This is a genomic window from Streptomyces spinosisporus (genome assembly GCF_022698145.1).
Classification (GTDB): Bacteria; Actinomycetota; Actinomycetes; order Streptomycetales; family Streptomycetaceae; genus Streptomyces; species Streptomyces spinosisporus.
In genome coordinates this window covers 172,384-287,726 of sequence record NZ_JALDAX010000002.1, presented here as the reverse complement: position 1 = coordinate 287,726, position 115,343 = coordinate 172,384, and the positions used below count along the sequence as shown (strand labels likewise).

Annotated in this window: 93 protein-coding genes, 1 tRNA gene and 1 pseudogene (2 of these 95 only partly in view); 51 read left to right on the top strand and 44 right to left on the bottom strand. The window is 71.6% G+C overall.

Translation table 11 applies throughout. The features are described from left to right. The 4 genes in view from MQN93_RS06470 to MQN93_RS06455 are tightly spaced (at most 11 nt apart) and all read right to left on the bottom strand, a layout consistent with a single transcriptional unit that may run on beyond the window. On the bottom strand, positions 1 to 24 hold the 5' portion of the coding sequence (locus MQN93_RS06470) for an acyl-CoA dehydrogenase family protein (protein WP_242708693.1). Its footprint begins 1,137 nt before the window's first position; only the first 24 of its 1,161 coding nucleotides appear in the window; the start codon lies at positions 22 to 24; its stop codon lies beyond the left edge, outside the window. A 5-nt stretch (positions 25 to 29) separates the two neighbouring features. Then, positions 30 to 1,007, bottom strand: coding sequence for a hydroxymethylglutaryl-CoA lyase (locus tag MQN93_RS06465; protein ID WP_242708692.1), 978 nt, complete (start codon positions 1,005 to 1,007; stop codon positions 30 to 32). Continuing rightward, positions 1,004 to 2,941 (bottom strand): acetyl/propionyl/methylcrotonyl-CoA carboxylase subunit alpha, encoded by a 1,938-nt coding sequence (locus MQN93_RS06460; protein ID WP_242708691.1) that lies wholly within the window; start codon positions 2,939 to 2,941, stop codon positions 1,004 to 1,006. The genes MQN93_RS06465 and MQN93_RS06460 overlap by 4 nt, the downstream gene beginning before the upstream one ends. Before the next feature lie 11 nt (positions 2,942 to 2,952). Further along, the gene (locus MQN93_RS06455) at positions 2,953 to 4,569 is read right to left on the bottom strand and encodes a carboxyl transferase domain-containing protein (protein ID WP_242708690.1); all 1,617 of its coding nucleotides are present in this window, start codon (positions 4,567 to 4,569) and stop codon (positions 2,953 to 2,955) included. 95 nt (positions 4,570 to 4,664) lie between these two features. On the opposite strand from MQN93_RS06455, the gene MQN93_RS06450 reads away from it, so the two are divergent. The 4 genes from MQN93_RS06450 (at position 4,665) to MQN93_RS06435 (ending at position 8,180) form a co-directional block, all read left to right on the top strand. After that, the gene (locus MQN93_RS06450) at positions 4,665 to 5,258 is read left to right on the top strand and encodes an SACE_7040 family transcriptional regulator (RefSeq protein ID WP_242708689.1); all 594 of its coding nucleotides are present in this window, start codon (positions 4,665 to 4,667) and stop codon (positions 5,256 to 5,258) included. A gap of 105 nt (positions 5,259 to 5,363) precedes the next feature. Then, positions 5,364 to 6,521: an acyl-CoA dehydrogenase family protein gene (locus MQN93_RS06445; protein ID WP_016435007.1), complete on the top strand. Its 1,158-nt coding sequence runs from the start codon at positions 5,364 to 5,366 to the stop codon at positions 6,519 to 6,521. 46 nt (positions 6,522 to 6,567) lie between these two features. Beyond that, complete coding sequence (locus MQN93_RS06440; protein ID WP_016435008.1) at positions 6,568 to 7,449, top strand: acyl-CoA thioesterase; 882 nt, start codon at positions 6,568 to 6,570, stop codon at positions 7,447 to 7,449. Positions 7,450 to 7,511: 62 nt separating this feature from the next. Beyond that, the gene (locus tag MQN93_RS06435; RefSeq protein WP_242708688.1) at positions 7,512 to 8,180 is read left to right on the top strand and encodes a maleylpyruvate isomerase N-terminal domain-containing protein; all 669 of its coding nucleotides are present in this window, start codon (positions 7,512 to 7,514) and stop codon (positions 8,178 to 8,180) included. Between the two features lie 19 nt (positions 8,181 to 8,199). On the opposite strand, the gene MQN93_RS06430 is transcribed toward MQN93_RS06435, so the two are convergent. Both MQN93_RS06430 and MQN93_RS06425 read right to left on the bottom strand, forming a co-directional pair. Then, complete coding sequence (locus MQN93_RS06430; RefSeq protein WP_037782350.1) at positions 8,200 to 8,994, bottom strand: phosphatase; 795 nt, start codon at positions 8,992 to 8,994, stop codon at positions 8,200 to 8,202. Positions 8,995 to 9,086: 92 nt separating this feature from the next. Next, positions 9,087 to 10,607 (bottom strand): PucR family transcriptional regulator, encoded by a 1,521-nt coding sequence (locus MQN93_RS06425; RefSeq protein ID WP_242708687.1) that lies wholly within the window; start codon positions 10,605 to 10,607, stop codon positions 9,087 to 9,089. A gap of 121 nt (positions 10,608 to 10,728) precedes the next feature. On the opposite strand from MQN93_RS06425, the gene MQN93_RS06420 reads away from it, so the two are divergent. From MQN93_RS06420 to MQN93_RS06410, 3 genes are read left to right on the top strand one after another with little or no spacing between them, the layout of a single operon-like run. Continuing rightward, positions 10,729 to 12,180: a sodium:solute symporter family protein gene (locus tag MQN93_RS06420; RefSeq protein WP_016435012.1), complete on the top strand. Its 1,452-nt coding sequence runs from the start codon at positions 10,729 to 10,731 to the stop codon at positions 12,178 to 12,180. Between the two features lie 36 nt (positions 12,181 to 12,216). Next, positions 12,217 to 13,185, top strand: coding sequence for an agmatinase (speB, locus tag MQN93_RS06415; protein WP_242708686.1), 969 nt, complete (start codon positions 12,217 to 12,219; stop codon positions 13,183 to 13,185). Next, positions 13,182 to 14,867, top strand: a complete 1,686-nt coding sequence (locus tag MQN93_RS06410) for a thiamine pyrophosphate-binding protein (RefSeq protein ID WP_242708685.1) — start codon at positions 13,182 to 13,184, stop codon at positions 14,865 to 14,867. The genes speB and MQN93_RS06410 overlap by 4 nt, the downstream gene beginning before the upstream one ends. 22 nt (positions 14,868 to 14,889) lie before the next feature. On the opposite strand, the gene MQN93_RS06405 is transcribed toward MQN93_RS06410, so the two are convergent. Together MQN93_RS06405 and MQN93_RS06400 are read right to left on the bottom strand one after the other, a co-directional pair. Next, entirely contained in the window at positions 14,890 to 15,693 is an 804-nt protein-coding gene (locus MQN93_RS06405; RefSeq protein ID WP_242708684.1) for an endonuclease I family protein, read from the bottom strand. Between the two features lie 138 nt (positions 15,694 to 15,831). After that, positions 15,832 to 18,099 (bottom strand): mannosyltransferase YkcB-related protein, encoded by a 2,268-nt coding sequence (locus MQN93_RS06400; protein WP_242708683.1) that lies wholly within the window; start codon positions 18,097 to 18,099, stop codon positions 15,832 to 15,834. Between the two features lie 154 nt (positions 18,100 to 18,253). Between MQN93_RS06400 and MQN93_RS06395 the strand changes: the two genes are divergently transcribed. The 4 genes from MQN93_RS06395 (at position 18,254) to MQN93_RS06380 (ending at position 25,196) form a co-directional block, all read left to right on the top strand. Next, positions 18,254 to 19,303: an esterase-like activity of phytase family protein gene (locus MQN93_RS06395; protein WP_242708682.1), complete on the top strand. Its 1,050-nt coding sequence runs from the start codon at positions 18,254 to 18,256 to the stop codon at positions 19,301 to 19,303. A 130-nt stretch (positions 19,304 to 19,433) separates the two neighbouring features. After that, the gene (locus MQN93_RS06390) at positions 19,434 to 23,165 is read left to right on the top strand and encodes an ABC transporter ATP-binding protein (protein WP_242708681.1); all 3,732 of its coding nucleotides are present in this window, start codon (positions 19,434 to 19,436) and stop codon (positions 23,163 to 23,165) included. Between the two features lie 119 nt (positions 23,166 to 23,284). After that, on the top strand, positions 23,285 to 23,680 hold the full coding sequence (locus MQN93_RS06385; protein WP_242708680.1) for a hypothetical protein: 396 nt from the start codon (positions 23,285 to 23,287) through the stop codon (positions 23,678 to 23,680). A gap of 76 nt (positions 23,681 to 23,756) precedes the next feature. Beyond that, on the top strand, positions 23,757 to 25,196 hold the full coding sequence (locus MQN93_RS06380; RefSeq protein WP_242708679.1) for a S28 family serine protease: 1,440 nt from the start codon (positions 23,757 to 23,759) through the stop codon (positions 25,194 to 25,196). Between the two features lie 42 nt (positions 25,197 to 25,238). Here MQN93_RS06380 and MQN93_RS06375 read toward each other — a convergent pair whose 3' ends face one another. Together MQN93_RS06375 and MQN93_RS06370 are read right to left on the bottom strand one after the other, a co-directional pair. After that, on the bottom strand, positions 25,239 to 25,895 hold the full coding sequence (locus MQN93_RS06375) for a hypothetical protein (protein ID WP_016435028.1): 657 nt from the start codon (positions 25,893 to 25,895) through the stop codon (positions 25,239 to 25,241). A gap of 128 nt (positions 25,896 to 26,023) precedes the next feature. After that, positions 26,024 to 27,817, bottom strand: a complete 1,794-nt coding sequence (locus MQN93_RS06370) for a glycoside hydrolase family 3 protein (RefSeq protein ID WP_242708678.1) — start codon at positions 27,815 to 27,817, stop codon at positions 26,024 to 26,026. A gap of 473 nt (positions 27,818 to 28,290) precedes the next feature. Between MQN93_RS06370 and aroA the strand changes: the two genes are divergently transcribed. Beyond that, entirely contained in the window at positions 28,291 to 29,544 is a 1,254-nt protein-coding gene (gene aroA / locus MQN93_RS06365; RefSeq protein WP_242708677.1) for a 3-phosphoshikimate 1-carboxyvinyltransferase, read from the top strand. After that, entirely contained in the window at positions 29,528 to 30,181 is a 654-nt protein-coding gene (locus MQN93_RS06360) for a GNAT family N-acetyltransferase (protein ID WP_242708676.1), read from the top strand. The genes aroA and MQN93_RS06360 overlap by 17 nt, the downstream gene beginning before the upstream one ends. 585 nt (positions 30,182 to 30,766) lie before the next feature. Here MQN93_RS06360 and MQN93_RS06355 read toward each other — a convergent pair. From MQN93_RS06355 to MQN93_RS06340, 4 genes are all read right to left on the bottom strand, one after another. Then, positions 30,767 to 31,567, bottom strand: coding sequence for a sugar phosphate isomerase/epimerase family protein (locus MQN93_RS06355; protein ID WP_242708675.1), 801 nt, complete (start codon positions 31,565 to 31,567; stop codon positions 30,767 to 30,769). Positions 31,568 to 31,578: 11 nt separating this feature from the next. Further along, positions 31,579 to 32,511, bottom strand: coding sequence for a bifunctional helix-turn-helix transcriptional regulator/GNAT family N-acetyltransferase (locus MQN93_RS06350; protein WP_242708674.1), 933 nt, complete (start codon positions 32,509 to 32,511; stop codon positions 31,579 to 31,581). Positions 32,512 to 32,587: 76 nt separating this feature from the next. Next, positions 32,588 to 33,187 (bottom strand): dihydrofolate reductase family protein, encoded by a 600-nt coding sequence (locus tag MQN93_RS06345; RefSeq protein ID WP_016435034.1) that lies wholly within the window; start codon positions 33,185 to 33,187, stop codon positions 32,588 to 32,590. Between the two features lie 139 nt (positions 33,188 to 33,326). After that, entirely contained in the window at positions 33,327 to 34,385 is a 1,059-nt protein-coding gene (locus MQN93_RS06340; protein ID WP_016435035.1) for a LacI family DNA-binding transcriptional regulator, read from the bottom strand. A gap of 286 nt (positions 34,386 to 34,671) precedes the next feature. Between MQN93_RS06340 and MQN93_RS06335 the strand changes: the two genes are divergently transcribed. The 3 genes from MQN93_RS06335 to MQN93_RS06325 are packed head-to-tail and all read left to right on the top strand — an operon-like array spanning position 34,672 to position 37,813. Beyond that, positions 34,672 to 35,832 carry a Gfo/Idh/MocA family protein gene (locus MQN93_RS06335; protein ID WP_242708673.1) on the top strand — a complete coding sequence of 387 codons (1,161 nt, stop codon included), beginning with the start codon at positions 34,672 to 34,674 and terminating at the stop codon, positions 35,830 to 35,832. Continuing rightward, positions 35,829 to 36,983 carry a dihydrodipicolinate synthase family protein gene (locus MQN93_RS06330; RefSeq protein WP_242708672.1) on the top strand — a complete coding sequence of 385 codons (1,155 nt, stop codon included), beginning with the start codon at positions 35,829 to 35,831 and terminating at the stop codon, positions 36,981 to 36,983. Before MQN93_RS06335 ends, MQN93_RS06330 begins: the two co-directional genes overlap by 4 nt. Then, entirely contained in the window at positions 36,980 to 37,813 is an 834-nt protein-coding gene (locus MQN93_RS06325; RefSeq protein WP_242708671.1) for a sugar phosphate isomerase/epimerase family protein, read from the top strand. Before MQN93_RS06330 ends, MQN93_RS06325 begins: the two co-directional genes overlap by 4 nt. 83 nt (positions 37,814 to 37,896) lie before the next feature. Here MQN93_RS06325 and MQN93_RS06320 read toward each other — a convergent pair whose 3' ends face one another. The 6 genes from MQN93_RS06320 to MQN93_RS06295 all read right to left on the bottom strand — a co-directional run bounded on the left by MQN93_RS06320 (position 37,897) and on the right by MQN93_RS06295 (position 44,480). Beyond that, positions 37,897 to 38,307 carry a YndA family protein gene (locus tag MQN93_RS06320; protein ID WP_242708670.1) on the bottom strand — a complete coding sequence of 137 codons (411 nt, stop codon included), beginning with the start codon at positions 38,305 to 38,307 and terminating at the stop codon, positions 37,897 to 37,899. Between the two features lie 300 nt (positions 38,308 to 38,607). Continuing rightward, positions 38,608 to 38,997: a D-ribose pyranase gene (rbsD, locus tag MQN93_RS06315; protein WP_016435040.1), complete on the bottom strand. Its 390-nt coding sequence runs from the start codon at positions 38,995 to 38,997 to the stop codon at positions 38,608 to 38,610. Then, positions 38,994 to 39,896, bottom strand: coding sequence for a ribokinase (locus MQN93_RS06310; RefSeq protein WP_016435041.1), 903 nt, complete (start codon positions 39,894 to 39,896; stop codon positions 38,994 to 38,996). Before MQN93_RS06310 ends, rbsD begins: the two co-directional genes overlap by 4 nt. A gap of 66 nt (positions 39,897 to 39,962) precedes the next feature. Then, entirely contained in the window at positions 39,963 to 41,912 is a 1,950-nt protein-coding gene (locus tag MQN93_RS06305) for an ABC transporter permease/substrate-binding protein (RefSeq protein WP_242708669.1), read from the bottom strand. Continuing rightward, on the bottom strand, positions 41,902 to 43,455 hold the full coding sequence (locus tag MQN93_RS06300; protein ID WP_242708668.1) for a sugar ABC transporter ATP-binding protein: 1,554 nt from the start codon (positions 43,453 to 43,455) through the stop codon (positions 41,902 to 41,904). The genes MQN93_RS06305 and MQN93_RS06300 overlap by 11 nt, the downstream gene beginning before the upstream one ends. Further along, entirely contained in the window at positions 43,452 to 44,480 is a 1,029-nt protein-coding gene (locus MQN93_RS06295) for a LacI family DNA-binding transcriptional regulator (RefSeq protein WP_016435044.1), read from the bottom strand. Before MQN93_RS06295 ends, MQN93_RS06300 begins: the two co-directional genes overlap by 4 nt. Positions 44,481 to 44,608: 128 nt before the next feature. On the opposite strand from MQN93_RS06295, the gene recD2 reads away from it, so the two are divergent. Both recD2 and MQN93_RS06285 read left to right on the top strand, forming a co-directional pair. After that, on the top strand, positions 44,609 to 46,867 hold the full coding sequence (recD2, locus tag MQN93_RS06290; RefSeq protein ID WP_242708667.1) for an SF1B family DNA helicase RecD2: 2,259 nt from the start codon (positions 44,609 to 44,611) through the stop codon (positions 46,865 to 46,867). Positions 46,868 to 47,118: 251 nt separating this feature from the next. Then, the gene (locus MQN93_RS06285; RefSeq protein WP_016435046.1) at positions 47,119 to 48,408 is read left to right on the top strand and encodes a citrate synthase; all 1,290 of its coding nucleotides are present in this window, start codon (positions 47,119 to 47,121) and stop codon (positions 48,406 to 48,408) included. Between the two features lie 620 nt (positions 48,409 to 49,028). Here the strand turns inward: MQN93_RS06285 and MQN93_RS06280 are convergent. The 3 genes from MQN93_RS06280 to MQN93_RS06270 all read right to left on the bottom strand — a co-directional run bounded on the left by MQN93_RS06280 (position 49,029) and on the right by MQN93_RS06270 (position 52,325). Continuing rightward, positions 49,029 to 51,302 carry a heavy metal translocating P-type ATPase gene (locus MQN93_RS06280; RefSeq protein ID WP_242708666.1) on the bottom strand — a complete coding sequence of 758 codons (2,274 nt, stop codon included), beginning with the start codon at positions 51,300 to 51,302 and terminating at the stop codon, positions 49,029 to 49,031. A 21-nt stretch (positions 51,303 to 51,323) separates the two neighbouring features. Then, positions 51,324 to 51,563: a heavy-metal-associated domain-containing protein gene (locus tag MQN93_RS06275; RefSeq protein WP_242708665.1), complete on the bottom strand. Its 240-nt coding sequence runs from the start codon at positions 51,561 to 51,563 to the stop codon at positions 51,324 to 51,326. A gap of 69 nt (positions 51,564 to 51,632) precedes the next feature. Next, positions 51,633 to 52,325, bottom strand: coding sequence for a TetR/AcrR family transcriptional regulator (locus tag MQN93_RS06270; RefSeq protein ID WP_242708664.1), 693 nt, complete (start codon positions 52,323 to 52,325; stop codon positions 51,633 to 51,635). 124 nt (positions 52,326 to 52,449) lie between these two features. Between MQN93_RS06270 and MQN93_RS06265 the strand changes: the two genes are divergently transcribed. Then, positions 52,450 to 54,726, top strand: coding sequence for an MMPL family transporter (locus MQN93_RS06265; RefSeq protein ID WP_242708663.1), 2,277 nt, complete (start codon positions 52,450 to 52,452; stop codon positions 54,724 to 54,726). Further along, the gene (locus tag MQN93_RS06260) at positions 54,695 to 55,738 is read left to right on the top strand and encodes a zinc-dependent alcohol dehydrogenase family protein (protein ID WP_242708662.1); all 1,044 of its coding nucleotides are present in this window, start codon (positions 54,695 to 54,697) and stop codon (positions 55,736 to 55,738) included. The genes MQN93_RS06265 and MQN93_RS06260 overlap by 32 nt, the downstream gene beginning before the upstream one ends. Here the strand turns inward: MQN93_RS06260 and MQN93_RS06255 are convergent. From MQN93_RS06255 to MQN93_RS06245, 3 genes are all read right to left on the bottom strand, one after another. Beyond that, positions 55,719 to 56,300: a GNAT family N-acetyltransferase gene (locus tag MQN93_RS06255; RefSeq protein ID WP_242708661.1), complete on the bottom strand. Its 582-nt coding sequence runs from the start codon at positions 56,298 to 56,300 to the stop codon at positions 55,719 to 55,721. The two genes, MQN93_RS06260 and MQN93_RS06255, sit on opposite strands and share 20 nt — an antisense overlap. Positions 56,301 to 56,325: 25 nt before the next feature. Beyond that, a complete protein-coding gene (locus MQN93_RS06250) occupies positions 56,326 to 56,526 on the bottom strand; it encodes a helix-turn-helix transcriptional regulator (RefSeq protein ID WP_242708660.1) in 201 nt (66 codons plus the stop codon). Between the two features lie 241 nt (positions 56,527 to 56,767). Beyond that, on the bottom strand, positions 56,768 to 57,694 hold the full coding sequence (locus tag MQN93_RS06245; protein WP_242708659.1) for a sugar phosphate isomerase/epimerase family protein: 927 nt from the start codon (positions 57,692 to 57,694) through the stop codon (positions 56,768 to 56,770). Between the two features lie 124 nt (positions 57,695 to 57,818). Between MQN93_RS06245 and iolC the strand changes: the two genes are divergently transcribed. The 5 genes and pseudogenes from iolC (at position 57,819) to mmsA (ending at position 63,492) form a co-directional block, all read left to right on the top strand. Further along, entirely contained in the window at positions 57,819 to 58,769 is a 951-nt protein-coding gene (gene iolC / locus MQN93_RS06240; protein ID WP_016435055.1) for a 5-dehydro-2-deoxygluconokinase, read from the top strand. 83 nt (positions 58,770 to 58,852) lie between these two features. Beyond that, on the top strand, positions 58,853 to 59,728 hold the full coding sequence (locus tag MQN93_RS06235) for a Cgl0159 family (beta/alpha)8-fold protein (protein WP_037782783.1): 876 nt from the start codon (positions 58,853 to 58,855) through the stop codon (positions 59,726 to 59,728). Between the two features lie 28 nt (positions 59,729 to 59,756). Beyond that, positions 59,757 to 59,999, top strand: a pseudogene (locus tag MQN93_RS06230) (5-deoxy-glucuronate isomerase); the annotation flags it as partial. 83 nt (positions 60,000 to 60,082) lie between these two features. Beyond that, positions 60,083 to 61,975: a 3D-(3,5/4)-trihydroxycyclohexane-1,2-dione acylhydrolase (decyclizing) gene (gene iolD / locus MQN93_RS06225; protein WP_242708658.1), complete on the top strand. Its 1,893-nt coding sequence runs from the start codon at positions 60,083 to 60,085 to the stop codon at positions 61,973 to 61,975. Positions 61,976 to 61,989: 14 nt separating this feature from the next. Further along, complete coding sequence (mmsA, locus tag MQN93_RS06220; protein WP_016435059.1) at positions 61,990 to 63,492, top strand: CoA-acylating methylmalonate-semialdehyde dehydrogenase; 1,503 nt, start codon at positions 61,990 to 61,992, stop codon at positions 63,490 to 63,492. A gap of 76 nt (positions 63,493 to 63,568) precedes the next feature. On the opposite strand, the gene MQN93_RS06215 is transcribed toward mmsA, so the two are convergent. Next, positions 63,569 to 64,423, bottom strand: coding sequence for an SCO4651 family lipoprotein (locus tag MQN93_RS06215; protein ID WP_242708657.1), 855 nt, complete (start codon positions 64,421 to 64,423; stop codon positions 63,569 to 63,571). A gap of 174 nt (positions 64,424 to 64,597) precedes the next feature. Here MQN93_RS06215 and MQN93_RS06210 point away from each other — a divergent pair, with 174 nt between their 5' ends. From MQN93_RS06210 to MQN93_RS06190, 5 genes are all read left to right on the top strand, one after another. After that, entirely contained in the window at positions 64,598 to 67,324 is a 2,727-nt protein-coding gene (locus tag MQN93_RS06210; protein ID WP_242708656.1) for an alpha/beta fold hydrolase, read from the top strand. Then, positions 67,321 to 68,184, top strand: coding sequence for an ABC transporter permease (locus MQN93_RS06205; protein ID WP_242708655.1), 864 nt, complete (start codon positions 67,321 to 67,323; stop codon positions 68,182 to 68,184). The genes MQN93_RS06210 and MQN93_RS06205 overlap by 4 nt, the downstream gene beginning before the upstream one ends. Positions 68,185 to 68,331: 147 nt before the next feature. Continuing rightward, positions 68,332 to 69,939 carry a vWA domain-containing protein gene (locus tag MQN93_RS06200; RefSeq protein ID WP_242708654.1) on the top strand — a complete coding sequence of 536 codons (1,608 nt, stop codon included), beginning with the start codon at positions 68,332 to 68,334 and terminating at the stop codon, positions 69,937 to 69,939. A gap of 87 nt (positions 69,940 to 70,026) precedes the next feature. Then, positions 70,027 to 71,979 carry an AMP-dependent synthetase/ligase gene (locus MQN93_RS06195; RefSeq protein WP_242708653.1) on the top strand — a complete coding sequence of 651 codons (1,953 nt, stop codon included), beginning with the start codon at positions 70,027 to 70,029 and terminating at the stop codon, positions 71,977 to 71,979. A 99-nt stretch (positions 71,980 to 72,078) separates the two neighbouring features. Continuing rightward, positions 72,079 to 73,260, top strand: a complete 1,182-nt coding sequence (locus MQN93_RS06190; RefSeq protein ID WP_242708652.1) for a glycoside hydrolase family 26 protein — start codon at positions 72,079 to 72,081, stop codon at positions 73,258 to 73,260. Positions 73,261 to 73,268: 8 nt separating this feature from the next. Here MQN93_RS06190 and MQN93_RS06185 read toward each other — a convergent pair whose 3' ends face one another. From MQN93_RS06185 to MQN93_RS06150, 8 genes are read right to left on the bottom strand one after another with little or no spacing between them, the layout of a single operon-like run. Then, a complete protein-coding gene (locus MQN93_RS06185) occupies positions 73,269 to 74,432 on the bottom strand; it encodes a GNAT family N-acetyltransferase (RefSeq protein WP_242708651.1) in 1,164 nt (387 codons plus the stop codon). After that, a complete protein-coding gene (locus tag MQN93_RS06180) occupies positions 74,429 to 75,097 on the bottom strand; it encodes a YveK family protein (protein WP_016435067.1) in 669 nt (222 codons plus the stop codon). The genes MQN93_RS06185 and MQN93_RS06180 overlap by 4 nt, the downstream gene beginning before the upstream one ends. Continuing rightward, entirely contained in the window at positions 75,094 to 76,236 is a 1,143-nt protein-coding gene (locus MQN93_RS06175) for a glycosyltransferase (protein WP_242708650.1), read from the bottom strand. Before MQN93_RS06175 ends, MQN93_RS06180 begins: the two co-directional genes overlap by 4 nt. After that, positions 76,233 to 77,024, bottom strand: a complete 792-nt coding sequence (locus tag MQN93_RS06170) for a polysaccharide deacetylase family protein (RefSeq protein ID WP_242708649.1) — start codon at positions 77,022 to 77,024, stop codon at positions 76,233 to 76,235. Before MQN93_RS06170 ends, MQN93_RS06175 begins: the two co-directional genes overlap by 4 nt. Then, positions 77,014 to 78,711 (bottom strand): lipid II flippase MurJ, encoded by a 1,698-nt coding sequence (locus MQN93_RS06165; RefSeq protein WP_242708648.1) that lies wholly within the window; start codon positions 78,709 to 78,711, stop codon positions 77,014 to 77,016. Before MQN93_RS06165 ends, MQN93_RS06170 begins: the two co-directional genes overlap by 11 nt. Next, a complete protein-coding gene (locus MQN93_RS06160) occupies positions 78,708 to 80,036 on the bottom strand; it encodes an O-antigen ligase family protein (RefSeq protein WP_242708647.1) in 1,329 nt (442 codons plus the stop codon). Before MQN93_RS06160 ends, MQN93_RS06165 begins: the two co-directional genes overlap by 4 nt. 2 nt (positions 80,037 to 80,038) lie before the next feature. Further along, positions 80,039 to 81,505, bottom strand: coding sequence for an exopolysaccharide biosynthesis polyprenyl glycosylphosphotransferase (locus tag MQN93_RS06155; protein ID WP_242708646.1), 1,467 nt, complete (start codon positions 81,503 to 81,505; stop codon positions 80,039 to 80,041). Between the two features lie 20 nt (positions 81,506 to 81,525). Continuing rightward, positions 81,526 to 82,650 (bottom strand): glycosyltransferase, encoded by a 1,125-nt coding sequence (locus tag MQN93_RS06150; RefSeq protein WP_242708645.1) that lies wholly within the window; start codon positions 82,648 to 82,650, stop codon positions 81,526 to 81,528. A gap of 354 nt (positions 82,651 to 83,004) precedes the next feature. Between MQN93_RS06150 and MQN93_RS06145 the strand changes: the two genes are divergently transcribed. Next, on the top strand, positions 83,005 to 83,334 hold the full coding sequence (locus tag MQN93_RS06145) for a hypothetical protein (RefSeq protein ID WP_016435074.1): 330 nt from the start codon (positions 83,005 to 83,007) through the stop codon (positions 83,332 to 83,334). A 426-nt stretch (positions 83,335 to 83,760) separates the two neighbouring features. Here the strand turns inward: MQN93_RS06145 and MQN93_RS06140 are convergent, their stop codons facing one another. From MQN93_RS06140 to MQN93_RS06125, 4 genes are all read right to left on the bottom strand, one after another. Then, a complete protein-coding gene (locus MQN93_RS06140; protein WP_016435075.1) occupies positions 83,761 to 84,081 on the bottom strand; it encodes a hypothetical protein in 321 nt (106 codons plus the stop codon). A 60-nt stretch (positions 84,082 to 84,141) separates the two neighbouring features. Beyond that, a complete protein-coding gene (locus MQN93_RS06135; protein WP_242708644.1) occupies positions 84,142 to 84,459 on the bottom strand; it encodes a hypothetical protein in 318 nt (105 codons plus the stop codon). Positions 84,460 to 84,525: 66 nt separating this feature from the next. Further along, a complete protein-coding gene (locus tag MQN93_RS06130) occupies positions 84,526 to 84,846 on the bottom strand; it encodes a hypothetical protein (RefSeq protein ID WP_016435077.1) in 321 nt (106 codons plus the stop codon). 444 nt (positions 84,847 to 85,290) lie between these two features. Continuing rightward, entirely contained in the window at positions 85,291 to 85,674 is a 384-nt protein-coding gene (locus MQN93_RS06125) for a hypothetical protein (protein ID WP_016435078.1), read from the bottom strand. A gap of 276 nt (positions 85,675 to 85,950) precedes the next feature. Between MQN93_RS06125 and MQN93_RS06120 the strand changes: the two genes are divergently transcribed. The 5 genes from MQN93_RS06120 (at position 85,951) to MQN93_RS06100 (ending at position 89,778) form a co-directional block, all read left to right on the top strand. Then, positions 85,951 to 86,706 (top strand): glycoside hydrolase family 16 protein, encoded by a 756-nt coding sequence (locus tag MQN93_RS06120; RefSeq protein ID WP_016435079.1) that lies wholly within the window; start codon positions 85,951 to 85,953, stop codon positions 86,704 to 86,706. Between the two features lie 106 nt (positions 86,707 to 86,812). Then, positions 86,813 to 87,466 carry a hypothetical protein gene (locus tag MQN93_RS06115; protein WP_242708643.1) on the top strand — a complete coding sequence of 218 codons (654 nt, stop codon included), beginning with the start codon at positions 86,813 to 86,815 and terminating at the stop codon, positions 87,464 to 87,466. Between the two features lie 279 nt (positions 87,467 to 87,745). Further along, positions 87,746 to 88,246, top strand: coding sequence for a DUF5949 family protein (locus tag MQN93_RS06110; protein ID WP_016435081.1), 501 nt, complete (start codon positions 87,746 to 87,748; stop codon positions 88,244 to 88,246). A 274-nt stretch (positions 88,247 to 88,520) separates the two neighbouring features. Further along, positions 88,521 to 88,928, top strand: coding sequence for a tyrosinase family oxidase copper chaperone (locus MQN93_RS06105; RefSeq protein ID WP_372504290.1), 408 nt, complete (start codon positions 88,521 to 88,523; stop codon positions 88,926 to 88,928). After that, positions 88,912 to 89,778, top strand: a complete 867-nt coding sequence (locus MQN93_RS06100) for a tyrosinase family protein (RefSeq protein WP_242708641.1) — start codon at positions 88,912 to 88,914, stop codon at positions 89,776 to 89,778. The genes MQN93_RS06105 and MQN93_RS06100 overlap by 17 nt, the downstream gene beginning before the upstream one ends. Before the next feature lie 50 nt (positions 89,779 to 89,828). Here the strand turns inward: MQN93_RS06100 and MQN93_RS06095 are convergent, their stop codons facing one another. After that, the gene (locus tag MQN93_RS06095) at positions 89,829 to 90,782 is read right to left on the bottom strand and encodes a D-2-hydroxyacid dehydrogenase family protein (RefSeq protein ID WP_242708931.1); all 954 of its coding nucleotides are present in this window, start codon (positions 90,780 to 90,782) and stop codon (positions 89,829 to 89,831) included. Between the two features lie 166 nt (positions 90,783 to 90,948). On the opposite strand from MQN93_RS06095, the gene MQN93_RS06090 reads away from it, so the two are divergent. The 7 genes from MQN93_RS06090 to MQN93_RS06060 all read left to right on the top strand — a co-directional run bounded on the left by MQN93_RS06090 (position 90,949) and on the right by MQN93_RS06060 (position 101,486). Next, entirely contained in the window at positions 90,949 to 91,311 is a 363-nt protein-coding gene (locus MQN93_RS06090; RefSeq protein WP_242708640.1) for an ArsR/SmtB family transcription factor, read from the top strand. Further along, a complete protein-coding gene (gene mgtA / locus MQN93_RS06085) occupies positions 91,304 to 94,024 on the top strand; it encodes a magnesium-translocating P-type ATPase (protein WP_242708639.1) in 2,721 nt (906 codons plus the stop codon). Before MQN93_RS06090 ends, mgtA begins: the two co-directional genes overlap by 8 nt. 178 nt (positions 94,025 to 94,202) lie before the next feature. Beyond that, positions 94,203 to 96,011 carry an LCP family protein gene (locus tag MQN93_RS06080; protein WP_372504289.1) on the top strand — a complete coding sequence of 603 codons (1,809 nt, stop codon included), beginning with the start codon at positions 94,203 to 94,205 and terminating at the stop codon, positions 96,009 to 96,011. Positions 96,012 to 96,133: 122 nt separating this feature from the next. Continuing rightward, positions 96,134 to 96,637 (top strand): DUF4365 domain-containing protein, encoded by a 504-nt coding sequence (locus tag MQN93_RS06075; protein WP_016435088.1) that lies wholly within the window; start codon positions 96,134 to 96,136, stop codon positions 96,635 to 96,637. A gap of 8 nt (positions 96,638 to 96,645) precedes the next feature. Then, entirely contained in the window at positions 96,646 to 97,731 is a 1,086-nt protein-coding gene (locus MQN93_RS06070) for a hypothetical protein (protein WP_242708638.1), read from the top strand. 96 nt (positions 97,732 to 97,827) lie between these two features. Then, entirely contained in the window at positions 97,828 to 98,373 is a 546-nt protein-coding gene (locus MQN93_RS06065) for a hypothetical protein (protein ID WP_234024422.1), read from the top strand. Then, positions 98,370 to 101,486 carry a helicase HerA domain-containing protein gene (locus MQN93_RS06060; RefSeq protein ID WP_242708637.1) on the top strand — a complete coding sequence of 1,039 codons (3,117 nt, stop codon included), beginning with the start codon at positions 98,370 to 98,372 and terminating at the stop codon, positions 101,484 to 101,486. The genes MQN93_RS06065 and MQN93_RS06060 overlap by 4 nt, the downstream gene beginning before the upstream one ends. A 259-nt stretch (positions 101,487 to 101,745) precedes the next feature. Here MQN93_RS06060 and MQN93_RS06055 read toward each other — a convergent pair. Continuing rightward, a tRNA-Arg gene (locus MQN93_RS06055) sits at positions 101,746 to 101,818 on the bottom strand. A gap of 320 nt (positions 101,819 to 102,138) precedes the next feature. Here MQN93_RS06055 and MQN93_RS06050 point away from each other — a divergent pair. The 5 genes from MQN93_RS06050 (at position 102,139) to MQN93_RS06030 (ending at position 108,856) form a co-directional block, all read left to right on the top strand. Then, positions 102,139 to 103,746 carry a dynamin family protein gene (locus MQN93_RS06050; protein ID WP_242708636.1) on the top strand — a complete coding sequence of 536 codons (1,608 nt, stop codon included), beginning with the start codon at positions 102,139 to 102,141 and terminating at the stop codon, positions 103,744 to 103,746. A 3-nt stretch (positions 103,747 to 103,749) separates the two neighbouring features. Continuing rightward, on the top strand, positions 103,750 to 105,777 hold the full coding sequence (locus tag MQN93_RS06045) for a YfjP family GTPase (protein ID WP_242708635.1): 2,028 nt from the start codon (positions 103,750 to 103,752) through the stop codon (positions 105,775 to 105,777). 377 nt (positions 105,778 to 106,154) lie between these two features. Further along, complete coding sequence (locus MQN93_RS06040; protein WP_242708634.1) at positions 106,155 to 106,631, top strand: single-stranded DNA-binding protein; 477 nt, start codon at positions 106,155 to 106,157, stop codon at positions 106,629 to 106,631. Positions 106,632 to 106,901: 270 nt separating this feature from the next. After that, positions 106,902 to 108,320 carry a Cys-Gln thioester bond-forming surface protein gene (locus MQN93_RS06035; RefSeq protein WP_242708929.1) on the top strand — a complete coding sequence of 473 codons (1,419 nt, stop codon included), beginning with the start codon at positions 106,902 to 106,904 and terminating at the stop codon, positions 108,318 to 108,320. A 146-nt stretch (positions 108,321 to 108,466) separates the two neighbouring features. After that, positions 108,467 to 108,856, top strand: a complete 390-nt coding sequence (locus tag MQN93_RS06030; protein WP_242708633.1) for a hypothetical protein — start codon at positions 108,467 to 108,469, stop codon at positions 108,854 to 108,856. A gap of 332 nt (positions 108,857 to 109,188) precedes the next feature. Here MQN93_RS06030 and MQN93_RS06025 read toward each other — a convergent pair whose 3' ends face one another. Beyond that, the gene (locus MQN93_RS06025; RefSeq protein ID WP_242708632.1) at positions 109,189 to 110,178 is read right to left on the bottom strand and encodes a quinone oxidoreductase family protein; all 990 of its coding nucleotides are present in this window, start codon (positions 110,176 to 110,178) and stop codon (positions 109,189 to 109,191) included. Between the two features lie 201 nt (positions 110,179 to 110,379). Between MQN93_RS06025 and ettA the strand changes: the two genes are divergently transcribed. The 3 genes from ettA to MQN93_RS06010 are packed head-to-tail and all read left to right on the top strand — an operon-like array spanning position 110,380 to position 113,129. Further along, on the top strand, positions 110,380 to 112,044 hold the full coding sequence (gene ettA / locus MQN93_RS06020; RefSeq protein ID WP_242708631.1) for an energy-dependent translational throttle protein EttA: 1,665 nt from the start codon (positions 110,380 to 110,382) through the stop codon (positions 112,042 to 112,044). Between the two features lie 6 nt (positions 112,045 to 112,050). Further along, positions 112,051 to 112,464 (top strand): acyl-CoA thioesterase, encoded by a 414-nt coding sequence (locus MQN93_RS06015; RefSeq protein WP_242708630.1) that lies wholly within the window; start codon positions 112,051 to 112,053, stop codon positions 112,462 to 112,464. Next, positions 112,461 to 113,129, top strand: a complete 669-nt coding sequence (locus MQN93_RS06010; protein ID WP_242708629.1) for a DUF8185 domain-containing protein — start codon at positions 112,461 to 112,463, stop codon at positions 113,127 to 113,129. The genes MQN93_RS06015 and MQN93_RS06010 overlap by 4 nt, the downstream gene beginning before the upstream one ends. 28 nt (positions 113,130 to 113,157) lie before the next feature. Here the strand turns inward: MQN93_RS06010 and MQN93_RS06005 are convergent, their stop codons facing one another. Both MQN93_RS06005 and MQN93_RS06000 read right to left on the bottom strand, forming a co-directional pair. Continuing rightward, on the bottom strand, positions 113,158 to 114,114 hold the full coding sequence (locus tag MQN93_RS06005; RefSeq protein WP_242708628.1) for an ABC transporter ATP-binding protein: 957 nt from the start codon (positions 114,112 to 114,114) through the stop codon (positions 113,158 to 113,160). A 109-nt stretch (positions 114,115 to 114,223) separates the two neighbouring features. Next, positions 114,224 to 115,343 carry the end of an FtsX-like permease family protein gene (locus MQN93_RS06000; protein WP_242708627.1) on the bottom strand. The gene runs 1,589 nt beyond the window's last position, so only the last 1,120 of its 2,709 coding nucleotides appear in the window; its start codon lies beyond the right edge, outside the window; its stop codon occupies positions 114,224 to 114,226.

Below are 115,343 nucleotides of genomic sequence, written 5' to 3'. Positions count from 1 at the left end.
CTCGGGGGAGAGACGGAAGTCCATGACGGTCACTGCTCCTCAGTGGCCTCGGCGGCCTGGTCGGCCTCGCTGTCCTTGTGGGACAGGGCTTTGACGGTGCGGGACGGGCTGGGTCGGCCCAGTTGGTCGGCCATCCAGGCGCTGGTGGCGACGAGACGGCCGAGGTCGACTCCGGTGTCGATGCCGAGACCCTGCAGCATCCACACGAGGTCCTCGGTGGCGAGATTGCCGGTGGCCGACTTGGCGAACGGGCAGCCGCCGAGGCCGCCCGCGGAGGCGTCGACCGTGGTGACGCCGTGCTCCAGGGCGGCGTAGGTGTTGGCCAGTGCCTGGCCGTAGGTGTCGTGGAAGTGGACGCCGATGGCATCGGTCGCCACGCCCTCCTCGTTGAGGAGCGAGAGCAGTGCGCGCACATGGCCCGGGGTGGCGACGCCGATGGTGTCGCCGAGGCTCAGCTCGTCGCAGCCCATGTCCATCAGCGCCGTGCAGACGCGGGCGACCTGACGCAACGGGACCGGGCCCTCCCAGGGGTCGCCGAAGCACATGGACACATAGCCGCGGACGTGGGCGCCCTCGTCCTTGGCGTGCCGGACCACCGGGTCGAACACGGCCAGCGACTCCTCGACCGTGCGGTTGAGGTTGGCCTTGGCGAAGGACTCGGTGGCGCTGGCGAAGACGGCGACCCGGCGGGCGCCGAGGGCGAGGGCGCGGTCCAGGCCCCGCCGGTTGGGCACCAGGACGGGCAGCTCGACCGGCAGGCCGGCCACGAGCGGGAACAGCTGCTCGGCATCGGCGAGTTGGGGCACCCACTTGGGGTGCACGAAGCTCGTCGCCTCGATCCTCGTCAGGCCCGCGTCGGCCAGGCGGTGGATGAACTCCGCCTTCACCTGCGTCGGGACCGTGCCCTTCTCGTTCTGCAGGCCGTCGCGGGCGCCGACCTCGTGGATGCGCACCCGGGCGGGCAGGCCCTGGGCCCCGACGGTCATGGGGAGGTGCTGCACGGTCATTTCTCCGCCTCCTCGTGCGGTGCGATCACGGCCAGCACCTGGTCCATGGCGACCGTCGTGCCCGGCGCCACGTCCAGTTCGGCGACCGTGCCGGCGTGCGGGGCGGAGATGACGTGCTCCATCTTCATCGCCTCGACGACCAGCAGACTCTGACCGGCGCTCACCTCGTCCCCGACGGCGACCTTCACCACGGTGACCGTGCCCGGCATGGGCGCGGTCAGCGAGTCGGCGCCGGCGTGCCCCGCGCGCGTGAGGGACGCGGCGACCGGGTCGTGGTCGCGCACGTGCCAGGCGTCGCCGTCGCGGCCGATCCAGTCGGCGGCGCGGTGGAAGGTGTGGCGCACCCCGTCGAGGGTGACCGCCACCTCGTCGTCGGTGACGGTGTGGGCGCCGCGCGCGACGTGCTCGACCGGCTCGAACCCCGGCACGCGCAGGTCGAAGGCGAGGGGCTTGGGCGACCCGCCCATGCGCCACCCGCTCGGCACGGAGAAGGGGTCCTGCCAGCCCTCCGCGCTCGGCTGCAGCGCCTGCCCGCGCACGGCCGCCGCCGCCTCGTACACCTCGTCCGGTACGTCGGTGGGGACCAGGCCGTCCATCTCGCGCTCCACCAGGCCGGTGTCCAACTCGCCCGCCACGACCGCCGGATGGGCCAGCAGACGGCGCAGGAACCCGGCGTTGGTCGGCACGCCCAGCGTCACCGTCTCCGCGAGGGCCGCCCGCAGCTTCCGAAGCGCCGTCTCCCGGTCCGGACCGTGGGCGATCACCTTGGACAGCATCGGGTCGTAGAGACTGCCGACCTCGGTGCCCTCGCTGAGCCCGGAGTCGGTGCGGACGCCGTCGCCCCCGGGCTCGCGCAGCCTCAGGACTGTGCCGCCCGACGGCAGGAACCCGCGCGCGCCCTCCTTCACGGACACGGTCTCGGCGCAGATACGGGCCTCCACCGCGTGCCCGGTGAGCCGGACGTCGTCCTGCGTGAACGCCAGCGGCTCGCCCGCCGCCACCCGCAGCTGCCACTCCACCAGATCCAGGCCGGTGACCAGCTCGGTGACCGGGTGCTCGACCTGGAGGCGGGTGTTCATCTCCATGAAGTAGTACGAGGACGGATCGCCGCCCGGCACGATGAACTCCACCGTGCCCGCGCCGCGGTAGCCGCAGGAGCGGGCCGCCTGCACGGCCGCCTCGCCCATCGCCTTGCGGGTGGCCTCGTCGAGCAGGACGCTCGGCGCCTCCTCGACGAGCTTCTGGTGGCGGCGCTGCAGGGAGCACTCGCGCTCGCCCAGATGCACCACGTTCCCATGGGCGTCGGCCAGGACCTGGATCTCGATGTGCCGGGGGCGGTCCACCCATCGCTCGACGAGGAGCGTGTCGTCGCCGAAGGAGGCGCGGGCCTCGCGGCGGGCCGCGGCGATCTCCTCGTCCAGGGCGGCGAGGTCCCGCACCAGGCGCATGCCCTTGCCGCCACCGCCGGCCGAGGGCTTGAGCAGCACCGGCGCACCCAACTCACGGGCCGCCGCGGCCAGTTCGGGATCGCGGCCGCCGGGGACGACCGGGACGCCGGCCGCCTTCACCGTCTCCTTGGCGCGGATCTTGTCGCCCATCAGGGAGATGGCGTCGGCGGGCGGCCCGATGAAGACCAGCCCGGCGTCGGCGCACGCGCGCGCGAAGCCGGCGTTCTCCGCGAGGAAGCCGTAGCCGGGGTGGACGGCCCGGGCGCCGGTGCGGGCGGCGGCGTCCAGCAGCCGCTCCACCGACAGATAGCTCTCGGCCGCCGGGGCCGGGCCGATGCGCACCGCCGTGTCGGCCTCGCGCACATGGCGTGCGTCGGCGTCCGCGTCGGAGAAGACGGCCACCGAGCGCACGCCCAGCGCGCGGAGCGTACGGATCACGCGGACGGCGATCTCGCCCCGGTTGGCCACGAGCACTGTGTCGAACATGGGTCCCCTCCTCACATCCTGAAGACGCCGAACTGGGGGTCACCCAGGGGCGCGTTGGCACAGGCCGTCAGTGCGAGACCCAGCACCTGGCGGGTCTCCAGCGGATCGATGACGCCGTCGTCCCAGAGCCGGGCCGTGGCGTAGTAGGCGTTGCCCTGGCGCTCGTACTGCTGCCGGATCGGCGCCTTGAAGGACTCCTCGTCCTCGGCCGGCCAGTCCTCGCCCCGGGCCTCCAGCTGGTCCCGCTTGACCGTCGCGAGGACGGAGGCGGCCTGCTCGCCGCCCATGACGGAGATCTTGGCGTTCGGCCACATCCACAAAAAGCGGGGGGAGTAGGCCCGGCCGCACATCGAGTAGTTGCCCGCGCCGTACGAACCGCCGACCACGACCGTCAGCTTCGGCACGCGCGTGCAGGCCACCGCCGTGACCATCTTGGCGCCGTGCTTGGCGATGCCGCCCGCCTCGTAGTCCCTGCCGACCATGAAGCCCGAGATGTTCTGCAGGAACACCAGGGGGATGCCGCGCTGGTCGCACAGCTCGATGAAGTGGGCGCCCTTCTGGGCCGATTCGGAGAACAGGATGCCGTTGTTGGCGACGATCCCCACCGGGTGGCCGTGGATGCGGGCGAAGCCCGTGACCAGGGTCTGCCCGAACTCCGCCTTGAACTCCGCGAATCGGGAGCCGTCGACCACGCGCGCGATGACCTCGCGGATGTCGTACGGCGTGCGGGAGTCCACCGGCACCGCGCCGTACAGACCGTGGGGATCGACCTTGGGCTCGACCGCCTGACGCACCTCCCAGGGCAGCGCCCCGCGCGCGGGCAGGGTCGCCGCGATGTTGCGGACGATCCTCAGCGCGTGCGCGTCGTCCTCGGCGAGATGGTCCGTCACGCCGGAGATCCGGGAGTGCACCTCGCCGCCGCCGAGCTCCTCGGCCGTCACCACCTCACCGGTGGCCGCCTTCACCAGGGGCGGGCCGCCCAGGAAGATCGTGCCCTGCCCCCGGACGATGACCGCCTCGTCGCTCATCGCCGGGACATACGCCCCGCCGGCCGTGCACGAGCCGAGGACCGCGGCGATCTGCGGGATGCCGGCCCCCGACATCCGCGCCTGGTTGTAGAAGATCCGCCCGAAGTGCTCCCGGTCCGGGAAGACCTCGTCCTGCATGGGCAGGAAGGCACCGCCGGAGTCGACCAGGTAGATGCACGGCAGGCGGTTCTCCAGGGCCACCTCCTGGGCGCGCAGGTGCTTCTTCACCGTCATGGGGTAGTACGTCCCGCCCTTGACGGTGGCGTCGTTGGCGACGATCACGCACTCGCGTCCGCTCACCCGGCCGATCCCGGCGATGACGCCGGCGGCCGGTGCCGCCCCGTCGTACATCCCGTCGGCCGCGAGGGGCGCCAGCTCCAGGAAGGGCGAGCCCTGGTCGAGCAGCGTGTCCACCCGGTCCCTCGGCAGCAGCTTGCCGCGCGCGGTGTGCCTGGCCCGCGCCCGCTCGCCGCCGCCGAGCCGCGCCGCGGCCAGCTTGCCGCGCAGCTCCTCGACGAGCGCCAGGTGCGCCGCCTCATTGGCCCGCCAGGCCTCCGACGCGGGGTCTGCCGCGCTCGTCAGCTCCGGTGCCTCGTGCATCCTGCGGTCTCCTCGCCCAGTGATCGACTGTTAATGAGCGTTAACCATTTCCTATAGGTTAACGACCGCTAACCTCCCTGTCTACAATCGACCTCATGGCCACCAGAACCGACGCCCCCACCCGCCGCGAGCAGATCCTCAAGGAGGCCGCGCGGCTGTTCGCCGAGCGCGGGTTCCACGGGGTCGGAGTCGACGAGATAGGTGCCGCGGTCGGCATCAGCGGCCCCGGTCTCTACCGCCACTTCGCGGGCAAGGACGCGATGCTCGCCGAACTGCTGGTCGGGATCAGCGGCCGGCTGCTGACGGGCGCGAAGCGGCGGCTGCAGGAGGCGGACGGCACTGCCGCCGAGGGGGTCCTGGACTCGCTCATCGAGGGGCACATCGACTTCGCGCTCGACGACCGCCCTCTGATCACCCTGCACGACCGCGAGCTGGACCGGCTGCGCGACAGCGACCGCAAGCTGGTGCGGCAGCTGCAGCGGCAGTACGTCGAGCTGTGGGTGCAGGTGCTCAGGGAGGTCTACCCGGGCATCGCCGAGCCCGCGGCCCGGTCCGCCGTGCACTCGGTCTTCGGCCTCCTCAACTCCACCCCGCACCTCGGCCGCCCGGGCTCGCTGCCGGGCCGGGGGGCGACCGCTCAGCTGCTGCACCGGATGGCCAGGGGGGCCTTCGCCGCCGCGGCAGCGTGACGAGCGTTACGAGGGCGGCTCTGGACGCCTCTGACTACCCGCCGGTACCTTTGTCTCTGAGCAAGCGCTTAGACACGCGATCCAGAGCCAGGTGGAGGTAGGGCTGTGCGCCGTACGGTGTTCAACGAGGACCACGAGGCGTTCCGGGAGACCCTCCGGGCCTTCATCGAGGCCGAGGTCGTCCCCGTCTACGACGAGTGGTTCGCCGCCGGCCAGGCGCCGCGCGACTTCTACTACAAGCTCGCCGAGCTCGGCATCTTCGGCATCCGCGTCGACGAGGAGTTCGGCGGCGCCGGCATCGACTCGTACAAGTTCGAGGCCGTGATGTACGAGGAGACCGCGCGCGCCGGTGTCCAGTTCGGCGGCTCCGGTGTGCACGTGCTGCTCGGCCTGCCGTACATCAAGATGCTCGCCACCGACGAGCAGAAGAAGCGCTTCCTGCCGAAGTTCGTCACCGGCGAGGAGATGTGGGCCCTCGCGATGACCGAGCCGGGCACCGGCTCCGACCTCGCGGGCATGAAGACCACCGCCAAGCTCTCCGAGGACGGCACGCACTACGTCCTCAACGGCGCCAAGACCTTCATCACCGGCGGCGTCCACGCCGACCGCGTCATCGTCTGCGCCCGCACCTCCGCGCCGACCGCCGAGGACCGTCGCTTCGGCATCTCGCTGTTCGCCGTCGACACCAAGTCCGAGGGCTACTCCGTCGGCCGCAAGCTGGACAAGCTCGGCCTGAAGACCTCCGACACCGCCGAGCTGGCCTTCGTCGACGTCAAGGTGCCCGTCGAGGACCTGCTCGGCGAGGAGAACAAGGGCTTTTACTACCTCGGCCACAACCTCGCCTCCGAGCGCTGGGGCATCGCGTTCGGCGCCTACGCGCAGGCCAAGGCCGCCGTGCGGTTCGCCAAGGAGTACGTCCAGGACCGCACCGTCTTCGGCAAGCCCGTCGCCTCCTTCCAGAACACCAAGTTCGAGCTGGCCGCCTGCCAGGCCGAGGTGGACGCCGCCGAGGCGGTCGCCGACCGCGCCCTGGAGGCCCTGGACGCGGGCGAGCTGACCCCCGCCGAGGCCGCCAGCGCCAAGCTGTTCTGCACCGAGGTCGCGCACCGCGTCATCGACCGCTGCCTGCAGCTGCACGGCGGCTACGGCTTCATGAACGAGTACCCGATCGCCCGCCTGTACGCGGACAACCGCGTCAACCGGATCTACGGCGGCACGAACGAGATCATGAAGACGATCATCGCGAAGGACATGGGCCTGTAAGGTCCGCGAAACCCCGAGAAACGACTGGCGGGTACAACTGTCTGCCATGAGCCAGGCACTACAGGATCTCCTCGATCTGCTCGACCTGGAGCAGATCGAGGAGAACATCTTCCGCGGACAGTCCCGGTCCGCCGTCGTCCCGCGCGTCTTCGGCGGCCAGGTGGCGGCCCAGGCCCTGGTCGCCGCCGGGCGCACGGTCCCCGCGGACCGGCACGCCCACTCCCTGCACGCGTACTTCCTGCGCCCCGGCGACCCGGGTGCGCCGATCGTCTACGACGTCGACCGCATCCGCGACGGGCGCTCCTTCACCACCCGCCGGGTGGTCGCCATCCAGCACGGCAAGCCGATCTTCCACCTGTCGGCCTCCTTCCAGGGCGACGAGGACGGCCTCGACCACCAGGAGCCGATGCCGGCCGCGCCCGACCCGGCCACGCTGCCCACCTCCCAGGAGCGGCTGCGCGGCTACGACCACCTCGACCCCGTGGTGGTCGAGAAGTTCCTGGAGGCGCGTGAGGCGGTCGATCTGCGCTACGCCGAGGAGCCGCCGTACGGGAGGTTCGGCGAGCCGCGTGAGCCGCACTCCCAGGTGTGGTTCCGCACCAACGGCAAGCTCGAGGGCGCCATCGACGAGCCGCTGCTGCACGTCGTCCTCGCCACCTACGTCTCCGACATGACCCTCCTCGACTCGGTGCTGCTCGCGCACGGGCGCGGGGGCTGGGCCGTCGGCGACGTGGTCGGGGCCTCGCTCGACCACGCCATGTGGTTCCACCGGCCCTTCCGCGCCGACGAATGGCTCCTGTACGACCAGGAGTCGCCGTCGGCCCACGGCGGGCGGGGGCTCGGGCAGGCCCGTATCTACACGCAGGACGGGCGGCTGGCGATCTCGGTGATCCAGGAGGGCCTGGTCCGCGTGCCGCGGGGACACTGAGGGGCCGTCGCGGCCGGGAAAGTCGGTTGAGCCCGGCGGCTCGGCCGCGGTGGGATGACGGCATGGCGGAGACATGGAACTGGCGGGGCGGGCGCATCCGGGACGCGTTCCTCGAGGCGGCGCGGACCGCGGCCGATCTGTTGGCCGAGCCGGCCGTCGCCGACGCGTGGGACGGCCCGAGCGTGCTGGAGAAGTTCACCGTGCGCGGTCTGGCCGGGCACATGTTCTGGCAGGAACTGGCCCTGCCCGGGCTGCTCGCGGACCCGCTCCCGGCCGAGCCGGTCGTGCCCCTGCGCACGTACTACCTGGAGAAGGTCATCTGGCTGGACGCCGGCCCCGACGCGCCCGTCAGCGAACGGATCCGGAACGGCGGTGAGGCGACCGCGGCGGACGGCCACACCGCACTGCACGCGCGCGTGCGCGAGGCCCTGGACCGGCTGCGGACGGACGTCCGGGACGCGCCCGCCGCACGTCCCGTGCACATCGCCTCCTGGGGCGACTGGTCCCTGGAACTCGACGACCTCCTGCTCACCCGCCTCCTGGAACTGGTCGTCCACTCCGACGACCTGGCCTGCAGCACGGGCCTGCCGACCCCCGCCTTCCCGGAACACATCACCGCCCCCGCGATCGACCTCCTGACCCGCCTCTCCACCCACCGCCACGGCCCGCTCCCCCTGCTGCGAGCCCTGGCCCGCAGGGAGCGGGCACCGGAGTCGATCGCAGGGATCTAGTGCTCGGGGCCGACTGGCGCTACCCCTCGGCGAGTCCCGCTTCCCCCAGCAGATACGCCGTCATCGGGTCGTAGTGGCGGGGGCTCATGACGTGGTCGTCCAGGGGGACCACTGCCTGGAGGGTGCCTTCTGATTCGGCGAGGAAGAGGGCCGGGTCGTTGCAGTCGGCGTAGCCGACGGAGTCGACGCCGTGCTGGCCGGCGTAGCCTGCCCAGCCGTGGTCGGCGACGACCAGGTCGGGGAGGGGGCGGCCCTCGCGTTCCAGGGCCGTGAGGATGGCCTTCATCGGCTCGCCGGAGTGGGTGTGCCACAGGGAGGCGCCGTGCTCCAGGACGGCGACGTCGGCGAGCTGCCAGACGTACCCCTCGTCCGTCTGCAGACCCTCGGGGATGACGACGATCTCGCAGCCGGCGGCGCGCAGCGCGGCGGCCGTGGCGCGGTGCACGTCGAGCAGGCCGCCCGGGTGGCCGGTGGCGAACAGCACCCTCTGCTGCCCCTCGGCGGCCTTGCGCAGCCGGGCCGCCATCCGCTCCAGCGCGTCGACCGTCAGCTCGGGGTCGATGGTGTCCTGGCCGTAGCGGAACTCGGGGTCGTCGTTCACGCCCACCCGCTCCGCCATCACCGCGAGCACGTCCTGCTCGTCGCTCCAGCGGTCGCCGAGCTCCAGGCCGAGCCAGTAATGGCGGTCGCCGTTGGCCAGCTTGCGGTAGTGGCTGAGGTTGTTCTCGCGGGGCGTCGCGACGTCGCCCGCGATGCGGGTCCGTACGAGGTGGTCGACGAGCTCGGCGCGGCTGGGTGTCCCGGGTATCGGCATGGCTCCCATTGTGAGGCAGGCGCCTTGGCGAGTCCCTGGCGTCCCGCACGCTGGGACGTGGGTCACGTACTCAACGTCATGAGCCCGCGTACCTATGGACGGCGCAGCGCGAACCACAGCTCCATCCGTACGTCCGGGTCGTCCAGGTCGGCGTCCAGGAGCGCGGCGCAGCGGGCGATGCGCTGGCGGACGGTGTTGCGGTGGACGGACAGCGCGACGGCCGTACGGTCCCAACTGCCGTGCAGGGACAGCCAGGTGCGCAGGGTCTCGGTCAGCGCGGGGGAGTCCGCCACCGGGGCGAGCAGCATCCGGGCGTGGTCCGCGGCGTCCCGCGGCGTCACCAGGTCCGCGAGGCCCGCGCGCTCCCCGTGGCGGACCAGCGCCGTGCGGGTGGCACGGGCCCGGGCCAGCGCGCGGCCCGCCTGGGTGTCCGCGGACGCCCACTCGGCCGGGGCCACCGCGGCGCTGACACCCAGCGTCCAGCCGGGCTGCGCGGCCGGTTCGCGGTCGGCCGGCACGAGGACGCGTACGACGTCCTGCGCCAGGTCGACCAGGAGCGAGCCGAGGGCCGCGCCCAGCGCGGAGGCGGTCACCGGGTCGGGGGCGCGGGCGTCCGGCCGCGCGTGCACCACGTGCCACGGGCCGGACCCGAGCAGCCCGGCCACGTCGGCGGGCGGCGCCCCCAGCAGCAGCCGCACCAGCGCGGAGGAGCGCGCCGCACCCGTGCCGCTCTGGTGCTCACCGGTGAGCAGCGAGAGCAGGACCGCGGCGACGGAGGCGATGGTGTGGTCGCCGGGGTCCCGCCGCGGGGCGGCGACCCCGAGCACGAAGCCCTGCCCGGCACCGAGGGCGTAGGCGGCGAGGTGGGTGCCGGCCTGGTTGTCGGTGGCGGAGGTGGGCGTTCCCGGGCCCGAAGGGCGTACGACGTCCGCGAGTCGGGCGAGCGCCTCTTCGGTGCCGGTGGCCGCGCCGGTTTCCGTGCCGGTCGCGGTGCCGGCTTCGGTGCCGGTCCTCGCGAGGCGCCCGGCGGACGCGATCGTCGCGCCCTCCGGCCCGTACAGCACCGCCCGCCCGCCCACGCGCCGGGCCAGCTGCCGCAGCACCGACGGCACCGGGTCCGGGCGGGAGGCGGCCGCCGCGAGGCTCTGCTGCGCCTCCGTGACCCGGCGCAGCTCCGCCAGCCGGGCCTGCGCCATCAGCTGCCAGACCGCGCGCGCCACCCCGGAGAACGTGGTCCGCGGCGGCACCTCCACCAGTGGCAGGCCCTGCGCGTCGCAGGCCGTCACCAGGGCGGGCGGCACCGTGTCGAACACGGGGGCCACGCCGAAACCGAGCGCGGCCCCGCCCGCCGCCACGATCCGCGCCACGTAGTCGTCGAAGTAGCCTGCGCGCGCCCCCGAGCCCGCACCCTCCGGGACATGGACGCCCGCCGTCAGCAGCAGCTCGCCGCCCAGCAGATACGGGTACGGATCGGCCATCTCCGAGGTGTGCGCCCAGTGGATCACGGTCCCCGCGTCGGCCGGTCCCGCGATCTGCCGCAGGTCCAGGTCCTCACGGGCCAGGAGTGACTCCAGGGGCACGGGTGGCGTAGGAGGAACGGCGGGATCCGGCATGGTGTGCGTTCCCTCCATACAGCACGGCTCGAATGGATGAAACGTACACTTCGCAGTCGCTTTCCGGCCACCTAGTGTCAGTGCTCATCACCCGCCGGCGAGACCGAGCGAAGGAGGCCCCGTGGCCGTCGACTACACCGTCATCGTCATCTATCTGGCCGGCATGCTGGCCATGGGCTGGTGGGGCATGCGCCGCGCCAGGTCGAAGAGCGAGTTCCTGGTCGCCGGACGCCGTCTCGGGCCCGGCATGTACTCCGGCACCATGGCCGCGATCGTCCTCGGCGGCGCGTCCACCATCGGAGGCGTCGGCCTCGGCTACCAGTACGGCCTCTCCGGCGCCTGGATGGTCTTCACCATCGGCCTCGGCCTGCTGGCGCTGTCCGTCTTCTTCTCGGCCCGCATCGCGCGCCTGAAGGTCTACACCGTCTCCGAGATGCTGGACCTGCGCTACGGCGGCCGCGCGGGCGTCATCTCCGGTGTCGTCATGTGGGCGTACACGCTGATGCTCGCGGTCACCTCGACCATCGCCTACGCCACGATCTTCGACGTCCTCTTCGACATGAACCGGACCGTCGCGATCATCCTCGGCGGCTCGATCGTCGTCGCCTACTCCACGCTCGGCGGCATGTGGTCGATCACCCTCACCGACATGGTGCAGTTCGTGGTGAAGACCATCGGCGTCCTGCTCCTGCTGCTGCCCATCGCGGTCGTCAAGGCGGGCGGCTTCGGCGAGATGAGGGCCAAGCTGCCGACCTCGTACTTCGACCCGCTGGGCATCGGCGGCGAGACGATCTTCACCTACGTCCTGATCTATACGTTCGGCATGCTCATCGGGCAGGACATCTGGCAGCGCGTCTTCACCGCCGGGAGCGACCGGACCGCCAAGTGGGGCGGCACGGTCGCGGGCACCTACTGCCTCGTCTACGCCCTCGCCGGCGCCGTCATCGGCACGGCCGCCAAGGTGCTCTACCCCAAGCTCGGCAACGCGGACGACGCCTTCGCCACCATCGTCAAGGACGAACTCCCCGTCGGCGTGCGGGGGTTGGTGCTCGCCGCCGCCCTGGCCGCCGTGATGTCGACCTCCTCCGGCGCCTTGATCGCCTGCGCGACCGTCGCCAACAACGACATCTGGTCGCGGCTGCGCGGACGCACCGGCACGGGTGGCGGCGACCACGACGAGGTGCGCGGCAACCGCGCCTTCATCCTCATCATGGGTGTCGGCGTGATCTGCACGGCGATCGCCCTCAACAACGTCGTCGAGGCCCTCACCGTCGCCTACAACCTCCTCGTCGGCGGACTCCTCGTCCCCATCCTCGGCGGACTGCTGTGGAAGCGCGGCACCGCGCAGGGCGCCCTGGCCTCGGTGGCCGTCGGCGGCCTCGCGGTCGTCGGCCTGATGGCGGGTTACGGCATCCTCGCCAATGAGCCCGTCTACTACGGACTCCTGTCCTCCCTGGTCGCCTACGTCGCCGTATCCCTGGCGACCCCGGCGACCGACACCGCCGTACTCGACGCCTGGCGGGAACGGCTCGCCGGGCGCGAGGTTCCCCAGCCGGTTCCGGCATCCCGGTAGACCGAACGGCACAGAAAGAAAGAAGGCATGACGACCATGAGCAGCAACGAGACGCCCCGCGGTCCCGTCGACTCCTCCCGCGTCCCGCGGTACGCAGGACCCGCGACCTTCGCCCGGCTGCCCCGGCTCGACGAAGTCGGCACCGCCGACGTCGCCGTCGTGGGCGTGCCGTTCGACTCGGGCGTCTCCTACCGGCCGGGCGCCCGCTTCGGCGGCAACGCGATCCGCGAGGCGTCCCGGCTGCTGCGGCCCTACAACCCGGCGCAGGACGCCTCCCCCTTCGCGCTCGCGCAGGTCGCGGACGGCGGCGACATCGCGGTGAACCCGTTCAACATCAACGAGGCCGTCGACACGATCGAGGCCGCGGCGGACCAACTCCTCGGCACCGGCGCCCGGTTGATGACCCTCGGCGGCGACCACACCATCGCGCTGCCCCTGCTGAGGTCCGTCGCGAAGAAGCACGGCCCGGTCGCCCTGCTCCACTTCGACGCCCACCTCGACACCTGGGACACCTACTTCGGCGCCGAGTACACGCACGGCACGCCGTTCCGCCGCGCGGTCGAGGAGGGCATCCTCGACACCTCCGCGCTCTCGCACGTCGGCACCCGCGGCCCGCTCTACGGCAAGCAGGACCTCACCGACGACGAGAAGATGGGCTTCGGCATCGTGACGTCGGCGGACGTGATGCGCCGGGGCGTGGACGAGATCGCCGACCAGCTGCGGCAGCGCGTCGGCGACCGCCCGCTGTACATCTCCATCGACATCGACTGCCTGGACCCGGCGCACGCGCCCGGCACCGGCACCCCCGAGGCCGGCGGCATGACCTCCCGCGAACTGCTTGAGATCCTGCGCGGCCTGGCATCCTGCAACCTGGTGTCGGCGGACGTCGTCGAGGTGGCACCGGCGTACGACCACGCCGAGATCACCTCGGTGGCCGCCTCGCACACCGCGTACGAACTGACCACGATCATGTCCCGCCAGATTGCAGAGGCCCGCGCGAAGTGACGCACGACCACGACCTGGAACTCCGCCCGACCGCCGCGCAGACCGAGGCCGCGCTGAACCCGCCCGCCGGCCGCAACGGCGGAGACCTGGTCGTGGAGACGCTGGCCGGGCTCGGCGCGACCACCGTGTTCGGGCTGCCCGGCCAGCACGCGCTCGGCATGTTCGACGCGCTCGGCCGCTCGGACCTGCGGTACATCGGCCTGCGGGTGGAGAACAACGCGGGCTTCGCGGCCGACGCGTACGGCCGCATCACCGGCGAGGCGGCCCCGCTCCTGCTGTCGACGGGCCCGGGCGCGCTCACCTCGCTCGCGGCCCTGCAGGAGGCGCGCGCCGCCTCCGCGCCCGTCCTCGCGATCAGCAGCCAGATCCCGACGGCGGGACTGGGCGGCGGACGCCACGGCTATCTGCACGAACTCCCCGACCAGGCAGCCTCGTTCAGGGGCGTGGTGAAGTCCGTCCACACGGTCCGCACCCAGTCCCAGATCCCCTCCGCGATCGCCGAGGCCTGGACGTCGGCGCTGACCGCACCGCACGGCCCGGTGTGGGTGGAGATCCCGCAGGACGTCCTGCTCGCCGGGACGCACCTGCCGGTGGTGACGGCGGTCGACGCCACCCCGGACGAGCTGCCGCCGCGCCCCGAACTCACCGCGGTGGCCGCGGACCTGCTCTCGCGCGCCGAGCGGCCCGCGATCATCGCGGGCGGGGGAGTGGTACGGGCGGACGCCTCGGGCAAGCTGCGGCAGCTGGCGGAGAAGCTCGACGCTCCCGTCGTCACGACCTTCGGCGGCAAGGGCGCGTTCCCCTGGACGCACCCCCTCTCCCTCCAGTCCTGGCTGGAGGACCGCCACACGACCGACCTTCTGGAGGACGCGGACGTCCTGCTGGTGGTCGGCTCGGGCCTCGGTGAACTCTCCTCGAACTACCACACGTTCAAGCCGCGCGGCCGAGTGATCCAGATCGAGGCGGACCTCGGCAAGCTGGAGTCCAACCACCCGGCGCTCGGCATCCACGCGGACGCCCGCCTCGCCCTGCAGGCGCTCCTTGAGACCGTCTCCGAGCGAACGGACCCCACCGCTCCCGACCGCGTACGAACGCTTCTCGCGAAGGTCGCCGACCGGATCTCCGGCCAGGAACTCACCTTGGAACAGGACGTGTTGGCGTCCGTCCGCCGCGCACTGCCGGCCGGCTCCCCGTCCTTCTGGGACATGACGATCCTCGCCTACTGGGCCTGGTCGGCCTTCGACGCGAAGTCGCCCAACACCATGCACTCGGCCCAGGGCGCCGGCGGACTCGGCTACGGCTTCCCGGCGGCACTCGGCGCGGCGGCGGCCGACCCGACCCACCCGGTCCTCGCGGTGTCCGGCGACGGCGGCGCCCTCTACTCCATCGCCGAACTGGCGACGGCCCGCCAGTACGACCTGAACGTCACCTGGCTGATCGTCGACGACGGCGGCTACGGCATCCTGCGCGAGTACATGACCGACGCCTTCGGCGAGCCGACGGCGACGGAACTGACCCGCCCGGACTTCGTGGCCCTCGCCGAGTCGTTCGGGGTCCCGGGGGTGCGTACGACCCCCGGGACCCTGGAGACCGACCTGGCGAAGGCGCTGTCACAGCCGGGCCCCTCGGTGGTCGTACTCCCGGCGGTGCTGCGGATGTTCGCGCCGACGCATCTCGGCTGAGTGGGTTCCTGCCGGCCGGTTCCTACCAGATCGCCTCGACCCACTCCGGGTGGTCGATGAACGGGTTGCGGTTGTGCTGGTAGGTGTCGTAGATGACCTGGTTGCGCTTCTCCTCGAAGGCGCTCGGCGGGTCCTCGTCGTTCCACTGCTTGAGGACGGAGAGCTTGCCGATGTACGGGGCGGAGCCGTTGTCGACCTTCTCGTTGGGCTCCAGGTCGGCGAAGCCGTCGCCGCCGTCGTAGCGCACCGCCATGTAGAGGATCATGCGGGCCACGTCGCCCTTGTCCGCATCGCGCGGCTCGAAGGAGTCGGAGTCGGTGAGGCTGCCGCCGCCGTTGGCCACGGCGCTGCCGCCGTTGTCGAAGTCCTTGTTGCCGCGGACGCTGTTGACCTGGACGTCCGCGGGGCGCAGGTGGTGCAGATCGGTGCCGGGGCCGGTGACCTCGCCGAAGTCGCCGTGGGACTTGGCCCAGGTGTGCTCGCGGTTCCAGTCGCCGACGTCACCGCCGTTGAGGGACTTGCTGCGGGAGACTCCGCTGTAGAGCAGGATCACGTTGTTGCTGTTGTTCGGATCCTGGTCGGTCACCTTCAGCGCGTTCCAGACCGCCGAGTAGGAGATCTTGGTCTGGCTGCTGATGATGGTGTGCAGGGACGACTTCAGGCTCGCGCCCGTCTTGCCGATCGCGTTCTTGTAGTACGTCGAGTCGTAGTCGGTCGTCGTGGCGGCGGCCGAAGTCGCGGTCAGGGCCGGGGCGGTGAGACCGGCCAGGACGGCGGCGGTGGCCAGCGCCACCGACTTCAGACGCCGGATACGTGTCGCCAACATAAAGGGCTCCCCATCTACGCGGGTTGAACGGAGGCGGCAAGGGGAGCTTGGCATGGGCATGAGGCTGTGTCGATGAACAGTATGTGAAGAACGGCCCCCGATCGGGTGGTCGGGGGCCGTTGTGGGGTTGGCGGGACATCAGCCGACGTCGGACGGGTCCAGTCGGTAGAGGGAGGACGTGGACGACGAAGAGGACGCGGAGGTCGTGGAGCTCTTGCTGTACGCGCTCTCCTTCACGGCCGTCCCGTGCTTCTGCACCCAGTTCGTCACCGCGGTGCTGACGCTGTTGCCGCCGCCGGGGCCGCCGCCCATGCCGCCGCCGGTCTGGACGTAGTGCAACTCGCCCTTCTTCACCAGCTCCTTGAGCTTGGCGACGGTCATCGCCTTGTCGGAGCCGGTGAAGCCGAACATGGAGATGACCGGGACCTTGGCGGTCAGCTCGATCTGGCCCGCGCTCTGGGAGTTGGAGACCGCGAGCAGCCAGGTGGCGCCGTCCCGGTGCTTCTTGAGGTAGGAGATGAGCTCGCTGTCGGCACCTCCCCGGCCGCCGCCCATGCCTCCTCCCATACCGCCTCGGCCTCCGGAGGGGGCGTCGCCGCCGCCCGGGAACTCGCCGTTCGTACCGCCCTGTTGACCGCCCTGCCCGCTCGGTGCGCCGCCAGGTGTGCCGCTCGGCGCCCCACCGCCCTGCGGGAGTTCGCCGCCGCCCGGCAGCTGTCCGCTGCCGCCGCCGGGCAGCTCGCCGCCCTGCTGAGCGCCGCCCGGCACTTCGCCACCCGCCTGCGTACCGCCCCGCTGGGCGCCGCCCGGCAGCTCGCCGCCGCCGAAGTCGCCGCGGCCGCCCCGGAATCCGCCGCCGGGGCCGCCCATGCCGCCGGTCGACGGTCCCGCCGTGGGGTTCGAACCGCCCATCATGCCGCCGGCGGAGGAGTCGAAGGCGGGTGAGGCGGCGTACGCCGTCGGGCCCGCGAGGGCCGCCACGATCGCCGCGGCGACGGACGCGGCCAGCAGGCGCACCCGGTTGCCCGACCGGAACACGAACAGGCCGACGACCGCGAGGGCCATGACGACACCGACGGTCGGCCACAGCCAGGTGTGCCAGCCGGTGGCCCGGCGCAGCAGCACGATCGCCCAGAGCCCGGTGACCGCGAGCCCGGCGGGCAGCACCCACGACCAGCGCGCGTCACCGCTGCGGAAGGCGCGCCAGAGCAGCACGCCGCCGCCACCGGTGAGCGCCGCGATGCCCGGCGCGAGCGCGGTCGTGTAGTACGGGTGCATCGTGCCCTCGGCCATCGCGAACGTCAGGTAGTGCAGCACGAGCCAGCCGCCCCACAGCACCAGCGCGGCGCGGGTGGGGTCGGTGCGCGGGGCGCGGCCGCACAGCACCAGACCGGCGACGAGCGCGAGGAACGCGAAGGGGATCAGCCAGGAGATCTGGCCGCCGAGGACGTCGTTGAACATCCGGCCGAGGCCCGCGGTCCCGGCGAAGGTGCCCCCGCCCCCACCGCCACCGGCGCCCCCACCGCCCCCGCCGTTGCCCTCGCCGCCGAAGACCCGGCCCAGGCCGTTGTAGCCCATGATCAGGTTCCAGGCCGAGCCGTCGGTCGAGCCGCCGATGTACGGGCGGTCGTCGGCGGGGACGAGGGAGACGGCCGTCGCCCACCAGAAACTGGAGACGGCCAGCGCGAGAGCCGCGAGCGCAAGATGGAGCGCCTTCTTCTTCCAGCCGAGCTTCGAGGCGTAGACGTACACGGCGAAGACGGCCGGCAGGGCGATGTAGCCCTGGAGCATCTTGGTGTTGAAGGCGAGCCCGAAGCAGACCGCGGAGCCGATCAGCGGCAGCAGCCGGTCGGTGCGCACGGCGCGCAGGGCGAGGGCCGCGCCCCCGACCATCAGCAGGACGAGGATCGTGTCGGGGTTGTTGTCCCGGTTGATGGCGACCGTGATCGGCGTCAGCGCGAGCACCAGCGCCGCGATCGCGGCCGCCGCATGCCCGAAGTACCGCTTCACGGACGCGTGCAGGATCCAGATCGTGCCGAGCGCGGCCCCGATCTCGGGCGCCATCATCTGCCAGGTGCCGAAGCCGAGGACACGGCAGGACAGGCCCATCACCATGAGGGCGAACGGCGGTTTGTCGACGGTGATGAAGTTGCCGGCGTCGAGCGAGCCGAAGAACCACGCCTTCCAGCTCTGCGTGCCGCTGTAGACGGCGGAGCTGTAGAAGCTGTTCAGGCTGCTGTCCGACAGGTTCCAGGCGTACAGGACTCCCGCCAGGACCAGGATCGCGATCAGGGCGGGCAGTGACCAGCGCGGGGCCCTGTCCGGGGGCGCCGCCGGTGCGGTGGGCGGGGGCCAACCGGCGGACACGGTCGGGGTGTGGGGGAGGGGATCGGTGGCAGATGTCACCCGGGCATCGTGCAGAGGGGGAGTGAGCGCGCGCTGTGGGGAACCTGGCTCCTGCCTGTGAAGGGGTTCTGGCCCGCGAAGGGGACCTGGCGGCGAGCCGACCCTTCATGAGCGGGTCTCCCGCCCGTCACCGACCCGTCCTACGGTGGCGCCCATGCGTCTGAGAACCGTACTCGCCACCGCCACCGCGGCCCTCGCGGCGACCACCGCCCTGACCGCCGCCGCCCCCGCCACGGCCACCCCCGCCACCCCCGCCGCCGTCGACTCCGCGACGCACCACGCCTGTTCACCGTCCGTCTCCATCGACCGCTTCTCCGACGCGCTCGACAAGACGACGTACGAGGGCACCTTCGTCGGCAACTTCTCCGCGCTCGCCGTGGACAGGGACGGCTCGCTCGCCGCCCTGGCCGACCGCTCCTCGCTCTTCGGCCTCCACGCGCGGACGCTGCAGCCCGAGCGCGTGGTCCAACTGGCCGACGAGAAGGGCGCCGCGCTCGACAGCGAGGGGCTGGTCGTCGACCGGGACGGCACCCGGCTGATCACCTCGGAGACCGAACCGTCGATCCGCCGCTACTCCCGCGACGGCCGGATCCTCGACCGCCTCCCCGTCCCCTCCTCACTCCTCGTCGCCCCGGCCGGGCGCGCCACGTCCAACCAGACCTTCGAGGGTCTGACCCTTCTGCCCGGCGGCCGCACGCTTGTCGCGTCCATGGAGAACGCGATCTCCGGCGACTCCACCGACCTCGTCCGCTTCCAGACCTGGACCCGGACCAAGGGCGACCACTTCCGGCTCGGCGCGCAGTACGCGTACCGCATCGACGCCGGCCTCGGCGTCCCCGAGGTGCAGGCCACCCCCGACGGCAGGCTGCTCGTCCTGGAGCGCGGCTTCACCGCGGGCGTCGGCAACACCGTCCGCCTCTACCTGGCCGACCCGCGCCGGGCGACGGACACCAGCGGCATCGAGAACCTCACGGGCCAGGCCGGCGTGCGGGTGATCAAGAAGCGCCTGCTGGCCGACATCGCGGACTGCCCCTCCCTGGGTGCCACGGCCAAGCAGCCGCAGCCCAACCCCCTCCTCGACAACATCGAGGGCATGACGATCACGGGTCGTGACCGGGGCCGGCTGAAGGTCCTCCTGGTCAGCGACGACAACCAGGGCGCGACCCAGACGACCCGCTTCTACTACCTGCGCGTACGCGTCTGACCCGGGTACTGCCCGCTGCTCGTACGCGTCCGACCCCGGCGCCCTCCGGATTGTTGCGGAGGGATGAAATCCGCTTCATCGCGTGTTGGTGCCTTCCGGAAGATCAGGACAGCCGACGGAGGGCACCCGCGTGAGCATGCAACGGGGATGGGTACGACGACTGGCGGGGTACGCATGGCGCTACCCCAAGGACGTCGTGCTGGCCCTGGGCTCCTCACTGGCGGGCATGGCCGTCATGGCGCTGGTCCCGCTGGTCACCAAGGTGATCATCGACGACGTCATCGGCGACCACAGCCGCGCCATGGCCCCCTGGGCGGGCGTCCTGATCGGCGCCGCCGTCCTCGTCTACGTCCTCACCTACATCCGCCGCTACTACGGCGGCCGGCTCGCCCTCGACGTCCAGCACGACCTGCGGACCGAGATGTTCGAGACGATCACCCGGCTCGACGGCCGCCGTCAGGACGAGCTGTCCACCGGCCAGGTCGTCGGCCGGGCCACCAGCGACCTCCAGCTGATCCAGGGCCTGCTCTTCATGCTCCCGATGACCATCGGGAACCTGCTGCTGTTCGTGATCTCCCTGGTGATCATGGCCTGGCTGTCGCTGCCGCTCACCCTGGTCGCCCTCGCCGTGGCCCCCGCCCTGTGGTGGATCGCCCGGCGCAGCCGCTCCAAGCTGCACCCCGCCACCTGGTACGCCCAGGCCCAGGCCGCCGCCGTCGCGGGCGTGGTCGACGGCGCGGTGAGCGGCGTACGCGTGGTGAAGGGGTTCGGGCAGGAGGAGCAGGAGACCGGGAAGCTGCGCGAGGTCGGCCGCAGGCTCTTCGCCGGGCGGCTGCGCACCATCCGGCTGAACAGCGCGTTCACCCCGGCCCTGCAGGCCGTCCCGGCCCTCGGCCAGGTCGCCATGCTGGCGCTGGGCGGCTGGCTCGCGGTGCGCGGGCACATCACCCTCGGCACCTTCGTCGCCTTCTCCTCCTACCTCGCCCAGCTGGTCGGCCCGGTCCGGATGCTCGCCATGGTGCTCACCGTCGGCCAGCAGGCCCGGGCGGGCACCGAACGCGTCCTTGAGCTGATCGACACCGAGCCGTCGATGACCGACGGCACGAAGACGCTCCCCGCCGACGCGCCCGCCACCGTCGAGTTCGACGACGTCTCCTTCGGCTACGACGGCACGACCGCACCGGTCCTCCAAGGCCTCAGCTTCGAGATCCGCCCCGGCGAGACCCTCGCCGTCGTCGGCTCCTCCGGCTCCGGCAAGTCGACGGTCTCGCTCCTGCTGCCGCGCTTCTACGACGTCACGCACGGCGCCGTCCTCGTCGGCGGCCACGACGTGCGCGAGCTCACCCTCGACTCGCTGCGGGCCGCGATCGGGCTGGTCCCCGAGGACTCCTTCCTCTTCTCCGACACGGTCCGGGCCAACATCGCCTACGGCCGCCCCGACGCGAGCGACGAGCAGATCGAGGAGGCCGCCCGCGCCGCCCAGGCCGACCGCTTCATCCGCGAGCTCCCCGAGGGCTACGACACCACGGTCGGCGAGCACGGCCTGACCCTCTCCGGCGGCCAGCGCCAGCGTGTCGCGCTCGCCCGCGCGATCCTCGCCGACCCGCGCCTGCTCGTCCTCGACGACGCCACCTCCGCCGTGGACGCCCGCGTCGAGCACGAGATCCACGAGGCGCTGAGGCACGTCATGCAGGGCCGCACGACCCTGCTCATCGCGCACCGCCGCTCCACCCTGGGCCTCGCCGACCGCATCGCCGTCCTCGACGCCGGCCGCCTCGCGGACATCGGCACCCACGAGGAACTGCAGGAACGGTCCGCCCTCTACCGCCGGCTGCTGACCGACCCGGACGAGCTGGGCGGCGTCTCGCCCGGCCACGCCCAGCCCGCCTGCCCCCAGGAGGACACCTCCGTCCGCGAGGAGCTGGACGCCGAGTTCGACGCCGAGCGCGGGGTCACCCCGCGGCTGTGGACCGGCGACCGCGAGCCCAGGGACACGGCCCTCGAAGGCATGCCCGCCACGCCCGAACTCCTCGCCCAGGTCGACGCGCTGCCCCCGGCGACCGACACCCCGGACATCGACGAGGCGCGGGCGGTGCGGCCGGAGGAGTCGTACGGCCTCAGGCGGCTGCTGCGCGGCTTCGGCCTGCCCCTGCTGGTCAGCCTCGGTCTGGTCGCGGTGGACGCGGGCATGGGCCTCGCGCTCCCCGTGCTGATCCGGCACGGCATCGACCAGGGCGTCACCCGGATGGCGCTCGGCGCGGTCTGGTCGGCCTCGCTGCTGGGGCTGCTCGCCGTGCTGGTGCAGTGGGCGGCGCAGCGCGGCGAGACCCGGATGACCGGGCGGACCGGCGAGCGGGTGCTGTACTCCCTGCGCCTGAAGATCTTCTCCCAGCTGCAGCGGCTCGGACTGGACTACTACGAGCGGGAGCTGACCGGGCGGATCATGACCCGGATGACGACGGACGTCGACGCGCTGTCCACGTTCCTGCAGACGGGACTGGTCACCGCCTTCGTCTCGGTCGTCACCTTCTTCGGCATCATGGCCGCCCTGCTGGTGATCGACGTACAGCTCGCGCTGGTCGTGTTCGCCACGCTGCCGCCGCTGATCGTGGCCACGTTCTTCTTCCGCCGGGCGAGTGTGAAGGCGTACGAACTGGCCCGTGAGCGGGTGTCGGTGGTCAACGCCGACCTCCAGGAGTCGGTGTCCGGGCTGCGGATCGTGCAGGCCTTCCGGCGCGAGCGCGACGGCGGGCGGCGGTTCGCGGAGCGCAGCGAGAGCTACCGGCAGGCGCGGATCCGGGGCCAGTTCCTGATCTCGGTGTACTTCCCCTTCGTGCAGCTGCTGTCGTCCGTCGCCGCGGCGGCCGTGCTGATCGCGGGCGCGGGACGGATCGACGACGCGACCCTGACGACCGGCGCCCTGGTCGCCTACCTGCTGTACATCGACCTGTTCTTCGCGCCGGTCCAGCAGCTCTCCCAGGTCTTCGACGGCTATCAGCAGGCCACGGTCTCCCTCGGCCGGATCCAGGAGCTGCTGCGGGAGAGGACCTCCACCGAAGCAGCCGAGCAACCCCGCGAGGTGCGCTCGCTGCGGGGCGAAGTCGCCTTCGAGGACGTGCACTTCGCGTACGGCAGGGGCGACGAGGGCGAGGCCGCGCTCAGCGGCATCGAGCTGCGCATCCCGGCCGGGCAGACGGTCGCGTTCGTCGGCGAGACCGGCGCGGGCAAGTCGACCCTCGTCAAGCTGGTGGCGCGCTTCTACGACCCGACGGGCGGCCGGGTGAGGGTCGACGGCCAGGACCTGCGGGAGCTGGACATCACCTCCTACCGCCACCGGCTCGGCGTGGTCCCCCAGGAGGCGTACCTCTTCGCGGGCACGGTCCGCGACGCCATCGCCTACGGCCGCCCGGACGCCACCGACGCCGAGGTCGAGGCCGCGGCCCGTGCGGTCGGGGCGCACGAGATGATCGCCACGCTCGACGGCGGCTACCTCCACGAGGTCGCCGAGCGCGGCCGCAACCTCTCCGCCGGCCAGCGCCAGCTGATCGCGCTGGCCCGCGCGGAGCTGGTCGACCCGGACATCCTGCTCCTCGACGAGGCGACGGCCGCCCTGGACCTGGCCACGGAGGCCCAGGTGAACCAGGCCACCGACCGCCTCACCGGCCGCCGCACGACGCTCGTGGTGGCCCACCGCCTCACCACCGCCGCCCGCGCGGACCGCGTCGTGGTGATGGACCACGGCCGGGTTGTGGAGGACGGCACCCACGAGGAGCTGCTGCAACTGGACGGCGTGTACGCCGAGTTGTGGCGGACCTTCGTCGGGGAGGGCGAGCCGGAGGAGCCCGTGGGAGTGGCCCGGTAGTCGGCAGGGGCGGTCCGGTGGCCGACCGGGGGCTTGCGGGAGCACTCGTGCAACCATCCGACATATGTCGTGCGTCCGTACACCAGTACGCTCATCGCCGGGGTACGGGAGGGACGACAGTGGACAGTGGTGCGATACGGCGACGGGTCACGACGCTTCTCGCGGTGCTGACCGCCTCCGGACTGCTCGCCGTCGCGGGACCGGCGGCCGAGGCGATGGCGGCGCCCTCGTCCTGCGCGGGGCACAAGGTCCGGACGTACACCTTCTCCACCGGCTCCGTGAAGATCTACAAGAGCGGCAACTACCTCTGCGCGATCACCGTCCCCAAGAGGCCCGGCGCCCGGCAGTCCATGATGGTCAGCCTCCAGGTGCGCGGCTTCGAACCCGTCGTCGACAAGGGGCGGTTCACCCGGCACGCCGGACCGGTGCGCACCTACGCCGGCCACCGCAAGGTGTGGATCAAGGGCTCGGTGGGCCGCGGTTCCTACGACTCGCACGGCTGGAAGCGCTTCTGACCCCTCACAGCCCCTGGTGCGCGGGGGAGTTGCTCCGTAGGCTCCGCACGCACATCTGACTCACAGGGGAGGGTGCATGCGCAAGGCGCTCAGATGGCTGATGGCGCTCACGGTGTGTATAGGCACGGTGAGCACGGCAGGCGCGGCCACCGCCGCGGAGCCGACGGCCGCGACCACCAAGGCGACCGCCGACATCAAGGACCGGCTGCTCGCGATACCGGGTATGAGCCTGATCGAGGAGAAGCCGTACGCCGGCTACCGCTTCTTCGTCCTCAACTACACCCAGCCGATCGACCACCGCCACCCGTCCAAGGGCACGTTCCAGCAGCGCATCACCGTGCTGCACAAGGACGTCTCGCGCCCGACGGTCTTCTACACCGGCGGCTACAACGTCTCCACCACGCCGAGCCGACGTGAGCCGACCCAGATCGTGGACGGCAACCAGGTCTCCATGGAGTACCGCTTCTTCACCCCGTCCCGGCCCGACCCGGCCGACTGGTCCAAGCTGGACATCTGGCAGGCGGCCAGCGACCAGCACCGCATCTTCAAGGCGCTGAAGAAGATCTACAGCAAGAACTGGATCTCCACCGGTGGCTCCAAGGGCGGCATGACCGCCACCTACTACGAGCGCTTCTACCCGCGCGACATGGACGGCGTCGTCGCCTACGTCGCCCCCAACGACGTGGTGAACAACGAGGACTCGGCCTACGACCGCTTCTTCACCAAGGTCGGCACCAAGGAATGCCGCGACCGCCTGAACGCGGTCCAGCGCGAGGCACTGGTGCGCCGCGAGTCGCTGGAGAAGAAGTACGCCTCCTACGCCGCCGACAACGGCTACACCTTCACCACCATCGGCAGCCTGGACCGCGCCTACGAGGCCGTCGTCCTCGACTACGTCTGGGGCTTCTGGCAGTACAACCTGCTCGCCAACTGCAGTGACGACACCCTGATCCCGCCGGACGCGAAGAGTGCGACCGACGACCAGATCTGGAACTCGATCGACACGATCTCCGGGTTCTCGTTCTACACCGACCAGGGCCTGGAGCCGTACACGCCGTACTACTACCAGGCGGGCACCCAACTGGGCGCGCCCACCATCCACTTCCCGTACATCGAGAAGAAGTACGTCCGCTACGGCTACCAGCCGCCGCGCAACTTCGTGCCGCGCGACATCCCGATGAGGTTCCAGCCGTACGCGATGGACGACGTCGACTCCTGGGTGCGCCACCACGCCCACCACATGCTCTTCGTCTACGGCTCGAACGACCCGTGGGGCGCCGAGCGGTTCGCCGTCGGCAAGGGCTCGAAGGACGCTTACGTCTTCACGGCCCCGGGCATGAACCACGGCGCCAACGTCGCAGGACTGGTCGCCGACCAGAAGGCGCTGGCCACCGCCCGCATCCTGGACTGGGCCGGCGTCCCGGCCGCCGCCACGGCGCAGGCGAAGCCGCTGGCCAAGTTCGACAAGAAGCTGGACGTGCGTGACGTGGAGCGCGATCCGGCGCTGCGGCCGTAGGGCCGACGTCTCGGCAACTTGCAGGCTGTGCCCGGCCGTTGGTCACACCGGCCGGGCACAGCCCACCGACTGCCTGCCGTCCAGCTGCACGTACAGCGCCGTTCCCGCCGGGCACTGCACCCGAGCGGTGGCCGCCTTGACCACCTCGTACTGCGGCTTCTTCTTGCCGCTGCCGTCGCAGGCGGTCTCGCGGACCTGCCCGCTTCCCGAGCCGTAGACGCAGTCCCCGACGATGGTGCGCGGACCGCCCCCGCCGCCCGGGTCGCCCGGGTGCGGCGGCTCCAGATTGCGCATACAGGCGTAGCCCTGCGGCACCGCGCCGTCGCCGTCCTCCTCGGACGACGGGGCCTGCGCGCTGATGTGCAGCACGAAGTCCGTGGTCGCCGGGCACAGCGGGCCGCCCGCCACCTTGCCGTCGTGGCGCGCCACGACCCGGGCCGCCGCCCGCTCGCTGGTGCACGGCACCTCGGTGAAGCTCGTCGTACCGAACGAACTGCACTCGTCGACGGCGAGGAACACCGCCCCGTACCCCGACTGCTGCGTCGCGCTCGCCCTGCCGCCGCTCGCGGTCCGGTCGCCCGGCCCGTCGCCGCCCGAACCGCCGGATTCGGGCGAGGACAGGACCTGGCAACCGGTCAGCAGAGCCGCGACCAGGACCAGCAGCGCGCAGACCACCCCCACGGAACTTCTCTCACGCATCGCCAACCCCCCGGATACCCCTCATCCAGCGTGACCCGCCGCAGCGGGCGCACGCCAGACGTGCGGGAGGCTTTGGGCCCATTGGGGGTTGCACGCCGGGTGTGCGGCGTATGGGCCCTACGTCCCCTCTAGTACGACAGCCCGTACCCGATGGGGTACAGCTCCTGCGCCGGGTCGTCGGCCCGCTGCACCGGCACCGGCAGCCGCCCGCGCGGCGCCGCCCGCCCGGCGATCACCCGCGCGGCCGCCCGCAGTTCGACGTCGGTCCACGAGTACGTGGCCAGACAGGCGCGCACGGAGGCGAGTTGGGCCACGTCGTAGGGGTTGCGGACGGCGACCGCGACCACCGGCTTCCCGGTCGCGAGCAGCTGCTGGACCAGCGTCTGCTGCGCGCTGCCCGCGGTGACGTTGTAGGTGGCGACGACGACGGCGTCCGCGTCCTGCGCCGCAGCGACCGCCTTCGCGATCGTCGCGGCGGACGGGGCCGTGCCGGTCGACAGGGCGGTGGCGGTGAAGCCCAGTTCGCCGAGGGCGGCCGCGAGGACACCGGTGGGCGGGCCCGTGGTGCCGGACGGAGAGGCCGGGTCGGCGCCCACGACGAGGACCTTCTTGTGCGAACGGCGGGACAGCGGCAGCAGGTGCCCCTCGTTGACCAGCAGCGTCGTCGTGCGCTCGGCGATGCGGTCGGCCTCCGCGAGGTGCGCGCGCGTGCCGACGGTACGGTCCACGCCGCGATCGGTGACGTACGGCTGCTGGAACAGCCGGAGCTTCGCCTTCAGCCGCAGGATGCGCAGGATCGACTCGTCCAGCCGTGCCTCGGTCAACTCCCCGTCCTGCACGGCCTTTAGGACGGCGTTCCAGGCCACGGGCAGGTCCGGTGGGTTGAGGAGCTGGTCGACGCCGGCCTTGAGCGCCAGCACGGGCACGCGGTCGTCGCCGTACTTGGTCCGTACGCCCTCCATGCCGAGCGAGTCCGTCACCACCACGCCGTCGTAGCCGAGTTCGCCGCGCAGGATGCCGGTGAGGATCGGGTGGGAGAGGGTGGCCGGGTCGCCGGAGTCGTCGAGGGCCGGGAACTGGATGTGCGCGGTCATGATCGAGTCGATGCCCGCCCTGACGGCCGCCCGGAAGGGAACCGCGTCCAGCGTCTCCCACAGCTCCCTGCTGTGGGTGATGACCGGGAAGCCGTAGTGGCTGTCGACGGCCGTGTCGCCGTGTCCGGGGAAGTGCTTGGAGGTCGCGGCCACCGACGAGCTCTGGTACCCGGCGACCTCGGCGGCGACCAGACCCGCGACCGCCTCCGGGTCGGCGCCGAAGGACCGTACGCCGATGACCGGGTTGGCCGGGTTGATGTTGACGTCCGCGTCCGGGGAGTAGTCCTGGTTGATGCCCATCGCGCGCAGTTCGGCGCCGGAGATGCGGCCGAGGGTGCGGGCGTCGCGGCGGGAGCCCCCGGCGCCGATCGCCATCGCGCCCGGGAAGAGCGTGGCCGGCTTGCCGACGCGGCAGACGATGCCGTGCTCCTGGTCGGTGGCGATGAGCATGGGCAGCCCGCGCGGCCGGGTCAGGGAGGCGCGCTGGATGCCGTTGGACAGGTCCGCGATCTGGTGCGGGTCCCGGGTGTTGTGCGCCCAGGTGAAGTAGATGATGCCGCCCACACGGTACGTGGCGATCAGTTCGGCGGCCGTGCGGACGCCGATCTCCTTGAGGTTGGCGTCGATGTCGGCCTGGTCCGGGTCGGTGGCGGAGTGGCCGTAGACCCGCATGACGAAGAGCTGGCCCACCTTCTCCTCGAGCGTCATACGGGAGATGAGCGAGCGGAGCTTCTTGTCGTCCGGGGGACTTGCGTGGGCGGGGCTGCCGAGGGCCAGGGCCGCGGTGACGCCTGCGGTCGCGGCCAGAACGGTACGTCTGGAGGGCACGTGCGCTCCTTCCGGAGATTCCGCTGAAGGAAACTTCCAAGGAGTCACCAATAACCGGGAAGTTTCTGCCAGTCAAGGGAGTGCACAGACTCCGGGCAGCGGCGAAGAGGGGCCGCCATCGGCGCTGTTGGAGGGGGCGCGCCGATGGCGGCGTGCTGCCGGCCGCAGTACGGCGGAGAGGGTAAGTCAGCGATCGCAGCCAGCAGCGAGGGCCGACACCGCACGGCGGAGACTCATCCGGCAGCTTGCGGGTTGGACGAACCGTAGAGGGGCCGGGTTCCCGCCATCGGCTTGATTGCCCGAAGTCGGTGCCACAGTGGCGGGCGGGGCTGCTGGGACGTGATGTGCGGCCACGACTCCTGCAGTGTGCGTACGGCGGGATGCGTCGGTGTCGGTGACGCGTGGGCGACGGGAAGGGGTCCATCCCGTGGACGGGGCGGCGTCGCCGGTCACCGTCGGACGATCATGAAGGCATGCCCGTGATCGACATCCCCGGTTCCAAGTCCATCACCGCCCGCGCGCTCTTCCTGGCGGCGGCGGCCGACGGCGTCACCACCCTGGTACGGCCCCTGCGTTCGGACGACACGGAGGGCTTCGCCGAGGGGCTGACGGCCCTCGGCTACCGCGTCGGCCGGACCCGGGACGCCTGGCAGGTCGACGGGCGCCCGCAGGGTCCGCCGGCGCGCGAGGCGGACGTCCACTGCCGGGACGGCGCCACGACGGCCCGCTTCCTGCCGGCGCTCGCGGCGACCGGGCACGGCGTCTACCGCTTCGACGCCTCGGCCCAGATGCGCCGCCGGCCCCTGCTGCCGCTGACCCGTGCGCTGCGCGACCTGGGCGTGGATCTGCGGCACGAGGAGGCGGAGGGGCACCATCCGCTGACGGTGCGGGCGGCGGGTGTCGAGGGCGGTGACGTGGTTCTCGACGCGGGCCAGTCCTCGCAGTACCTGACGGCGCTGCTCCTGCTCGGCCCGCTCACCCGCAGGGGCCTGCGGATCCGGGTGACGGATCTGGTGTCGGCGCCGTACGTGGAGATCACGATCGCGATGATGCGGGCGTTCGGGGTGGAGGTCGGCCGGGAGGCGGCCGGGCCGGGACAGGTCTTCGTCGTCCCGCCGGGCGGCTACCGGCCCACGACCTACGCCGTCGAACCCGACGCCTCGACGGCGAGCTACTTCTTCGCCGCGGCGGCCGTGACACCCGGCGGCGAGGTGACGGTGCCCGGGCTCGGCGCGGGGGCGCTGCAGGGCGACCTCGGCTTCGTCGACGTCCTGCGCAGGATGGGCGCGGAGGTGTCGGTGCGCCCGGAGGGCACCACCGTCCGGGGCACGGGACAACTGCGCGGCCTCACCGTCAACATGCGGGACATCTCCGACACGATGCCGACGCTGGCGGCCGTCGCGCCGTTCGCCTCCGGGCCCGTGCGGATCGAGGACGTGGCGAACACCCGGGTGAAGGAGTGCGACCGGCTGGAGGCCTGCGCGGAGAACCTGCGGCGGCTCGGCGTGCGGGTCGCCACGGGCCCCGACTGGATCGAGATCCGACCGGGCACACCCGCGCCCGGCACCGGGATCAAGTCCTACGGCGACCACCGCATCGTGATGTCCTTCGCGGTCACGGGTCTCAGGGTCCCGGGAATCTCGTTCGACGACCCCGGCTGTGTGCGCAAGACTTTCCCCGGCTTTCATGAGGCGTTCGCGGAGGTGCGCGGTGGGCTGGGTGCTTGAAGGGCCGGTCCTGGAGGGCGCGTTGGTGCGGCTGGAGTCGCTGGCCCACCGGCATGCGGCCGACCTGGCGGTGGCGGCGGAGGAGGACCGGGGCACCTATGAGTTCACCTGGGTGCCGAGGGCCGACGAGGTGGGCCGTTACGTCGACGAGCAGTTGGAGCGCGCGGCATCGGGGCGGCTCGCGCCGTACGCACAGATCTCGCTCGCGACCGGCCGTGCCGTGGGCGCCACCTCCTACTGGGAGCCCCGCTGCTGGCGCTCGGACGACCGACTCGACGCCGTGGAGATCGGCTTCACCTGGCTCGCCGCGTCGGCACAGGGCACCGGCATCAACGCCGAGGCCAAACTCCTGCTCTTCCGCAACGCCTTCGAGACCTGGGCCGTCTCCCGCGTCGACCTGAAGACCGACGCCCGCAACACCCGCTCCCGCGCAGCCATCCAAAGCGTCGGCGCCCACTACGAAGGCACCCTCCGCAACTGGTCCCGCTCCTGGGCCCCAGGAGAGGAGGGCCGCCTACGCGACTCAGCCATCTTCTCCATAACAGCCGACGAGTGGCCCCAGCGCCGGGCACACCTGGAGCAACGGGTGACACGACTGGCCGGGCGGTCACAGGTAGGGGCGACCGGGGAAGGCTGACCGGAGCCGTCGGCATCCCCCGAGCGAACTCCTGCACCCCGACGGCCACTTGGCCGGCCCCGCACACCCGGGCGATCCACCGAATGCGTGCCGCTCGGGCGGGCCCGCGCACCAGGCCGAGCCGCTGGATGCGCGCCACTTCGGCAAGCTCAGGCGGTCCCGCACACCCGGCCGAGCCGCTGGATGCGCGCCACTTCGTCAGGCCGGCGCGGTCCCGCGCACGGGCGAAGCGCTGGATCCGCGCCACTTCGGCAGGTCCGCGAGGCCCCGCCTCCCGGCCGAGCCGCTGGATGCGCGCCAGTTCTGTAAGCCCGCGCGATCCCATGTCCCATCTCGATCGCCAGATGTGCGCCGCTTCGGCAAGCCGCGCGGGCCCGCGCACCCGGGTGAACCGCCGTACGCGTGCCGCCTCAACGGGCCCACGCGACCCCGCGTCCCGGCCCAGCTGCCGGAGGTGAGTCACCTTGGCAACTGCGGGCGGTCCCGCACACTCTCCATCCGCCCAGCCGCCGGAGCCCGAACCGCCAAGTCCTCGAACCCCGAAACACCTAACCCCACACCCCCCAACTGCCGAACCGCCGGAGGCTAAGCGCACTCGTTCAGCAGTCGCCCCAAATGCTCCCGTCCCCCCGCCAGCAGTTCCGGCAGCGGGGCCGCGTTCTCGTACCAGCGCTTTTCGTACTCCCAGCACAGCCAGCCGTCCCAGTTGTTGCGGGAGAGGACCTCGATGCAGTCGGTGAGGGGGAGGACGCCGGCGCCGAGGGGGAGGGGGGTGGTGTCGGTGGGGGAGGCGATGTCCTTGACCTGGACGTAGCCGAGGTACGGCGAGAGGGCCGCGTACGACTCCGAGGGCTGCTCTCCGCCCAGCCAGGTGTGCATGACGTCCCAGAGCGCGCCGACGTGACGGTGGCCGACCAGGCCGAGGACGCGCATCGCGGCGGCGCCGGTGCGGTGCGAGTCGTGGGTTTCGAGCAGGATGCGTACGCCCAGGTCGGCGGCGTACTCCGCGGCCGTGCCGAGCCGTCGCGCGGCCACCGCGTCGGCGCGCTCGGTGGTCTGTTCGTGGTCGGCGCCCGGGAAGACCCGGACGTAGGGGGCGCCCAGGTCGCGGGCGAGGTCGAGGAGGGCGCGGATCTCCTCGATCACGGGCCCGTCGTCCCCCGGCGCGGCCACGCGCGCGTACCCCGCGAGCCCCAGCAGTTCGATGCCTCCCGCCTTGAACTCGGAGGCCACATCCGCGCGTTGTGCCAGGTCGAGGCCGGGATGGACCGGCTCCTCCGGGTGCGCGCGCAGTTCGACGCCGTGGTACCCGTTGGCGGCGGCGAGATGGATCACGTCCGTGACGGGCAGGCCGGGGACGCCGAGGGTGGAGAACGCCAGTCTCATGGTCCCTACTCTCACCCCGGTGTGCCGTGCAGGTCCAGCCGCCAGTCCTGCCCGGTCAGGTCCTTTCCGAACGAGCGGTGCGCCTTCTCGGCGACGAGCACGAAACCGTGGCGCTGGTAGATGCGGCGGGCGGCGGTGAGCACGTCGTTGGTCCACAGCACCAGATCGCGGTAGCCGACCCCGCGCGCGAAGTCGACGACCGCGCCGACGAGCCGGTCGCCGATGCCGAGCCCGCGCGCCTCGGGCTCGACCAGGAGCAGCCGCAGCCGCGCGGTGGCCGGGGCGTCGTCCCGTACGCACATCACGCACCCCACCGGCCGCCCGTCGAGCTCGGCGATCCACACCCGCTCCAGATGCGGGTCGTGGTCCTCGGCGAAGTCGGCGACGATCCGGGCCACCAGCCCCTCGTAGTCGGTGTTCCAGCCGTACTCGGCGGTGTACACGGCCGCGTTGCGCTGGACGATCCAGCCGAGGTCCCCGGGGGCCGGTTCGCGCAGGACGACGTTCTCGCGGCGCGGCGCACGTCCGTCGGAGAGGATCTCGCGGACCGTGCGCAGCGCCTCGGCGAGCCGGGGGCGGTCGGCGGACGGGACGGTGGCCAGCAGCGCGCCGACGGACTCGTTCGCCCGCTCGGCGAGCAGGGCGGCGGTCTCGCGGCCGCGTGGCGTGAGCGCGACATGACGGCGCCGGGGGTCCCGCTTGGACTGCGTCCGTTCAATCAGCCCGTCCTCCTCGAATTTGTTCAGGATGCGGCTCAAGTAGCCCGCGTCCAGCGACAGTTCGGTCCGCAGGTCGGCCGCGTCGGTGTGCGGGGAGTGCGCGAGCTCGTAGAGCACCCGGGACTCGGTGAGGGTGTAGGGGGCGTACAGGTGGCGGCTGTAGTCGAGGGCGCCGATGACGTTGGTGTAGAAGCGGTTGAAGGTGCGGATGTCCTGGACGGTCATGAGGATCGAACCCCCGGATGGTTGACTCAGTCAGAGATACCGTCGGTTCGAGACTAGGACACCCGCACCGCCCGTGCTACCCCTCGTCGGCCACCGGCCGGTAGACGTTCACCTGCACACCGGTCTTCCCCCGGGCCGTGGAGACCAGCTCGAACGCCCGCTTCGCCCCGTCCCCGGGGAAGATGGACTTGCCGCCGCCGAGGATCACCGGCATCTGGATGAGCTGCAGCTCGTCCACCAGCCCCTCGGCGATCAGCGTGCGCACGAGCGTGGGGCTGCCCATCATCGCCAGGTCGCCGCCGGGCGCCGCGCGCAGCTCACGGATCCGGGCGACGGCCTCGCCGCCCGCGATCCGCTCGGTGTTGTTCCAGGTCAGCTCGGCGTCGGAGAGGGTGTCGGTGACGACGTACTTCTTGAGCGCGTTCAGCCGGTCGGCGAAGGGGTCACCGGCCCGCTCGGGCCACGCCCCCGCCATCGTCAGATACGTCCGCCGCCCGTACAGCAGCGCCTCGGCCCGCTCCAGCCCCGCGGCGAAGGCCCCGCCGACCACCTCCGGGTCGAAGTACGGGTGCGACCAACCGCCGTGCGCGAAGCCCCCGTCGGTGTCCTCCTGGGGTCCGCCGGGCGCCTGGACGACCCCGTCGAGGCTGATGAACTCGCTGACTACGATGCGCATGGGACCAACTCCTGTCGTTCCTGTCCGTTCGCTCGGGCGATCACGGCAATGAAGACCGGGGCGCAGCGCGGAAATCATCTACAGGAGACGAGCCTATGCACGGTTGTGTCCTTCGGCACCGGGTGCGCGGGGCCCGGGGTCAGGCCGACGCGCTCTGCCGGGGCGCCCCCGAGGACCCCCGCACCATCAGCTCCCCCCGGACCGTCGCGATCCCGCCGGGCGGCGGCTCCTCCCGTCCCATCGCGATCCGCCCGGCCCGCGCCCCCGCGTCCGCCAGGGGCAGCCGTACGGTCGTCAGGGCGGGCACCGCGTCCACGCTGAACGGCAGGTCGTCGAACCCGGCGACGGACACGTCGTCCGGAATCCCGAGCCCCGACTCCCGCAGCGCCGCACAGGCCCCGAGTGCCACGGAGTCGTTCGCCGCGACCACGGCGGTCAAGGACGGGTCCCTGCGCAGCAGTTCGAGCGTCGCCTCGTACCCGGACGTGCGGTCGTAGCGCCCGTGCACGGTCCACCCCGGGTCCTCGGAGATCCCGGCCGCGGCCAGCGCGGCCCGGTGCCCCTCGAGGCGGTGCCGGGTCGTCGTGCGCTCCTCCGGGCCCGCGATGTACCCGAGCCGCCGGTGCCCCAGACCGATCAGGTGCTCGGTCAGCCGCTGCCCGCCGCCGCGGTTGTCGAAGGCGATCGCGACCGCTCCGGTGTCCGGGGCCGGCGGCCGCCCGCACAGCACCACCCGGGTCCCCGCCTCCGTCAGCCTGCGCAGCTTCGCCGCGACGGCCGCCGCGTGCTGCGCGTCCTCCATGGCGCCGCCGGTCAGCACGACCGCCGCCGCCCGCTGGCGCTGCAGCAGGGTGAGATAGGTCAGTTCGCGCTCCGGCGAGCCGCCCGTGTTGCAGACGACGGCCAGCCGCTCGCCCCCGGCCCGGCCGCCCGGGCCCCCGATCTCCGACTGGATCGCGCTCGCCATGATCCCGAAGAAGGGGTCGGCGATGTCGTTGACCAGGATGCCGACCAGGTCGGAGGTGGCCGCGGCCAGCGAGCTCGCGGGACCGTTCAGCACGTAGTCGAGTTCGTCGACCGCCTTCAGCACCCGCTCCCGGGTGGACGCGGCCACGGGGTAGTTGCCGTTCAGCACGCGCGACACCGTCGCGGGCGAGACCTGGGCGCGGGCCGCCACGTCCGCCAGGGTCACCGTCATCTCGTCGTCCTCCGGTCGCGCATCTCGTCGTACCTCGTCGTCCGCCCTCGTAGACAGGCCCTTCGTGGCCCACGGTTCCGCATGCGTCGAGCAGACCTTACGGCCAGAACACCCCGCTGTTCGTCCCCTCGAACAACTCGAAGCGGTCACGGTCTTGTCCCCGCCGGTGGTCAGAGGTTAGTTTCTCCTAGGATAGAAAGCGCTTGCTGTGACGCTCATCAGTCGGGCCGAGGCGGCGCGCTCACCCGCGTACGACGCTGAGTACGACGCCTGCGAAGGGAATGACGTGACACGCAAGACGGTGCGCATCGCCATGAACGGCGTGACCGGACGCATGGGTCACCGCCAGCACCTGGTCCGTTCCATCCTCGCCATCCGCGCACAGGGCGGCCTGGACCTCGGTGACGGCGACGTGCTGTGGCCGGAACCGGTCCTCGTCGGCCGCCGTGAGCACGCGCTCCGCGCGCTCGCCGAACAGCACGGCCTGGAGCACTTCTCGACCGACGTGGACGCCGTCCTCGCCGACCGGACCGTGGAGCTCTACTTCGACGCCCAGGTGACCTCGGCCCGCGAGGAGGCCCTGAAGAAGGCGATCGCCGCGGGCAAGCACATCTACACCGAGAAGCCCACCGCCACCGGCCTCGCGGGCGCCCTCGAACTCGCCCGGCTCGCCCACGAGAAGGGCGTCAGGCACGGCGTCGTCCAGGACAAGCTCTTCCTGCCGGGCCTGCGCAAGCTCAAGCGCCTCGTCGACGGCGGCTTCTTCGGCCGGATCCTGTCGGTCCGCGGCGAGTTCGGCTACTGGGTCTTCGAGGGCGACTGGCAGAGCGCCCAGCGCCCCTCCTGGAACTACCGCGCCGAGGACGGCGGCGGCATCGTCGTCGACATGTTCCCGCACTGGGAGTACGTGATGCACGAGCTGTTCGGCCGCGTCACGTCCGTCCAGGCCGTCGCCACCACCCACATCCCGCAGCGCTTCGACGAGAACGGCAAGCCCTACGACGCCACCGCCGACGACGCCGCCTACGGCATCTTCGAACTCGACGGCCCCCAGGGACCGGTCATCGCCCAGATCAACTCCTCCTGGGCCGTGCGCGTCAACCGCGACGAACTCGTCGAGTTCCAGGTCGACGGCACCGAGGGCTCCGCCGTCGCGGGCCTGCGCAACTGCCGTGTCCAGCACCGCGCCACGACCCCCAAGCCGGTGTGGAACCCCGACCTCCCGGCCGCCTACGCCTTCCGCGACCAGTGGCAGGAGCTCCCGGACAACGAGGAGTTCGACAACGGCTTCAAGGCCCAGTGGGAGCTGTTCCTGCGGCATGTGTACGCCGACGCCCCCTACCACTGGGACCTGCTCGCCGGCGCCCGCGGCGTCCAGCTCGCCGAGCTGGGCCTGAAGTCCTCGGCCGAGGGCGTCCGCCTCGACGTACCGGAGATCCAGCTGTGACCATCCGACTCCCGGACGCCCAGGGCGGGTTCAGGTCCTACGAGCCCCGCGCCGAGCCCCTGATGGTGGCCCCCGGAACCCCGTTCACCTCCCGTACGGTCTACGCGGCGGCGCACGTCGTCGCCGACCCGTACGCGGACGTCTCGCCGGATGCGCCCGCCGCCGTCGACTGGGACGCCACCCTCGCCTTCCGCCGCCATCTGTGGTCCCACGGGCTCGGTGTCGCCGAGGCCATGGACACCGCCCAGCGCGGGATGGGCCTGGACTGGGCGGGCGCGGCCGAGCTGATCCGGCGCAGCGCCGCCGAGGCCCGGGCGGTCGGCGGCCGTGTCGCGTGCGGGGTCGGCACCGACCAACTCACCGGCCCGGCAACGCCGGCGGAGGTCCGTGCCGCGTACGAGGAGCAGCTCGCCCTCGTCGAGGAGTCCGGCGCGCAGGCGATCCTGATGGCCTCCCGCGCCCTCGCCGCGGCGGCCAAGGGCCCCGAGGACTATCTGGAGATCTACGGCCATCTCCTGCGCCAGGCCGCCGAGCCGGTGATCCTGCACTGGCTGGGCCCCATGTTCGACCCGGCCCTCGAGGGCTACTGGGGTTCGAGCGATCTCGACGCCGCCACGGACGCCTTCCTGGAGGTCATCGCCGCGCACCCGGACAAGGTGGAGGGCGTCAAGGTCTCGCTGCTGGACGCCGGGAGGGAGATCGGCATCCGCCGCCGGCTCCCGCAGGGCGTGCGCTGCTACACGGGCGACGACTTCAATTACCCCGAGCTGATCGCGGGCGACGAGCAGGGCTTCAGCCACGCCCTGCTCGGCATCTTCGACCCGCTGGGCCCGCTGGCGGCCGAGGCGGTACGGGTGCTGGACACGGGCGATGTGCCCGGCTTCCGGGGCCTGTTGGACCCCACGGTCGAGCTGTCCCGCCACCTCTTCCAGACCCCCACCCGCTTCTACAAGACGGGCGTGGTCCTCCTCGCGTGGCTGGCCGGTCACCAGTCCCACTTCGCGATGGTCGGCGGACTGCAGTCGGCCCGGTCCCTGCCGCACCTCGCCCGCGCCTACGAACTCGCCGACGGCCTGGGCCTGTTCCCCGACCCGAAGCTCGCCGAGGAGCGGATGAAGACCCTGCTGTCCGTGTACGGAGTGAACCAGTGACCGAACTCGCGCGCTTCTCCATCAACCAGATGACGGTCAAGCAGCTGTCACTGCCCGAACTGGCCGATTCCTGCGGCCGGTTGGGCATCCCGAACGTGGGCCTGTGGCGCGAGCCGGTCCAGTCGTACGGCGTCGACGCGACGGCGAAACTGATCCGCGACGCGGGCCTGGGCGTCACGACGCTGTGCCGCGGCGGCTTCCTCACGGCGATCGACCCGGCCGAGCGCGCGGCGGCACTGGACGACAACCGTCGTGCCGTGGACGAGGCGGCGGCGCTCGGCACCGACACCCTCGTCCTGGTCTCCGGCGGTCTCCCGGCCGGCTCCAAGGACCTGCGCGGCGCCCGGGAGCGGATCGCCGACGCACTGGGGGAGCTGGGCCCGTACGCGGAACGCCATGGCGTACGGCTGGCCATCGAGCCGCTCCACCCCATGTACGCCGCCGACCGCTGCGTGGTCTCCACCCTCGCCCAGGCGCTGGACCTCGCGGAACGCTTCCCCGCCCACCAGGTCGGCGTCACCGTCGACACGTACCACATCTGGTGGGACGACGACGCGCCCGCGCAGATCGCCCGTGCGGGCGCCGGCGACCGCATCCACACCTTCCAGCTCGCCGACTGGACCACCCCGCTGCCCGCGGGCGTCCTCAACGGCCGCGGCCAGATCGGCGACGGCTCGATCGACATGCGGGAGTGGAAGGGGTACGTGGAGGCCGCCGGGTACACCGGCCCCATCGAGGTCGAGCTCTTCAACGACGGACTGTGGGCGCGGGACGGTCGGGAGGTGCTGGAGGAGACGGCTCGGCGATTCGTGGAGCACGTGATCCGCTGACGTGCGACACGAGGGCGGGCGCCCACGGAGTGTGAGCGCCCGCCCTCGTGCGGCCTTCCGCCGATTCGGTCGTAGGAGCCGAATCAGTCGTAGTAGTGGACCCGCATCATGTTGGGGTCGTCCTCCGTGCCGATGTAGAACTCCGCGCGGTGGTTGTTCCCGTCGACGTATGCGCCGATGTTGCGGAACACCCAGCAGCCGGCTCCCTTGACGGTCGTCACCAGCTTGGCGTTGTAGACCTCCGCGTCCTGTTCGTACAGGTTGTAGAGGTCCTTGGTCGTGCTGGGACTGGTGATGCAGGCCTGGAAGGCGCCGCCGGCCGACTTGACGGCCTTGGTCCGGTACTCGCTCTGGTAGTAGGCCTCGTGCGAGCCGAGGTCGTCCCAGTGTCCTCCGCCCGCCGGTGCCGCCGAGGCGGTCTGCGCGAAGCTCATGGAGAATGCGGCGGCCAGCACCGCGACACCTGCTGCGATACGCCTGTCGAGCGTCCTCAATTCTTCTCCCCGTGACGCGTTGGTGGTGCGTTCCTCCGCACCCTCTCAAAGGGATCCGGCGATTCACGGGCCGGTCACCGAAGCGGTGTCGGATTCTCAAAAAATCTGCGAGCGGGCGTACAACCCTTCCCGCACCCGGCTGGTCGTACTTTGCATCAGGACCACTCGGAGGGGGATCTGGGGGGATCGCGGGGGGTTCTGGTGCAGGAGGGGAAAAGCCGAGGGGGCCCGGTCGACGGATCGGGCCCCCTCGAATTTGTCCGGATCCCCTGTCCGGGTCGGCGTGCCGGAGCTAGGCCGTCAGAAGAAGACGCCGCACCTCAGCAGCACATTGGCGTACGGCTGTGCCTCGCCCGTCCGCACCACCAGCCGCACTCCTGCGGACAGCTCCTTGAGCCGCTCGTGGCTGACCAGGTCCAGGGTGGGGAAATGGCCGGTGAGCAGGGCGGACGCCGCCGGGTTGGCGTCGTGGATCTCGGTCGCCGCCGTGGCCCCCTCCACCACCAGCTCGGCCAGCAGCCCGTCCAGCACCTCGGCGAAGGACGGCACCCCGGCGCGGAACGCGAGGTCGACCACCCGCGGCCCCTTCGGTATCGGCATGCCCGCGTCGCACACCAGCACGCCGTCCCCGTGACCCAGCTCGGCGAGCGCGCCGGAGAGATGACGGTTCAGGATTCCCGCCTTCTTCACAGCGCGTCGACCTCCTCGGCCGTGGGGAACGACTCCTGCGCGCCCTGCTTGGTGACCGCGGCCGCACCCACACGCGCCGCGTAGGCCGCGGCCTCCGCCAGGGAGGCCCCCGCGCCCAGCCGGAACGCCAGCGCCGCCGTGAACGCGTCGCCCGCACCCGTGGTGTCCACCGCGTCGACCTTCACCGAGGACACCCGCGCGACCCCGTCCGCGTCGGCCACCAGCGCACCCTCCGCACCGAGGGTGACCACGACCGAGCGCGGGCCCTTGGCCAGCAGCAGGCTCGCCCAGTCCTCCGGCCGCTCCGAGACACACGCGTCGCCCAGGATCACCTTCGCCTCGTGCTCGTTGACGATCAGCGGATCGCAGGCCGCCAGCACCTCCGGCGGCAGGGGCTGCGGCGGCGAGGGGTTGAGGACGAAACGGCTGTCGGGCGTGAGACCGCGGACGACCTCCACGACCGAGTCCAGCGGGATCTCCAGCTGTGTCGAGACCACCCGCGCGGCCTGGAAGAGACACGCGGCGGCCCGTACGTCCGCAGGAGCGAGCCGCCCGTTGGCGCCGGGCGACACCACGATGCTGTTGTCCCCGGACGGGTCCACCGTGATCAGCGCGACGCCCGTGGGCGCCCCGCCGACCAGCACCCCCACCGTGTCGACGCCGGCCTCGCGCTGCGAGTCCAGCAGCAGCCTGCCGTACGCGTCGTCGCCGACCCGGGCCAGCAGGGCCGTACGGGATCCGAGCCGGGCGGCCGCGACCGCCTGGTTCGCGCCCTTGCCGCCCGGGTGCACGGCCAGGTCGGAGCCGAGCACGGTCTCGCCGGCCCCCGGACGCCGCTCCACGCCGATCACCAGGTCGGCGTTGGCCGAGCCCACGACCAGGAGGTCGTAGTCGTACATGAGAAGACTCCCCAGATGAGTGCCTGGGGCGGGCGGTCCCCCTGACCGCCCGCCCGTTCCCCGTCGTCAGCCGCTGAAGCCGGCCACGTTCTGCTTCGTGACCACCTTCACCGGCACCTTCACCGTCTCCTCGATCTTCTTGCCCTGCAGGGCCCTGAGCGCGTTGTCCACGGCGATCCTGCCCAACTGTGTGGGCTGTTGTGCGACAGATGCGTACAGACTGCCCCCTTCGACCGCCTTGAGCCCGTCCGGCGTGCCGTCGAAGCCGACGACCTGGACCGACTTCCCGGCCTTGGAGCCGAGCGCCTTGATCGCGCCGAGCGCCATCTCGTCGTTGGCGGCGATGACGCCCTGGACGTCCGGGTGGGCCTGGAGCAGGTTCGACATCACGTCGAGTCCCTTGGTGCGGTCGAAGTCGGCCGGCTGCTGGGCCACCACCTTGATGCCCGGGTAGGCCTTGAGACCGGCCGCGAAGCCCGCCGCGCGCTCACGGGCCGCGGAGGTGCCCGCCTGGCCCTGGAGGATCACGATCCGGCCCTGGCCGCCGAGCTTCTCGCCGATCGTCCTCGCCGCGAGCTCGCCGCCCTTGACGTTGTCGGAGGCCACGAGGGCGTCCACGGCCGCCTTGTTGACGCCGCGGTCGACCGCGACGACCGGGATCTTCGCCTTGTCGGCGGCCTTGACGGAGTTGCTCGCCGCGTCCGAGTCCACCGGGTTGACGATGATCGCGCCCAGGTTAGAACTGGTGAAGTTCTGCAGCTGGTTGGCCTGCTGGGAGGCGTCGTTCTGGGCGTCCGTGACGGTCAGGTCCACACCCAGCTTCTTCGCCTCGGCCTGGGCGCCCGCCCGGATCTGCACGAAGAAGGGGTTGTTGAGGGTGGACAGAGACAGGCCCATCTTCGGCGTGGTGGAGTTCGAGCCGTTGTGCAGGAAGGAGGTCGCGCCCACGAGCGCCACGGTGACGACCGCCGCGAGTGCGTACGTCCCCGCCTGCTTGCCCTTGTTGCCGCCCGTGCCCGCGGCCACCGGGGTCGCCCCGGCCTTGCGCCGCAGCGTGTCGAGGAGGACCGCCAGCGCGATGACGACACCGATGACGACCTGCTGCCAGAAGGCGGACACGTTCAGCAGGTTGAGGCCGTTGCGCAGCACCGCGAGGATCAGCGCGCCGATCAGGGTGCCGGACGCCTTGCCGGTGCCGCCCGCCAGTGAGGCGCCGCCGATGACGACCGCGGCGATCGCGTCCAGCTCGTAGCCGTCGGCGGCCTGCGGCTGCGCCGAGGAGAGCCGGGAGGCGAGCACGATGCCCGCGACCGCGGCGAACAGGCCCGAGAAGGCGTAGATCGCGAGCTTCTGCCTCTTCACGCGCAGCCCGGACAGGCGGGCCGCCTCCTCGTTGCCGCCGATCGCGTACATGGACCGGCCGATGTAGGTCCGGCCGAGCACGAAGGCCGCGATCAGCCCCATGACGATCATGACCAGCACCGGCACGGGCAGCCAGCCGCCGAGCGTGTCACCGAGGTGCGAGACCGAGTCCGGGAAGGGGATCGGGGAGCCCTCGGAGATGACCAGCGCCAGACCGCGGGCCACCGACAGCATGGCCAGCGTCGCGATGAACGGCGGCAGCTTGCCGTACGCGATCAGGAAGCCGTTAACGAGACCGGCCACGATGCCGGTGACGACGGACAGCACCACCGCGAGCACGACCGGCACGCCGTGCGAAGTGGCGCTCCAGGCAAGGACGGTGGCCGACAGCGCCGCCACCGAGCCGACCGACAGGTCGATGCCCGCGGAGACGATCACGAAGGTGACGCCGAAGGCGAGCACGGCGGTCACGGCCGCCTGCACGCCCACATTGAGCAGGTTGTCCGTCGTCAGGAAGTCGCCCGACAGCGCCGACAGGGCGATGACGAGGACGATCAGCGCGGTGAGCGCGCCGTTGTCGAGCAGGAGGCGGCGCAGTCCTCCCGTGGTGGCGCCACCGGCGCCCGCGTTGCTCTTGAGCGTGTCAGTGGCCACGGCTGGCCTCCGTTCCGGTGTCTGTGGTCGTTCCATTACTGAGGTCGCCGTTGCCGGGGTTGCTCACGGCGAGGGCCATCACGGCGTCCTGGGTGGCCTCGTCGGCGGAGAGTTCGCCCGCGATCCGGCCCTGGGCCATCACCAGCACCCGGTCGCTCATGCCGAGCACCTCGGGCAGATCGCTGGAGATCATCAGGACGGCGGCGCCGGCCGCGGTGAGTTCGTTGATGAGCTGGTAGATCTCGACCTTGGCGCCGACGTCGATGCCACGCGTCGGCTCGTCGAGGATCAGCACCTTGGTGTCGGCGAGCAGCCACTTGCCGATGACGACCTTCTGCTGATTGCCGCCGGACAACGTCCGTACGTGCTGGCCGAGTCCGGCCATCCGCACGCCGAGCTGCTTGGCGATCCGCTCCGCCGACCCGTGCTGGGCCTTGCGGTCGACGAGCCCCGCGCGCGTGGCGGCCCGCATCGTCACCAGGCCGAGGTTCTCCTCGACGGAGGCGTCGAGCACCAGCCCCTGGCCCTTGCGGTCCTCGGGCACGAGCCCGATCCCGGCCGCCATGGCCGCGTTGACGTCACCCCGCCGCACCGTGGCCCCGGAGACCTTCACGGCCCCCTTGTCGTACGGATCCGCGCCGAACACGGCCCGCACGACCTCCGTACGGCCCGCACCGACCAGCCCCGCGATGCCGACGACCTCGCCGGCGTGCACCTCGAAGCCGACGTCGTGGAAGACGCCGTCGCGGGTCAGCCCCTCGACGGTGAGCAACGCGGCGCCGGCGTCGGCCCGTTCGCGCGGGTACTGCTGCTCGATCGAGCGGCCCACCATGAGGCGTACGAGTTCGTCCTCGGGGGTGGAGGCCGGCACCTCGCCGACCGACCTGCCGTCGCGGATGACGGTGACCCGGTCGCCCAGGGCGGCGATCTCGTCCAGGTGGTGGGTGATGAAGACGATCCCCACGCCGTCCTCGCGCAGCGTCCGCACGATCGCGAAGAGCCTGTCGACCTCTTCGGAGGTGAGCACGGCGGTCGGCTCGTCCATGATCAGCACGCGCGCGTCCAGGCTGAGCGCCTTGGCGATCTCGACCATCTGCAGGCGCGCGATGCCGAGTTCGCGCACGCGCGCGTGCGGCGAGACGCTGAGGCCGACCCGCTTCAGCAGGACCTCCGCGTCGGCCTCCATCCGCTTGCGGTCGATCACCCCGAAGCGGCGCGGCTGCCGCCCCAGGAAGATGTTCTCGGCGACCGTGAGGTCGGGTACGAGGTTGAACTCCTGGTAGATGGTGGCGATCCCGAGGCGCTCGGAGTCCTGCGCACCGTGGATGCGCACCTCCTCGCCGCCGACCAGGATCCGCCCGGCGTCGGGTGTGTAGGCGCCGGAGAGCATCTTGATGAGGGTGCTCTTGCCCGCGCCGTTCTCACCGAGGAGCACATGCACCTCGCCCCGGCGCAGGTCGAAGTCGACGCTGTCGAGCGCGACCACACCCGGGAAGGTCTTGCGTATGCCCTCGATGCGCAGCAACTCGTCCTGGTTGCTCACGACGTGCTCCTGTTCGTTACGGGGTTCTCGGCGGGGTCCTCGCCGCAGGAGCGGCGTACGACGAGACGGGCGGGGAGGGTGACGGACCGCGGGGTCCGGCCCTCGATGCGGTCGATGAGCGCGCGCACGGCGGCGCGCCCCAGCTCGCCCGTGGGCTGGGCGATCGCGGTGATGGGCGGGTCGGTGTGCACGAACCAGCGGATGTCGTCGAAGGCGGCGAGTGCTATGTCACATGGCACCCGCAGCCCGCGCGCGCGGATCGCGTCCAGCGCACCGAGCGCCATCAGGTTGTCGGCGGCGAAGACGACCTCGGGCGGCTCGGCCAGGTCGAGGAAGCCCTCGGTGACCCGGCGCCCGCTCTCGGCCTGGAAGTCGCCCTGTCCCGTGTAGGCGTCGGGCAGTTCGAGGCCGTGGGCCGCGAGCGCCGTGCGGAAGACCTCCACGCGCTCCCGCCCGGTCGTGGTCGCGGCCGGTCCCGCGATGATCGCGAGCCGGCGGTGCCCCAGTGCGTGCAGGTGTGCGACGAGGTCCCGTATCGCGCTCTGTCCGTCCGCCCGCACCACCGGCACGTCGACGCCCGGGATCCACCGGTCGACGAACACCATGGGCGTCCCCGCGCGCGCGGCGTCCAGCATCAGCGGGGAGCCGCCGTCGGTGGGGGAGACGAGGAGGCCGTCGATTCGGCGGTCCAGCAGATTGCGTACGTGGTGGTCCTGCAGATCGGGCCGCTCGTCGGCGTTGCCGATGATGACGCTGTAGCCGAGCGCGCGGGCCTCCTCCTCCACGGAGCGGGCCAGTTCGGTGAAGTAGGGGTTCATCACGTCGCTGATGACCAGCCCGAGGGTGTGGGTCTGGTCGGTGCGCAGGGAACGGGCGACGGCATTCGGGCGGTAGCCCAGCACCTCGACGGCGGCCAGCACGCGCGCGCGTGCGTCCGCGCTGACCGACGGATGCTCGTTCAGGACGCGCGAGACCGTGGCGACGGAGACCCCCGCCTCGGCGGCGACGTCCTTGATGCTCGCCATCGCCGTTCCACCTCCTCGTGGAATCGATTACATCGACTGCGTACCGATGATTGGAAACGATTACACGGGTGCCTGGCAAGACCCCGGTACCGGATCGTGATGTCAGAGCGCGGCTGTACCGTCGGATCATGGCTGAGCAGACGGGGAATGCCACGGGCGAACGGCGGCTCGCCGTGCTCGAAGGCGTCCTGGAGCGCATCACGTACGCCAACGAGGAGAACGGCTACACGGTGGCCCGGGTGGACACAGGCCGAGGCGCCGGCGACCTGCTCACCGTCGTGGGCTCGCTGCTCGGCGCCCAGGTCGGCGAGTCCCTGCGGATGGAGGGCCGTTGGGGCTCCCACCCGCAGTACGGCAGGCAGTTCACGGTGGAGAACTACACGACGGTGCTGCCGGCCACCGTCCAGGGCATCCGCCGCTATCTCGGCTCCGGCCTGGTCAAGGGCATCGGACCCGTCTTCGCCGACCGCATCACCCAGCACTTCGGCCTGGACACCCTGCAGATCATCGAGGGGGAGCCCAAGCGCCTGATCGAGGTCCCCGGGCTCGGTCCCAAGCGCACCAAGAAGATCGCCGACGCCTGGGAGGAGCAGAAGGCGATCAAGGAGGTCATGCTCTTCCTCCAGACCGTCGAGGTCTCCACCTCGATCGCCGTGCGCATCTACAAGAAGTACGGCGACGCCTCGATCTCCGTGGTCAGGAACCAGCCCTACCGCCTCGCGGCCGACGTATGGGGCATCGGCTTCCTGACCGCCGACCGGATCGCCCAGTCCGTCGGCATCCCGCACGACAGCCCGGAGCGCGTCAAGGCCGGCCTGCAGTACGCGCTGTCGCAGGCCACCGACCAGGGCAACTGCTATCTGCCCGAGGAGCAGTTGATCGCCGACGCGGTGAAGCTGCTCCAGGTCGACACCGGCCTGGTCATCGAGTGCCTCGCCGACCTCGCCCGCGAGCCGGAGGAGGGCGAGGACCCCGGGGTGGTCCGGGAGAAGGTGCCGGGCCCGGACGGCGGTGACTCGGTGACGGCCGTCTACCTGGTCCCCTTCCACCGCGCCGAACTCTCCCTGTCCGCCCAGCTGTTGCGGCTGCTGCGCACGGACGAGGACCGGATGCCCGGCTTTCACGACGTGGCCTGGGACAAGGCACTGGGCTGGCTGAAGGGGCGTACGGGCGCGGACCTCGCCCCCGAGCAGGAGGCCGCCGTCAAGCTGGCACTGACCAAGAAGGTCGCCGTGCTGACCGGCGGCCCGGGCTGCGGCAAGTCCTTCACGGTCCGCTCGGTGGTGGAGCTGGCCCGCGCCAAGAAGGCGCGGGTGGTCCTGGCGGCCCCCACCGGCCGCGCCGCCAAGCGGCTGTCCGAGCTCACCGGCGCCGAGGCCTCCACCGTGCACCGCCTGCTGGAGCTCAAGCCCGGCGGTGACGCGGCGTACGACAAGGACCGCCCCCTCCAGGCCGATCTGGTGGTGGTCGACGAGGCCTCCATGCTGGACCTGCTGCTCGCCAACAAGTTGGTCAAGGCGGTCCCGCCGGGCGCCCATCTGCTCTTCGTCGGAGACGTGGACCAGCTGCCGAGCGTCGGCGCGGGGGAGGTGCTCAGGGACCTCCTCGCGGACGGCGGCCCGATCCCGGCCGTGCGCCTGACGCGCGTGTTCCGCCAGGCCCAGCAGTCCGGCGTGGTCACCAACGCCCACCGCATCAACGCCGGGCAGCATCCGGTCACGGACGGTATGAAGGACTTCTTCCTCTTCGTCGAGGACGACACCGAGGAGGCCGGGCGGCTCACCGTGGACGTGGCCGCCCGTCGCATCCCGGCCAGGTTCGGGCTCGACCCGCGCCGGGACGTCCAGGTCCTCGCCCCGATGCACCGCGGCCCGGCCGGCGCCGGCACGCTCAACGGCCTGCTGCAGCAGGCGATCACGCCGGGCCGCCCGGACCTGCCCGAGAAGCGCTTCGGCGGCCGGGTCTTCCGGGTCGGCGACAAGGTCACCCAGATTCGCAACAATTACGAGAAGGGCAAGAACGGTGTCTTCAACGGCACCGTGGGCGTGGTCACCTCGCTCGACCCGGTCGACCAGCGCCTGACGGTGCTGACCGACGAGGACGAGGAGGTTCCGTACGAATTCGACGAACTGGACGAACTGGCCCATGCGTACGCGGTGACCATCCACCGCTCGCAGGGGAGTGAATATCCGGCCGTGGTGATCCCGGTCACCACCGGCGCCTGGATGATGCTCCAGCGCAACCTCCTCTACACGGCGGTCACGCGGGCCAAGAAGCTGGTCGTCCTCGTCGGTTCGCGCAAGGCGATAGGTCAGGCGGTGCGCACGGTGTCGGCGGGACGGCGCTGCACGGCACTCGACTTCAGGCTCTCTCCCCGGCCCCTGTGACAGCGCCTGTGGCCCTCGCGACCTCCCCGTGAGGCGGGCATCACAAAAAATGATCGATCAAATGAGTCGCGAAGGTCACAGAGCACTTCCGGATGGGGGACCAAGGGGGCAGGATGAGCAAGTTGGCGGCACTCAGTGCCGCCGATAGGCCCGATGGTCGACCCCGAGTGCACTCTCCTGAGCCAATTGGGGGATGGTAGAGACAGTCAGGGCAACCTCGAAGATGAGGCACTACGTCGGTGAGGGAAGACGTGAGCGACAACTCTGTAGTACTGCGGTACGGCGACGGCGAGTACACCTACCCGGTGATCAACAGCACCGTCGGCGACATGGGCTTCGACATCGGGAAGCTCCGCGCCCAGACCGGTCTGGTGACGCTTGACAGCGGTTACGGCAACACCGCCGCCTATAAATCCTCGATCACCTACCTCGACGGCGAGGCGGGCATCCTGCGGTACCGCGGCTACCCGATCGAGCAGCTGGCAGAGCGCTCCACCTTCCTGGAGGTCGCCTACCTGCTGATCAACGGCGAGCTGCCCACCGTCGACGAGCTCTCCACGTTCAAGAACGAGATCACGCAGCACACCCTGCTGCACGAGGACGTCAAGAACTTCTACAAGGGCTTCCCGCGCGACGCCCACCCGATGGCCATGCTGTCCTCGGTGGTCTCGGCGCTGTCCACGTTCTACCAGGACAGCCACAACCCCTTCGACGAGCGGCAGCGCAACCTCTCCACGATCCGCCTGCTCGCCAAGCTCCCGACGATCGCGGCGTACGCGTACAAGAAGTCGATCGGCCACCCGTTCGTCTACCCGCGCAACGACCTCGGCTACGTCGAGAACTTCCTGCGGATGACCTTCTCGGTCCCCGCACAGGAGTTCGACCTGGACCCGGTCGTGGTCTCCGCCCTCGACAAGCTCCTCATCCTGCACGCCGACCACGAGCAGAACTGCTCGACGTCGACGGTCCGCCTGGTGGGCTCGTCGCAGGCCAACATGTTCGCCTCGATCTCCGCCGGCATCAGCGCCCTGTGGGGCCCGCTGCACGGCGGTGCCAACCAGTCCGTCCTGGAGATGCTCGAGGGCATCCAGGCGGACGGCGGCGATGTCGACTCCTTCATCCGCAAGGTGAAGAACAAGGAGGACGGCGTCCGGCTGATGGGCTTCGGCCACCGGGTCTACAAGAACTTCGACCCGCGCGCGAAGATCATCAAGGCCGCGGCGCACGACGTCCTCTCCGCCCTCGGCAAGTCCGACGAGCTGCTGGACATCGCGCTGAAGCTGGAGGAGCACGCGCTCTCCGACGACTACTTCGTCTCGCGCAGCCTCTACCCGAACGTCGACTTCTACACCGGCCTGATCTACCGCGCCATGGGCTTCCCGACCGAGATGTTCACGGTCCTGTTCGCCCTCGGCCGGCTCCCGGGCTGGATCGCCCAGTGGCACGAGATGATCAAGGAGCCCGGCTCCCGCATCGGCCGCCCGCGCCAGATCTACACGGGCGTGGTGGAGCGCGACTTCGTGCCGGTCGAGGAGCGCTGACACCTGACGGTCGGGGCGCCGGACGGCCGGTGCCCCTCCGCGGTGAGGTCTTCTCCGCAGTAGGCACATGAGGCAGTACATACAGAAGGCGCCCTGGCGCCGGTCCCCCCACGGGCCGACGTCCAGGGCGCCTTCCCATGTCCCGGTACGGATTCCCCCCACGGGATCCGGCCGGGCGTCCGAGGACAGCGCCTGAATCGCTGTTGAGTGCGGCGAGCGTTGAGCAGAATGAGCAAAACCCGCCGTACTCATGTGTGTGCGGTCTGCCGGGACATCGCACCTCGGGAGGGCCGCTCAAAGCTCCCCGGTGTACGTGCCCCGGCAACGCGCCTCTGAGGAAGTCCCCCAAGACATCCCCAGATGCCAGGTAGCGCCCCCCAAGACGCTGCCCGACATCGTCAACTTAGACCTTCGAACCCCTTCGATGGTTACGTTCACATCACTGTGATCTGCGTCTCTTGCATATGTCCGTTAGATGCGCAAGGGTCCCGATACGGCGACCGGGACTCAAGCGTAAGGATGATGCGCGAGCCTTGTGAAGAGCTTATGTGAGCATGGCTCCGGACTCTAGGGGGGCTCTTACCTGGAGTTGGCCTAACCGCCGGTAACTTTGCCGCAGTTCAGTCGAACCTTCGCAGGCGGAGGCTGTTCGTCACCACGAACACGGACGAGAAGGCCATCGCGGCCCCCGCGATCATCGGGTTCAGCAGTCCGGCGGCGGCCAGCGGCAGCGCCGCCACGTTGTACCCGAAGGCCCACACGAGGTTGCCCCGGATCGTGGCCAGCGTCCGGCGCGAGAGCCGGATCGCGCACGCGGCCACCCGCAGATCGCCGCGCACCAGCGTCAGATCGCCCGCCTCGATCGCCGCGTCCGTCCCGGTGCCCATCGCCAGGCCCAGGTCGGCGGTGGCGAGCGCGGCCGCGTCGTTGACCCCGTCACCGACCATCGCGACGCTCCGGCCCTCGGCCTGCAGCCGCCGTACGGCCTCGGCCTTCTCCTCGGGCAGGACCTCCGCGATCACCTGCTCGACGCCGACGGAGCGCGCCACCGCCTCGGCCACCGCCCGGTTGTCCCCGGTCAGCAGTACCGGCGTGAGCCCCAGCGCACGCAGTGCGCGCACCGCCTCCGCGCTGGTCTCCCGCACCGCGTCGGCGACGGCGACGACACCGCGTGCCACCCCGTCCCAGCCGACGACGACGGCGGTACGTCCCTCGCGCTCGGCCCCGGCCTTTGCACGGGCCAGTTCCGGGGGCAGCTGCGCGGTGTACTCGGCGAGCCGTCCGACGGCCACCTGGTGGCCCTCCACACGCCCCTGTACGCCCCGTCCGGGGACGTTCTCGAAGTCCTCGACCTCCGGGAGCTTCCCGCCCCGTTCCACGGCGCCCAGGGCGATCGCGCGGGCGACGGGATGCTCGGAGGCGTGCTCGACGGCGCCCGCGAGCCGCAGCACCTCCGACGCGTCGGCGCCGTCGGCGGCGTACACCTCGTGCAGGGTCATACGGCCGGTGGTGACCGTGCCGGTCTTGTCGAGCAGGACGGTGTCGACGCGGCGCGTGGACTCCAGGACCTCCGGGCCCTTGATCAGGATGCCCAGCTGCGCGCCACGCCCGGTGCCGACCAGCAGCGCGGTGGGTGTGGCCAGGCCCAGCGCGCACGGGCAGGCGATGATCAGGACCGCGACGGCCGCGGTGAAGGCGGCGACCGCGTCACCGGTGGCGCCCAGCCATGCGCCGAATGTCGCGACCGCGATCAGCATGACGACCGGGACGAAGACCGCGGAGATCCGGTCGGCGAGCCGCTGCACCTCGGCCTTGCCGTTCTGCGCGTCGTCCACCAGCTTCGCCATCCGTGCGAGCTGCGTGTCGCCGCCCACGCGCGTGGCCTCGACCACGAGCCGGCCCCCGGCGTTCACGGTGGCCCCGGCGACGGCGTCGCCCACGCCCACGTCCACCGGCACCGACTCGCCCGTCAGCATCGAGGCGTCCACGGCGGACGTGCCCTCGACAACGGTGCCGTCGGTCGCGATCTTCTCCCCGGGCCGTACGACGAAACGGTCCCCGACGGCCAGTCGGGCCACCGGGATGCGCAGCTCACGGCCGTCGCGCAGGACGGCCACGTCCTTGGCGCCGAGTTCCATCAGCGCCCTGAGCGCCGCTCCGGCGCGCCGCTTGGAGCGGGCCTCCAGATGGCGGCCGAGCAGGATGAGGGCGACCACGCCGGAGGCGACCTCCAGGTAGATCGTGGAGGAGGCGTCCGCGCGCGAGACGGTGAGGCTGAACTCGTCGCGCATGCCGGACGTGCCGGCGTCGCCGAGGAAGAGCGCCCACAGGGACCAGCCGAACGCGGCCAGCGTGCCGACCGAGACCAGCGTGTCCATGGTGGCCGCGCCGTGCCGCGCGTTCGTCCAGGCGGCCCGGTGGAAGGGCAGCCCGCCCCAGACCACCACCGGTGAGGCGAGGGTGAGCGCCAGCCACTGCCAGTTGTCGAACTGCAGGGCCGGGATCATGGACAGCAGCACCACGGGCAGCGCGAGCAGGGCGGAGACGGTGAAGCGCCTGCGGCCGGAGGCGAGTTCGGGGTCCTCGGCGGGCTGCTCCCCGGCCGCGTCCGGCCCGGTGGGCTCCGGTTGCGGCGCGGGCGGTTCCTCGGCGGTGTACCCCGTCTTCACCACGGTGGCGATCAGGTCCGCGACCTGGACGTCGGCCGGGAAGGCGATCCTCGCCTTCTCCGTCGCGTAGTTCACCGTGGCGCTGACGCCGTCCATGCGGTTGAGCTTCTTCTCGACGCGCGCCGCGCAGGAGGCGCAGGTCATCCCGCCGATGAGCAGTTCGACCTCGGAGTCCTCCGCGGCCGTGCGTATCGCTGCCGGTGTCTCTGCGGTGGTGCCGGTCATCTCGGGTACCCGGGGCCGGTGTCAGACCTGTCCGACGAGCTCGAAGCCCGCCTCGTCCACCGCTTCGCGCACGGCGGCCTCCTCCAGCGGGGCCGCGGAGACGACGGTGACCTCGCCGGTCGCGGCGACCGCAGTGACCGAGGTGACGCCGGGCAGCTCGGAGATCTCGCCGGAGACGGCGCCCTCGCAGTGTCCGCAGCTCATCCCGCTCACCTTGTAGACGGCGGTGACGGTACCCGGGGTGTCGGTCTGGGCGGTCATGTCGTTCTCCTCGTCGTGGCATGTGGGGCAGAGGGGGCCCGCGGGGCCCGCCACTTCCCCACTATACCCCTAGGGGGTACTTTTCGCGGCGGTGGCGTGCGCCGTGCCGAGCCGGTCGCCGACGAGGGGTTCGAGGTAGCGGATGAGGACCTTCTTGACCTCCTCGACGTACGCGTCGCGCTCGGCGCCTTCATGGGCGAGGACCAGTTCGAGGCCCGCCTTGTACATCCCGAAGCAGACGTGCGCGGTACGGGTGACCTCGGCCGGCCGGGCGTCCGGCAGCAGTGAGTGCAGCAGGCCCTCGATCCGGGAGATCAGGGTCGCGTGCAGCACGTCGTGCGCCTCGGTGATCCGGCCGGGGATGTCGGGGCCGTGCATCAGTGTGTAGAAGACCGGGTGGTCGCAGTTGAAGGCGATGAACCGGTCGACGGCGGCGCCGACGGCCTCCTCCAGCGGGGTCGCCGGGTCGACCGGGGCGAGTGCCTCCCCGTAGGCCTCGCGCATCTCGTGCATCAGCCGGTCGCGCAGCTCGATGGCGATCGCTTCCTTGTTCGGGAAGAACTGGTAGAGCGTGCCGGGTGAGACGCCGGCCTCGCGGGCGATCGCGTTGGTGCTGGCGGCCGTGTAGCCGGTGGTGCTGAAGACGGAGGCCGCGGCCTCCAGGAGCTGGGCGATGCGGCGCTCGCCCCGGGCCTGGCGGCGGGGCTGCTCCTTCTGCGGCCTGTCCTTCTGTGCGTTGTCCTGCTGCGGGTTGTCGGGCACGCGTTATCCCCAGGTCTCCGTACGCCGTTGACAAACACGAGCGGTCGCTCGCATTCTGGAGAAACACGAGCGGTCTCTCGTGTTTTCCAGCTTATGGTTTCCACGGTGAAGGGGACACCGCACCATGACCGAAGTCAACAAGCCACCGCGGCCCGGAGGCTGGACCTCCTTCGTCACCGCCCGCCCGAGGTTGTCGCTGCTCGTCGCCCTGGTGATCACCGCCCTCGCGGTGCTGGCCGGCAGCGGGGTCGCCGACCGGCTCGGCAGCGGCGGCTGGGAGGACCCGGACGCGCAGTCGACGTATGCCACCAAGGCGCTGGAGCGCGAGTTCCCCGACTCCCAGCCCAACTTCATGCTGCTTCTCGACGCGGGCCGCGCCACGGTGGACGACCCGGCCGTCGTCGCGGAGGCCGAGCGCCTCACCGCCCGGCTCGCGGCCGAGGAGGGCGTCACAGGCGTCGGCTCCTACTGGCAGGCCGATCCCGCGCAGGCGCCCGCCCTGCGCGCCGAGGACGGCCACGAGGCGCTGATCGCCGCGCACATCACGGGCGACGAGAAGGCGATGGGCGAGACCCTGGACCGCATAGCCCCCTCCTACCGCGGCGCGCACGGACCGGTGGAGGTCAGGATCGGCGGCCTCGTCGCGGTGCGGCACGAGATGCAGACGATCATCCAGGAGGACCTGACCCGCGCCGAGCTGATCGCCCTGCCGGTGACGCTCGTGCTGCTGGTGATGGTCTTCGGCAGCGCGGTCGCCGCCCTGCTGCCGCTGGGCATCGGCATCGTGGCCATCCTCGGCACGAACGCGGTGCTGCGCGGCCTGACCGAGTTCACCGACGTGTCCGTCTTCGCGATGAACCTCACCACCGCCCTCGGCCTCGGACTGGCCATCGACTACGCGCTGTTCATCGTCCGGCGCTTCCGCGAGGAGCTGTCCACGGGCGCCGAGCCGCTGACCGCCGTGGCCACCACCCTGCGCACCGCCGGGCGCACGGTCCTGTTCTCGGCGCTCACGGTCGCCGTCTCCCTGGCCGCGATGCTGATCTTCCCGCAGTACTTCCTGCGGTCCTTCGCCTACGCCGGCATCGCCGTGGTGCTGCTGGCCGCCGCAGCGGCGCTGATTCTGCTCCCGGCGGCCCTGGTCCTCCTGGGACACCGGGTCGACTCGCTCGATCTGCGCCGGCTGTTCCGGCGCGGCCGCACGGCTCGGACCTCCGGCGAACAGGGCACGGCCTGGGCCCGTGCGGCGACCCTGGTCATGCGCCGGGCCCCCGTCTTCGCCGTGGCGACCACCGCCGTGCTGATCGTGCTCGGACTGCCCTTCCTGGGCGTGAAGTTCGGCACCGCGGACGACCGCCAGCTGCCCTCGGGCGCCGAGTCGCACGTCGTGCAGCAGCACATCCGCGACGGCTTCCCGGGCAGCCCCGGCGGCGGCCTGGAGGTGCTCGCCGAGGGACGGGCGACCCCCGCCCAGTACACGGCGTACAAGGAGCAGATCGCCGGTCTGCCCGGCGTGCAGCGGGTCGACGGCCCGCTGGTGAAGGGGCGGTCGGCCTACTTCACGGTGCTGCCGAAGGGCGAGGCCGTCGACGACACGGCACAGCGGCTGGTGGGTGAACTGCGCGCCGCTCACGCCCCCTTCGACACCAAGGTGACCGGCACGGCGGCCGTCCTGGTCGACTCCAAGCACGCGATAGCCGAGCGCCTGCCCTGGGCGGCCGCCGTCATCGCCGTCGTCACCCTGCTCCTGGTCTTCCTCCTGACGGGCAGCGTGCTGATACCGATCCAGGCGGTGGTGCTCAACGCGCTCAGCCTGACGGCCATGTTCGGCGCGGTGGTCTGGGTCTTCCAGGACGGTCATCTCTCCGGCCTGCTCGGCTTCACCAGCCCGGGCTCCATCGAGACCACGCTGCCGGTCCTGATGTTCTGCGTGGCCTTCGGACTCTCCATGGACTACGGCGTCTTCCTGCTCTCCCGCATCAAGGAGGAGTACGACCGCACGGGCGACCACAACACCGCCGTCCGGCACGGCCTGCAGCGCACGGGCGGGCTGATCACGGCGGCGGCGGTGATCCTCGCCGTGGTGATGGTCGCGATCGGCACCTCCCGGGTCACCAACACCAAGATGCTCGGCCTCGGCATCGCCCTGGCGGTCCTGATGGACGCGATGATCGTCCGCAGCCTGCTGGTCCCGGCGGTGATGAAGCTGACGGGCAGGGCGACCTGGTGGGCGCCGGGGCCGCTGAAGAGGTTCCACCAACGCTTCGGTGTGAGCGAGACGGACGGCGAGCGAAACCCCCTCAGGGGCGCGGGGGATAGCGCGACCAGCCACGATGGACCCGCAGACATCGACGGCGACGGGAGCGCACATGAAAGCGGTGGTGTTCGAGCAGTACGGTGAACCGGCCGAGGTACGCGAGGTGACCGACCCGGAACCCGCCCCCCACGGAGTGGTCGTCCGAGTACGGTCCACCGGCCTGTGCCGAAGCGACTGGCACGGCTGGCAGGGCCACGACCCCGACATCGCGCTCCCTCATGTACCGGGCCATGAACTCGCCGGCACGATCGAGGCGGTCGGCGCCCGCGTCGCCGACTGGCGCCCCGGCGACCGCGTGACCGTCCCCTTCGCCTGCGCCTGCGGAACTTGCGGAGCATGCGCCGCCGGGGACCACCAGGTCTGCGAGCGGCAGACGCAGCCCGGGTTCACCCACTGGGGCTCGTTCGCGCAGTATGTTGCGCTCGACCACGCCGACGTGAACCTCGTGGCGATCCCGGAGGGCCTGTCGTTCGCCACGGCGGCGGCGCTGGGCTGCAGGTTCGCCACCGCGTTCCGGGCGGTGGTGCAGCAGGGCCGCGTCGCGGCGGGGGAGTGGGTCGCGGTCCACGGGTGCGGGGGCGTGGGCCTGTCCGCGGTGATGATCGCGGCGGCCTCGGGGGCGCGGGTGATCGCGGTGGACGTGTCGCCCGGGGCCCTGGAGCTGGCGCGGCGGTTCGGCGCGGCGGAGTGCGTCGATGCGGCGGCGGAGGAGGACACGGCCGCCGCGGTCCGGGAACTGACCGGCGGCGGCGCCCAGTTGTCCCTCGACGCCCTGGGCTCGCCCGTCACCTGCGCCGCCTCGGTGAACGGCCTGCGCCGCAGGGGCCGGCACGTCCAGGTCGGGCTGCTGCCGTCGAGCAGCGGGACGACCCCCGTGCCGATGGCCCGCGCGATCGCCCTGGAGCTCGAACTCCTCGGCAGCCACGGCATGGCCGCGCACACCTATCCGCCCATGCTGGAGCTGGTGCGGGCGGGCGTGCTGCGCCCCGACCTCCTGGTGACCTCGACCATCGGCCTGGACGCGACGCCCGCGGCGCTGGCGGCGATGGGGACGGCACCGGCAGCGGGGGTGACCGTCATCGAGCCGTGGAGCTGACGGAGCCGGGCACACGGGCCCGCCACTCGCTCTCCAGCATGCCCATGAGCACCTCGTCCACCCGGACGCCGTCGCGCACCTGGGCCTCGCGGCGTACGCCTTCGACCACGAAACCGACCTTCTCGTAGACGCGCCGGGCGCGGTGGTTGTCGGCGTAGACCTCCAACTCGATCCGGTGCAGGCCGAGTCGGCCGAAACCGTGGGCGACGATCAGCCGGACGGCCTCGGTGCCGACGCCGCGGTCGCGGCCACGGGGGCCGATGAGCGTGCGGAAGCTGCAGCTGCGGGCGGCGGGGTCCCACTCGAACAGGACGACCTCGCCAAGCAGTTCGCCGGTCGCCGGGTCGGTGACGGCGAGGTCGAGCCGGTCGGGTGCGGTGGCCCGGGCGCCGTACAGGGCCCGCAGGCGCTCCAGGGTCAGTTCCGTGGACGGTGCGAAGGTGAACCGTATGACCTCGGGGTCCTGGATGATCTCCCAGATCCCCTCGGCGTCGGCTGCGGTGAAGGGCCGCAGCACGGTCTTCTCGCCGGTCAGGACTGGTTTCACGGAGAAGTCGCTCATGGAGTGACTGTGCCTCACGGCGCGGTCAGTCGTCTCTTCGGCCGCGGTTTCGCGGCCGTGAGGCGACCCACGCCCGGACCGTGTCGGCGTACCAGTAGGGCTTGCCGCCCTCGACATGGTCGGGCGGCGGGAGCAGACCGTGCTTGCGGTAGGACCGCACGGTGTCCGGCTGCACCTTGATGTGCGCCGCGATCTCCTTGTAGGACCAGAGCCTTCGGTCGGTCATGGGCAGTACCTCCCTGCGCGCGCCGCGGTGGCGGCCGGGGGCGGCCGTCGGGGGGAGCCGGACGCTGCGCTGGCGATCACAAAGCCTGTGCCCGCTCAACGACCGCGCACCGAAGGAGGGCAGGGCCTGTGCGCCGGGTGTGACGCACAACCCGCGTACCCGCAACACACGTGACACGAGAGCGCCCTTTGTGACACAACCACCACAAACCCACCAGACGGCCAGGCGCCCACCGGCGACCTCACGCCCCGCAGGACCGCAGGAACGCCCGAGTCCGCTGAGCGATCGGCAACGGAGCGTCCGGCTCACACGGATACATGTCCTGCTCGACAATGGCGAACAACTCCACGCCCAACCCCTGCGCAGCCTCCAGCACAGGCTCCAGAGCAGGCGCCCCCGCAGGGGGTTCGCACATCACACCGCGAGCCACCGCCGGCCCGAACGGCGTTCCCGTGGCCCGCACATCGGCCAGGATCTCGGGATCCACCTGCTTCAGATGCAGATACCCGATCCGCTCGCCGTAGGTCTCGATCAGCTTGACGCTGTCCCCGCCGCAGTACGCGTAGTGCCCCGTGTCCAGGCACAGCGACACCACGCCGGAGTCGGTCCCGTCGAGGAACCGTACGACGTTCTCCTCGCTGTCGATGTGGGTGTCGGCGTGCGGATGGACCACGATCTGCAGCCCGTACTCCTCGCGCACCCGGCGTCCCAGCCGCTCCGTCAGGGTGTTCAGATTGCGCCATTGTTCGGGCGTCAGCGTGTCCGGCTCCAGTACCTCACCGGTCTTGTCGTCCCGCCAGAAGGACGGGATGACCACCAGGTGGGACGCTCCCATCGCCTGTGCGAGGGAGGCGTTGTCGGCGACATGGGCCCAGGTCTTCTCCCACACGGCCTCACCGTGGTGCAGACCGGTGAACACCGTCCCGGCCGACACCTTCAGGCCGCGCCGGGAAGTCTCCTCGGTGAGGACGGCCGGATCGGTCGGCAGATACCCGTACGGACCCAGTTCGATCCACTCGTAGCCGGACTCCGCGACCTCGTCGAGGAAGCGCTGCCAGGGGACCTGGCGGGGATCGTCGGGGAACCACACGCCCCAGGAGTCGGGCGCCGAGCCGACACGGATGCGGGAAAGACCGGAAGATGGTGATTGCGGTGACATCGACGTCATGGCCGCCAGAGTGCGGGTCCCGACAGGGGGTGTCAAGGTCTGGTCCGAATGTCTGGACAAAACATTGACAGGGCTCCGTGCGCGGGGCTAGAAACCGGGGGAGAGGCGCAACGAAGGGAAGCCGATGGCGTACGACCTGATCACCATGGGGCGGATCGGGGTGGACCTCTATCCGCTCCAGACCGGCGTCCCGCTGCCGCAGGTGACGAGCTTCGGCAAGTTCCTCGGCGGTTCGGCGAGCAATGTCGCGGTGGCCGCGGCCCGCCTCGGGCGCCGCACCGCGGTGATCACCCGCACCGGCGACGACCCCTTCGGCACCTACCTCCACGAGGCCCTGCAGGGCTTCGGCGTCGACGACCGCTGGGTCACCCCGGTCCCGGGCCTGCCCACGCCGGTCACCTTCTGCGAGATCTTCCCGCCGGACGACTTCCCGCTGTACTTCTACCGTCAGCCGAAGGCCCCCGACCTGGAGATCGACGCCCACGAACTCGATCTCGACGCGATCCGGGACGCCCGTATCTTCTGGGTCACCGGCACCGGCCTGAGCGAGGAGCCGAGCCGTACGGCCACGCTGGCGGCCCTCGCGCACCGGGCCAGGTCCGGCATCACGGTCTTCGACCTCGACTGGCGCCCCATGTTCTGGAGCGACCCCGCCGCGGCCCGCCCCTTCTACCAGGAAGCCCTGCGCCACACCACCGTCGCCGTCGGCAACCTCGACGAGGTGGAGGTCGCCACCGGAGTGCGCGAACCGCAGGCCGCCGCACAGGCGTTGCTCGACGCGGGCTGTGAACTCGCCGTCGTCAAACAGGGCCCCAAGGGCGTCCTCGCCGCCAGCAGCAAGGGCGAGTACGCGGAGGTGCCGCCCCTGCCGGTCACCGTGCTCAACGGCCTCGGCGCGGGCGACGCCTTCGGCGGCGCCCTGTGCGACGGACTGCTGGCGGGCCGCGACCTGGAGACGGTCATGCGGTACGCCAACGCGGCCGGCGCGATCGTCGCCTCCCGCCTGGAGTGCTCCTCCGCCATGCCGACCGCCGACGAGATCGAGACCGCCGTCCGGGCCGGAGCGGTGCTGTGAGGGCGGGCCAGGTCTCGGGCTCCCACCACGAGGGCGGCCATGAGGGAGGCCACGAGGGCGGCGGCGGTGTCGCGCACGCGCGCGTGGACGTCGCCGAACTCGTCCGCACCCGCGCCCGCCACCCCGAGGCCGTCGCGGAGGCCGCAGCCCGCCGTGCCCGCAGACCGCTGGTCGGCGACTCCGGCCGGCTGATGATCGTGGCCGCAGACCACCCGGCCCGCGGCGCGCTCGGCGTCTCGGGCCGCAGATTCGCCATGGCCAACCGCGCCGACCTGCTCGAACGCCTCTGCCTCGCCCTCTCCCGCCCCGGCGTCGACGGCGTGCTCGCCACCGCGGACATCCTCGACGACCTCCTTCTGCTCGGCGCCCTGGAGAACAAGGTCGTCATGGGCTCGATGAACCGCGGCGGCCTCCAGGGCGCCCGCTTCGAACTCGACGACCGCTTCACCGGCCACCGCCCCGAGGACATCGAGCGGCTCGGCTTCGACGCGGGCAAGTTGCTGCTGCGCATCGACTACGACGACCCCGGCTCGCTGACCACGCTGGAGTCCAGTGCCCGTGCCGTCGACGCGATGGCCGCCCGCCGGCTGCCGGTCTTCGTCGAGCCGTTCATCAGCCACCGCACGGACGAGGGGACGCTGAAGAACGACCTGTCCGCGGAGGCCGTCACCCGGTCCATCGCCATCGCCTCGGGCCTCGGCGGCACCTCGGCCTACACCTGGCTCAAGCTGCCCGTCACCGAGAACCCGGACGACATGGCCGAGGTGATGGAGACCTCGACCCTGCCCGCCGTACTGCTCGGCGGCGAGGTCGGCGACGACCAGGACGGCGCGTACGAGAAGTGGCGCGGCGCCCTCCAACTGCCCACCGTGCGGGGCCTGGTGGTCGGCCGTTCACTGCTCTACCCGGCGGACGGCGACGTGGCCGCCGCCGTGGACACCGCCGTGGGACTGCTGTGAGGGAGTGATGACCGCGGGTGTGCCGTACACCGAGGGGACCGTGCTCGTGCCGCGAGGCGGATGTACGGTACGGCGGGCCTGTGACATAACGGACGAAGAGTTTCAACTCCCGGGTGGGGTAAGCGCATTCGCGTCGGCATGGGACTTCGCGTACGTTCCCCGTGACACCCGGCCCCAGATCGCCTCCGGCGCGGCAGGCCGCTTCGCCCTGGCAGGAGCGAAGTGCGAGCGACGACTCCCCGCCCGCTACGGCCCCGCGCCGGAGGTCCCGAACGGCTACGGCCGCAGGCGCGTATTCCCCTGGCGTGAAAGCGGAACCGACGGCTTTCACCCGGAGCACACGGAGGGATACCGATGACGGAGCGGACCTCGACGACGAGGCTGACGGTCGCACAGGCGCTGGTGCGCTTCCTCGCCGCCCAGTACACCGAGCGGGACGGCGCCCGGCAGCGGCTGATCGGCGCGACCTGGGGCATCTTCGGCCACGGCAACGTGGCGGGCATCGGCCAGGCGCTCGTCGAGTACGCCGACGTCATGCCGTACCACCAGGGCCGCAACGAACAGGCCATGGTGCACGCGGCGGTGGGCTATGCCCGCCAGTCGAACCGCCTGTCCACGCACGCGGTGACCACCTCCATCGGTCCGGGCGCCACCAACCTCGTCACGGGCGCCGCCCTCGCCACCATCAACCACCTCCCGGTCCTGCTCCTGCCCGGCGACGTCTTCGCCGCCCGCACCGCCGACCCCGTCCTGCAGCAGCTCGAAGTGCCGTACGCGGGCGACGTGTCGGTCAACGACAGCCTGCGCCCGGTGTCGAGGTACTTCGACCGCGTCACCCGCCCCGAACAGCTCATACCGGCGGCCCTGGCGGCCATGCGGGTCCTCACCGACCCCGTCGAGACCGGCGCCGTGACCCTGGCCCTTCCGCAGGACGTCCAGGCGGAGGCGTACGACTGGCCCGAGGACTTCTTCGCCGAGCGGACCTGGGTGATCCGCCGCCCGGGCGCCGACCCGACCGAACTCGCCGAGGCCGTACGGGCGATCAGGGCCGCACGCAGGCCGCTGGTCGTCGCGGGCGGCGGCGTCCACCACAGCCGCGCCGAGGAGGCCCTCGCCGAGTTCGCGGCCGCCACCGGCATCCCGGTCGCCTCCACCCAGGCCGGCAAGGGCTCGCTGCGCTGGGACCACCCCCAGGACGTCGGCGGCATCGGCCACACCGGCACGGCCACGGCCGACGAACTCGCCCGCACCGCCGACCTGGTGATCGGCGTCGGCACCCGCTACACCGACTTCACCACCGCCTCCGGCACCCTCTTCACCGGCGAGGACGTCCGCTTCCTCAACCTCAACATCGCGCCCTACGACGGCCACAAGCTCGCCGGGCTGCCGCTGATCGCGGACGCCCGCAGCGGACTGCAGGAGCTGACGGCGGCTCTGGACATGCACGCGCACCGGGTCAGCGGCTCCTACGTCACCGAGTACACCGAGGACAAGGAGCGCTGGGAGCAGCGCGTCGACGCCTGCTACGAGGCCGACGAGCCGGACATGCGGCCCACCCAGCCGCAGGTGCTCGGCGCCCTGGACGCGATAGTGGACGACACGGACGTGATCATCAACGCGGCCGGCTCCCTCCCGGGCGACCTGCACAAGCTGTGGCGGGCGCGCTCGCGGGACCAGTACCACCTGGAGTACGGCTACTCCTGCATGGGCTACGAGATCCCGGCCTCGATCGGCGTGAAGATGGCCGCGCCCGACCGCCCGGTGTGGGCGCTGGTCGGCGACGGCACGTATCTGATGATGCCGACGGAGATCGTGACCGCCGTACAGGAAGGCGTCGCCATCAAGGTGCTGCTGGTGCAGAACCACGGGTACGCGTCCATCGGCGGCCTGTCGGAGTCGGTGGGCGGCGAGCGGTTCGGCACCGCCTACCGCTACCCGGCGGACGACGGCACCTACACGGGGGCGCGACTGCCCGTCGACCTCGCCGCCAACGCCGCGAGCCTCGGCATGCGCGTCCTGCGCGCCAAGACCGTCGGCGATCTGCACGAGGCGCTCGCCGAGGCCCGCGCCGCGGACACTCCCACATGTGTCTACGTCGAGACCGAAACGGCCGACACTGTGTCGGGCCCGCCGCCCGCCCAGGCCTGGTGGGATGTACCTGTGGCCGAGACCGCGACCCGACCGTCCGCGGTGAAGGCCCGAGAGCTGTACGAACGGCACGTCTCCACCCGACGCCGCCATCTGTGAAGGAGAAACCGGGCATGACGAAGATCGTCAACCACTGGATCGGCGGCAAGACCGTCGAAGGCGCGTCGGGTACGTACGGGCCGGTCACCGACCCGGCGACCGGCGCGGTCACCACCAAGGTCGCGTTCGCGACGGTCGACGAGGTCGACGCGGCGGTCGCGGCCGCCAAGGACGCCTACCTGAGCTGGGGTCAGTCCTCGCTGGCCAGGCGCACCGAGATCCTGTTCAAGTTCCGGGCGCTGCTGGACGCCAACCGGGACGCGATCGCCGAGCTGATCACCGCCGAGCACGGCAAGGTGCACTCCGACGCGCTCGGCGAGGTGGCCCGCGGCCTGGAGATCGTGGACCTCGCCTGCGGGATCAGCGTGCAGCTGAAGGGCGAGCTGTCCACCCAGGTCGCCACCCGCGTGGACGTCTCCTCGATCCGCCAGCCGCTCGGTGTGGTCGCCGGCATCACGCCGTTCAACTTCCCGGCGATGGTGCCGATGTGGATGTTCCCGATCGCCATCGCGTGCGGCAACACCTTCGTCCTCAAGCCGTCCGAGAAGGACCCCTCCGCCTCGCTGAAGATCGCCGAACTGCTCGCCGAGGCCGGTCTGCCCGACGGTGTCTTCAACGTCGTCCAGGGCGACAAGGTGGCCGTCGACCGCCTCCTGGAGCACCCGGACGTCAAGGCCGTCTCCTTCGTCGGCTCCACCCCGATCGCCCGCTACATCCACACCACCGCCTCCGCGCACGGCAAGCGCGTGCAGGCGCTGGGCGGCGCCAAGAACCACATGCTGGTGCTGCCCGACGCCGACCTGGACGCGGCCGCCGACGCCGCCGTCTCCGCCGCCTACGGCTCCGCCGGCGAGCGCTGCATGGCCATCTCCGCGGTGGTCGCGGTCGGCGCCATCGGCGACGAACTCGTCGCGAAGATCCGTGAGCGCGCAGAGAAGATCAAGATCGGTCCGGGCACCGACCCCACCAGCGAGATGGGCCCGCTGATCACCGCCGCGCACCGCGACAAGGTCGCCTCCTACGTCACCGGCGCGGCCGCCGAGGGCTGCGAGGTCGTGCTGGACGGCACCGGCCACACCGTGGAGGGCTACGAGGACGGCCACTGGATCGGCCTGTCCCTGCTCGACAAGGTGCCCACCACCGCCAAGGCCTACCAGGACGAGATCTTCGGCCCCGTCCTGACCGTGCTCCGCGTGGACACCTACGAGGAGGGCGTCACCCTCATCAACAACTCGCCGTTCGGCAACGGCACCGCGATCTTCACCCGGGACGGCGGCGCCGCCCGCCGCTTCCAGCTGGAGGTCGAGGCCGGCATGGTCGGCGTCAACGTCCCGATCCCGGTTCCCGTCGGCTACCACAGCTTCGGCGGCTGGAAGGACTCCCTCTTCGGCGACCACCACATCTACGGCAACGACGGCACGCACTTCTACACCCGCGGCAAGGTCGTCACCACCCGCTGGCCCGACCCGGCCGACGCCCCCGCGGGCGTCGACCTCGGGTTCCCCCGCAACCACTGAGGGCGCAGGGGCCGTACGGTGCCCCGCTCCTCCCGGTCGTAGGCCGGTGAGGGGCGGGGCACCGCCGTGTCCGGGCTCAGCCCTGCTGCTCCGGGGACTGCTCCCGGGACTTCTTGATCTCGTCGGTGAGGTCGCCGGTCTGCGCGGCCGGCGGAGCCTTCACCGGGGCCGTGGCGCCGAACTTCTGGAAGTCCATGGTGACCTTCACCGCGCCGATCCGCTGCTGCAGACGGACCGGCAGGTCGTTGCCGCCCACCCAGATGTCCATGGTCATCGAGTCGGCGCCGCCGGTCACCGCGCTCATGGCGTTGTCACCGTCGTAGGCCTCCTTGAACTTGCCCATGTGCGCCTTGTCGACGACGGCGCGGTAGTGCGTCGTGCGCTGCCCGTCGACGGTCTCCTTGCCGAGGTCGTCGACGTCGTTCGCGTACTTCAGGGCCCGCATCGAGTCCGCCGGATTGCCGCCCCCGCTGCTGCTGCCGCTGAAGGCCTGGGAGCCCTTGTCGCCGAAGATCGCCGAGGAGTCGATCTTCATCCACTCCTTGCCCTGGAGCGGGCCGGCGGGCTGCGGGTCGACGTCGTAGTAGTAGGCGCCGTCCACGAACAGCACCCGGGTCGTGGGGCTGTCCTGCAGCTGCTGCATCTGCGCGGCCCGCGTGTCCATCTCGGCGTCGAAGGCCAGTCCGTCGCCCCACGAGTAGGTGCCGTCCATGGCGATCGGGGTGCCCGTGCCGAGGTCGGTGCTGACCTTGACCTCGGCCGAGCCGAGCTGCTCGGTGCGGTCGGTGGCCCGCGACAGTACGGCCATGATCCTGTCCGCGTGGTCCACGGCCTTGGCCGCGGTTCTCGCGCCGTCCGTGCCGCACCCGGACACGGCGATCGCCGCCGCTGCCGTGAACCCCACCCAGGCAGCGGTGTGCTTCGACTTCATGAGTCCCCACCCAATGCTTCTCTGTGATTCTGTTGTGAATCTCCGTGATCGCCGACTCTAGCGGGACCCACCGACAGGCCCGGATGCCCGTACACCAACCGCGGTACGCCGTCCGGCGAAGGTTCACCCCACGGTCTGCTTCAACTGTCAGTGAGCCCCCGTACGGTTGATGGCATGGATCTTCGACTGCCCCGTCTGCGGGGGCTCCTGCGAAGGCCCCGCAGGGCACTCGCCGCCGGGGCCGCCGTCGTCGTACTCGCAGGTGCGGGCACCTGGACGGCCGTCGCCTCGGACGACAAGCCCCCGGTGCGCGAGACCGACCGCGTCATGGCCGTCGACGGTGTGCGCATCGACACCTCGTACTTCACGTCCGGCCCCGCCGGCCGCAGACCTGCTGTGTTGCTGGCCCACGGGTTCGGCGGCAGCAAGCAGGACGTACGGCAGCAGGCGCAGGACCTCGCCAGGGACGGCTATGCGGTGCTGACCTGGTCCGCCCGCGGCTTCGGCAGGTCCACCGGCAAAATCGGGCTGAACGACCCCAAGGGCGAGGTCGCCGACGTCTCCCGGCTCATCGACTGGCTGGCGAAGCAGCCCCAGGTGCAGCTCGACAAGCCGGGCGACCCGCGCGTGGGCGTCGCCGGCGCCTCGTACGGCGGCGCGATCTCCCTGCTGGCCGCGGGATACGACCACCGGGTGGACGCCATCGCCCCGGCGATCACGTACTGGAACCTGGCGGACGCCCTCTTCCCCGACGACGTGTTCAAGAAGCTGTGGGCCGGGATCTTCGTCAACTCCGGCGGCGGGTGCGAGAAGTTCGAGCCCGACCTATGCCGGATGTACGAACGGGTCGCGCAGTCGGGCACGCCGGACGCGCAGGCGCGCGCCCTGCTCGCCGCCCGTTCCCCGTCCGCCGTCGCCGACCGCATCAAGGTCCCGATGCTCCTGGTGCAGGGGCAGACCGACTCCCTCTTCCCGCTCGGCCAGGCCGACGCCGCCGCGAAGGCCATCCGCGCGAACGGCGCCCCCGTCGACGTCGACTGGATCGCCGGCGGGCACGACGGCGGTGACATGGAGACCGGCCGCGTCCAGTCACGCGTGCGTGCCTGGTTCGACCGCTACCTCAAGGACGACAAGGGCACCGACACCGGCCCGGCCTTCCGCATCAGCCGCACCGGCGGCGTCGACTCCACGACCGGCGCGGCCCTGCTGCGCGGAGCGAGCGACGACCGCTACCCGGGCCTGGAGAGCGGGCAGCGCGCGCTGCCGCTCAGGGGCGGGGAGCAGCGCTTCGCCAACCCGGCCGGCGCCAGTCCGCCCGCCGTCTCCGCCCTGCCCGGCCTCGGCGGCTCCGGCGGACTCGCCCAGCTGTCCTCGCTCGGCGTCGGCGTCTCGCTCGACTTCCCCGGCCAGTACGCGCAGTTCGAGTCCGCGCCCGTCTCCCGCAGCCTGCGGATCACCGGGTCGCCGAAGGTCACCGTCCATGTGACATCGACGAGCGACGACGCCGTGCTCTTCGGGAAGGTCTACGACGTCTCACCCGGCGGCGGAACCCCCGTCCTGCCCTCGCAGCTCGTGGCCCCGATCCGCGTCGAGGGCGCCAAGGCGGGCAAGGACGTGACGATCACGCTCCCGGCCGTCGACCACGAGGTCGAGCAGGGGCACCGGCTGCGCCTGGTCCTCGCCTCCACCGACCTGGGCTACGCCTCGCCGACGGCCCCGGCGACGTACACCGTCTCCGTGCGGGGCGACCTGAAGGTGCCGACGGCACCCGGCGTGACCACCGCGGCCGCCCCGCTGCCGTCCTGGGTCTGGTGGCTGCCGGTGGCCGCGGCGGTGATCGCCCCGGCGCTGCTGGTCACGGGCCGCCGCCGCACCACCGCCCCGGCCCCCGATCCCGCACTCGCCGAAGTCCCGCTCCAGATCACGGACCTGAGCAAGCGGTACGCCGGATCGGCGGACCGTTACGCGGTGCGGGACCTGTCCTTCCGCGTGGAGAAGGGCCAGGTCCTCGGCCTGCTCGGGCCGAACGGCGCGGGCAAGACCACCACCCTGCGCATGCTGATGGGCCTGATCAAGCCGGACGACGGCGAGATCCGCGTCTTCGGGCACGCGATCCGCCCCGGCGCCCCGGTCCTCTCCCGCCTCGGCGCGTTCGTGGAGGGCGCGGGATTCCTCCCGCACCTGTCGGGCCGCGAGAACCTGGAGCTGTACTGGCAGGCGACGGGCCGCCCGCCCGAGGACGCCCATCTGGACGAGGCCCTGGAGATCGCGGGACTCGGCGACGCGCTCGCCCGCGCGGTGCGCACGTACTCCCAGGGCATGCGCCAGCGACTCGCCATCGCCCAGGCCATGCTCGGCCTCCCGGACCTCCTCATCCTCGACGAACCCACCAACGGCCTCGACCCGCCGCAGATCCGCGAGATGCGCGAGGTGCTGATCCGGTACGCGGCGGCGGGCCGCACGGTGATCGTCTCCAGCCACCTCCTGGCGGAGGTCGAGCAGTCCTGCACCCACCTCGTGGTCATGGACCGCGGCCGCCTCGTCCAGGCGAGCCCGGTGGCCGAGATCACCGGCTCCGGCGACACCCTCCTGGTCGGCCTGGCCACCGACATCCCGGACCCCTTGGTGGAGAAGGTGACGGCACTGCCGGACGTCGAGTCGGCGGTACGAGTGGAAGGCGGCCTACTGGTACGCCTCGCAACCCCCGGTCCGGCAGCACGTCTTGGGGGCGCGGGGAACGGCGCGACCGGCCACGACGAACCCGCGGACGAACAACCACCCCGCACCGCCCCGGCCCAGCTCCTGGTGGACCTGGTCCGCCTGGAGGTCCCGGTCACGTCAATGGGCCCCCACCGCCGCCTGGAGGACGCCTTCCTCACCCTGATCGGAGGTGAAGCATGACCACACTCGCCGAGCGCAACGAGACCGCGTCCGGCTACAAGCCGGGCCGCACCCTCCCTGTGAGGGTGGAGCTGATCCGCCAGCTCAAGCGGCGCAGAACGCTCGTCATGGGCGCGATCCTCGCCCTGCTCCCGTTCGTGCTGCTGATCGCGTTCGCGATCGGCGGCGACCCGAGCGGCCGCAACGACACGGTGACGCTGATGGACACGGCCACCTCCTCCGGGGCCAACTTCGCCGCCGTGAACCTGTTCGTGTCCGCGGGCTTCCTGCTCGTCATTCCGGTCGCCCTGTTCTGCGGGGACACGGTCGCCTCGGAGGCGAGCTGGTCCTCGCTGCGCTATCTGCTGGCCGCGCCCGTGCCCCGGGCCCGGCTGCTGTGGTCCAAGCTCGTCGTCGCGCTCGGCCTCAGCCTGGCCGCGATGATCCTGCTGCCGGTGGTGGCGCTCGCCGTCGGCACGGCCGCCTATGGCTGGGGCCCGCTGCAGATCCCCACCGGCGGCGCCCTGGACACCGGCACGGCGACGCAGCGCCTGCTGGTGGTCGTGGCGTACATCTTCGTGTCCCAACTGGTCACCGCGGGGCTGGCGTTCTGGCTCTCCACGAAGACCGACGCGCCCCTCGGCGCGGTCGGCGGCGCGGTCGGCCTGACCATCGTCGGCAACGTCCTCGACGCCGTCACCGCGCTCGGCCACTGGCGCGACTTCCTGCCCGCGCACTGGCAGTTCGCCTGGGCGGACGCCGTGCAGCCGCACCCCGAGTGGTCCGGCATGATCCAGGGCACGGCGATTTCGATAACGTACGCACTCGTCCTGTTCGCCCTGGCCTTCCGCGGTTTCGCCCGCAAGGACGTGGTGTCCTAGGTCAACGGAGGATCACCCACCGGTCTCGACCGCCCATGATCGTGGCCGTCTTGAGATCCATCCGCAACGCCCCGTGCCGCACGTTCCGTCCCCCTGCGCCGTCACAGTCACAGACACCGGCGTCAACACACCCAGGGGGCACGGAACATGGAGCGGTACCGAACACCACGGCAGGGCACACCACGCCGCCGCACCGACAGCCCGCGCGTCGGCCGCCCGCGCACCCGCCGGCTGCGCGGCGCGCTCCTCGCGCTCACGGCGGCGAGCGGGCTGCTGCTCACGGCGTGCAGTGGCAGCGACACCGGCACCAGCAGGGCTGAGGACAGTTCGCACCGCAACGGCTTCCCGGCCCCCGCCGCCCCGACGACCGGCAGCGGGCAGCAGGGCTCGGCACAGGGCAAGGGCGAGGACAGGTTCGCGAGCCCCTCCGAAGCCCCCGACCACCTCTCCACCTTCGCCCTCGACGTCGACACCGCCTCCTACGAGTACGCCCGCCGCACGCTCGCCGAGGGCGGCCGCCCCGACCCCGCCACCGTGCGCCCCGAGGAGTTCGTCAACAGCTTCCGCCAGGACTACGAGCGCCCGGACGGCAACGGCTTCTCGGTCACCGTCGACGGCGCCCGTACCGACGAGAAGGACTGGTCCCTCGTCCGCGTCGGTCTCGCGACCCGCTCCGCCGACGAGTCCGGCGAACGCCCGCCCGCCGCCCTCACCTTCGTCATCGACATCTCCGGCTCCATGTCCGAGCCCGGCCGGCTCGACCTCGCGCAGAAGTCCCTCGACACGATGACGGACCGGCTGCGCGACGACGACTCGGTCGCCGTCGTCACCTTCAGCGAGCAGGCCGAGACCGTCCTGCCGATGACCCGCCTCGGCGGCCACCGCGGCGAGATCCACGACGCGATCGACAGCCTGGAGCCCACCTACTCCACCAACCTCGGCGCGGGCGTCGAGACCGGCTACGCCACGGCCGTCGAGGGCCGCCGCGAGCACGCCACCAACCGTGTCGTCCTGATCTCCGACGCCCTCGCCAACCAGGGCGACACCGACGCCGACGCCATCCTCGACCGCATCTCCACGTCCCGCCGCGAGTACGGCATCACCCTCTTCGGCGTCGGCGTCGGCAGCGACTACGGCGACGCCCTCATGGAGCGCCTCGCCGACAAGGGCGACGGCCACACCGTCTATGTGTCGGGGGAGGACGAGGCCCGCACGGTCTTCTGCGACGAGCTCCCGCAGAACATCGAGCTGACCGCCCGCGACGCCAAGGCCCAGGTCGCCTTCGACCCCGACACGGTCGCCGACTTCCGGCTGGTCGGCTACGACGACCGCCGCGTCGCCGACGACGACTTCCGCGACGACCGCGTCGACGGCGGCGAGGTCGGCCCCGGCCACACCGTCACCGCCCTGTACGCCGTCCGCACCCGGCCCGGCTCCGACGGCCGGCTCGCCACCGCGACCGTGCGCTGGCTCGACCCCCACACCCGCGAGCCGCACGAAAGGTCCGGCGAACTGCGGACCGGTGATCTCGAAGGCTCCCTCTGGGAGGCGAGCCCCCGCTTCCAGGTCACGGCCGTGGCCGCCTACTTCGCCGACGCCCTGCGCCAGGGCGACGAGCGGTGGAGCAGCCTGCCCGGCGCCCCCGGACTCGGCGAACTCCAGGAGCGCGCGGACGGGTTGGCGAAGAGGACCGAGGACCAGGAGGTACGCCGTCTCGCCGACGCGATCGGGGCGGCCCGCAGGGGCCTCGGCTAGTACACCAGTTCAGCCGCTGCGCACCATTGACCTTTCCTTACTTGTGAGTAAGTTGACTGCCCAGTCAGAACCGACCGGGGAGCCTTCATGGGTGTACGCAAGGATCTGAAAAGGGCAAAGCGACGGACCGACCTTGCGGCCCGCACCAGGGTCGAGGTCGTCAGGGACGAGGCCGGCGTGGTGCGCGAGGCCCGCACGCCGGCCCTCGCCCCGCCCATCGCCTCGGGCAGTACCGCCGACCTCCCCCACACCAACGCCGCCGAGGCCCCCGACGCCGTGGTCCTGCGCCGCAGGCAGCACGGCGGCTGGCAGCCGGTCACCGCGGCGGCCTTCGCCCGCGAGGTCACCGCCGTGGCCAAGGGGCTGATCGCGGCGGGCCTCGAACCGGGCGGCCGGGTCGCCGTGATGTCCCGTACCCGCTACGAGTGGACGGTCCTGGACTTCGCGATCTGGGCCGCGGGCGGCCAGAGCGTGCCGATCTACGCCACCTCGTCGGCCGAGCAGGTGGAGTGGATCGTCCGTGACTCCGGTGCCCGCTTCGTCGTCGCCGAGACCGCCGAGAACGCCGCCACGGTGACCACGGGCACGGCCCGGCACGAACGGCCGCCCCGCATCTGGCAGTTGGTCCCCGCCTCGGCCGCCGACGGGGAGGGCGCGCTCGCCGAACTCACCGCGCTCGGGCGCGACGTGCCCGACGAGGAGGTCACCAAGCGCCGCACCGCCCTCACCCCCGCCACCACCGCGACGATCTGCTACACCTCGGGCACCACCGGAAAACCCAAGGGCTGCGTGCTCACCCACGCCAATCTGCACGCCGAGGCCGCCAACACGGTCGAGCTGCTGCACCCCATCTTCAAGGAGGTCACCGGCCAGGTCGCCTCGACCCTCCTGTTCCTCCCCCTCGCCCACATCCTCGGCCGCACCCTGCAGATCGCCTGTCTGATGGCCCGTATCGAGATAGGCCACTGCCCGAGCATCAAGCCCGACGAACTGCGCCCGGCCCTCAAGGAGTTCCGCCCGACGTTCCTCGTCGGCGTCCCGTACCTCTTCGAAAAGATCCACGACACCGGCCGCGCCACCGCCGAGAAGATCGGCCGCGGCGCCTCCTTCGACCGCGCGGACCGCATCGGCGTCCGCTTCGGGGAGGCGTATCTGAACAAGTTCCTGGAGACGGGCAAGGGCCCGGGCCCCGGCCTCTACGCCGCCTGGGCCCTGTACGACCTGCTGGTCTACCGCCGCGTCCGCAAGGAGCTCGGCGGCCGCATGCGCTACGCCATCAGCGGCGGCTCCCCGCTCGACCGCGACCTCAACCTGTTCTTCTACGCCGCCGGGATCATCGTCTACGAGGGCTACGGCCTGACCGAGACCACCGCCGCGGCCACCATCGTCCCGCCGCTGAAGCCCCGCCCCGGCACCGTCGGCCCCCCGGTCCCCGGCACCGCGGTGCGCATCGCCGAGGACGGCGAGGTGCTCATCAAGGGCGGGGTCGTCTTCGGCTCGTACTGGAACAACCCGGCCGCCACCGACGCCGTGCTCAAGGACGAGTGGTTCGCCACCGGCGACCTCGGCACGCTCGACGAGGACGGCTATCTCGCCATCACCGGCCGCAAGAAGGACCTCCTCGTCACCTCCGGCGGCAAGAACGTCTCCCCGGCCGTCCTGGAGGACCGGCTGCGCAGCCGACCGCCGGTCGGGCAGTGCATCGTCGTCGGCGACAACCGTCCCTTCGTCGCGGCCCTGATCACCCTCGAACCCGAGGCCGTCGCCCACTGGCTGACGGTCCGCAAGCTGCCCGCGGACACCCCGATGTCCGAGGTGGTGAAGGACCCGCGGATGCGCGCGGACGTCCAGAAGGCCGTCGACCACGCCAACGCGGCCGTCTCCCGGGCGGAGTCGATCCGCGCCTTCACCCTCGTCGAGGGCGAGTTCACGGAGGACAACGGCCTGCTCACCCCGTCGTTGAAGGTCAAGAGGCATGCGGTGACGACGGCGTACGCGGACGAGATCGAGGCGCTGTACGCGGGTCACTCGCGCGGGTGACCCGTACCGTCCTGGCCACACAGTCCGACTCAAGTGGGGCAATAAAGTGATATATGACTAAGCGTCACTGTACGTAGGATATGCGGCGAAGGAGGACGAATGATCCCTCATCGCCGCCGGTCCGCGTTCGTTCGGCTGGCGCTCCTGACCGCCGGAGTGTTCACGGCGGCCTCGCTCGTCTGGGGCCCGGCCTCCTGGGACGACGACGGCCGCAACCCCGATCCGCCGCCGGTGATGCTCAAGCCGCCGGGCCCCACCCCCACCCCCGCGCCACCGGAGGCGACCGCCCCCGCGGACACGGACCGGCAGCGGCCCGCCTTCGGCGCCTTCCTCGACTCCGAGGCCGCCGGGATCGCACGGATGCAGCAGTTCAGCCGCTGGCTGGGCGGCACCGAGGTGCGCGTCGGGCACACCTATCTGCCGGGCGACGTATGGAGCAACATCGAGGGCGGGCACGGCTTCCTCGACAGCTGGGCCGAGTGGCGGCGGGCCAAGGCCGACCGGATGCTCGTGCTCAACGTCCCGCTGATGGAGCACAACGAGGCGGACGTCTCCGACACGGCCGTCAGACGGCTGCTGCGGCGCGCCGCGGCCGGTGCCTACGACGAGCACTTCCGGGTGCTGGCGCAGCGGCTGGTCGCCCTCGGCGCGACGGACACGATCCTCGTCCTCGGCTGGGAGATGAACGGCACCACGTACACCCACCGCTGCGGCCCCGACCCGGAGGACTGGAAGGAGTACTGGAGGCGCATCGTCACCGTCATGCGCTCGGTGCCCGGGCAGAAGTTCCGGTTCGACTTCACCCCCACCCGCGGCAAGGACGCGATCCCGTGGCCGGAGTGCTACCCCGGCGACGACGTCGTCGACATCGTCGGCATGGACTCCTACGACATGCCGCACGGGATGTCCTTCGACGAGCAGGTCTCCGAGCCCTACGGGCTGCAGTTCCACGTGGACTTCGCCAGGGAGCACCACAAGCCGATCTCGTATCCCGAGTGGGGCATGTTCCGCAACGGCGACGACAGCGTGTACATGCTGCGCATGCTGGACTGGATGAACGAGCACCGGCCGCTGTACAACACGCTCACCGACTACTGCCCGCACGGGGTGTGGCAGTGCACCGGCAATCCCCGGGCCTCGGCCGTGTACCGCGCGGTGATGTCCACCGTCCCGCTGCCGGAGCCGACCCCGGGACCGACGGCCTCACGGGCCTCACCGGCCTCACCGGCGGCCCCGGCCCCCGTCCGGGCACCGACGCCGCCGGCCACCGAGGCCCCCTGAGGCGGGCGCTACCCGTGCTGCCGGGTGGCGGGGTCCTTGCGCAGCACCTTCTTGGCCGTGTGCCGGGCCGTCGAGTGGCACACGGCGGCCGTCATCAGCGGGACGGTGAGCGGACCGGCCATCAGGAAGCGCTCGTTGTGGACCGTCTCGGGACACCAGCGGTACTTGTACGGCTCGTCGCCGCGCAGCATGCTCAGCACCCGGCCCTCGGCCCCGGTCACGGCCCCGGTCCCGGTCCCGGTCACGGCCCCGGCGGAGGCCTGCTCGCGGGTGGCGAGTTCGCTGGACGCGCGCAGCAGCATCGTCGCCACGTCCAGCTTGCTGTCGCGCAGCCGGGGGTGGAAGCCGTACAGATACTCGCCCGTCAGCCCGCCCGACATCAGATGGAGGTCGACCGCCACCACCGAGCCCTCGAAGGAGAACTCCGTCACCGCGGCCTGCCCGGACCGGGCCATCGGGACCACCGACCGCACCAGATGCTCCACGAACTGCGGCCGGACATGCTCGGGAGTGACCTTCTTGCCCTCCCACTGCTGCCGGTGCAGATCGATCAGCCGCCGCACCGCGCTCTCCGTCTCGTCGTGGCCCACCACACGCCACTCGACACCGAGCCGGCCGAGCCGGTTGACCTTGTTGCGGATGCGCTGGGCGCGCGCCGTCGGCAGCCGCTTGACCAGATCGGTCATGGGCAGGGCGGGCAGTTCCAGGCACGTCGAGTCGCGCAGCCGGCAGCGCGGGCCACGCCAGTGCCGGTAGACCTGCTCCACCGCGCTGCCGGGCCGGACGTCCCGGAAGTCGATCAGCGCGGTGCGGGCCGCGCGGGCGAGGGCGTCCGCCAGCGCCCGGCCGCCCTCCTCGGTCGCCCCCTCGGCGAGCAGCACGTCACGGAAGTCCGAGATGGCGCCGCCGATCGGCACCAGCCGGGGCAGCGCACGCCCCACCCGCATCAGCGGCGCGGCACCCACCAGTTCACGGCCCCGGCGGACCAGGAAGAGCCGCAGCCCGTCGGGTGTGCCGTACGACAGCCACCACGAGTGCAGCCAGGCATGGCTCTGGAACGGCGTCGCCGACGGGCAGGACGCGTGCAGTCCCGCCCACTCCTTAGCCAGCGCGGCGAACGCGGTGTCGTCGGTGCACAGTTCGACCGTCAGCGCACGCTCCGCCGCGGTCACCCGAGCATCCCGTGCGCGTCCGCGGCATGGGCCGGAGCGGGCACCGTCGCCTGACCCCGGCCCTCGTCCGCCGACCGCCGTGGCCGCACCAGCAGCGCCAGACCGCCCAGCAGACCCCCGGCGCTCGCGCCCACCAGCGAGGTCAGTGTCCACGACGGGGACGACGGCTCGACGGGCTTCAGGGCGCGCGAGAGCCGCTCCAGACGGATACCGGTGGCGGTCTTGGTACGCCCCGCCTGCGTGATCAGCGCGCCGGACACAGCGTTGGCCATGCCGGCGGCCCGCGCTGGACTCGTCGAGGTCGCCGACACCGAGACCATCGGCGCGTCCGGCGACGTCGCGACCTGCACGCTCTCGCGCAGCGTCGCGGCCGGTACGCCGGCCTTCGCCTGCGCGTCCCCGAGCACCGCGAGCTGCGGCGCCACCCGGCCGTACGCCTGCGCGAAACCAAGCGCGTCGGCGCAGTCGACGTCCGACCGGCCCGCCGCCACCGCGACGACGGAACTCGTCGCCGTGTACTGCGGCGGCTTCGCCACTCCGTACGCGCCGCCTGCCACAGCACCGAGCAGCGCGCCGGCCGGCAGCAGACACCACGCGGGCAGCCGCTTCCCACGAACGCGCGCGCGGCTCGACGGCCGGTCATGCTGAGCGGGGTTGTCGGTCATGGAGAACTCACTTCCAGGGTCGAACCGGCCAGGGCGGCCGTGTACACATCCATCAACTTCCGTGCGCTGTAGGCGATGTCGTAGCGCCGCACGGCCTGCGGGGCCTCGCGTCCACCCGGGCCCGCCGCCCGCAGCCGCAGCAGTTCCCGCGCGTACGCCCCGGCGCCGCCGGTGACGCGCAGGGCGCCGGGTGCCGCGTCCGGCGGCAGGTCCTCGACGGCGGGGCAGCTCGCGTACAGCACGGGCAGCCCGGCCGCCAGCGCCTCCACCACCGCCAGCCCGAAGGCCTCCTCGGCCGACGGCGAGGCGAGCACGTCCATCGCAGACAGCAGGGCGACCACGCCGGGCGCGTCGTCGCCGGGATCCGGCAGATACGGCCGCTCACCGGTCAGCACCACCCGGTCCGCGACCCCCAGCGCCCGCGCGGTGCGCCGCAGCGTCTCCTGCTCGGGACCGTCGCCGACCAGCAACAGCCGTACGTCGCCCGGCAGTTCCGCCAGGGCCCGCACCAGCACGTCGAAGCGTTTGCCCGGCGCCAGACGGCCCACCCCGCCGACGACATACGCGTCTTCCGGCAGCCCGTAGAACATCCGGGCCTCCTTGCGGGCCACCTCGTCATGGGCGAACAGGGGTGCGTCGATGCCGTTCGGGATGGTGCGGATGCGCCGGCCCGGCACCCCCCACCGGCGCAGCCGCTCGGCCACCGCCGGAGAGACGGCGACCGTGGCCCGCCCGAGGCGCTCACCGGCCAGATACAGCGCACGGACGCCCGGGGTGAGCGGTCTGCCCTCCAGCAGGGTGTCGCCGATCGAGTGCTCGGTGGCGACGACCGCCCGAACTCCCGCGAGACGGGCCGCGATCCGGCCGTAGAGACAGGCCCGGTACAGATGGGTGTGGACGACGTCGTAGCCGCCGGTGCGGATCAGCCGGGTCAGGCGGGGCAGTGCGCCGAGGTCGCGGTTGCCGCGCATCCCGAGGTGGATGACGCGGACGCCGTCGGCGGTCAGGCCCGCGGCGACGGGGCCGGGGTTGGTCAGGGTCACCACGTCGCACTGCGCGGGCACATGCCGCAGCAACAGCCGCAGTTGCTGTTCCGCGCCGCCCACGCCGAGACCGGTGATGACGTGCAGTGCCCTCACTCGGCCCCCACGGCACGGCCGAAGAACCGGGCGAGCCGGCGCTTCACCTCCAGCCGGGGCGCGGTGTCGGCACGCCCGAGGTGGATGCGCGGCAGCGCGAAGTCGCCGCAGCCGTCCGGGCCGGGGGAGATCGCGCAGGCGTAGCGGTAACCGGCCCGGCGCACGGCGGCGGCCACGCGCTCGTCCATATAGCCGTACGGGTAGCAGAAGCCTTCGACGTCGCCGCCGGTGATCCCGGCGAGCAGATGCCGGCTGCTCTCGACCTCGGCGCGCAGGACCTCGTCGCTCACCTTGGTCAGATCGAGGTGGGTCAGACCGTGCGAGGCGACCTCCATGCCCGCCGTCGCCACGCGGCGGATGCCCGCCATGCCGAGCAGCGGCTTGCGCGGCCCGTCCGGCTCCCAGGCGTTCTCGCCGTCGAGCCTTCCGGGCAGCACGAACACGGTCGCCGTGCAGCCCCGGCGGTACAGCACGGGCAGCGCGGAACTCACGAAGTCGGCGTAGCCGTCGTCGAAGGTGAGCCCCACCAGACCGCGCTCCTCGCCACGCGCGCGTGCCGCGAGCAGTTCGCGCATGCTCACGCCGCGCAGACCGCGACGCGCCAGCCAGGCGAGCTGCCGGTCGAGGCGCTCGGGCGTGACGGTCACGTTGTACGGGTCGTCCGGGCAGTCGGAGACGGAGTGGTACATGGCCACCCAGGCGACCGGGCCCCGCCCGGCGGTTCTTCGCGCGGGCTGTCCCGGCTCGGGTGCGGCCGTAGGCGAGGCGGCGGAGACATCAGCGACCATGGCCCAACTTTCGTGTGACGTAGGGAAGGAGGAAACGCACGGCGGAAAGCAGAAGGGACCGGGCGCCGGCCGCGTCGAGGATCCAGCACAGCAGCAGGAAGACGGCGCTCACGCACAGGCAGCAGACGGCGACGGAGGCCGCGGGCGAGGCGAAAAGGCCCGCACCGAGCAGACCCGCCGCGGTGGCGCCCGCGGCCGCGCACAGCGGCCGGACCAGATCGGCGACGACCCGTCGCACCCGTACGGGCACACTGCCCGGGCCCAGTCCGTGCAGCAGGAGCAGCGCGGTCACGGTGATGCCGATCGCGTTGGCGGCGGCGATGCCGCACGCGCCCCACGGACCCACGGCCCAGGCGCCGATGGCGACGGTGGCCAGCGCACCCACGCCCATCGCACCCAGCGGGAACCAGGTGGTACGTCCGGCCGCGAAGTACGACCGCACCAGCGCGCCCACCAGCGTCTGCCCGAGCAGCCCGGTCGCGTACACCCGCATCACCGCGGCGGTCGCGGCGGTGTCCTGTGCGGTGAACGCCCCGCGCTGGAAGAGCAGCTGGACGATCTGCGGGGCACCGGCCAGCACCACCGCGGCGCCCATCAGCAGGACGGTGGACATCAGCACCAGGTCACGCTCGACCCGGTTCCGGGCCCGCCGGGTGTCGCCCTCGGCGATCGCCTGCGCCACCACCGGGAAGGTGACGACGCACACCATCAGCGACAGCGACATCGGCAACTGGGCGACCTTCTGGGCGTAGTTGAGGTGCGAGATCGCCCCGGCGGGCAGCCCGGAGGCGAGATGGCGCTCGATGAGGACCTGCGACTGACGGCACAGCGCGAACAGCAGGACCGCGCAGATGAGGGCGGGCGCGAGCGGCCGGGCGCCGTCCCCGTCGTCGACGAGCGCGCGGCTGCCGGTCCGCCCGGCGATCCGCCGCGCGAGCGACGGCGCCTGCACGGCGACCATGAGACACCCGCCGAGCGCGACGCCGAGCGCCGCGGACCGTACGCCCCAGTGCGCACCGACGACGAACATCGTGGCGATGATCGCGACGTTGTACGCGACGTAGATCGCGCCGGGCGCGAGAAACGAGCGATGGGCGCGCAGCGCCGCACTGCAGTACCCGGCCAGCCCGAAGCTCAGCACACAGGTCGCCGTCAGCCGGGTGCAGGAGACGGCGAGCGAGGCGTCGCTCAGGCCGGGCGCGAGGGCGGACACCAGCATCGGCGCCCCGGCCGCGAGCACGGCGGCCGTGGCGGCGAGGGCGAGGCACAGCCGCGGCAGCGAGGCGGCGACCAGGGAGCGCACGGGGTCGGGCGTGCGCTGCCCGCGCGCCCGCAGTGCCAGCGCCGCACTGAAGGCGGGCACGAGCACGAACGCCATGCCGTCCTCGATCAGCAGCGTCGCCGCCACCTCGGGCACGGTCCAGGCGACCAGGAACGCGTCGGTCTCGGCGCCCGCGCCGAAGAGATGCGCGAGCGCCTGGTCCCGGCCTAGGCCCAGGACCGCCCCGGCGATGGACAGCGCGGCGCTCAGCAGGGTCGCCCGGGCGAGGAAGCGCCGCGAGGAGGCGTCCTGCACCCGCGGCCGGGCATGGGCCGGGCGGCGGCGGCCGCCGCGCGCCGGAAGCGCGCCACCAGTGCGGGTCGCGTGGTCCGGGACGCCCGCCGTCCTCGTGTGTCCGGCCCTCACCGCCGGCCCGATTCCGCGGCCGCGGCCGGACCCGCCGCCGCGCCGGTCAGCGACCACCAGGCGACGAAGCCGAAGCAGACCGCCGTCAGCGTGGTGGAGGGGCCGCCGATGTCGGCGTACAGGAAGTTGACGAGCTGCCACAGCAGCAGACCGCAGGCCGCGAGCGCGCAGTCCCTGGCCCGTCCGGCCCGCCGCAGTCGGCGCAGTCCGCAGACCAGCAGGGCGAGCCAGCTGCCCGCCACCGTGAGCAGCCCCAGCAGGCCCTGCTCGCTCAGGAGCAGGAAGTACATGTTGTGCGGGGAGAGCAGCGGCTGGCGCTTGTAGGCCTGGCCCGCTCCCTCGGTGTCGCTGCCCGACGACAGCGCCAGCGAGGCGTGGGCGTCGCGGTAGGCGGGGAAGGCCTTCAGGCCCACCCCGGTCACCGGATGCTCGCGCCACATGTCGGTGGCCGCCGCCCACATGGTGTACCGGTCGATCACCGACTGGTCCGGGGTGTCGGTGACCTGGGTGATGCTGGTCAGCCGCTCCTGCAGCCCCGCGGCGCCCACGCCGAGCCCGCCGACGAGGACCACCGCGGCGGCGGCCACCGCCGCGAACACCGCCACCGCCCGCCGCGCCCCGGCCAGCAGCAGCTGCGTGCCGCACGCCACCGCGGTCGCGATCCACGCGCCCCGGCTGAAGGACAGCGCGAGCGGCACGAGCAGGGCCAGCGCGCAACCGGCCGCCACGAGCCTCTGCCGCCGGGTACGCGCACCGAGCGCGAGACCGGTCAGCGCCACCACACCGCACGCGACGACGCTCGCCATCCCCATCACGTCGGACGGCCCGAAGGTGCCCACCGCACGGATGTCCGCGCCCTGGTACGAGGCGCCGGTCCCGGTGAGGTACTGGTGCACCCCGACCGCCCCCTGCCACAGCGCGAGGGCCGCCAGCGACCACAGCACCAGCCGGGCGTCGCGCCGGTCGCGCACCAGCAGCACCACCGCGAGCGGCACGAGCACGAACACCTGCACATAGCGCGCAAGTCCCGTGACCCCGTCGCCCGGCGTCACCGCCCCGGTCGCGGCGACCGCGATGCCCACCACGGGCAGCCCGAGCACCACCGCCGCGGTCCGCGTCAGCGGCCGCCGCGCCTCGCGCACGGCGCGTACGGCGGCCCAGAGCACGGCCAGTGCCGAGACCGCGTCGGCGGGCGAGGCACCGCTGTCGGACGTGGACGGCAGCCCCATCAGGGCGAGCACCGCCACGACGGGCAGCACGGGAGCGAACCGGCCGAGCGCGGCCGGCGACGCCACGAGCGGTACGGAGGCCGAGGGAGAGCTCACGCTCAGCTCCCCGTCGGCCGCACGAACAGCACCGCCGTACGCACCAGGATGCAGATGTCCTGCCACAGCGACCAGTTGTCGATGTACGCGTTGTCGAAGCGGCACCGGTCCTCGATGGAGGTGTCGCCGCGCAGCCCGTGGATCTGCGCGAGCCCGGTGATCCCGGTCTGCATCCGGTGCCGCTCCCGGTAACCCGGATGGGTCTGGCTGAACACGGCGACGAAATACGGCCGTTCGGGCCGGGGGCCGACCAGGCTCATGTCGCCGCGGCACACGTTCCACAGCTGCGGCAGCTCGTCGAGGGAGGTGCGGCGCAGGAACTGGCAGAACCGGCTCATCTCCTGCTCGTTCGCCACGCTCCAGCGCGTCGCCGCCTCGTGCGCGCTGGCGGGCCGGTGGGTGCGGAACTTCAGCAGGGTGAACGGCCGTCCGTCCTTGCCGATCCGCTCCTGCCGGAACACCACCCCGGGCCCGTCCTTGATCCGCAGCACCACCGCGCACACCAGCAGCACCGGGCAGACGAGCAGCAGCAGCGCCCCCGAAAGCACCACGTCCAGCAGGCGCTTGCCCGCGCCGCCGCGCCGCGGCCCGCCCTCCGGACTGAGCAACCTGCGGGGAAAGCCCGCCAGATGCCCGGCCCCCGCGCGCCCTCTGCCGAAGCCGTACGACGGCACGCCGGCGTCCAGCTCCCACAGCTCACAGCCGTACGCCGCCAGATCCCGCAGCAGAGCGGCCCGCACCACCGGAGTCGAGGCACCGACGACCAGGACCGTCTCCACACCGTTCTGGATGACCGCCCGGTGCGTCTCCAGGTCCGTGGTCAGCACCGGCAGTTCGGGGCCCTCGCCGGAGTGGGTGAGGACGTCCAGGGCGTCGGTGACCAGCCCCACCGGCCGTACTCCGCAGCCCGGTTGGCGCAGCAGCGCGGCCGCTACCGGCCGGGCCGCCGCGACCGGGCCGACCACCAGGGCCGGTTGGGGCCGGCGCCGCGCCGCCCGGTGCGCGTCGACCGCCGCACGGCCCGCGCAGGCCGCGGCGCAGTGCACGGCGAACGCGGCGCCCAGCACGGCCAGCGGGACCGGCCGCAGCGGGGAGAGGGCCGCGACCCCCGCCCAGCCCACGGCGATCCGCCCGCACAGCGCGGGCAGTTCGTCGAGCACACCGCGCACGACGGCCATGTCGTAGAGACGGGCGCGCCGGTTGAGCGCCATCACGCCGAGGGCCAGCAGGACGATGACCAGGGGGTGTCCGAGCGCCCCGGGCACGACCGGTGCCGCCACCAGGGCCGCGGCGCCGTCGACGAGAGCCAGGGGCAACCACGGGGCCCGGCGCGGACGGCGGCCCCTGCGTCCGGCGGGCAGCCGCCGTCCGGCCACCGGACGGCGACGAGGGGCGAGGACGGAGACGGCGCGCTCTGCGGCCCGCGGCTGCTGCCCCGCAGGAGGGGGAACGGTACTTTCCGCAGTCATCTGGTGATGCACTTCCTGCTCTAGTTGGGTACGACGACCGGCGTGACGACGACGGCGAGCAATTCGCGGTACACGTCGATCACGGCGTCCGCCGCGTGTCGTAGATCGTGAGCGGCGAGCACGTGCCGGCGGCCCTGAGCGCCCAGCTCCGCGCACAGCCGCTCGTCCCGCAACAGCGCCGTCAGCGCCCGGGCCAGCGCGCCGGGGTCCTCCGGCGGCACCAGACAATGCGGCAGCTGCCCCGGCGCGAGGCTCTCCCGAGCGCCGTCGACATCGGTGACGACGACCGGCCGGGCGCACGCCATGGCCTCCAGCGGGGCGAGGGCCATGCCCTCCCAGCGGGACGGCAGGACGACGACGTCGGCGGACCGGTACCAGGGGGCGGCGTCGGCCGCGGCACCGGCGAAGGTCACCGAACCGGGCGCGGCGGCGCGCAGCCGGCCGGCATCCGGACCGTCGCCGACCAGCACCAGCCGCGCGCGCGGCATCCGCCGCACCACCTCGGGCCAGGCCTGAAGGAGCACGTCCTGCCCCTTCTGCCGGCACAGCCGGCCCACGCACACGACGAGCGGCCCGGCCCCGGACCCGACGACGTCCCCCTCGGGACGGAACCTGAGGGTGTCGACGCCGTTGGGGACCACACGCCACACGGCACCGATCCCGCACCGCTGCCCGGTGCGCCGCTCGGCCTCGCTCACGCACAGGACCCGCGTCGCCCACCTGGCCCCCCACCGCTCCCAGCCCAGGGCCAGCCGGCCGACCACACCGCCGGCGGCCTCGAACGACCAGGCGTGCGGCTGGAAGACGGTGGGGATACGGCCCCGTACGGCGAGCCGGGCCGCGAGTCCCGCCTTGGCGCTGTGCGCATGCACGAGATGCGGCCGCGCCGTGGCCAGGATCCGCGCCAACTGCCGTACCTCACCGGGCAGCCGGTGCCCCGGCGAGCGGGTCGCGTCCCAGCGAAGGACCGTGCAGCCCCGGGCGCGCAGTGCGTCCGGCAGCGTGCCGCCCCGCGGACAGGCCACGGTCACCCGGAACCCCGCGGCGAGCTGAGCCGCCGCCAGGTCCGTCACGACCCGTGCGACCCCGCCCTCGACGGGCTGGGCCACATGCAGGACGTGCGGGACGCGTGGGGAATTACTCATGAGCGACGCTGCCCTTCCGAACAAAAGAGTCCGAGCCGGGGGCCAGGACGTGCGGCTCGAGTTCTTGCTATAAAATCCCGCACCCGTTCGAGAGCGTGAGGTTCGTAGTTAAATCGGCATCGCTGAAAACACGAGGTGAGCCACTCTAACCGCTCAGCCCTATTTATCTGCGAACCGGCCAACTGTGTCGGAATGGTGGCGTTTCCATGGGCTATTTGTCACCTTCGGCAACCCGTTTGGAGCAGCCACCCGCAAGGGTCCGTTCGTATGAGTTCCTCGAACTGCAGGCGACAGGGTTTCCAGCGCGCCCGCCCCTCGTTAGGCCGGGGGAGGCTGACAAAAGAAAGGCACACGATGAAGACTCTGAAGGCTGCCGCCGTCGTCGCGGGCTCGCTCGCGATCGCCGGTGTCACCGTGCCCGCGGGCGCGCTGGACATGCCGGCGCAGGGCCTGGTGGACAGCGGAAAGACGGTCGCGAGCGGCGTCCCCACGGCAGCCAAGGTGTCGACGAGCTACGTGGGCAACAACGTCGAGCAGATGGCTTCGAACGTGAAGGACGGCGTGCAGAGCAGCGTGAAGGGGGCCGGAGTGAAGACCCCGCTCGTCGGTGGCGCCCTGCCCCAGCCCGCTCTGCCGGGACCGGTCGACGGCCAACTGCTCGGCGGCCTTCCGGTCGGCAAGTAGCAGCCCGGGCGACGACTTCGCGCCCACCGGTTCGACGACAAGGGCCGACTTTCGCATTGCGGGAGTCGGCCCTTCGGCGTTTTCCGGGCGAGTGCAATGCCGGTGCGCTGGGCCGAACGAAGTAATACGGGTGACCATTCGTGGGACCGTGCCGTTGGTCCGGTTGGAACAGCCCGGCGTCGACCGCACTGCGGAGCGTCGGCAGGAATGTCGTAGGCAAAAGGGCGCCTTTTCCTCCTTGTTGGCCGCCCTTACCGACCGGCGATCTCCCTGCCGCCTTCGTCGGCCGCCTCCCGACCGCGGGGCCTGTCAGCGCCGGACACACCGGACGCCGACGGGCCCCGCGGTCTTTTGCTGCGCATTCCCTGAAAAGGCCGATGGCGGCCCACCGGAGTTCCGGCGGACCGCCATCGGGCGAGGTACAGCTCAGAGGATCAGGCCACCGATGTACGGGGCGTTCTGCGACTGGTCGATCTTGTCCGTGTTGCACGCGGCGTAGTGCGAGTTCGGGGCGAGGATGACGCCCAGGACGGCACCGTTGGACCACGGAGCGATGCAGCGGCCGTCGACGACCGTGCCGTTGACGACGGCGAGACCCTGCTGGGGGGCGTTCACGACAACCGGGGACGACGAGAAGCCGCCACCGCCGTTCACGGTGGTGTTGTTGTCGTCGGCCGCGGCGGCGCCGCCGGCCGCGAGGACGATGCCCGCGGCGATGGCGGAAATGGCCGTAACCTTGTTACGCATGAGATGCGCCTTTCGGTGGGGCGGTTGGGGATTTCCGTACTCCGAAGTGCTCGGAGCAGGTCAGAGGAGCAGGCCGCCCTTGTAGGCGGCGTTCTGCGACTGGTCGAGGTCCGCCGTGTTGCACGCGGCGTAGTGCGAGTTCGTGGCGAGGACGCCGCCGAGGACGGCTCCGTTGGACCACGGCGCGACGCAACGGAGGTCGGCGACCGTGCCGTTGACGACGACGGCACCCTGCTGGGGGGCGTTCACGACGACCGGGGACGACGAGAAGCCGTCACCACCCTTGACGGTGGTGCAGTTGTCGGCCGCAGCGGTGCCTGCCGCCGCGAGGACGACGCCCGCGGCGAGGGCGGAAATGGCCGTAACCTTGTTACGCATGAGTTGCGCCTTTCCGGGCTGAATGTGGGGTGTTGCACCTGCTCCGATGATTCGCTCGGGACAGGGTCAGAGGAGCAGGCCGCCCTTGTAGGCAGCGTTCTGCGACTGGTCGATCTCGTCCGTGTTGCACGCCGAGTAGTGCGAGTTCGGGGCGAGAACGCCGGCGAGAACGGCTCCGTTGGACCACGGAGCGATGCAGCGGCCGTCGACGACCGTGCCGTTGACGACGAGGACACCCTGCTGCGGGGCGTTCACGACGACCGGGGACGACGAGAAACCGCCACCACCCTTGACTTCGGTGTTGGTGTCGTGGGCCGAGGCAACTCCGACGCTGCTGACCACAGCGCCGAGGGTGAGGGCAGTGATGACCGCGAACTTCCTGGGCAACTCAGTTCCTTCCTCAATTCACGGTTGCGCACGCTTGCATACCAGGAAACCTTGATATGCGCGCATAAGTCACGGGAAGAGCGGCTAAACAGGTCTGATTCCATCGGATGGCGCAATGCGATGCGTCTCGAAGGGCCCGCGGGGAATGTAGATGGAATCCTTGTGGCCCATATGAACGACAATCCGAAAGGCGATGCACGGGAGCTGCCCGGAGAAATGCCGCGGTTCTCCGGGGCGGCACGCCCTGCCCGGAACGGGCGCCGACGCGTCTCCGGCCCACCGGAAGGGAAAAGGCCGGTGGGCCGGAGAGATGCTGCCTGGGGTACGGCGGTTTTTCCTGCGCCGGGTCCCGGTGCGGTGTCGGTCTTGGGCCACGGCCGCGGATGCGTCGTGAAGCCGTGAGGGCTTTCGCCGGTGCTGCCGACTCCTAAAGGGTGTGCCGTGTCACTTGCCGAGCAGGCTGCCGAGACCGGCTGCCGTCGGGGCCTGCAGCGGGTGGACCTGGACGGCGCCCCGGCCGGCCGGGTTGTGCACCGGGATCGTCGGCTTCTTGGCGGCGTTCGGGTCCATGCCGTCCAGGTAGATGCCGGAGGCGCCGCCCGACGGCTTCTCGTCGAAGGCGCTGCCGTTGGCGATCTTGCCGTCACGGGCGATACGGGTGACGACGTCGGCGGCGGGAACCACCGCCGGAGTCACCTCGGTCGGGGACATGAGACCGAGCAGACCGGACGAGGGGGCCGGGACGGCGGCGGAGGCCGCGGCGGCGGAGCCGCCGACAAGGCCCGCACCGATGGCCAATGCAGCAGTGGTGAAAACTGCCTTCTTCATGATTCACCTCGGTTGAAAGTTACCTCTGATCCGACGGCTGGAGAACATAGCAGTCCATCCGCCGTGCAAAAGCGACGCGTTACTCCATACGCATGAAATCAGGTGGATCGTGCAATGCCTTGTGCGCGGTCATCGCAGAGGGATTCACATCTTCGGGGAATCGATTGATCCTATGGTTCACCCGGAATCGGCCGGACGGGTCATCGGAAGTGGAATTCTTCGGGGTGCCCGGCACTTCGCCCGAAGAGGCCGCCCGACGGCCCTACCCTCGCGGCCATGACCGCCGACAGCAGCAAGTCCACGCCGATCACGTACTCCCCTGCGGCCACCGGCGCCACCTGGTCGGCCCTGGGCAAGTCGCTCGTATGGGCGGAGGAGTTCGACGCCCCGATCGAGTGGGGCGCCAAATGGGTCGGCGACCGGACGAGTGCCTATCGCTACGCCAACCACAACCCGGACGACAACAAGCTCGACTGGCTCGACCCGGGCTGCGTGACCGTCTCCGGCGGCGTGGCCACCTTCACCGCGACCCCGGCGGCCCACACCCTGGAAAGCGGTCTGCAGGCCTGGCGCACCGGCCTGCTCACCACCGAGTACACCGCCGAGGGCTTCCAGGTGCGCACCGGCGACTGCGCCGAGATCCGGCTCAGGCTGCCGTCGGGCAACGGCGCCTGGCCGGCGCTGTGGACCTGGAAGGACGGCGGGAACGAGGTCGACACCTTCGAGTACCACCCGGACAACCCCCATCTGCTGGAGCTGTCCAACCACGTCAACGACGCCTGCACGTACTACACCGACGCGCACGCAGTCGTCCCGGGCCGGTGGGTGACCATCGCCAGTCACTACGGCGAGCACTGCGTCGATTGGTACGTCGACGGCCGGCGGGTCTTCCGTGACGGTACGGGCGTGGGAGGCGACTGGTCGGCGTATCTCATCCTGAACCTCTCGCTGTGCGCGGGCGCCTACCACCCCGCGCCCTCCGCGCCGGGGCCGGTCACCTTCGCTGTCGGGCATCTGCGCGTCTACCGCTGAGCCATCCGCTCAGCACGCGTCCCCCTAAAGGAGCGCAGCGGTTGCAGGGGTGGACGGGCGATTTCACGGTGGGCTCAAGATCCGTCGCATTTCGAAAGGAACACCCATGCGTGGTCTGTCCGCACGGCGTATCGCGGCCACCGCCCTCTGCGCCACCCTGCTGGTCGGCATCACCGGTCCGGCCGCCGTGGCGGCCGACACGGCCCGGGATCACACCCATGCCGCGTCCCGCGGCGCACCCGTACCCGGCGCCGACGCGCTGCTGGCCCAGGTCAAGAGCCTCGGCGACCTCGGCAGCATCCTGGCTCCGGTCTCCGCCCTGCTCAACGCCGTCCTCAAGGCGGACAACGGCCAACTCTCCGCGGACGAGGCACAGAAGCTCGTCACCGCGGTGAAGGACGCCATCGCCGCGATCACCGCACCCGCCGCGACCATGCCCGGCAGCGTCGCCAAGCCGGCCGTGCCCTCCACATCGACGGTGCTGCCCAAGCCGCACTCCGCGGCGCAGCAGGCCGCCCACGCCGGGACGCCCGCGCCCAAGGACCTCAAGGCCGACGCGCTCGCCGGACTGCAGAAGGCACTGGACACACTGCTCGCGGCCGTCACCTCCGGGGATGTGAGCAAGGTCGTCCCCGCCGTCACCGGCGTGCTGACCGCGGTCGTCAACTTCCTCGCGGCGACACTGCTCAACAGCGGACTGCCCGCTCCCGACCTGCCGGGCCTGCCCGCCCTTCCCTCGCTGCCGCTGCCCGTGGGGTGAGCCCCTGGCGGGCCTTGCGTGACGCCCTGATCAGCTGAAGTGGATTCTGTGCACTCCGCCGCCGGGCCGGTCCTCGCGACCGGTCCGGCGGCGGAGTTGTGCCCGCCCGCGCTCTCGCTCCCGCGGGGATCTCATATGTCTTCCGGCCGCGGGGTTTCTGTCTCCGGGCGGCGATCGTTGGTCCTGGCATCAGCTCTCTTCGAAGCTCTGCCCAGACGGTGCCGGGCGCCGTGAAAGGAACACCATGAAGTCCGTGAACCTGGCGAACGAGGACGCGCGGTGACCTCCACCCCGAGCCAGACGCACCCCTTCGACCTCGCCGAACTCGGCACGCTCGTACTGCTGCCCTGGAGCAGCGAGGCCCCCGACGGCGGCGACATGCCGTATCTGCTCGCCTACTCCCTCGGAGACGCCGAGGGCGGGCCGGAGATGACGTCCGGCGCGATCGCGCGACTGCTGGCGAGCCATGGGCTGATGGTCGGCGGGCAGCTCGTCGACGGCACCGCCGCGACCGGCCTGGCCATCACCCTGCACGTCGAGGACGGACAGGCCGTCGTCGGCATGCCGCAGCTGGGCGCCCGCTGCGCCGCTCCGCCGGCCTGGCTCACGGCGGTCGGTGAACGCGGCTACGCCTACCTGGTGTTCACCACCCGCCCCTGGCCCGAGGGCGGCCCCGGCCTGCCGATCGAGCCCGCGGCCCTGACCGCCTTCGTCGGCGCCGAGCAGACCCTGCGGGCCGCCGCGCACATCATCCTCCCGGCCCAGGGCTCGCACGCCTGATCCGCGACGATTCTGCTCTTCCGGCACGTGACGTCGCGGCTCGGCGGCGCGGCCTTCCTGTCCGCCCCGAGGGTGCGCGGGCAGGGCCGTATGGCCGTATCGGTGTGACCGGGTGGTCTGCGCTGTGGTTATCGCTGCGGACATCAAAATCCGTCCGAGGGAGTGAACCATGGCGGTGGGAGCTGACGGGGCAGCGGTGGGTGTGGAGCCGGGGGGCGGAGGCCGGGTGAGAGGCGGGCCGCAGCGGCGGACGCGATGGGTGACAAGACGCGGCGTGCTTGCGTCCGCCGCGGCCCTGGTGCTCGCCCCTCTGGTCGGTGCCTCGCGCGCTTCCGGAACGGCGGACGAGTCCGAAAGCCCGGCCGGGCCGCAGGAGCCGGCCTTCGACGAGGTCTACCGCGGCCGTCACATCCAGGGCAGGCCGGTCGCCGCGGGCGTGTGCGGCCCCGAGGGCTGTGCGTGGCAGGTCAGCGTGGACGGCCACCCGTTGCACCTGATGCGCCGTGCCGACGGCACCTGGCTGACCATGGTCGACCACTACAGCTCGTACGGGACCTCGCTGGCGGCGACCCGGGCCGCGGTCGACGAACTCGGCCCCGGGCAGCGGCTGCGGGATCTGGCCCCCGGCCCGATCGGACACGGATACGGGCACATGGGGGATCACCGTGGCGTACGTGCGTAAGAACGTCACCAAGCTGACGCGCGAGGAGAAGCGGCGGTTCGTCAACGCACTGCTGGAGCTCAAATGGCGTGGTGAGTACGAGGAGTTCGTACGGCTGCACATCGCGTACTACACCGCCGACGGCGAGACCGGTCTGCGCGCGGCCCACATGGGGCCCTCCTTCCTGCCCTGGCACCGGCGCTTCCTGCTGGACCTGGAGCAGGCGCTGCAGCGGGTCGATCCGTCGGTGACGGTGCCGTACTGGGACTGGACGCGGGACCGCTCCACGAAGTCCTCGCCCTGGACCGACGATCTGCTCGGCGGCAACGGGCGCCCCGGGGACCGGCAGGTCGTCAGCGGGCCGTTCGCTTATGCGCAGGGGTACTGGCCGATCCGGGTGGGTGTCACCGACGGCGTGTACCTCACCCGGGACCTGGGACGCGCCCGCGCCCCCATGGCGCTGCCCACGAAGAAGGAACTGGAGTCGGCGCTCGCCGAGAAGGTCTACGACACCTCGCCCTGGGACTCCACCTGCACCAAGGGCTTCCGCAACAAGCTGGAGGGGTGGGGGACCGGCCGGGACGACGTCGCCTGGCGCAACCACAACCGCGTCCACCGCTGGGTCGGCGGTGTCATGCTCGGCGGGGCCTCCGTCAACGACCCCGTCTTCTGGCTGCACCACGCCTTCGTCGACCTGCAGTGGACCCGCTGGCAGCAGCGGCACAAGAAGGCGCGCTATCTGCCGGCCGAGCCGCCCGGTCCCGGCGACGAGCAGCGCGGGCGGGTCCTCGCCCGGCACGAGCGCATGCCGCCGTGGGATGTGACGCCGGACGAGATGGAGGACGTGAGCGCGGTCTATCGGTACGTCTGACCGTCCTGTCGGTACGTCCGACCGTCGTAGGTCTGATGGCCGGTGCGTGCTCAGCCCAGTCGGCGCACGGGCGTTCCGTCCAGGTACGCCCGGATGTCCTCGACCGCCTCCCGGTAGTACGTCGCGTAGTTCGCCCGCGAGACGTAGCCGAGGTGGGGTGTGGCGAGCAGCCGGGGGGCCGTGCGCATCGGGTGGTCGGCGGGCAGGGGCTCGGTGTCGAACACGTCGACGCCCGCGCCGGCGATACGGCCCTCGTGCAGGACGGCGAGCAGGGCGTCCTGGTCGACGATCGCGGCGCGCGAGGTGTTGATCAGGTAGGCGGTGGGCTTGAGGAGCGCGAGTTCGGCGGGGCCGAGCAGGCCGCGGGTGCGGTCGCCGAGGACCAGGTGGATCGAGACGAAGTCGCTGCTCGACAGCAACTCCTCCTTGGAGGCCACCAGTTCGACGCCCACCTCGTCGGCGTACTCCTTGGTGAGGTGGTGGCTCCAGGCGCTGACGTGCATGCCGAAGGCGAGGCCCACGTGGGCGACCCGGCTGCCGATCTTGCCGAGGCCGAGCAGGCCGAGCCGGCGGCCGTGCAGATCCGCGCCCACCGTCTGCTGCCAGGGCCCGCCGGAGCGCAGGGCGTTGTTCTCCTCGACGATGCCGCGGGCCAGGCCCAGGAGCAGGGCCCAGGTCAGTTCGACGGGCGGGGTCGAGATGCTCGCCGTGCCGCACACGGTGACGCCGTGCGCCTCGGCGGCGGCGTAGTCGATGACGCTGTTGCGCATCCCGGAGGCGACGAGCAGCTTCAGCCGAGGCAGGCGGGCGAACAGGGAGGCGGGGAAGGCGACGCGTTCGCGCAGGGTGACGACGATGTCGAAGCCGGCGAGGGCCGCGGCGAGCTCGTCCTGCGTATCGAAGTGATCGCGGAAGGCGACGGTCTCCACCCGGTCGGCCACCGGCGACCAGTCGGCGAGTTCGGTCGCCACCTGCTGGAAGTCGTCGAGCACGGCGCAGCGCAGCACGGGGGGTCCCTTCTTCGGTGTGTTCAGTCGTGCGTGTGTCCGGTCGTCGGTGTGTCCGGTCAGGTCGGTAATGATCCCGCACGGCCCGTGGCGCGGGTGTCCCGGACACCTAGACTGAACCGGCGCGTGCGGCGCGCCGATCGGGCGGGACGGGAGAACGACTGTGGCGGCGGACAGCGGTGGCTTCGAGGATCCCTCCGCCGAGGTGCTCACGGAGGCGGCCGCCGCCTTCGGGCTGCTGGCGTCCTCGGCCCGGCTGCACATCGTGTGGGCGCTGGCGCAGGGCGAGAGCGACGTCACCCATCTCGCGGACCGGGTCGGCGGTGCGCTCCCCGCGGTCAGCCAGCATCTGGCGAAGCTGAAGCTCGCCGGTCTGGTGCGCTCCCGCCGGGAGGGGCGGCGGCAGATCTACTTCGTCGACGACCCGGATGTCGTGACCGTCGTCAGGGTGATGGTGGGCCAGCTGGCGGCGCGTGCCGAGGGGGCGTCCACGTCCGTACGCCGACTGCGCCGGGCCGGTGGCTGACAGCAACGCGGCCTCGGAAGCGGAGCCCGGGGCGCTCGAATCCGGGAGCGGACCGGCCACGGTCGACTCCGGACCGGTGACGCTGCTGCAGACGTTGCGGCACCTGGACAGTGGCCCCCGTGGCCTGACGGAGGCGCAGGTCGCCGAGCGGCAGGTTCGCCTCGGGCCCAACGCCCTGCCGTCGCAGCGGGAGATCTCCTGGCCGGCGGCGCTGCTGCGCAGTCTGTGCGACCCGTTCACCGCCGTACTGCTCTGTCTCGGCCTGGTCTCCGTCGCCGTCTCCTCCTGGGGCACCGCCTGCGTGATCCTGCTGCTGGCCGCGGTCAGCTGCGTGCTGCGTGCGTCCGGGGAGCACCGGGCCGACCGTTCCATGGCCGCACTGCGGGGGCTGGTCGCCACCACGGCCACCGTGGTGCGCAGGGAGACGGAGGAACTGCCGCCGTACGCCCGGGAGATCCCCGTGGACGAGCTGGTGCCCGGCGATGTGATCCGCCTCGGCCCGGGGGATCTGGTCCCCGCCGACGTACGACTGCTGCGTGCGCAGGGGCTGACCGTCCACCAGGCTGCGCTCACGGGGGAGTCGGCGCCGGTGAGCAAGGGGGCGGGCGGCCTGGCGGGAGTGGGGGCGCGAGCGGGAGCGGGAGACGGGGGTGCGGGGGCCGCCGGTCGTGGTGGGCCGGGGGCGGGGGAGTTCGGTCGGCCGGAGTTCTGCTTCCAGGGCAGCAGTGTCGCGTCCGGGAGCGCCCGCGCGGTCGTCGTGGCGACCGGTGCGCGCACCAGGTTCGCCGCTGCGCACAGCCGTACGGGCGCGGGGCGTCGGGCCAGTGCCTTCGACCGGTCCGTGCACGGCATCTCCTGGATCCTCGTCCGGTTCATGCTGCTGATCCCGCCGCTGGTCCTCATGGCGGGCGCCGCTCTGCACGACCGCGGTCAGGAGACGCTGCCGTTCGCCGTCGCGGTGGCGGTCGGGCTGACGCCGGAGATGCTGCCGGTCGTCGTCACCCTGTGCCTCGCGCGGGGCGCCGCACTGCTGGCCCGGAGCCACGGGGTGATCGTCACCCGGCTGCCCGCCCTGCACGACCTCGGCGCCGTCGACGTGCTGTGCCTCGACAAGACAGGCACCCTCACCCAGGACCGGCCGGTCCTGCACCGCGCCCTCGGCCCCGACGGGCGGGACGACCCCGAGGTGCTGCGCTGGGCCGCGGTGAACGCCTGGTGGACCCTGCACCTGGCGGACCTGCCCGCGCCGGACGCCCTCGACGACGCGGTACTGGAGGCGGCCGACGAGGACGAGGCCATGGCGTACGACGGTGTGGCCGCCCTGCCGTTCGATCCGCTACGGCGGCTTGCGACCGCACTCGTCCGTACGCCGGGCCGGACCGGCAGGCACACCCTGGTCGTCAAGGGAGCCGCCGAGGCCGTACTGGAACGCTGTGTCCTGGCCGACGAGGAGCGCGCGCAGCTGCTCGCGCTGGCGGCGCGGCAGGCGGACGAAGGGCTGCGGGTGCTGGCCGTCGCCCTCGCCGACCGACCGGCACGCATCCGAGGCCGTGAGTGCACGCCTGCCGACGAACGGGGCCTGGACTTCCGGGGGTTCGTCACGTTCCGGGACGCGCTCGCCCCCACCGCCGCCGAGGCGCTGCGGGTCCTCGCCGACCGGGGTGTCGCCGTCCGGATCCTCACCGGCGACCACCCGGGCACCGCCGTGCGCACCTGCCGCGACCTGGGGATCGCCGTGCCCGCGGACGCCGTCCTCACCGGTGGGCGCATCGGCGGCTTCACCGACGCGGAGCTCGCCGAGGCCGCCGCCCGCACCGTCGTCTTCGCCCGCTGCACCGCCGAGGACAAGGCCCGCGTCGCCGTCGCCCTGCGCGCGGGCGGGCACACCGTCGGCCACCTCGGCGACGGGGTCAACGACCTGCCGGCCCTGCGCGCCGCCGACGTCGGCATCGCGCCCCGGGACGCCGTGGACGTCGTACGGGAGAGCGCGGACGTGGTCCTCGCCGAGAAGGACCTCACGGCGGTCGGCCACGGCATCGAGGCGGGACGCTACGCGGGCGGCAACATCGCCACGTATCTGCGCATCACCCTCTCCTCGAACCTCGGCAACGTCATCGCGATGCTCGCGGCGGGTCTGCTGCTGCCCTTCCTGCCGATGCTCCCGGCCCAGGTGCTGGTGCAGAACCTGTGCTTCGACGGCGCCCAGCTCGCCTTCGCCCACGACCGGCCGCATCCTTCGGTGCTGCGCGGGCCGACCGTACTGCGCCCCCGCGACCTGCTGCGCTTCATCACGCGCTTCGGTGTCCTCAACGCGGTGGCGGACCTGGCGACGTTCGGTGTGCTGGGGCTCGCCCTGAGCGGGTTCGCGGGGCTGGCGGACGCCTCGGCGTTCCACTCCGGCTGGTTCACCGAGAACCTGCTCACCCAGGCCCTGGGGATGGTGCTGCTGCGGGCCGGGCGCCGTGCGGCCGGGGGCGGGCCGGGGCCGATCGGCTGGGCGGCGGGCGCGCTGGCCGCCGTAGGGCTGCTGCTGCCCGTGTCCCCGCTGGGCTCGCTGCTCGGACTGTCCGCGCTGCCGGTTCTTTACTACCTGCTGTTGGCCGCGGTTCTTGCGCTGTATGCGGTGGGGTTGGTGGGGGTGGGGGCGCGGGTGGAGCGAGGGGGTCAGGGCGACCTAGGGGTCGCCCGAGGAACCACCCAAGGGGCCACCTGAGGAACCACCCGAAGGGTCGCCCAAGGGGCCACGCAAGGGGTCACCCGAGGGCCTCAGGAACACTTGCTATATTGCGCAATCATCCAATCCGTGGGGTGCCCCCTGACGTACGGGGCGGTGTCCTGCTCCCGGCCGTCGCGCCGGCGGTTGGCGTCGGCCACAGCGTAGGGAGTGGGAGTTGAGCGACCCCTGGGGCGAGGCCCGTGGCCGTTCGGCCACACGTGACCGCTCGGCCGCCCGCGATCGCCCGGCCGGGCACGGCCGTTCGGCCGGGCACGGTCGTACGGCCCTGGTGCCGCAGCAGCGCGACGCGGACGGCAGGGCGAGGCGCGCGGGGCACGGGGGCCGGGCGGCCGCCCGGCAGGCGGCGCAGTCCCGGGGACGCCGCGCGGGCCGGCGGGCCAGGCCCGCCACCCGGCGCAGGCGGCTGGGACGCATAGCCCTGCTCACGGTCTCGGCGCTGATCCTGGTCACCGCCGGAGCGGGCGCGTGGCTGTACGAGCATCTGAACGGCAACATCAAGAGCGTCGGCATCGACGGCAAGGGCGGCCAGGAGAAGGCGGACGCCTTCGGCCGGACCCCGATCAACGTCCTGGTGATCGGCTCGGACGGCCGCAACAACGCGGCCGACTGCAAACTGGGCGGCGGCTGCGGCTCGGCGAGCTCGACCGCCGGGCACAACGCGGACGTCGAGATGGTCGTACACGTCTCCGCCGACCGCTCCAACGCCACCGTGATGAGCATCCCGCGCGACACCATGACCCGGGTCCCCGCCTGCAAGGACCCGGACAGCGGGCAGTCCACGTCGGGCTACTACGGACAGATCAACAGCGCGCTCCAGTACGGCGCCGCCTGCCAGGTCGCCACCATCCACCAGCTGACCGGCATCACCATCGACCACTTCGTGATGCTCGACTTCTCCGGCGTCGTGAAGATGTCCGACGCCGTGGGCGGGGTGTCGGTGTGCGTCAGCGACAACGTCTACGACACCTACTCGCACCTCAAGCTCTCCAAGGGCACGCACACGCTCAAGGGCGAGGCGGCACTCGAGTTCGTCCGCTCCCGGCACGGCTTCGGTGACGGCAGCGACCTGGGACGTACCGTCTCCCAGCATCTCTTCCTCGGCGCCATGATCCGCAAGTTCAAGAGCGCGGGGACGCTGGCCAACCCGGCCAAGGTCTACTCGCTGGCGGACGCGGCCACCAAGGCGCTGACCGTGGACACCGGTCTCGGCAGCGTCAAGAAGCTGGTGGACCTGGCGACGGACCTGAACAAGGTGCCGTCGAAGAGGATGACATTCACCACCATGCAGACCACGGCCGACCCGGAGAACAAGGACCGCGTCGTGCCGGCGGCCGCCGCGAAGTCCCTCTTCGCGACCATCGCGGACGACCAGTCCCTGACGTCGGGCAGCGGCAAGAAGAAGCCCACGTCGTCACCGTCGGCCACGCCGTCGCCGACGGCCACCGTGCCCGCCTCCCAGGTCGCCGTACAGGTACAGAACGGCACGACGACCGGCGGACGCGCCTCCGTCATCGCCCAGGCCCTCATCGCCAAGGGCTTCAGCCCGAACACCACCACGGGCAACGCCCCCGAGCAGTCGGCACGGACGACGATCACCTACGGCCCCGGGGAGCAGGCCCAGGCCCGCACGGCAGCCGCCGCCCTCGGACTGCCGGCCTCGCACCTCACGCAGGGGAGCGCGTCCGGGGTGGTGCTGGTGATCGGCAGCGATTGGGTGAGTGGGACGTCGTACGGGGGGTCGGGGGACTCGGGCGGATCGGGAAGTTCGTCGGAGGGTGCGGGGGGTTCGGGCGGCTCCTCGGACACGCACGCTGCCGTGGCCGACGCCCACGCCCAGACCGCCGACAAGACCAAGGGCTGCGCCCAGGTCAGCCCCTACAAGACCGTTGAGATCAACGGGGTTCCGATGACTCCGGCTCAGGCTTATGCGGCGGCGAGTGGGAAGAAGGATTCGGCGTCCTAGGCGGTGGGTGCGAGGGTCGGGCAGCCGTGAGGAGGGCTCTAATTGGGCCCTGACAGTCGTTGACGCGTCTCATAGAGTTATTTCCACTGTGTGCGACAGTAGGGGGACATTGGGGGGTTTCCGTGCTCGATGCGAACCAGCATCAGGGCAAGTTCGGCGAAGACTACGTCCGTGTGCTGGCCTCTGCGGCAGGGCTGATCGTCCTGCAGGGTGATCTCGACGCGGACGGGGTCGATCTCGGGTTCCGCGCCACCGGCCGCCATGGAAAGACGCTGTCACCCACTGTCGAGGCTCAGATCAAGACATGGTCGGCGCCGTCCGTGTCGTCCGGCCACCTGCACTACCGCGGGCTCAACGAGTGGCAGTTCAACAGGCTCGCCGGTCCCGACTTCACCGTGCCCCGGTTTCTGTTCGTCATCTGCGTCCCCGCCGACAACCAGAAGTACGCGGCCCTGAGCACCGACGGCGTGATGCTCCGTCACCTCGGCTACTTCGTCTCGCTTCGTTCCGAGGAGCCGATCAAGAACCCCGACCGCCACCGAAAGCGTCCGGTCAGGGTTCCGACAGCGAACGTGCTCACCGCCGCCTCACTGCGCCGGCTCGCCGAGACGCAGTCCGACTGGTAGGGGAACCGATGACGATTCCGCTGAAGGTCGACGACATCGCCAGCTACCTGGCGGACACGGGCTGGGAGCGGGATCCACAAGGCTGGCGCGGAGCGAGTGTCTGGCAACACCCGGACGACTACGAGGTGTTGGTACCCGCCCGCGACGGCATGGGCGACAACGACAGCCGAGTACGGGAGATCCTGCGCTGTCTGTGCGCGCTGGAGGACCGGCCGGCGGGCGACATCGCCCTGGAGATCGCCAGACCGCAGCTGGACAAGCAGTCCTTCCGCACGTTTCCCACCGGCCACGACCCCGGCTACACCTCGCTGGTCCTGGGCACGCAGACCGTGCTGGGTGTCCGCAACGCCCTGACGGCGGCGGCGCGCACCGTCGTACAGGGTCCGCACTTCGCCTTCGCCGGCCGGCAACCGGGCGTGGTGGGCGACCTCTTGCGCGCAGCCGAACTCGGCCCCTCCCGCGCCGGGAGCTACATCGTCGAGATCCGGGTGGCGGCGGACGCGACGGCCCGGACCCCGAGCGGGGAGCAGATCACCGGTCGGGCCGTGCTGGTCCAGATGCTCGAGGCGGTGAGCGCGGCCCAGGCAGCCGTAGCGGCGGACGCGCCCGCGGCCTTCGACGAGACCGTCACGGCCGGCGTCTCCGCGGATCTGTGCAAGGCGCTCAGTGCGCTCTCGGGTTCCGACCGGAGCGCGCCCTTCGAGATCGGCTTCCGGTGGGCGCGCTCGCAGCCACTCGATGTGCCGTCACACGTCCTCGCGTTCCCCGAGACCTCGGGATCGCTTCTGCACGCCGCCTCCGTGCGGCTACGCGGTCTCAACGCCACCGGCGCCGCGACGGTCTCCGGTGTGGTCGAGGGGCTGCATGACGACTCCTCCGGCAACGACCGGTGGCGGATCAAGGTCCGTGGTGAGTTGCGCACCGAGCACGCCGAACTGGTCCGGCGGGCCGTCTGGGTGCGGCTCCCGGACCAGGCCTCGTACTACCGTGCGATCACCGCGCATCGGGAACGGCAGGTGATCACCGTCATGGGCGAGTTGTCCAGCGTGACCGGCCGGGTGGAACTGGTGCCCGGGCGGGGGTTCGACATCTGACCGGATTCCGGCTCATCGAGGAGGGGTTCTGTGCCGACGGAGTTGACTTTACGGGATCATGCATCGCTGTTCGCCCTGATGGTGGTCGCACGGCCGGTGACCAACCGTGAACTGCGCGAACTCGCCGGTCTGGAGATCACCGCGACGGTGCGACGGCGAGTGAACCAGGATGTCGAGCGGGTCGTGACCAGGAAGCCCGGTGCGGTCAACACACACCAGCTCACGTCCGCGGGCCGGACCTGGTGCGAGTCCGCTCTGGTGGCCGGACGCCCGGACGGAGCGAGGTTTCCGGCCGGGGTGCTCTATGCGGTGCTGGACAACGTCGGACAATATCTGGCCCGCTCCGGCACCAAGTTCGGCGAGTTCTTCCAGCCCGACGTCGAGGACTGGATCCGCGCCGTCTACACGGAACTCACCGCCCGCCGGAAACCGGGCAGCTGGGTCAAACTGTCGGCGCTGCGCCCCTGGCTCGAGGACCTGCCGCGAGGGGTAGTCGACGCCGAACTCGACCGGATGATCGAGCAGCCCGACGTACAGCTGATGGGCGAGCTCAACCAGCGCACACTCAGCGACGAGGACCGCGGAGCCGCCGTCGACATCGGAGGCGAACCCCGCCACCTGCTGCGGATCGGACCGGCGTGAACGGGGAACTCGCCGCCCTGGAGACGCTGTACATCAACACCGCGCTGACCCAGGAAGAGATCTGGACACCGGTGACCGCCTACCACGTCGACGGCCTCCACCCCGAGGTGTTCCGGCGGCTGAGGAGGGCGATCAGCGCCGTCGAGCGCGCCCACTCGCCCATGGCGACCGTGGTGCGTGGCGAGAGCGGCTCGGGCAAGACGCATCTGCTCGGCTGGACCCGCCACGAGATCCAGGAGCGCGGCGGTTCCTTCTTCTACGTCAAGCTCGTCACCGGCCGGAACTTCTGGGAGAGCGCCGCCGACAGTCTCGTCGACAGTCTGTACCGGCAGGACGAGGGCGGCCAGGACCAACTGATTCGCCTGCTCGACGCGCTTTCGCGCCAGGCTCGCCTCGACACGGAGACCCATACCGCCGTCACTGGCCGGGGCGAGTTGACGCGTGCTCATGTCGATGCGTTCGTCCGGGGGATCAGGACCATCGACCGGCAGGTGGGCAACGAGGCCGCGGACACGGCCCGCGCGCTGGCGCTCATAGCCTCCACCGGCGATCCCGTGGAGATCGGCAGGGCCTACTTCGCGCTCAACGACGACGACGGGGACAGGCGTGCCGCCTGGGGCATGTCGCAGGGCGGGCGACCCGCTCAACGCGTCCTGCGCGATCTGACGCGCCTGTTCGCCCTGGTCGGACCGCTGGTGTTCGCCTTCGACCAGCTCGACACCCTGGTGTCCGCCGCGGAGACGTCGTCGCTGACGTCGCCCGCTTCCGGCGCGGGCCGGGCCGCGAAGCGGCTGAGCGGTGAGATCGCCACCGGCCTGATGGAACTGCGGGAGGAGGCCCGCCGGACCCTGATGGTCGTGGCGTGCCACGAGGACACCTGGGAGCAGATTTCCCGGGTGGCGGTCCGGTCCGCCCTGGACCGGTTCGAGGTGCTGCCGACGCTCGGCGCGATTCCCGACGAGGACACCGCCGCTGCCATCGTCAGCAGCCGCTTTCGGTCCTCCTACGAGTCGGTGGGGTTCACCCCGCCGTATCCCACCTGGCCGGTCACCTCGGCGGCGCTGTCCGAAGCCCCACACCGTTACACCGCACGGCGGTTGCTCGTCCGGGTCCAGAAGCACATCGAGGCGTGTCTGCAGAGCGGCACGGTGGCCGAACTGATCTCCCTGGCAGGCGCAGAGCCCACGGCGGCTGCACCGCCCGCACCGGCGACGGCCGTCAACCTGAGCACCCTGACGGAGTCCTTCGACAAGCTCCGTGCCGAGGCGGACGACCTCGGGCCGCTCGACCCCACTGTCGAGGACGGGTTGATGCCCGCTCTGCTGGGCGCGGGGCTGCGGAGCCTGGTCAGGGAACTGGGTGCCGACGAGACGCGGTTCTCCATCGAGACCGACTTCGGCCGCAAGGCGGCGTTGCACGCCCGGTTGCGCTATGTCGTGGACGAGGCCAGCGAGAACGAATTCCACTGGTCGTTCCGGGCGATCGCCGCGAACAACGCCATCGCAGCCCAGAACCGGATCCGTAACGCGACCGTGGAGGCCGGCCTGACGGCCGACCTGGCGAGTCGCCGGCTGATCCTGCTGCGGAACACGCCGTACCCGAGCGGCCCCAAGACCAAGGCCATCAAGGACGACTTCGAGGCGCGGGGAGGGATGTCGTTACCGATCGGCGCAGCCGACCTGCGGACCCTGGCCGCCCTGCGGGCCATGCTCGGCGACCGTACGTCGGGCCTGGACGAATGGCTGCGACAGGAGCGCCCCGCTTCCCGGATCGAGGTCCTCGCGCCGGTGCTGAGTGACTTACGGCAGCATCTCGGCCTCGCGACCACGGAAGCCGGCTCCGACGTGGTGGCGGATGCGGCGAGCACACCGGAGGACGCCGAGACCGCTCGTACCGAAATCGTCGTCGGCACCACCATCCGGGGCGGCCGTTCCTTTGCGGTTCCCATGGAATCGCTCCGGATGCACACCGCGGTGGTGGGCGCGGCGGGATCGGGCAAGACGGTCCTGATCAAACGACTTGTGGAGCAGTGCGCTCTGCGCGGCGTCTCGGCGATCGTGCTGGATCCGAACGACGACCTCGCACGGCTCGGCGACCCCTGGTCGCGCCCGCCGAGGGGTTGGACGGACGACCATGAGCGCGAGGCCCGACGCTATTTCGCGGATGTCGAAGTGGTGGTGTGGACACCGGGTCTGAACCGCGGACGTCCGATCTCCTTCCATCCGCTTCCCGACTTCGGTCCCGTCCTCGACGACGAAGACGACTTCCCCCGTCTGGTCCGGTCGACCGTCACGTCACTCGCGCCGCATGCCGGTGTACGCGGCAGCAGCGGTCGCGCGACCCAGCAGCTGGGGGTCCTCAAACGTGCCCTCGAACGGTACGCGCGCGACGGAGGCAGGACCCTGGCCGGCTTCGTCGAGCTGCTCGCCGAGCCCCCGAGCGACATCGTGAACAGCAGGACCAGCCGCTTCGCGGTTCAGATGGCGGACACGCTGGAAGCCGCGATGGAGACCGACCCGCTGTTCGGAGAGTCCGGCGAACCCGCCGATCCCGGCATGCTCCTGATCCCGTCGCCGGGAAAGGCCGCCCGAATCTCGGTGATCAGCTTCATCGGCCTGTCAGGAGACGGACCGGCCCAATTCGTCAGCCGCCTCCAGGCGACCTTGTTCTCATGGTTCAGGGCACACCCGGTCGGCGACCGAGCCCTGGGCGGGCTGCTGGTGATGGACGAGGCGCAGAACTTCGTGCCCTCCGGTGCACCGAATCCGAGTACGGACAGCACGGTCGAACTCATCCGCCAGATACGCAAGTACGGACTGGGGATGGTCCTCGCCTCACAGCTGCCCAGGGGGATCCACAACCAGGCGCTGGGCAACACGGTGAACCAGTTCATCGGCCGACTCACCCAACCCGCGCACATCGAGGCCGTCAGGACCATGGCTCAGGCGCGGAACGCGGTCCTCGACAACCTCGCCGGCCTCAAGGCCGGCATGTTCAACGCCGCGGGGGAGGGGACCGGATTCAACAAGATCGAGGTGCCGATCTGCCTCAGTCACCACGACGTGCCGCTCAAGGAGGACGAGATCGTCGAACGAGCCCGCCGGGGTACCTGAGCGGTCGTGAGGCGGTGAGCACCCGCACGACCTGTGCGTGGGCAGCGGTGTCGGACGCGGACGCCGCAACGACTCACGTGCGACGTGCCGGCGCCGGCACCCCTCTCCGGCAGGCTCACGTCTGAGCGGGCCGAGCAGGCTGAGCAGGCCGAGCGGGTCTACGGTGCCGTCAGGCACCGGAGGGCGTGGCTGCGTGGGTGAACCATGAAACCCGGTCCGAACAGCAAAAACGCCCTCCCGAAGGAGGGCGGAAACGGGGCGCCCCCGGCAGGACTCGAACCTGCGGCCAAGCGCTTAGAAGGCGCCTGCTCTATCCACTGAGCTACGGGGGCCGGTGTGTGGCCGCTGTCGTGGGTGCCCGGGTGTGGGCTGATCCGTGACGTTGCCGGGGACAAGGATAGGGCTCCCGTGTCCTTGCCCCTGTCGCTTCGCCTCCGTGGCTCGATGTGGAGGTTCGGTGAAGCGGTCCTGATAATCGCAGGCAGGTGCGAATCGTGCATCGCTTTTGGGCCCTCGCGCACCGGGTGTTGTGCACTCGTTATGCCTGGACTGTGCCTCCGTCCCAGTCATCCCTTGCGTCCCTTGTGTCCTGTCGGCGCGCAGACATGCTCATATGCTTCAGAATTCCCCTAAAATTGGGCATTCTTCGCATGTGGTGACCTTGGACGTACGGCCTCAGCTGCTCGACGCACTCTCCGCCCTGCGCGACCGTGTCGCCGCCGCACGCTTCCCGCTGCCCCTGGCGGGGGCTCCACGCGCGCGTGCCAACCGCGACGAACTGCTTGCCCAGCTCGACGACTATCTGGTGCCCCGGTTGAGAGAGCCCGAAGCGCCTCTCCTGGCCGTCGTGGGCGGCTCGACAGGCGCCGGCAAGTCGACCCTCGTCAACTCCCTGGTGGGCCGCCGGGTCAGCGAGGCGGGCGTGCTGCGCCCGACCACGCGGACGCCGGTACTGGTGTGCCATCCGGAGGACCATCACTGGTTCAGCGGGATGAGGGTGCTGCCCGACCTCACGCGCGTGTGGGTGCCCCACCGGGAGGTCGGGGACGAGTTGTTGCTCCCCGGAGAGGACCCCGCGCGCGTGCTGCGCGTCGAGACCGCCGACACGATGCCGCGCGGTCTCGCCCTCCTCGACGCCCCCGACATCGACTCCCTGGTTGCCGACAACCGCGTCCTGGCCGCCGAACTCGTCTGCGCGGCCGACGTCTGGATCATGGTCACCACGGCCGCGCGGTACGCCGACGCCGTCCCCTGGCATCTGCTGCGTACCGCCAAGGAGTACGACGCCACCCTCGTGACCGTGCTCGACCGCGTACCGCACCAGGTCGTCTCCGAGGTCTCCCGGCAGTACGGCGCGCTGCTCACCAAGGCCGGGCTCGGCGACGTGCCCCGCTTCACCGTGCCCGAACTGCCCGAGTCGGCCTGGGGGAGCGGCCTGCTGCCGGCCTCCGCCGTGGCCTCGCTGCGGACCTGGCTGGTGCACCTCGTGCAGGACCCGGCCGCCCGGCAGCACGCCATGACCCGTACCGCACACGGAGTGCTCGACTCCCTCAAGGCCCGCATGCCCGAACTCGCCAGTGCGGCCGCCGCCCAGTACGCGGCCGCCCTGCGGCTCACCTCGGCCGTCGACACGGCGTACGACAGCGAGCACGCGCGCGTGCGGGGGCGGTTGCAGGCAGGCGCCGTACTCGCCGGGGACGCCCTCAAACGGTGGCGGGCCTTTCCGCTCGACTGCTCCGGCCAAGAGCTCCTCGACGCGCTCGTGGAGAGCCTGGCCGCCCTCCTGCTGTGTGCTGTCACCGCGGCCGACGAGCGCGTCGCGGAGGCCTGGCGGCGCGAACCCGCGGCGCGCGCCCCCGAGCTGACCGGACGCGAACCGTCCCTGGAGAGCCCCGAGCACCGCATCGGGATCGCCGTACGGCGGTGGCGGCGCGAACTCGAGGAGTACGCCGAGGAGGAGGTCCGCGAGCTCGACCGCAGCGTCGCGCCGGACCCCGAGGTGGTCGCCGTCCTCGTCGCCACCGTGCTGCTGGGCGGACGCCGGGCGCGCGCGGCCGGTGAACGGCTCGCCGAGCGGATCGGCGCACACGGCGCGCTGCGGCTGCGCGACCGGGGCGGGCGGCTGCTCACCGAGACCGTCGACCGCGTGATGCACACCGAACGCGAGCGCTGCCTCGCGCCGCTCGACGCCCTCGACGTCCATCCCGAACCCCAGGCCGAACTCATCGCCGCGCTGTCCGTACTGCAGAAGGAGAGGTGACCGGTGACTGCCGTCACTGACCAGGACCACACGGAACACGCCGATCGTGCGGGGGAGAACGGGGGCGCCGGGGGAGAGCGTTCCGCTGAGGGGGCTTCCACTGAAGGGACCTCCGGGGAGGGCACGACCGAAGGGGGTGCGTCTGGCGGGGGCGGCTCCGACAGGGGGGCTCATGAAGAGCCCGACGGCAGCAAGTCCGGCAACGGGCGCACGCAGAAGGCCGACGGGTCGGAGAAGGGCCGCCACGCGCGCGTGGAGCGCGACTCCGCTGGTACGGGCGCGCGTGCAGACGCCGGTCGTATTGATTCCGCTTCCGCGGAGGCCGCAGACGCCTGGGACGACGGGCTGATCGCGCGGCGCGTGAGCGAGGAGGACGGCGGGGGCGAGCGCGTGCCCGTCGCGGAGGTCCGTGGGCACAGTGCGCTGCCCTCGGGGCCGCTCGTGTACGACGGCCGGCTGCGGTCGCGGCTCGAGGCGTTGCGGGAACTCGTGGGGCTCTCGCGCACCCGGCTCGACAGCCGGACGCTCGCCGAGGCGGGCCGAGTGCTGGACGAAGCGGCGGCACGGCGCAGACTCTCCGGGCAGCACACCGTCGTCGCCATCGCGGGCGCGACGGGCAGCGGCAAGTCGCAGCTGTTCAACGCGCTTGCCGGGGTGCCCATTTCGGAGACCGGCGTACGGCGGCCCACCACGGCGGCGCCCATCGCGTGCAGTTGGAGCGACGGCGGCGCCACCCTGATCGAGCGGCTCGGCATCCCGCCCCGGCTGCGCAGGCGCCCGCTGCAGAACCCCGAGGCCGAGGCGCAACTGCGCGGGCTCGTCCTGGTCGACCTGCCCGATCACGACTCCGCGGCCGTGCAGCACCGCGAGCAGGTGGACCGCGTCCTCGCCCTCGTCGACGCCGTCATCTGGGTCGTGGACCCCGAGAAGTACGCCGACGCCGTCCTCCATGAGCGCTATCTGCGGCCCATGGCGGGTCATTCGGAGGTCATGTTCGTCGTCCTCAACCAGACCGACCGGCTGCCCGGCGACGCCACCCACCAGGTCCTCGACGACCTGCGGCGGCTGCTCGACGAGGACGGGATCGCGCTGGGGGAGTACGGCGAACCGGGCGCCACCGTGCTCGCCCTGTCCGCGCTCACCGGGGAGGGAGTCGGTGAGCTGCGCGAGGCGCTCGGGCAGTTCGTGGCCGAGCGCGGCGCCCCAGCACGCCGTATCTCGGCCGACCTGGACGCCGCCGCGGACGGACTTCGGCCCGTGTACGCCACACGGCGGCGGACCGGCCTGAGCGAGGAGGCGCGCGACGAGTTCGCCGCCCGGCTCGCGGACGCGGTGGGCGCCTCCGCCGCCGGCGAGGCGGCCGAGCGCGCGTGGCTGCGCAACGCCAACCGCGCCTGCGGAACGCCCTGGCTGCGGCTGTGGCGCTGGTACCAGGACCGGTCCCAACCGGTCACGGGGCGGCTGTCGTTGCGTACCCCGGAGGACGCCGAGGCGACGGCGCGTCAGCGGGTCGAGCAGGCGGTACGGACGCTGGCCGACCGGGCCTCGACCGGACTGCCTGCACCCTGGGCGCAGGCGGTGCGCGAGGCGGCCGTACGGGGCTCTCAGGGGCTGCCCGAGGCGCTCGACGAACTGGCGGCCCGCGCGGGTCTGCCGCCCGGGCGACCGCCTCGGCCCGGCTGGTGGCCGGCGGCGGTGCTGATCCAGGCCTGCATGACGCTGCTCCAAGTCGTGGGCGGACTGTGGCTGTTGGGGCAGATCATCGGGTTCATGGCGCCGAACCTGGGCGTGCCGGTGCTGCTGATGCTGGCCGGGATCGTCGGCGGCCCGATCGTCGAATGGAGCTGCCGGATGGCGGCACGCGGACCCGCCCGGCGCTACGGCACCGAAGCGGAACGGCGTCTACGGGAGGCGGCCGCCGGGTGCGGCAGAGCCTGGGTGCTGGATCCGGTGGCGGCGGAGCTGCTGCGGTACCGGGAAGTGCGCGAGCAGTACGGGCGGGTGACGGGAGTGGTGACTTCGCCTCGGTGAGGTGAGGGGGTGTGCTGCGGCGGTGCGGCGGTGCGGCGGTGCGGCGGTATGGCGGTATGGCGGTATGGCGGTATGGCGGTTCTGTGGGCTGTGGGCTGTGGGCTGTGGGCTGCGGCGGGGCCTGGTCGGGAGTGTGACGGTCGGTCTCCCGGCAGATGATCACTCGTCAGGGTCGTCCTGGTGCCACTCGTCAGGGTGACGGAGTTATCCACAGGCGGTGGACGGTCCACAGGGCTCAGCGGGCTCGGCCCGACGGAGGCAGTCTGGCGGTGCGGCGATCACGGCACATGCGATCGCCGCGGTAGACGCAGCCGTACGGGACGGGCCCGTAGGCATGTCCGCCCGGCCCCGCAGGCCGGGCGAAGGAGGGGGTCGTGATGAACGAGACGATCATCTGCGCAGTGGGGAACGTGGCGACGCAGCCGGTCTTCCGCGAGCTGGGGACGGGACCTTCGGCGCGTTTCCGGCTGGCGGTGACCTCGCGCTATCTGGACCGGGAGAAGAACGAGTGGACCGACGGCCACACCAACTTCTTCACGGTGTGGGCGAAGCGGCAGCTGGCCATGAACGTGTCGGGGTCGCTCAACGTGGGAGATCCCGTCATCGTGCAGGGCAGGCTCAAGGTGCGTTCGGAGGTGCGCGAGGGGCAGAACTGGACCTCGGCGGATCTGGACGCGGTGGCGATCGGTCACGACCTCACCCGGGGGACGTCGGCCTTCCGGCGCACGGGCCGGCCGGAAGCGGGCGCGAGCGCCCCGGCCCCGCAGCAGCCGGAGCCCAACTGGGAGACCGCGCCAGGGGAGTCGGGGGCAGCCGTTCCCCAACAGGAGCCGGAACCGGCGGCGGTGACGTGATGTCAGATGGTGTCCAGGACTGACCGGACTGCGGCTTATCGGCGAATGCATTGCGAACCGTCCGGTGGATTTGTCGATAAGCCCTGCTCACAGGCCCGACTTGAGCTCTCGTGGCGATAACGATTCCGAGTCGGATCGCTTGTCCGACGGTATGACCGGCAAGCGTGGCGCGGACGCGTCCCTAGTATGCCGGGACAGCTCTTGGGGCTTCTGATTCTGCTGGTGGGGCCACTCCCCCCGCATCAATGGTCCTGCTCGAAGGGGAATGTGGTGTTTTCTTCTTTCTTCGCGCCGTCCGCGCGCAGGCGAGGTGCAACCCGCACCGCCGCCGCGGCGCTGGTGTCCGGTCTGGTCGCCGTCGGCGTGCTCACCGGTGCCGGTACGGCCGCCGCGGACACCGCGGAGACGACGCAGAACCAGGGCGGGGCGACGGCCACGATAGGCGGACTCAAGACGTACGGCGCCGCCGTGATCCACGAGGCCACCGGGGATCAGCAGGTCTCGGCGGGCCTGTTCGAGATGTCCGTCGACGGCGGGGGCACCCTGCAGACGTACTGCGTCGATCTGCACAACCCGACGCAGCGGGACGCCAAGTACCACGAGACCGCCTGGAGCGGCACCTCGCTGGGGGCCAACAGGAACGCCGGCAAGATCCGCTGGATCCTGCAGAACTCCTACCCGCAGGTGAACGACCTCGCGACGCTCGCGGCGAAGGCCGGGGTCAAGGGCGGCCTGACCGAGCAGGACGCGGCGGCCGGTACCCAGGTGGCCATCTGGCGCTACTCGGACGGGGCCGACGTCGACGCCGTCGACCCACAGGCCGAGAGGCTCGCGGCGTATCTCGAGAAGAGCGCCGTCAACCTGTCGGAGCCGCAGGCGTCGCTCAGGCTCGACCCGCCCGCGGTCTCCGGTCACCCCGGTGAACTGCTCGGCCCGGTGACCGTGCACACGAACGCGGCCGGTGTGGCCGTGACGCCGCCGGCGGACGCGGCGACCAGCGGGGTGCGGATCGTGGGCAAGGACGGCAAGCCGGTCACGTCCGCGGTGAACGGCAGTCAGCTCTTCTTCGACGTGCCCGAGGACGCGGACGGGGGATCGGCCGCGATCACCGTGCAGGCCTCGACCACCGTGCCGGTGGGCCGTGCCTTCACCTCGGAGACCCGCAGCCAGACGCAGATCCTGGCCGGTTCCAGCGAGTCGACGGTCTCGGCGCCGGCGAGCGCGACCTGGGCGAAGCAGGGGGCGATACCGGCGCTGTCCGCGGTGAAGGACTGCGCCAAGGGCGGTCTGGACCTCGCCGCCGCCAACCAGGGCGACGAGGCGTTCACCTTCGAGCTGATGGGGACGGAGTACACGATCCCGGCCGGAGAGTCCCGCACGGTGACGATCCCGCTGCAGGAGGACCAGGCGTACGACTTCACGATCAAGGGGCCCGGTGGTCTCGCCAAGCGGTTCAGCGGCACGCTCGACTGCCTGACCCAGGGCAATGAGAGCGGCGACGCGACCCAGGTCCTCAGCGAGCCGAGCCCCGCGACCGTGGGGGGCGGCACCGCCGACGACACCAACCTCGCGGCGACCGGCGGGTCCAGCACCACTCCGCTGATCGCGGGAGTCGCCATCGCCTTCGTACTGATCGGCGGTGCGGCGCTGGTGCTGGTGGGGAAGAAGAACGCACCGACGCAGGAGTGACCTCCGGCAGCGACAGCGGCAGCGGTATCGGCGAGAGCTGTGTTGGCGGGAGCTGTGTTGGCGGGAGTGGCACCGGTGGCACGGATCCTTCGGCGGATCCGGTCGCCGAGGCCCCGCGAGGCCCGTTCGCTGGGCAGGATGGGCCCATGACCAAGACTTCGCGTGCCGTGCCGGGGGCGTCTCACCGTACCTCGGAGTCCGTACTGTCCCTGTGGTCGCACGACTCGGTGCTGTCGATCGGCTCGGTGGGGTCGGTGCTGTCCATCGGCTCCGTCGGCTCGGCCCTGTCCGTCGGGTCGATCGGAAGCTCCCTGTCCGTCGGATCGATCGGTTCCGCTCTCTCGCTGATCTCGGCCTGTTCCTGGCTGAGCAAGGGGTCGGTGCTGTCCGCGCAGTCGCAGTGGTCGGTCCTGTCGTGGCGCTCCTCGCACGGCTTCCGGTCGGTGGGGGCAGCGGGAGCGGTGGGCGCTGCGGCCGTGGCGGCCCTGCTGCTGGCGCAGCGGCTGCCGCTGGGGGTCGGCGACCGCCGGTCGTGATGGACAGGGGCAGGCCCTCGCTCAGACAGGGGCCGGCCACTCGCTCAGGCAGGTCTTGCGCCCCGGCACCTGGGCAGGTCTCGTGCCGCCGCACCCAGCCAAATCTTGTGCCCCGCACTCAGCCAGGTCTCGCGCCTCGGCACCCAGCCAGGTTTCGTGCCCCGGCACTCAGGCAGGTCTCGTGCCTCGGCCCCCAGCCAGGTCTCGTGCCCCGGCCCCCAGCCAGGTCTCGCGCCCCCGCACCCAGCCAGGTCTCGTGCCCCCACACCCAGCCAGGCCTCGCACCTTCCGCACCCAGGCAAGTCTCGCTCCCCCGCACCCAGGCAAGCTGATCACCGCCCTCCGACCTCCAGTACCAGCTTGCCCGTCGTCGTGCCCGATTCGATGCGGCGGTGGGCCTCGGCGGCCTGGTTGAGGGGGAGGGTTTCGATCTGGACGCGGAGGTCTCCCTTTGCGGTGGCCGTCACGGCGCGGCGCAGGGCGTGGCCCGTGGCCTGGGGGAAGGCGGCGGAGAAGGCGGCCAGGTTGAAGCCGGAGACGGTCTTGTTGGTGAACCACAGGGCGTTGGCCGGGATGCCGACGTCCTCGGCGCCCGAGGCGTTGCCCATGACGACCAGGCGTCCCATCGGGGCGAGCAGGTCCAGGCCGGCGCGGCGGGCGGGACCGCCGACCATGTCGACCACGATGTCGAAGGCGCCGGCGTCGAAGTCGGAGGTCCGGTCCCGCAGGATCACCTCGTCGTAGCCGAAGCCGAGGGCGGTCTCGATCTTGGCCTCGCTGCCGACGGTGCCGACCACGCGGCCGGCGCCCAGCAGACGGGCGACCTGCCCCAGCTGGCTGCCCACGCCGCCCGCCGCGGCATGGACCAGCACACGCTCGCCGGGCTGCATCCGGGCCACCCGGTCGAGCACGAGGAAGGCGGTGGTGCTGTTGGACGGCAGCGCCGCGGCGATGTCCGTTCCGATGCCGAGGCCGTCCAGCGGTGACACCAGGTCCGCGGAGGTGACCACGACCTCGGCGTAGCCACCGCTGTCAACGATGGTGAGCGCCGCCACCGGCTGCCCGACGACCAGGCCCTCGACGCCTTCGCCGACGGCCCGGATGCGCCCCGCGACCTCGATGCCGGGCACGAACGGCAGCGGTACGTCGACCACGCCGCGCCGGTAGAGGACCTCGGCGAAGTTGGCACCGGCGTGAGCCACGTCGACGGCGACCTGGCCCGACCCCGGCTCGGGGACCGCAAGCGTGACGGTGCAAAGCACATCGGCCTCGCCGAATGCGGGGATGGTCACGGCCTTCATCTGTGCGCTGCTGCTGTCCATGACACCGATCCTGCTGGCCACGGCCCCACCGTGGGCAGTACCTGTTCATCCTGGGCGTGACACCACCAGGCTGCCGCGGGCAGCGGCGAAAGCCCCAGCTCAGCGCCCTGCTTCGATACGGGTTTCCATCGTGGGGTGGCCGTCAGGCAAGATGGGATGTATCTGCCCACTGCCAGATTTCAAGCTGCCGGACGGTTTCTCTTGGCTGAGTTCATTTACACCATGCGCAAGACGCGCAAGGCGCACGGCGACAAGGTGATTCTCGATGATGTCACCCTGAACTTCCTGCCGGGGGCGAAGATCGGCGTCGTCGGTCCGAACGGTGCCGGTAAGTCGACCGTGCTGAAGATCATGGCGGGGCTGGAGCAGCCGTCCAACGGTGACGCCTTCATCTCGCCCGGTTACAGCGTCGGCATCCTCCTTCAGGAGCCGCCGCTCAACGAGGAGAAGACCGTCCTGGAGAACGTCCAGGAGGGTGTCGCCGAGGTCAAGGGCAAGCTCGACCGGTTCAACGAGATCGCCGAGCTGATGGCCACCGACTACAGCGATGCGTTGCTGGAGGAGATGGGCAAGCTCCAGGAAGAGCTCGACCACGCGAACGCGTGGGATCTGGACGCCCAGCTGGAGCAGGCCATGGACGCGCTCGGCTGCCCGCCCGGCGACTGGCCCGTCACCACGCTCTCCGGTGGCGAGAAGCGCCGCGTCGCGCTGTGCAAGCTGCTCCTTGAGGCGCCCGACCTGCTGCTCCTCGACGAGCCCACCAACCACCTCGACGCCGAGTCCGTGAACTGGCTGGAGCAGCACCTCGCCAAGTACGCGGGCACCGTCGTGGCCATCACCCACGACCGGTACTTCCTCGACAACGTCGCCGAGTGGATCCTCGAACTCGACCGCGGCCGCGCGTACCCGTACGAGGGCAACTACTCCACGTACCTGGAGACCAAGCAGACCCGTCTCAAGGTCGAGGGCCAGAAGGACGCCAAGCGCGCCAAGCGGCTCAAGGAAGAGCTGGAGTGGGTGCGGTCCAACGCCAAGGGGCGGCAGGCCAAGTCCAAGGCGCGTCTGGCCCGTTACGAGGAGATGGCCGCCGAGGCCGAGAAGATGCGGAAGCTGGACTTCGAGGAGATCCAGATCCCGCCGGGCCCGCGGCTCGGCAGCATCGTCGTCGAGGTCAACAACCTCAACAAGGCCTTCGGCGACAAGGTGCTCATCGACGACCTGAGCTTCACGCTGCCGCGCAACGGCATCGTGGGCGTCATCGGCCCCAACGGCGCCGGCAAGACGACCCTGTTCAAGATGATCCAGGGTCTCGAGGAGCCGGACTCGGGAAGCATCAAGGTCGGCGACACGGTCAAGATCTCCTACGTCGACCAGTCCCGCGAGAACATCGACCCCAAGAAGACGCTGTGGGCCGTGGTCTCCGACGAGCTCGACTACATCAACGTCGGCCAGGTCGAGATGCCGTCGCGGGCGTACGTGTCCGCGTTCGGCTTCAAGGGCCCCGACCAGCAGAAGCCCGCCGGTGTCCTGTCCGGCGGTGAGCGCAACCGCCTCAACCTCGCGCTCACCCTCAAGCAGGGCGGCAACCTGCTGCTCCTCGACGAGCCGACCAACGACCTGGACGTGGAGACCCTCAGCAGCCTGGAGAACGCGCTGCTGGAGTTCCCCGGCTGCGCCGTGGTCGTCTCCCACGACCGCTGGTTCCTCGACCGGGTCGCCACGCACATCCTCGCCTACGAGGGTGACTCCAAGTGGTTCTGGTTCGAGGGCAACTTCGAGTCGTACGAGAAGAACAAGATCGAGCGGCTCGGCCCGGACGCGGCGCGTCCGCACCGTGCCACCTACAAGAAGCTGACCCGGGGCTGATCGGTCTTGCGCCACATCTACCGCTGCCCGCTGCGCTGGGCGGACATGGACGCGTACGGCCACGTCAACAACGTGGTCTTCCTCCGCTACCTGGAGGAAGCCCGTATCGACTTCCTGTTCCGCCCGGACAAGGACTTCCAGCAGGGGTCGGTGGTGGCGCGCCACGAGATCGACTACAAGCGGCAGCTCGTCCACCGGCACGCGCCGGTGGACATCGAGCTGTGGGTCACCCAGATCAGGGCGGCGTCCTTCACCATCGCTTACGAGGTGAAGGACGGCGACCAGGTCTACGTCCGGGCGTCGACGGTGATAGTGCCGTTCGACTTCGAGGCCCAGCGCCCGCGAAGGATCACCGCGGAGGAGCGGGACTTCCTCGAGGAGTACCGGGACGACGACAAGGCGGAGGCCGTCGCCGCATGACGGTGCTCCACCTCGCCGACGAGGGGGAGGCGGCGGATCTCGCGGCCTTCCTCTCCCGGCTGATCCACTACGACCGCTCGGCCGCGGTACGGCTCCAGGCCGCCGGGACCGCGCTCGCCGTCTTCGGACGGCCGCCGTCCTTCGAGGTGCTGGCGATCCGCGCGGTGCGGCTGGCGAAGCCGTACGAGAAAGGTCTTGAGGTCACGCTGGACGTGACCGTCTCCGCGGGTGAACTCCTGGAGTCCGTCGACGAGTCGGCCGCCACGGCCGCCGTGCCACAGGCGGTGACCGGGCCGCCGTGGGCGGGGGTGCTTCCGCCGCGCGGCGGCTGGCGCGCCGAGCCCGGGCTGCCCGCGCCGGACGCGCTGCGGGCGATGATCGGTGCGGCGGTCGCCGAATTCCGGTCCCGTACACAGGAGTTGGCGCCCGAGGACCGTACCCGCGCCGAACTCGACCGTATCGGGCGGGAGATCTGGTCCCGGACCGTGGGGGACACGAGTCTTCCGGTGCGGGTCGCGCATGCGGCGCAGTCGCTGGGTTTTCTGCGATCGGAGGCGCCGGTGGCCCTGTTCTCGTCGGGGGCCTGGCTGCGGCTGCGTACGCCCTACGGCTCCGTCGCCGTACGGCGGTCCGGGCTCGGGGCGCTGGACGTCAGCGTGCGCTGAGCCGCACCTCCGTCAACTCGCCGATCCTTCAGTCCTGTTCACTGTCGTCCGGCCAGACGGCGATGTGATCCGGCTCCAGTTCCAGGGCCACGCGGTCGCGCATGCCCAGGGCCTCGGTGTACTCGGCGGGGAGCTGGAGGCGGCCCGCGCGGTCGAGCATGGCGTACTCGCGGGCGACGACCGTCTCGTGGCCGGTCGCCTCGTCGACCTCGCTGCGGCGCAGGACCTCCGTCGAGGTGCGGCCGTCGCGGATGGCGACCGTGCGGCGGACCTCGCCGGCCACCGCCTGGTCGTGGGTCACGATGACGACCGTGGTGCCGAGCTGCTCGTTCGCGGTGCGGAAGGCGGCGAAGACCTGTTCGGCGGTGTGGGAGTCGAGTTCGCCGGTGGGCTCGTCGGCCAGCAGGACCGCGGGGTCGTTGGCGAGGGCCACGGCGATGGCGACGCGCTGTTGCTGGCCGCCGGACATCTGGTGCGGGCGGCGGTCCCGGCAGTCGGCCACCTCCAGCAACTCCAGGAGTTCCAGGGCGCGTTCGGACTGCCGCCTGCGCCTGCCCCGCCCGGTCAGCTGCATCGGGAGGGCGATGTTCTGGGCCGCGGTGAGATACGGCAGGAGATTGCGGGAGGTCTGCTGCCAGACGAAGCCGACGGTGGAGCGGCGGTAGGCGAGACGGTCCTTGGCGGTCATGGTCAGCAGGTCGCGGCCTGCCACGCGGGCGGCACCGGCGGTGGGGGTGTCCAGGCCCGCCAGGATGTTCATCAACGTGGACTTGCCGCTGCCCGACGCGCCCACGAGCGCCATGAGTTCGCCCTCGCGGACCAGGAGGTCGAGGCCTTGCAGGGCCTGCACCTCGATGCCGTCCGTGGTGAAGATACGAACCAGACGGTCGCAGGTGATCAGGGCGTCGTGACCGTAGGTCGGGCGGTTGCGAGCGGCGTTCGCACGGGCGGCCAGGTCGGAGAGCGTGGGGTTCGTGGTGGTCATCGGGGTCCTCCTGCGGGGGTCTCCGGCATGGGGAGTCGTCGACGGGTGCGGGTGCCGCTGCCCGTGGGTTCGGCCCGCCTGCAGTGGGCCGTGAGAGTCGTCGAAGCGGTCATCGTGCATCCCCCGCCCTGAGCTCCGCGACGGCGCCCCGGCGGCCCGTCCACCAGGCCTGTATCCCCGCTACTCCCACGGTCACCAGCACGATCGCGGCTGCCGGTACCGCCAGGGACAGGGTGTCGGTGTGCAGGGCGGTGTTGTGTGTGGGGCCCTGGCGTGAGGCCAGGGCGATCGTGGTCAGGTCGATTCCCGGGGACAGCAGGTGGATGGTCGCCCAGCCCGTGAGCGCGCCGCCGGCCGCCGCGAGGGCCGCCTGGGGGAGGGACTCCAGGACCAGCAGCCGGCGGCCCTGGGCGCGGGTGAGGCCCATGGTGCGCAGCCGGGCCAGCAGGGCCGTGCGCTCGGGGATGGTGCGCAGGAGGGAGAGGAGCAGCGCGAGGACGGCGTAGCCCACGCCGGCGGCGACCGCTGCCGTATAGACGCGTTCGGCGCCGGTCTGCAGGGGGGAGTCGGCGTAGCTCGCCCGTTCCTCGGAGCGCAGTTGTACGTTCGCGGACGCGGGTGCGGCACGGCGCAGGGCGGGGCCGTCGACGTGGGCGCCCGTCACGAGCAGGGCCGTGGGGCGGGCGGCGGGGCCCTTCAGGGCGGCGCGGTCGACGACCAGGAAGTTGTCGCCGGCGACGGCCGGGGTGCGGTCCCGGACCACGACGATGCGGACGGTGATCGAGGTGCCGTCCTCCAGGCGCACCGGGAACGGCCGGGTGCCGTAGGCCTTGGCGGTCGCGGGGGAGGCCAGCGCCGGGAGGGCGTCGCCGTGGCCGCGTCCGGTCAGGGCCTTCTCGTCGAAGGCGCCGATGCCCGTCCGGGCGGTCAACTGCGCGTACTGCGCGGGGTTCACGCCCGCCAGCGGCACCGTCCGGGTGAGGTCGGTCGGCATGGCCTGGTAGCTGATGCTCACCTCTGCCAGCGCCCGCACACCCGGCGACCGGCGGATCCGCTCCGGCAGGTCCGACGCCATCGGCGACGACTGCTCGATGCGCGCGTCGGCGCCGACCGCGAGGAGGGCGGCCTGATCGCGGGCCTCCCGTACCCCCGCCAGCACCGAGCCGCCGAAGGCCGCCGTGGTGAGGGCGGTCAGCAGGGCCAGCAGCGGCAGCACCGCGGAGGCGGAG

Excerpts from the sequence above, each read along its gene's own strand:
- MQN93_RS06465 (WP_242708692.1), bottom strand. The coding sequence starts at position 1,007 with ATGACCGTGCAGCACCTCCCCATGACCGTCGGGGCCCAGGGCCTGCCC.
- MQN93_RS06460 (WP_242708691.1), bottom strand. The coding sequence starts at position 2,941 with ATGTTCGACACAGTGCTCGTGGCCAACCGGGGCGAGATCGCCGTCCGC.
- MQN93_RS06455 (WP_242708690.1), bottom strand. The coding sequence starts at position 4,569 with ATGCACGAGGCACCGGAGCTGACGAGCGCGGCAGACCCCGCGTCGGAG.
- MQN93_RS06450 (WP_242708689.1), top strand. The coding sequence starts at position 4,665 with ATGGCCACCAGAACCGACGCCCCCACCCGCCGCGAGCAGATCCTCAAG.
- MQN93_RS06440 (WP_016435008.1), top strand. The coding sequence starts at position 6,568 with ATGAGCCAGGCACTACAGGATCTCCTCGATCTGCTCGACCTGGAGCAG.
- MQN93_RS06435 (WP_242708688.1), top strand. The coding sequence starts at position 7,512 with ATGGCGGAGACATGGAACTGGCGGGGCGGGCGCATCCGGGACGCGTTC.
- MQN93_RS06430 (WP_037782350.1), bottom strand. The coding sequence starts at position 8,994 with ATGCCGATACCCGGGACACCCAGCCGCGCCGAGCTCGTCGACCACCTC.
- MQN93_RS06425 (WP_242708687.1), bottom strand. The coding sequence starts at position 10,607 with ATGCCGGATCCCGCCGTTCCTCCTACGCCACCCGTGCCCCTGGAGTCA.
- speB (WP_242708686.1), top strand. The coding sequence starts at position 12,217 with ATGAGCAGCAACGAGACGCCCCGCGGTCCCGTCGACTCCTCCCGCGTC.
- MQN93_RS06405 (WP_242708684.1), bottom strand. The coding sequence starts at position 15,693 with ATGTTGGCGACACGTATCCGGCGTCTGAAGTCGGTGGCGCTGGCCACC.
- MQN93_RS06395 (WP_242708682.1), top strand. The coding sequence starts at position 18,254 with ATGCGTCTGAGAACCGTACTCGCCACCGCCACCGCGGCCCTCGCGGCG.
- MQN93_RS06380 (WP_242708679.1), top strand. The coding sequence starts at position 23,757 with ATGCGCAAGGCGCTCAGATGGCTGATGGCGCTCACGGTGTGTATAGGC.
- MQN93_RS06375 (WP_016435028.1), bottom strand. The coding sequence starts at position 25,895 with ATGCGTGAGAGAAGTTCCGTGGGGGTGGTCTGCGCGCTGCTGGTCCTG.
- aroA (WP_242708677.1), top strand. The coding sequence starts at position 28,291 with ATGCCCGTGATCGACATCCCCGGTTCCAAGTCCATCACCGCCCGCGCG.
- MQN93_RS06355 (WP_242708675.1), bottom strand. The coding sequence starts at position 31,567 with ATGAGACTGGCGTTCTCCACCCTCGGCGTCCCCGGCCTGCCCGTCACG.
- MQN93_RS06350 (WP_242708674.1), bottom strand. The coding sequence starts at position 32,511 with ATGACCGTCCAGGACATCCGCACCTTCAACCGCTTCTACACCAACGTC.
- MQN93_RS06345 (WP_016435034.1), bottom strand. The coding sequence starts at position 33,187 with ATGCGCATCGTAGTCAGCGAGTTCATCAGCCTCGACGGGGTCGTCCAG.
- MQN93_RS06340 (WP_016435035.1), bottom strand. The coding sequence starts at position 34,385 with ATGACGGTGACCCTGGCGGACGTGGCGGCCCGCGCCCAGGTCTCGCCC.
- MQN93_RS06310 (WP_016435041.1), bottom strand. The coding sequence starts at position 39,896 with ATGTACGACTACGACCTCCTGGTCGTGGGCTCGGCCAACGCCGACCTG.
- MQN93_RS06295 (WP_016435044.1), bottom strand. The coding sequence starts at position 44,480 with ATGGCGAGCATCAAGGACGTCGCCGCCGAGGCGGGGGTCTCCGTCGCC.
- recD2 (WP_242708667.1), top strand. The coding sequence starts at position 44,609 with ATGGCTGAGCAGACGGGGAATGCCACGGGCGAACGGCGGCTCGCCGTG.
- MQN93_RS06280 (WP_242708666.1), bottom strand. The coding sequence starts at position 51,302 with ATGACCGGCACCACCGCAGAGACACCGGCAGCGATACGCACGGCCGCG.
- MQN93_RS06275 (WP_242708665.1), bottom strand. The coding sequence starts at position 51,563 with ATGACCGCCCAGACCGACACCCCGGGTACCGTCACCGCCGTCTACAAG.
- MQN93_RS06265 (WP_242708663.1), top strand. The coding sequence starts at position 52,450 with ATGACCGAAGTCAACAAGCCACCGCGGCCCGGAGGCTGGACCTCCTTC.
- MQN93_RS06260 (WP_242708662.1), top strand. The coding sequence starts at position 54,695 with ATGAAAGCGGTGGTGTTCGAGCAGTACGGTGAACCGGCCGAGGTACGC.
- MQN93_RS06255 (WP_242708661.1), bottom strand. The coding sequence starts at position 56,300 with ATGAGCGACTTCTCCGTGAAACCAGTCCTGACCGGCGAGAAGACCGTG.
- MQN93_RS06250 (WP_242708660.1), bottom strand. The coding sequence starts at position 56,526 with ATGACCGACCGAAGGCTCTGGTCCTACAAGGAGATCGCGGCGCACATC.
- MQN93_RS06245 (WP_242708659.1), bottom strand. The coding sequence starts at position 57,694 with ATGACGTCGATGTCACCGCAATCACCATCTTCCGGTCTTTCCCGCATC.
- iolC (WP_016435055.1), top strand. The coding sequence starts at position 57,819 with ATGGCGTACGACCTGATCACCATGGGGCGGATCGGGGTGGACCTCTAT.
- iolD (WP_242708658.1), top strand. The coding sequence starts at position 60,083 with ATGACGGAGCGGACCTCGACGACGAGGCTGACGGTCGCACAGGCGCTG.
- mmsA (WP_016435059.1), top strand. The coding sequence starts at position 61,990 with ATGACGAAGATCGTCAACCACTGGATCGGCGGCAAGACCGTCGAAGGC.
- MQN93_RS06215 (WP_242708657.1), bottom strand. The coding sequence starts at position 64,423 with ATGAAGTCGAAGCACACCGCTGCCTGGGTGGGGTTCACGGCAGCGGCG.
- MQN93_RS06210 (WP_242708656.1), top strand. The coding sequence starts at position 64,598 with ATGGATCTTCGACTGCCCCGTCTGCGGGGGCTCCTGCGAAGGCCCCGC.
- MQN93_RS06205 (WP_242708655.1), top strand. The coding sequence starts at position 67,321 with ATGACCACACTCGCCGAGCGCAACGAGACCGCGTCCGGCTACAAGCCG.
- MQN93_RS06200 (WP_242708654.1), top strand. The coding sequence starts at position 68,332 with ATGGAGCGGTACCGAACACCACGGCAGGGCACACCACGCCGCCGCACC.
- MQN93_RS06195 (WP_242708653.1), top strand. The coding sequence starts at position 70,027 with ATGGGTGTACGCAAGGATCTGAAAAGGGCAAAGCGACGGACCGACCTT.
- MQN93_RS06190 (WP_242708652.1), top strand. The coding sequence starts at position 72,079 with ATGATCCCTCATCGCCGCCGGTCCGCGTTCGTTCGGCTGGCGCTCCTG.
- MQN93_RS06180 (WP_016435067.1), bottom strand. The coding sequence starts at position 75,097 with ATGACCGACAACCCCGCTCAGCATGACCGGCCGTCGAGCCGCGCGCGC.
- MQN93_RS06170 (WP_242708649.1), bottom strand. The coding sequence starts at position 77,024 with ATGGTCGCTGATGTCTCCGCCGCCTCGCCTACGGCCGCACCCGAGCCG.
- MQN93_RS06155 (WP_242708646.1), bottom strand. The coding sequence starts at position 81,505 with ATGACTGCGGAAAGTACCGTTCCCCCTCCTGCGGGGCAGCAGCCGCGG.
- MQN93_RS06150 (WP_242708645.1), bottom strand. The coding sequence starts at position 82,650 with ATGAGTAATTCCCCACGCGTCCCGCACGTCCTGCATGTGGCCCAGCCC.
- MQN93_RS06145 (WP_016435074.1), top strand. The coding sequence starts at position 83,005 with ATGAAGACTCTGAAGGCTGCCGCCGTCGTCGCGGGCTCGCTCGCGATC.
- MQN93_RS06140 (WP_016435075.1), bottom strand. The coding sequence starts at position 84,081 with ATGCGTAACAAGGTTACGGCCATTTCCGCCATCGCCGCGGGCATCGTC.
- MQN93_RS06135 (WP_242708644.1), bottom strand. The coding sequence starts at position 84,459 with ATGCGTAACAAGGTTACGGCCATTTCCGCCCTCGCCGCGGGCGTCGTC.
- MQN93_RS06125 (WP_016435078.1), bottom strand. The coding sequence starts at position 85,674 with ATGAAGAAGGCAGTTTTCACCACTGCTGCATTGGCCATCGGTGCGGGC.
- MQN93_RS06120 (WP_016435079.1), top strand. The coding sequence starts at position 85,951 with ATGACCGCCGACAGCAGCAAGTCCACGCCGATCACGTACTCCCCTGCG.
- MQN93_RS06115 (WP_242708643.1), top strand. The coding sequence starts at position 86,813 with ATGCGTGGTCTGTCCGCACGGCGTATCGCGGCCACCGCCCTCTGCGCC.
- MQN93_RS06070 (WP_242708638.1), top strand. The coding sequence starts at position 96,646 with ATGACGATTCCGCTGAAGGTCGACGACATCGCCAGCTACCTGGCGGAC.
- MQN93_RS06040 (WP_242708634.1), top strand. The coding sequence starts at position 106,155 with ATGAACGAGACGATCATCTGCGCAGTGGGGAACGTGGCGACGCAGCCG.
- MQN93_RS06030 (WP_242708633.1), top strand. The coding sequence starts at position 108,467 with ATGACCAAGACTTCGCGTGCCGTGCCGGGGGCGTCTCACCGTACCTCG.
- MQN93_RS06025 (WP_242708632.1), bottom strand. The coding sequence starts at position 110,178 with ATGGACAGCAGCAGCGCACAGATGAAGGCCGTGACCATCCCCGCATTC.
- MQN93_RS06010 (WP_242708629.1), top strand. The coding sequence starts at position 112,461 with ATGACGGTGCTCCACCTCGCCGACGAGGGGGAGGCGGCGGATCTCGCG.
- MQN93_RS06005 (WP_242708628.1), bottom strand. The coding sequence starts at position 114,114 with ATGACCACCACGAACCCCACGCTCTCCGACCTGGCCGCCCGTGCGAAC.